Source organism: Ruegeria sp. CDSC085 (assembly GCF_059610465.1).
In genome coordinates, this window is the sequence record NZ_JBXWNR010000001.1 from 224,807 (window position 1) to 337,168 (window position 112,362).

Here is a 112,362-nt window from a genome sequence, read left to right on the forward strand (position 1 = left end):
CCGTCCGCCGTTCCGGGCCGCCGACCGAGCCAAAGCTTAGACTGGCGGGAAATCTCACCTCGTGGAAATTCATCAGCTGCTCCCTGATTTATCTATTGCGATTGCCACGCCCCAGCGCGCGGCTCATCTGGGCCGCTATCTGCCCCTGAGACCGGCGGAACCCTTGAACGTCCGGTGTTGAAATGTTCATCACCACATTCACAGCACGCCCAGCACCCTGCGTCCGCACGCCCAGCTTGCCATCGGCCCCACGCGCCAGCGGCATGATCGCCTCAGGCCCGGCTTCTCCCATCAGCCCGGTGCCGCCGCGCATGGGAAACGTTGTCGGGCCGCTGACCACACCACCATTGGCGAAGGGCATCACCCGGCCCTGGCTGAAGCTGCCGCCATCAGCAAAAGGCAGAATTCCCTTCACCAACCCGCCAACCGTGTTGGCTAGCATTCCGCCAAAGTGATCCGTCACCGGCTTGATCGCAGCCGCATAAGCCGTTTGGATCAAGGAGTTCTTCAGGACATCCAGCGCGCCGGAAAGACTCATCCCATCCAGAACGACACCATCGAAGGCCTTGCGCAATCCGCTGGACATGCCACGCTCCAGCGTGGCGACATCCTTGCCGGTCTCTTCAAATGCGGCACTGATGCGCTTCATCTGGCTGTCAAACGCCGCCGCCATAGTCGCAGCATCGCCGAGGGAATCGCCCAGCGCTTCTCCACGTTCTTGCAGGTCATCAAACCCGTCACGATCTGTCATCACGCTCTCCTTGTGTCTTGTCCGGATAAGCCGCCAGCAAAGCATCCAACCCCGCCCGGTTCATTGCGGACACGCCGGACCCCTGCCCCAGCATCAGCCGCAGCTCTGCCGGGGTCAGACGCCAGAATTGATCCGGCGTCAGTCGCAGCCCCAAAAATCCGGCCCCCATCAGGGCAGGCCAGTCGAACCCGCTCATGTGCCCTCCGGCACCATGAAGGCGCGCGCCAACAATTCGGCTCCAGTTCTGGCTGCAGCCATGGGACCGCCTTCGATCTCGGCATGCATCAGGTCGGCCCGGGCAACGTTCCAGCCACCGCCCCGCAGACCGGCAACGATGAGGGCCAAAACATCCGCACTGGAATACGCTCCGCCCTCAAACCGTTGCACCAGCTCAACCAGCGATCCTGCATTCAGCTCCTGCTCCAGCTCCGCCAAAGCACCAAGCGTCAGCTTGAGCACCCGCTGCTCGCCATCGATGGTCAGCGCCACCTCGCCTGTCCACGGATTGGCCATCGGATCAAAGCGCCGTAAAGGTCAGAGCACCGGCACTGGCCATGCTCATCTCATAGGTCGCCTCACCGTTGTGCGAACCTGCGTACTCAATGCTGGTGACCTGAAACCGACCTTCAACAACCCCAAAATCAGGGATGATGACCTGAAAGGCCGGAGTTTCACCATCGAAGAACAACTGCCGCGCACGCTCATCAGTGCCGGCATCCCTGAATACACCGGAACCGGAGATCGAAGCTGATTTGACCCCTGCCCCAGACAATAGCTCGCGCCATCCACCCTGACTTTCCAGGCTGGTGACATCCACACTTTCAGTATTGAAACTGATTCGCGTGGCCCGTAGCCCCGCGATCGTCTGGAACAGGCCGGTGCCGTTCATATCCACTTTGACCAAAAGGTCTTTTCCGTTCTGGGCAGCCATGTGCTCTCTCCGTTGATTGCTTAGTCATCTTCCACGCGAGCGCGGAATTTCAGGTCGATCTGGCGGATGGTGCCGCCGGTCCCGGTACGCCGGGCCGAAGCGCGCTCGAACCACAGTCCCACCAGCCGACCGCGATCCAGGTTAAGTGGCGCGTTTTCCAGCGCGTCACACACCGCGCCGGCCAGTGTCTTAGCAGCGCCAAATCCTGCCGACTCGGACACCACTGAAACGGTGAAACGGTGTATTGCGCCCGTGCCTGATCGGTCCGAGGCGTCTCGCACCTCTTCCGGGCCCAGCATCACATAGGTCTGCGGCACGGTTCCTGCGGGTACTGCATCATAGATCGCGCCACCCGATTAACTGCTGACTGCTGCGTCCGCTGAAAGCTGCTGATACACAGCCGCCTGTAAAGCGGCAGAAATGCCATAGCTCATGCCGCCACCTCTTCATCTGCGAAACAGGTCAGGTACTTGCCGCGGGCGTCAAGTTCGGCCACGGCCCGGATTACAAAACGCCGATTGCCCTCGCGAAACCGCTGATCAGGCGCGGGACGCATCGAAGACCCCATGCGCGCCCCACGCACCACGATGCGATACCCGACACGCGACACGGATATTCCAGCGATCTGCCGTTCTGCTCCACTGCGCGCCGTCACTTCGGCCCACAGTGTCCCCATCGCAGCCCATGTTTCGGTATAACCCCCCGACCCATCAGCACTTCGCATTGGCGCCTCCAGCACCAGTTTACGGTTCAGATGCGGCGTTTTCATTGCGAAATCCCCGCCCCGAAACGCACCATGCGATAGCGCTGGATCAGGCTGGTGACACCAAAGGGCATACAACCCGCGCCCAATGAGGTTTCATCTCGGTATTCATAGTAATGCGCCGCCAGCAGTAATACCGCCTGCCCCAGATCAGCAGGCAACCCGCCCCAATCCTGAGCCATCCCCGCGACAAAAGAAATCTTAGCAGAACCACCCGTTTTGATGGCAGGCAGGCTGGATCCCATAGGACGCACCCGAGGCCGTTGGCTATCATGCTCCAGCCGATAAGTTGCGGCGTCTGCAACCGTTTCAGCGCCGCTCTTGTCGGTCAGCGTCAAAGCCAGCACTGAAACCACCGGGGCCACGGGCAACACCTCTCCCGATGGGTCGCGCCACCTGTACAAACTCCACGAGAAGTCCCGCGCGATCAGAACCGCGCCGGTGCGTGCCTCGATCGCCGCAATGGCGGCTCGCAGGAACCCCTTCAACACTTCGTTCTGCACATCATCCTCGGCAAAACCCGTGCCCAATCTCAGATGCGCCTTGAACTGATCCACCGGCAGCGCCGCATCCGCGATGGCGGCCTCTTCGATCAACATCATCCACTCACTCCGCAATCTCGGACCCCTCCGAGGCCCCATCCTTGGAAAATGACGGGCACGCGCCGCCCCACGTTGCTCGGACGGAGGGGAGCAGCTAGACAACGCAGAGGATCTCACCCCGGCCCGCGCCCGCCGTCCGAGGGGCCAGCGCCCCCCGGATTCAGCCCGCGTTAGGCGGTGCCGAATTTCACCAGCTTGATCGCAGCGAAATCGCTGACATCGCCGCCGACGCGTTTGGTCGCATAGAACAGCACATGCGGCTTGGCGCTGAACGGATCGCGCAGCACGCGCAGATCAGGACGCTCGGCAATGGTGTAACCAGCCTGGAAGTCACCAAATGCAATTGAGAAACTGTCGGATGCCACATCCGGCATGTCCTCGGCGATCAGTACCGGATACCCCATCAGACGCGCCGGCTCACCTGCGGCCAGACCATCGGACCACAAGAAGCGGCCATCGCTGTCTTTCAACTTGCGGATCAGACCTGCGGTCTTCGAATTCATCACGAAGGTGCCATTGACCCGGTATTGCGCGCCCAGCGCATAAACCACATCGACAATCGCATCCGCGTCAATACCTGCATCAATACCAGTCGCAACATAGCCCAGGCTGCCCCAGGACCACGCATCATTCGGTACGGCTCGGTGGATCATCAACCCTTTGGGCTTGTCGACGCCATCGCCGTTGATGAAAGCCGCCGCCTCAGCGCGTGCAAATTTGCCGGCAATGCGCCCGGCCAGCCAACCTTCGACATCGAAGGCGCTGTCATCCAGCAGACGCTGCGACGCCTTGGGCAGAGCGCTCAGCTCGTGCAGCTGGATCGAGATACGATCGATCGACGGGGTTCCGGTTTCCGCCGTGGCCGAGTTTTCATCCGCCCAGCCCGCACCTACATCGGTGTGATCAATCAGCACGTCGAACGAATTTGCCTCGACATTCACAACCGATGCAATCGACCGGATAGATGCCGTCGAGTTCAAAACGGACTTGATCGTCTCGGCGGTCTGCGGATCAACCAGATAGCCACCATCGCTATTGACCGCTGAGGACAGCGATTTGGCTTCCATCTCGAGGCCGCGCAGCCCGTCATCTTCGCCGGACCGCACATAGGTATCAAATGCCTTCTGATGTGGGGCTCCGTCCTCGATCGAAGCCGCAAGATGCGGGCGTGCCGCGATAGTTGATTTACGATCCAGCATGGTCAGTCGCTCTTCAGTCTGTTGCAGTTTAGTTTTAACTTCGGCATTCAGGCCCTTGAATTCATTTACGAAGCCAGCCATCGCCTGCTTCACCTCCTGAACCAGGGGCGCACCCTCTCCGGTCAAGGCCGGGGTTTCGGTCTTGCTCATCAGCATGTCCTGTTCTGAGTGGTTTTGAGGCGCGCTAGTTCCGCGCCAGCTCCTGCCGGGCATCGTTGAATACGTCGGCAATACAGCGCAGGGCTTCCTCGGCGTCAGGGTTTCGCCCCTTCGCCGCCACCCGCGCACTGGGCAGCATCGGGAACGTCACCAAAGACACCTCCCACAGCTCCAGTTCGGTCAGGACCCGCTGGCCCTTGTCATTCTTCACCGCCCGCTTGGTGCGATAGCCAATCGACAGGCCATCCATCGCCCCCGCCCGGATCAACTCCGCCGCCTCACGACCCTTCTGCGTGCTCTCCAGCAAACGTCCCTTGACCCACAGGCCCTTGTCATCCTCACGCACTTCGTCCCACACGCCGATGGGCTGGGACGGATCGTGCTGCCACAGCATCTTGACCCGCTGACCCGCCTTGGCCAGCCCGTCAAGCGAGCCGCGATAGGCTCCACGCTGCACCACGTCACTGCCCTGATCGACCTGCCCAAACAGGCTTGCATAGCCCTCGATCACCGAGTCATCCGTGACCGACAAACCGTCGCCGAACCGTGCAAATTTATGCTCCAAATCCATGAACTTCTCCATGTAACCCATTGAACTTATGGCGCCACCACCAACAGAGACTGAAACGCCTGTGCCAGGATCACCGCCGCCACGCCATAGACCGTCAGCCACAACCGGCGTTCCAGCCGCTCCATCATCTCTTCGATCTGATCCAGACGACGACACAAATGTGCATGCTGGATCTCGGCCACCCGCTCATGCGCGGCCAGACGCAGGCCCGGCGCGCACTCGAACGAGGGATACCCCTCACCCATCACCACGCTCCGGCAGGCCCAGCAAGGCACGCTTCTCGGCATCCGTCAGGAAGTCGGCCCCATTGACCCGCGCCCATTGCGCATCGCGTTCGGCAGACAAGGCAGGCACCTGATCCAGGTCAGGCTTCAACACCAGTTCCTCACCGGTAAAGCCCGCCAGCCACTCCGACACCGCCGCCGCCACCCGCGTCACCAGAGGCAGCACGGTCAGGCGATAGAACGCCCGGTTGGCCTCCTGATAGTTCGAATAAGTCGCGTCGCCCTGGATCCCCAGCAGCATCGGCGGGACCCCAAAGGCCAGCGCGATCTCGCGGGCGGCGGCTTCCTTGGTCTTTTGAAACTCCATGTCCGAGGGCGAGAAACCCATCGGCTTCCAATCCAGCCCCCCTTCCAGAACCATCGGACGACCCGCATTGCGCGCCCCGCGATAGTTCTGTTCGATCTCGTCGCTTAGGCGCCGGAACTGATCCTCGGCCATCACCCCATGGCCATCGCCCTTCCACACCAACGCCCCCGAAGGCCGCGCAGCATTGTCGAGCAGCGATTTTGACCAGCGAGACGCGCTGTTGTGCACATCAATCGCCATCGCCGCAGCCTGCATCGGCGAGAACCCGTAATGATCATCCTGAGGGTGGAACGACTTGATATGGCAAATGTTTTCCGCTGAAAATCGGTGCTTCTTGCCGCCCACAGCGTAGTCATACGCCTTGGGCCACCCATCCGCCCCCGGCACCACGCTCATCCGGTCCGAGCGCAAAACGTGCAGCTCAACCGGCAGCCCCTCGTCAGCCTGCACCGCCTCGACATAGGCATTGCCCGACAGCAGCAACTGCCCGAACAGCGCCTCCATCAATTCCGCCCGCCCCTGCGCCGCATTTGGACGGCGCATCAGGGACAGGATCGGATGTACATCATAGCGCTGCGCCTGATCCTGCAGTACCAACGGCAGTGCCGCCGCCGCCTCGGCAATCAACTTGACCGAGCGAAACCCCACCGGGTTCCCCGAAAACCCCGCCCGCGTCAGCGACACCACATCCCGAGGGCTCCACGCCACGCGCCCGCCCGTCTGCCACGCCACCACAGGCCCCGCCGCGCTCGCCTTCGCCTCGGGCGCTGCCTCAGCCGATCCACGACGCAAGAAATCGAATACCATCTGTGCTCCTTTCTGCCGCCGCTCTGCCCGGCTTGTTGAAAGGAGTTATGACGGAAAGAAGTTTAAGCCTCGGGAATGGGGCGTACGGCGGCTGGGCAACGGGTCATTCACCTGGATCGTTTCGGTTTGCGAACCTATCCTCGATCACACTAAACATGAGAATGACGTATACCCAAGGCAATGCAAGAACGTAGTAAAGAACTGATCTTTGTCCAGAAATCGACGCAACCACCAAAATTGCGACAAAGACTAACCGGACAGGCAAACCTCGCTTCAGAACGGGGAGCTCATCTGCAGTCGGCGGTCTAAACACGTTTTGGAGGAAATTCATCAGATGCATCCTAAAGGCTAAAACCCCGAATTCATAATTGCTGCAAATATCCCAATCACAAGGACCCCCGACCGAAGATCAGTTCGTTAGACCAACTGTGGTGTTTGTGGTTATTTGGATTATTTTCATCGTAGTATACGGTTATTTCTTGCCCAACCTGATGCCAATTTGGATCCGATCCACTAATGCCGGAATACGAACGACCTGAGACAAAGAAATCGAACTCAATACGTTCCTTGTTGTAGTCTAGTTTCACCACTTTGCCCGTTGTCTTCGTCCAGTTGCGACGGGCTCTTACGTGCGTAGAAAGCACGCCAAGCCCAGCAGCGGCAAATATCAATCCTATGACAAGCTCCGGGTTTGGCTCAAAATACAAATGGGCGGCAACCGCCGCAGCAAGTGCAGCAGTTACCAGAAGATAGGGTGTCTTGAGCAATTATTTGGTCCCAACAGTCGAATGGTGTAGCGCTTGAACTCATATCTCCTATTTGAACTCAACCGGGCGTAGAGTTCAAGTTTGCTTGAGCCTCGCACTCATCACCGCAACCGCATTGTACTTTGCGAAACCCTATTTCACAAACTCCGCACCCTAGGCCGCCGATACGCCCCCGCAGGCCCCACCACCAACTCATGCAGCGCCCAGACCAGCGCGTCGACCCGGTCAGGCGAGCCCTGCCCCTCAAACCCACGCGCGGTCAGCTGGCACATCTGCTCCTCCAGCGCGCCCAGCCCCGCCACATGGGCTACTCGCCCCTGCTCGTATAACGCCGCCACAGGTTCCGCCCGCGCGACCTTGCCGCGCGACGCCCGTACCGCCCGATAAGGCACCAGAGGGTCCACCTGCCGCACGACCTCTTCCACCAGCTGCCCGCCCTGATTGACCTCGGCCACCAGCCGTTCGGCCCCGAACTCATCCATCGCGTCAATCGCCGCCTGCGCCCAGCCCGCCGGGCCAACGCCCTGCACCGTCCGGTCGGCCAGCACGAACGCCCGACACTCCTCGGGCGGCCCCTGCACCTGAGCGCCCACGACCACGATACCGCAAGCATCCGCATCTGAACCGGAGGTCACCGCCGGGTCCAGCGCCACGACGATGCGATCCAACGCGGGCACCTGTGCACAGCGCGCCGCCTCCAGCATCGACCCCGTCCACAGCGCCCCTTCGGCATCCGATAGCAGCACCCCGTCCAGCTCCTGACGCCCCAGCCGCGTGCCAGCGTACCGCGCGCGTACCTCCTCCAGAAATGAGCCCGCCAGATTGGCCCGGTTCGCCTCGGTCGGCGCATGGGTCTGCGCGGTCGACGGTGACGCCAGCAATTCCTTCAAAACCTTCACGTTGCGCGGTGTCGTGGTCACACAGACCCGAGGCCGTTCCCCCAAACGCAAAGCAAATTGCAACATGTCCCAGGTCTCGCCCGCCTTCTTCCACTTGGCCAGTTCATCCACCCAGGCCGCATCGAACTGCGGGCCGCGCAACCCTTCGGGGTCATGCGCCGAAAACGCCTGCGCCTCGGCCCCGTTGGGCCAGATCAGCTTGCGTTCGGATGCCTTCCACGCAGGCCGACGATCCGGCGGTGAGCATTGCAATATCCCGCTATCGCCAAAGATCATCACGTCGCGCACCTGATCAAAGGTCTCACCGACCAAGGCCACTCGACACGCCTCGCCGCGATCCAGCGGCAAAGCCCCCTCAACCACCTGTCGCACCCATTCGGACCCGGCCCGCGTCTTACCAGCACCGCGCCCCCCCATGATAACCCAGGACCGCCAGTCGCCTTCGGGCGGCAACTGATGCGGCAGTGCCCAGAACTCGAACAGGAAAGGGAGGGCGCACAGCCCCCCCTCCCCGATCTCACTTAGAAATCTGTTCTGCACCGCAACAGGCGCGGAGGCGAGCCAACCTGCACCCGACTTCAAACCGAGCTCGGTCAAGATCGAGCGCGTACCCTCCTTGGGCAATTCCGGCTTGTCTGTGATGTTGTTCGACAAAGCTTGTCTCCACTTTCTGACAACTTCGGATCAGCCCCTCTAACTGCCCGAGTTGCTTGGCTGAACCAGCAAGATCTGCATCCTCCCCGGCTCCGATCTGTTTGCGCAGTTCTTCCGCTGCTTGCCGCAGATCTCGAATGGACCTCTCAAGCGACTGCAACAAGTCAGCCGTCTGGGAAATCCGCTCTTCCGGGGTAATTAAAGTCATGTTTGCCTGTGACCTCATGCGTGAGTTTTCTCCGCACGAGAGAAGCGAAAAACGGCCACCGGGTCGCCCCGGGGCCGTCGCCCGCCTCTTCTAGCATGACATAACTAGTACGGAATTACGTACGTAATGTCAATAAGTTACGCAACACTAGCGCAACGCAGGGCGACCGCTGTGTTGAGTATTCCTTTACCAGATGCTCTCAGCCCTGGCCTGTCAAATCCTGCGCCAACATCAGCGCATTCCTGTCCGGATCATAGAACGTGGCCGTGCTGACCATCCCCTCAATCGTTTCCGTTTCACCGTCAAATTCCACTCCAGCCGCCTCCAACTTTCTGCGCGCATCCACGATATCCGCAACTTCGAAGACAGGCACGCAGTTCCCCGGAGAGGCTTCGGCCTGTTCGCCCAGCCCCAAAGTGACTCCGTCGACATTCGTCCGCATTTCGCTCCATCCCGCTTCATCAATGTGGTGGATAAGCTCAAACCCGAGATTGACGGCATACCAATCTGCGCTGGCATGTCGATCCTGCACGGACATCGCAAGTGTAATAGTGTTTTTCAATGAAACGAGAGGCATAAGGCTTCCTTTTTTTCAAAAATATAGCTACTATTATTTATGGACATCAATACACTTGTCAAGCTGACATCTCGGGCTTGGTCACTGAACATTCTTGCCCTGCTGCACGCCAAAGTTCCGGGCCGACAAGCCCCGCTTTTGGCCGCAACCAACGCAAGCCGAACGGCCTTTGCAACCAGCCTTGCTCATCTTATTGATCTAGGAATGATCGAAAGAAATCCCGGTCACGGGCATCCTCTACGTTCAGAATTTCGACTGACGCCAACCGGAATCAAAGCCGCGTCAGTCGCCAGCAAGATAATTATTACCGCCCGAACTGAGGATGAAACCAGACTTCTGCGAAAAACATGGACTGTGCCAGTTCTGGCGCTGGCAGGCACCCCTCATCGTTTCTCGGCAATCAAATCGGGCCTCACGATCATTACAGATCGGGCGCTGTCCTCATCCCTTCACCAGCTGGAAGAACGAAACTGGATCCGGCGCAACATTGAAACTGCCGAGAGGATGCCATTTCCAACCTATCAGGCCGTGAATGCTGGAAAAGAGATCAGCAGGGCTGTTGGCTTGCCACTGTGATCACCTACTGCCTAGTGCCTTTTTCAACCCGGAAGATCACCCGAATTTTTAACCGCGCTTGACATTCCACCACCGAACCCTCATGTGCCTACCATCACAGCGCTGTAGCGTGAGCCCGAGCGGACCTGGTCCGCCCCACAGCGCCAGTTTATCATTCCAGTTCCCCATCACGCAGGGTTCTTGACGCGACGGCCGGATGGCGCAGGATGCACCTGCTCGTTCCGAGGTCTCGCACAACCCCTGCCGGTCGCCCACGAGCGACCCTTCATGACCTGTCCGCGGGCCAACGCTCCGGGCTGTAAAGGATAGTTATTTGTTCGACTTTGATATGCTGGGCCTTGCCCCGGCACTGAACGAGGCACTTAAACGCGCCAATTTCACTCAACCCACACCGATCCAGAACCAGGCGATTCCGCTTGCTCTGAATGGTCACGACATTCTGGGACTGGCTCAAACCGGCACCGGCAAGACACTGGCTTTTGGCCTGCCTCTGATCGATCACCTTCTGGCCCAGTCTGGTAAGCCAGATCCGAAAACCTCCAAGGCGCTGATTCTGGCGCCCACCCGCGAACTCGTGAACCAGATCGCCGACAGCCTCCGTACCCTGACGAAGGGCACCAAGCTGCGCGTGGCCACCGTTGTAGGCGGCCAGTCGATCAATAAACAGATAATGTTTCTCTCTCGTGGCACTGATATTCTGGTCGCCACACCGGGTCGCCTGATAGACTTGATGGAACGTGGTGCAGTAAATCTCGGAGCGGTACGCCATCTGGTGCTGGACGAAGCTGACCAGATGCTCGACCTTGGCTTTATCCATGCACTGCGCAAAATCGCGCCGGCACTGGGCACTCCACGCCAAACCATGTTGTTTTCGGCCACCATGCCGAAGCAGATGGAAGAACTCAGCCGCGCCTACCTGACCAACCCGCAGCGGGTGCAGGTCTCGCCTCCGGGCAAAGCGGCGGACAAGATTACGCAGTCGTTGCACTTCGTTTCCAAACCCGGAAAACCAATCAAGCTGCGTGAAATCCTGTCGAAAGATGTGGATGCCCTGACACTGGTCTTTACCCGCACCAAACATGGTGCAGAACGGCTGATGAAGGGCCTTGTAGCTGACGGCTATAACGCCGCATCCATCCACGGCAACAAAAGCCAGGGTCAGCGCGATCGCGCGATCAAGGCGTTCCGCGCGGGTGAAATCAACATTCTGGTGGCCACCGACGTTGCGGCCCGAGGCATCGACATCCCGGGCGTCGCCTACGTGATCAACTTTGACCTGCCCGAGGTGCCTGACAACTACGTCCACCGTATCGGGCGCACCGCCCGAGCTGGGCGCGAGGGCGAAGCCATCGCCTTCTGCTCCCCGGAAGAAGTTGATCTGCTGCGTCAGATTCAAAAGCTGATGAAGATCGAGATCCCGGTTGCCAGTGGCTCGATGCCAGAAGCTGTGCAACCTGAAAAACCGGCGCGCCGCCCGAACAACCGCCGCCGGGGGTTCAAACCCAAACCCGCCAACGGGGAAGGAAAACCCGCAGCAAACAAACGGCGTCGCCCACGCGGCAAACGCCCTGCGGCGTAAGGTCGGCCTGCACAATAAAAGGCCAACGCCGGGTCACAAGCCGGCGTCGGCGTAACACTAAGAACGAAACCAGTTTCGTTCCGGTTAATTTCCCGAGTTCCGCTCTGCTTCAATCTCGCGCCATTTGGCGACATTGCGATTGTGTTCCTGCAAAGTCTCGGCAAACGCATGGCCGCCCGTACCATCGGCAACGAAGAACACGAAGTCCGTGTCATCCGGCGCAACAGCAGCTTCAAGGCTGGCCAAGCCCGGATTGGCAATCGGCGTCGGCGGCAAGCCGTCGATCTGGTAGGTGTTCCATGGCGTTGGCCTGTTCAGCTCGCTGCGACGCAGCCCGCGGCCCAACGTGCCTTGCCCTTTGGTAACGCCATAGATGACGGTCGGGTCCGTCTGCAGCCGCATCCCCTGTTTCAGCCGGTTCACAAAAACGCTGGCCACTTGCCCGCGCTCTTGCGGAACTCCGGTTTCCTTTTCGATGATCGACGCAAGGATCAGCATTTCTTCGGGGCTTGCCAGCGGCAACCCGTCCTGGCGGCTTTCCCAAACGGCGTTGATCCGCAATTGTTGCTTGTCCTGCATCGCCTGCAGAATGTCGTTACGGTCCTGACCAGCCACAACATCGTAACTGTCAGGCGCCAGCATACCCTCAGCAGGTATTTCGCTCACCTCACCTGTCAAAGCGTCAAATGCCTTCAACGCCTCGACCACCTGCCACGAGGTCACACCTTCGGCCAGTGATACGCGGTAACGCGTGTCCGCCTCATTGCGTTTCTCGGTATAGGCCTCAGGCACCTCTTCTCCCGACGGATCAAACGACGCGATTTCGACGAAATCCAAGGTCGCAGGGTTCAACTCGCGAACACGGGTCTGAGCGCGCGTCACACCGATACGATACTCAATCTCAGACCCACAGGTGCTGGCACCGCTGCTGGTGATCTCGTCGATGATCTGCTCCATCGACGCACCTTCCCGTACCAGAAAGCTACCGGCTTTCAACTGCTGCGCCCGATCCGTGTAGTCAGCGGCCATCCGAAAGATCGTGGCACTGCTGATGGCGCCCTGCTCTTCCAGCTGCTGACTGACACGCGTCATGTTCGATCCGCTTCTGACCTGAAGGCAGATTGCGGTTTCAAGCGGGCCCTCGGCCTTGTACTGGCTCTGCCCCCAAAGGATCAGCCCGCCCATCAGGAACAGGCCGACCACCAGAATGGTCAGCGCGTTCGAAGCAATGGCCCGCCACATTTAGCTGGCCTTTCCGAAGATCACGCTGGCATTGGTGCCGCCAAACCCGAACGAGTTCGACAGGGCCACATTGATCTCACGCTCACGTTTTGCGTTCGGAGCCAAATCGATCGGGGTCTCCACTGCTGGATTGTCCAGATTGATTGTCGGCGGGGCTACCTGATCACGGATCGCCAAAATCGAGAAGATCGCCTCGATCGCGCCCGCAGCACCCAGCAAGTGACCGGTTGCCGACTTGGTCGAGCTCATGGTCGCATTCCCGGCATGATCCCCCAGCAAACGCTCAACCGCGCCCAGCTCGATCGTATCTGCCATGGTCGAGGTGCCATGCGCGTTGATATAGTCCAGATCTTTTGGCTCCAGCCCCGCACTGCGCAGCGCCGCCCGCATCGAGCGTTCAGCCCCGTCGCCATCTTCTGAAGGCGCGGTGATGTGATAAGCGTCACCCGACATACCATAGCCCAGCACCTCAGCGTAAATCTTCGCACCGCGGGCCTTGGCGTGCTCATAGTCTTCCAGAATGACGATGCCTGCACCTTCGCCCATGACGAACCCGTCACGGTCCACGTCATAAGGGCGGCTGGCCGCCTTGGGGTTATCGGCATATTTGGTCGACAACGCCTTGCAAGCGTTGAACCCGGCGATGCCGATCTCGCAGATGCAGCCTTCGCCGCCACCTGCGACCATAACGTCTGCGTCACCTGCGCGGATGATACGGCTGGCGTCGCCGATAGCATGGGCACCGGTGGAACACGCCGTCACGACCGAATGGTTGGGTCCCTTGAAGCCATGACGGATCGACACCTGACCTGACGCCAGGTTGATCAGAGCACCTGGAATAAAGAACGGCGACACCCGGCGCGGGCCCTTGTCACGGATCAGATTGGCGGTGTTGGCGATCGAGCCCAAACCACCGATTCCTGAACCGATCAGAACACCTGTTCGCAGGCGGTCCTCTTCATCTTCGGGCAACCAGTTCGCATCCTTGCAGGCCATTTCTGCGGCCGCGATGGAATACAGGATGAAGTCTTCAATTTTGCGCTGCTCTTTCGGCGGCATCCAGTCATCGGGATTGAACGTTCCGTTGGTACCATCCCCGCGCGGCACCTCACAGGCGTAGGTCGTGGTGACGCCACTGCCTTCCGCATCAAAATGCGTGATAGGACCAGCGCCGGACTCTCCGTCCAACAGCCGCGACCAGGTTTCCTCGACCCCGCTGGCCAAAGGAGTGACCAATCCAAGACCGGTAACAACGACTCTGCGCATGAAGTGCCTCTTGCCTGCTTCCTGTTATGAGAACCGCTCTTACCCCGGCCCGGGGTGCGGGGGCAAGAGCAACGGCGACTTCAAGGAGGCTTCCCGCCGCCTATCACCCGAAACTATACTGTTTTCAACGATTGGAAGAGGTGCCCGCCCTTTCACGCGTCCTGCTGAAAGGGCGGAGCGGTTTATTGGAACTGTGCCACCGGCTCATGTGCCGATTTTGCCATTTCCAGAGCATCCGTCAGGTCAAGTGTCTTGTGAAACAGTGCACGCCCTACGATCGCACCCGAGATATTGGGAATATACGCCAACCGCGAGATATCGTCTGCAGTGCGCACAACCCCGCTTGCAATCACCGGAGTGCGCGAATGTCCGGCAAGCCCCGAGATCAAACCAAGCTGAGCCTCGACGTCATCCATGTCGCTGTCGATATCCGTCACCACGATGGCGGCAAACGGCGCATCTTCGAACGCGTCGATAAACGCTTCGGGCGTGAATGCGCTTTGGCTGCGCCAGCCATCCGTCATCACAAAACCTTGCCAGACATCAACCGACAGCACGATTTGATCCGGGTAAAGCTTGGCCAGTTCCTTGACCAGATTCGGCTCGCGCGCTGCCAGCGTGCCGATCACGACACGACCGACCCCTTTGTCGATCCAGCGTTCCACCTGTTCACGTGTCCGCATACCACCCGCCAACTGAACCGGAATTTCGGCCGCACGGATAATCTCTTCAATCAATTCGACGTTGGTATTTTTGCCCTCAATCGCGTCGAAATCGGTCAGGTGCATCCATTCGGCACCCGCCTCGGCCCAGCTTCGCGCTGTCTCAACCGGGTTTACATGCCAAATCATAGCGTTGTCCAAACGACCTTTGTCCAACGTGACACACCGGCCGTTCTGCAGTTCCATAGTGGGGTATATCCTCATGAGCTCGGTCCTCCGCTCAATCGCTCTGAAAATCCTCGGCAGCATACACCTGGAACGCCCTCCCAATATTACCGGGATCGGCACAGTTTGGCCATTTTGCGGCATACTGTTGAAGTGGCGGATTTACGCGAACGCAGGTGGGCCGTTGCGCCTTAACAAGTGCACCGGGGTTTCATTATACACCCCTTCACGCATCAATACATAGCCCAGCTTTTTGGCAAGCTTCTGCGACGAGGAATTCGACGCGTTCACCATCGCGACCAAAGGTCCGGGAATCACCCGGTCAAACCAGTCATGAGCAGCCTTCGCCGCCTCATATCCCAAGCCCTGCCCCTGTACCTCAGGGGCCAGAACCCAGCCTGCCTCGGGAAAGCCGTCGAAATCCTCTCCCATCCGACGGTTTCCGTAAAAGAAACCGGCCTGTCCAATCAGCTTTCGATTCGACTGCTGAAGCACACCCCATTGACCAAACCCGGCCATCTGCCAATGTCCGGCGTTGCGCAAAAATGAATCCCACGCCTCGCCACGTGAACGGGGTGAGCCGCCGATGTGCTGGACAACGCACGGGTCCCGCCAGATCTCGGCGAACCGGTCAAAGTCCTCCGGGCGCATGGCACACAGTGTCAAACGCGCGGTATTTATCATGGGAGTGGATCTTATCATGCCCTGTCCACTTTGAATTTTGCCTCAATGGAAACAGTGCGTATCCGAATATAAACGCGCAAGCATGAATTTTGAGCGGGCACAAAAAAACGGCGCCTCCGTTGCCCGGAAGCGCCGCTTTTAATCAGAAGGAAACGCTTAGGACGCTTCGCTGATGAACTTGACCGCGTCGCCGAAGGTCTGGATGGTTTCGGCTGCATCATCGGGGATTTCGATGCCGAACTCTTCTTCGAAGGCCATGACCAGTTCAACGGTGTCCAGGCTGTCTGCGCCCAGATCATCGATGAAGGACGCGTTTTCCGCGACTTTATCTTCTTCAACACCCAGGTGCTCAACAACGATCTTCTTAACGCGATCTGCGACGTCGCTCATGTCTATTCCTCATTCCTTTACAGGGCGGTCTGCCCGATTCTGCCCTTGCCCGCACGGGTTGGCTTTGATTTGCCCGTTTCGGGCGGTTTGGGTCCCGGCGAACCGGGAAGTCGAAGGCCGACCTGAACAACCGGCCCCGCATAGATGCGCCGCCTATAGCATAGTCGACGCTAGAGGCAAACGCTTTCGCGCCGCCCCTGTGGCGATCACAACATGGCCATACCGCCGTTCACATGCAAGGTGCTTCCAGTAACATAGCCGGCTTCTGGACTGGCAAGATACAGAACCGCCGCCGCAATTTCTTCGGGATCACCCATGCGACCCGCCGGAACCTTCAACAGCAGACCCTTTTTCTGTTCCTCGGTCAGCTTCTCGGTCATTGCCGTCGTGATAAAACCCGGCGCCACGGCGTTAACCGTAATTCCGCGGGTTGCAACTTCGTGCGCCAAGGCCTTGGAAAAACCAATCATTCCGGCTTTTGACGCCGCATAGTTCGCCTGACCCGGATTACCGATTACGGCCACCACGGACGAGACATTCACGATCCGACCCCAGCGTGACTTCATCATGCCCCGGATCACACCTTTGCACAGTTTCATCGTCGAGGTCATGTTCACGTCTATCACGCTCTGCCATTCCTCATCGGACATGCGCATGAACAGGTTATCCCGCGTGATACCGGCGTTGTTCACGAGGATGTCCACCGATCCCATTGCTTCGATCGCTTGCTTTGGCAACGCCTCAACGGCTTCCGGATCGCTCAGATTGCAAGGCAACACATGCGCGCGTTCGCCCAGTTCATCTGCCAGAGCCTGCAGAGGTTCGACCCGTGTACCGGACAATCCAACCGCTGCGCCAGCACCATGCAACGCGCGTGCAATATCGCCTCCGATGCCGCCCGAAGCACCAGTGATCAGCGCATTCTTACCTTTCAAATCAAACATTCGGTTTTCCTCTTGGTGCGCCGGCCACGACGCGTTTTGAGCTTACGATTCGGCCTGAATGGCCTTTTGAACATCTTCCGGGGTGCCGACAGCCTTGCCTGAAATGGCACGATCGATCTTGCGGATCATGCCGGACAGCGCTTTGCCAGCACCGATTTCCCATGTCTCAGTCACGCCTTGCGCCGCCATGAATTGCACGCTTTCACGCCAGCGAACCGAACCCGTCACCTGTTCAACCAACAACTGGCGGATCAGATCCGGATCACTGACTGCTTCGGCGCGTACATTGGCCACCAAAGGCACCGAGGGCACCTTTACTTCGACGGCAGCAAGCGCTTCCGCCATGACATCTGCCGCAGGCTGCATCAGCGCGCAGTGAAATGGGGCACTTACAGGCAACATAACGGCACGTTTTGCGCCTTTCTCTTTGGCAATCTCGGCGGCACGCTCGACAGCAGCCTTGGAACCGGACACAACGATCTGAGTTGGATCGTTGTCATTGGCAGCCTGACAGACCTCTCCCTGCGCGGCTTCTCCTGCAACGGCGCGTACCGCCTCCAGATCCAATCCAAGAATGGCCGCCATTGCACCCTCGCCTACGGGTACAGCACTTTGCATCGCCTGACCACGGGTGCGCAACAGGCGCGCGGTGTCCGCGATCGACAAAGCCCCTGCAGCTGCAAGAGCCGAGTATTCGCCCAAAGAATGGCCCGCCACAAAAGCCGCCTTATTGACCGAAACACCTTCGGTTTCCAGCGCTCGCATTGCCGCCATGGATGTTGCCATAAGAGCCGGCTGAGCATTCTGAGTCAGCGTCAAATCGGCGATGTCGCCTTCCCAGATTACGCTGCTCAGCTTTTCTCCCAGTGCCTCGTCCACTTCATCGAAGACGGCCTGTGCCGCCGGATAGGCATCGGCCAGTGCTTTGCCCATACCGATGGTCTGGGCGCCCTGCCCCGGAAAAACAAACGCGAGTGTCATTGCAACCTCATGGATAATGTCAGGTTGCGGCGGGGTGTAAACTGACTGATCGTCTGGCACAAGCACTGCCTGTGTTCTGCATTCTGGCACCTTGGCTGTGCACAAGCGCTTACTTGTGCCGACCTCCGATAACCTTAACTTGGGCGCAGCACAGAATCCCGGAGCGTTGCACCCATGGCCTCGACCAATTCCTTCTCAAGCTACGGAAGTGTCGCAAAGACGTTTCACTGGCTCACCGCGTTGCTGATCTTCACGGCCCTGCCGCTCGGCTGGATCGCGGACAACCTGGCCTACGCCGTATTGCATGCCCCCACAGCCGCAAGCGAGGCCGAAATCGCACGCGCGGCGCGCATATTCTCATTGCACAAAACCGTTGGCGTCACCGTGTTCTTCGTTGCTTTGGCTCGGATAGTATGGGCCTTCACGCAAACCAAGCCCGGCCTGTTGAATGCCGACAACAAGCCCGAGGCTTTCGCCGCCGAAACTGTCCACTGGCTTCTCTATGGGTCACTGGTGCTTGTGCCACTCACCGGTTGGGTGCACCACGCCGCAACCGAAGGGTTTGCTCCAATCCTCTGGCCCTTCGGCCAAAATCTGCCTTTTGTACCGAAATCAACCAGTGTGGCCGAGGTGACAGGCGTTCTGCATTGGCTGTTCATGTGGACGCTCGTCGGCGCGCTGGTCCTGCATGTTGCCGGAGCGTTGAAGCATCACGTCATAGACAAAGACAGCACGTTACGCAGGATGTTGCCGGGAGGGTCTGACGCACCGGAGCCTCCACGGCAGCACCATTCCCTTGTCCCCGCCGTCGCCGCGGTGGCCGTTTGGGCGCTTGCCCTCACCGGCGGCTGGGTCTCTGGCGAGTTTGCACATGAGGCCGACGATGATGGCGCCGATGTCCAACTGGCCGAGGTGCAATCAGACTGGCAGGTTCAGAACGGCACCCTGTCCATTACGATCTCGCAATTGGGCAGCCCTGTCACCGGCTCGTTCTCCGACTGGACGGCCGCAATTGCTTTTGACGAACCCACTGACCCCGGCCCGGCCGGGTCCGCCGAAGTCACGATTGCAATAGGATCTCTCAGCCTCGGAACCGTAACTGAACAGGCCATGGGGGCGGATTTCTTCGACAACGCCCAGTTTCCGACGGCCCAGTTCACAGCTGACCTTTTCAGAACCGAAAGCGGATACGAAGCACGCGGACCGCTGACAATCCGTGACAAGACGATCGATATCACACTCCCCTTTTCGCTGGACCTTCAGGACGGCACCGCGACCATGGCTGGCTCGGTTGACCTGAACCGGTTGGATTTTGACGTAGGCACATCACAGCCCACTGAAGACTCGCTCGGCTTCACCGTAACAGTGACCGTAGAACTCGCTGCGTCTCGCGGACAGTAATGCAAAAAAACCGCCGGTGATCCTATCACCGGCGGTTTTATTGTTCGTTGTCTTGCGATTATTCGGCTTTTTGCGCTTCGACCGAGATCTGCACCTGCACTTCGTCGCTGACAAACGGTGCGAACTGGCCCAAATCAAACTCACTACGGACCAGAGTTGTGGTGGCGCTAAAGCCGGCCCATGGCTTGTTTGCCATAGGGTGGGTATCAGCTTTGTTCAGTTTGGCGTCCAGAACAACGGATTTGGTCACACCATTCATGGTGAGGTCGCCAGTGATACTTGCAGTATTTTCACCAGTCACTTCGATACCAGTCGAGGTAAAGGTAATCAGATCGCCCTCGGTCGCACCAAAGAAATCTTCGGTCATGAAGTGATCTTCACGCGGTTTCCAGCCAGTGAACATTTCCAGTACCGGCATGGATACGCTTACGCTGGAGGCGGCGGGATCTTCCTGATCAAACATGATTTCGCCCTCAAAACCCGAGAACATGCCGGTTGTGGTTGAAAAGCCCAAGTGGTCATAGCTGAAGACAACCTGACTGTGGCTCGAGTCCAACACGTATTTCTCGGCGCTGGCGAATGCCGTGGTCGCCGACACGGCCAGTGCAGCAGCAAGAAGGGTGGATTTCATAACAATCTCCGCGTTTTTGTGAATGCAAACCGTCTGGGTTGCTTACAAACAAAATGTGCCGCCTATTGGCGGCACACAACCTTTTTCGAGTCACAGCATCTGTTCCTTTTTGAACAGAATAAAATTCAGCCGAAAATTGTTACGCTCTTGCTCAGCTGTCCCTTCAGCGCTCGGCTGACATCCGCCGATTCAAGGGGCAGCTTCATCAAAAGGCTTCCGTCCACATCAAACAGGTGAACTTCGTTTTCTTCAAAACGTGCGCCACCCAGCGACTCATAGCTGCGGCGCAACACCGTCTGCGGGCGCCCGTCCTCGTTCTTTTGCAGAACACGGACTTCACGACGTATCGGATCAAAATAGGCATCCGGGCGCTGATCAAGGACTTCAATCGTCAGCAAACTGACACCGACGATCAGAAACAGCATCGAGGCCACCATCTTGATCGGCCAGACATCTGCGCCAACGATCGAACCCGGCATAAGCCACATCGAAAACGCCGAAAAGATCAGGAACGCTCCTACCAACCGCGCCAGGATCAAACGGGCCTTCCAGTTTGGCGCAAAGGCGATCATTACCGGCACCGAATGCTCAAAGCGCGAGCTTGCCGCTTCTTCCCGGTATGTGTTTGTATTTGTCGCGGTCATAACACTTCACCCTTTATCAGGTTACTGTCGAATTTCAGTTTGGTCCGGGTAACGTCCGGTATGCAAAACAACTTTGAGCCGAAAAGCGTCAGCAATTGGGCGGCCCAAAGGAAAATGGGCGGCGTCTCAAAGGCACATGTGGCGGGGCTTGCTCCTGTAGTTCAAACGTGTATACGAGGCCATCCTTCGCAATCAAATGAATCGCGCAGCCTCTCGTGGCAGGGTCGCGAAGGACCGGATGGCCCCGCCTATGAAATGCGCCTTGATATAAACAGGAGTGCACATGCCACTGTATGAGCATGTAATGATCGCGCGTCAGGATCTGTCCAACGCGCAGGCGGAAAGCCTCGTCGAACATTTCGGCACCGTTCTGGCTGACAACGGCGGCAAGCTTGTCGACAGCGAGTATTGGGGCGTCAAGACGATGGCCTACAAGATCAACAAGAACCGCAAGGGCCACTATGCTTTTCTGAAAACCGATTCCCCCTCGGGTGCGGTTCAGGAAATGGAGCGCCTGATGCGTCTGCATGACGATGTCATGCGCGTTCTGACCATCAAGGTCGATGGCCACACCGATGGCCCGTCGGTTCAGATGCAGAAGCGTGACGAACGTGGCGACCGCCGCGAGCGTCGTTGATCAACGCCTGAGAAAAGGACACTAAACCATGGCCGCAAAACCATTTTTCCGCCGCCGCAAGGTCTGCCCGTTCTCGGGTGAGAACGCGCCGAAGATCGATTACAAAGACACCCGTCTGCTGCAGCGCTACATCTCTGAGCGTGGCAAGATCGTTCCATCCCGCATCACCGCCGTTTCGGCGAAAAAGCAGCGCGAGCTGGCCCGTGCTATCAAGCGCGCCCGCTTCCTCGCCCTGCTGCCCTACGCCGTGAAGTAAGGAGAGATTGACATGCAAGTTATCCTTCTCGAACGCGTTGCGAAACTGGGTCAGATGGGCGACGTCGTTGACGTAAAGTCCGGCTACGCCCGCAACTTCCTGCTGCCCCAGGGCAAAGCCCTGAGCGCATCGGACGCCAACATCGCGTCGTTCGAAGCCCAGAAAGCGCAGCTGGAAGCACGCAACCTGGAAACCAAGAAAGAAGCTGAAGCACTGGCTGAAAAGCTGGACGGACAGCAGTTCGTCGTGATTCGCTCTGCATCAGATGCAGGTGCTCTTTACGGCTCGGTCACCCCGCGTGACGCCGCAGACGCTGCAACCGAAGCCGGATTCACCGTCGACAAAAAGCAGGTTATCCTGATCAATCCGATCAAGGAGCTGGGCCTGCACTCTGTTGCAGTCAAGCTGCACCCCGAAGTCGAAGTTGAAATCAAAATGAACGTGGCGCGTTCGGAAGAAGAAGCCGAACTGCAAGCCTCGGGCAAATCGATCCAGGAACTGGCCGCAGAAGAAGAAGCAGCCGCTGAATTCGAGATCGCTGAACTGTTTGACGACATCGGCTCGGCCGCGTCCGAGGACGAAGAGCTGGCTTCGGAAGCAGCCCCTGCTGAGGAAGACGAAGCCAAAGCCTGATCCGGCGGCGTTTCGAATACTATTAAGGCCGTGCTTCAGCGCGGCCTTTTTTATGTTTCCGAGCCAAACCAGCAAATTTCAGCCCAACTCCATCCACAATCTTGCAGCAAAATACTCAGGCCATATCATTGCCACTCGAAGTCCGGAGAAATAAAATGCCCCCGTTCACCCGTCGCAATTTCTTGGCACTCTTATTGACAGCACCAATGGCTGCTTGCAGTGCAGGTGTAGTATCCAAGGCAGAAACACCGCTATTCAACCCTCCGCTTTATCCAAACGAAACGCCGGAACTTCGCGCGTCGATCAACAAATGGGCAGACCACTACCAGCTTCCGCGAGAGCTTGTTCACAAGCTGGCTATTCGCGAAAGCACACATCGCCCCTGGGCCGTCAACCGTCCCTATTACGGCCTGCTACAGATCCTTCCGGCTACCGCGCGCTCTATGGGATACACCGGAAACGCCAAAGGCCTGTTGGACGCGGACACCAACCTCGAGTTTGCCGGGAAATACCTTCGCGGCGCCTGGCTTCTGTCTGATGGCAATCAGGATCGGGCCATATTTCTCTATGCCAAAGGGTTTTACCCCGAGGCCAAAGCGCGCGGATTGTTGGTGGAAACTGGACTGAAATCCGCCAACTGACGGTGATTAGCGTCAGAAAGCCTCGTGATTTTAGCACTATTTACCGAATAGTGACAAAAATGTTCTATTGAATGTCTCAATATTTTGAAATGCGCAGACAATTAGTACCTCGCCTTGTCATGTTTAGGAAAGTGTGGTGTTCTGACTCGGTGAGGTAAACGGGTTCCACTCTGTGTTATATGCATGCTCGACGACACCATCGAGCTGTAAGATGGGCCGCAGCTAGTAGGCACCACATGGAAATTGTCGATCTGAGCACACTGCCGGATTCCGAGGTTCGTTACACCGAATTTCTAAGGCAAATCTGTGAGAAGCATGACATGGATCATGCCGCTTATGCCGGCATGAACCCTGCTGCTGGCACGGTGGCCGGCTTTGTGACGTATGACGATGCCTGGAATGAGCACTACACAAACCAGGGTCTGATCATGATCGACCCGACCATCCATATGGCCCGCCGCAGCATTGCGCCAGTGGATTGGAGCCGCTTGGAGCGCAGCCCTGACTTCCAACGTGTATTCCGGGATGCCCATGACTTTGGACTGCCCAACCAGGGCGTTACAATACCCGTGCGCGGCCCCTACGGGGATATCGGCCTGTTGAGCGCAACGCGCAACTGCAGCAAAGAGGAATGGCGCAAGCTATACACGCATGTCATCAGTGACTTGCAATCCATGGCGGTGCACATCCATGACAACGTGGTTTCGTCGGACGAATTGACCAGCGCACTGTATCATCCAACGCTCTCCAGACGTGAAACAGAGATTTTGCAGTGGGTCGCGGCAGGGAAATCGCAACAGGACATCGGCGATATTTTGTCTATTTCGCACCGAACCGTAGAAGTGCACTTGCGTTCCAGCCGAGAAAAGCTTAGTGCGCTGACCACCCCTCAGGCCGTTGGCCGGGCGATTGCAATTGGGCTTATTACCCCAAGTTAAACAAAAAAAACGCCAAATTTCGCCAAAATACGGGAAACCCCCAATAGAAAAACTCCCCGAGTCCGGTAACTTCAAGGTTACCGAACAACCACTCGAAGGGGGAAGAAATGATCATCGTGGTAGATGGCCTGAACAGACATTTGTTCAGCGAAGTTCTTGACGAAATGTTCGAGTTGAGAGCACGTGTTTTTGGGGAACGTCTAGGATGGGACGTTAACATTCAAGACGGAAAAGAAATCGACGAGTTCGATCACCTGGACCCGGCATATGTAATCGGACTAGACGACGAGGGGAATGTCGTCGCAGCCGTGCGTGCCCTCCAGACCACCGGACCTCACATGTTGTCGGATGTCTTTTCGTCGATTCTTTGTGGCGAAGCACCACTTCGCAGCGCAACCATGTGGGAATCGACCCGCTTCTGCGTAGACACGCAACGTCTCACTCGTGGCAAAGAAAAGAACTCGGTCTCATACGCAACTTGCGAGTTGATGATCGGATCTTTGGAATATGCAAAGAATGCAGGTATTCAGGACATCATCACCGTGATCGATCCGGTCATGGATCGGGTGCTGAAGCGTTCGAACTGCGCTCCATACGACTATGTCGGCAAAACAGTGCCAATGGGCAAAGTTCATGCCTTGGCCGCTCTGCTGGACTGCACGGAAGAACGCATCGCCGGCCTGCGTGAGTTTGCGGGCATTCACAACGATGTCTTTATGGACGAAGAAGAGGCGTTGGATCTGTTTGCCGCGAAGAAAGCCGCAGAACAAAACCCGGCGAACCAGGATCACAAACCACTTACCGACCTCGAGAAATACTTTGTGGAACAGATGAGCGCTGCAAAAACGGAAGCTGAACGGCAGGACGTCCTTAAGCTGATCGAAGCGCTCACGGATACTTTCACGCCAGAGCAAAGAACCGCTCTTTTAGAAACCCCCCGTGCTTTTGCTCATGAGGCCTGACCCCCTCACCTCATAGATACAAAAGCCACCCATGCGGAGCCGTCTGATTTCAGGCGGCTCCGTTTTTTTGTCCCTTCTGCTGATGAAGGGAAGGAAGAGGATTATTCCTCTTCCAGTGCCTCGACAGCTTTCTGCAGGTCGTCCTTGCTGACTTCCTTGTCAGTGACCTGAGCCAGTTCCAACACGTAATCGACAACCTTGTCTTCAAAGATCGGCGCTCGCAGTTGCTGTTGCATCTGCGCGTTCTGCTGCACGAACTCAAAGAACTGACGTTCCTGACCCGGGTACTGGCGCGCCTGGTTCATGATCGCCTGTGTCATCTCGGCGTCGGTAACTTCAACCTCGGCCTTCTGGCCCAGTTCAGCCAACAACAGGCCCAGACGCACGCGGCGCTCGGCCAGCTTGTTGTGCTCGTCCGTGGGCTCGATCGGATCGTGGTCGTGGCCTTCGACTTCAGGATTTTCTTCGTGCCACAGCTGATGCGCAATCTGCTTTGCTTCGGCTTCAACCAGCGACGGCGGCAGATCGAACGAGACTTTCTCATCCAATACGTCCAGCAGAGCACGCTTCATCACAGCGCGCGACGCGCCGGCATATTCGGCTTCCAGACGTTCTGCGATCTGGCCTTTCAGGGCTTCCAGGTCTTCGGCGCCAAATTTCTTAGCCAGTTCGTCGTTCACTTCCGCTGCAACCGGTTCTTTAACTTCCTTGATGGTGCAGGTGAAAACAGCGTCTTTGCCGGCCAGATGCTCGGCACCGTATTCCTCAGGGAACGTGACGTTGACGTCTTTTACTTCCTCGGCTTTCACGCCAACCAGCTGTTCTTCGAAGCCAGGGATGAAGCTGTTCGAGCCCAGAACCAACGGGTAATCTTCTGCCGAACCACCTTCGAATTCTTCGCCATCAACCTTACCGACGAAATCGAACACGATCTGGTCTCCGTCCTTGGCCTTCGACCCCTTGCGGCGCGCTTTGAAGTCCTGAGCGGTTTCGGCCAGGTTGTTCAGCGCTTCTTCGACGGCCGCATCATCAGCTTTGACGATCAGTTTTTCCAGCTTCACTGATTTAAGGTCGACTTCCGGGATCGCTGGCAGCGCCTCATAGGACATGGCGACTTCAACGTCATCGCCTTCTTTCCAGTCCTCATTGGTCATCTTGACCTCGGGCTGCAGCGCGGGGCGGTCACCGCTGTCTTCGAAATGCTTGTTCATGGCGCCATCGATGGTTTCCTGCATCGCCTCGCCCAAAAGGCGTTGGCCAAACTGCTTTTTCAGCAGCGCCATTGGCACTTTACCTTTGCGGAAACCTTTCATTTCGATTTCCGGCTGCGCTTCAGTCAGCTTTTCGTTGACCTTCTCGTCCAGCTCGGCTGCGGACACAACGATGTTGTAGCCACGTTTCAGACCTTCGTTCAGCGTCTCGGTAACCTGCATTATGGTAGTCCCCATAGGATTCGGGGCGCGCAAAAAGGGCGCGCCGGGCAAATTTGACGCCTTCTATTTGCCCAGCCGCCCACGCGCAAGGGGCAAAGGCTGAATCCAGTGGTATTTGATCACCAAAACCGCAAAAAAGAACGCCCCGGAAACCAGGGCGTTCGCGTTTGGATCAGTCAGACGATCAGAACTTCCAGCGTGCGCCCAGAACCCATGCTTCGTTGTTGTCAAAGGATGTGCCGTCATCGAAATCGTGGTTGCGGTATTTCAGGTAAACATCCGTATTGAACGCCTCGACCTTCTGCACGACCGCGATACCCCAGGCTTTGGTATCCGAGCCGTTGCTCTCGAAATCCGAGCCATCATAATAGTCGATGCCGACGCCGGTCTTGCCCCAAGACACCCAGTTGCCTTCGTACGAGATCTTACCATACCAATAGTTCGGATCCGTAGCACCGGCCTGGTCATCGTCGCGCGTACCGCCTGCAACCGTAAAGCCCAAACCGCTGGGCAGCAGAACAGACGCCGAACCAATGGTGTCTTTGCGGTCGCCCGAATTGTCATCGCGTTCGCGCACCGAATAGGCAACGGCTGCCGCGAATTCCACACCGCCAGCAAAGGTGTTTTCATAGAACAGGCCGACGTCGTAATAATCGTCATCATCGCTGCTGGACAAAATGTTCTGACCATAAGCAAAACCGGCCGAAAACCCGTTGATGGCTGGGGTATCATACCGCACCCGTCCACGGCGCGCGCCGTCAAAGTTGCTTGAGCTGTCGCCAACCGTAATACCGCTCAGAAAACCGGTCGTGTCGCGATAGAAGAACCCTGCATTTTCATCGTTGGTAAACGAATACAGCGCGGTTCCGACATATGACAGATCAACCTCTGCGGCTCCATCAGCGACCATGCTGCCCTGACCTGCCGAAAACTTGCCGTAGCCACCTTTCAGCGAAAAATCCACGTGGCGAATGTCTTCGCGATTCCAACCATCTGCGTTGGTTCCGAATTGATCGGCCGACGCCGAACCCGGCAGGCCAAGGCCTGTTTCAAACCAAAATTGGAACTCGTTACTTCCATATGGCTGTACAAGACGCAGGCCGACACGGCTGTTCGACAGATCGTTGTCGAGAACTCGGGTCTCGGTATCCTGTCCGTCATCCACCGAGATCAAGGCGGGGTGCAGCTGTCCATACAGCAGTACATATCCGCCGCTATTATTTTCGTACTTCATTTCCGCCGCAGCCGGGATGGCGGTCGTCGCAGTCAGAACAGCGGCTACTGATATCGGTTTAATGTTAAGGTTCATTTCACTCACCATGAAAGGTTCGGGGTTCAGGTACTGTCCAATTGTTTACTGACTGCGAGCGTTCCAGTGGTCCGCATTCACTCCCTCGCAAACATTGCAAATTCGCAACAGATCTCATCGAATGCGTGACCATTTAACATTATAAATCATACAGTTACGATTCTTTTCACAAGTTTACAGCAAATTGTGCAAGTGAATTGTGGCCTCCGGCTATGCGTCTGGCAAACATTCGGTCTGCATTGACGCGGACCTTGACGGCGGATTTCCGCCGACTCGCCGTGAATTGAGCCGTTCCACGCCCAACCCACTCAGATATTCAACTTTTTCAAAACGTCCGGCACCTGTTCCGGCAAATCTTCCGCGATCAAACCCGGCCCGAACTGGCGCGCGCATTCCACATGTAACCACGCCGCAGTTTCCGCCGCATGTATCGGCGAAAAACCTCGCGCCAGCAGACCTGCGATGAATCCTGCAAGCACATCGCCGGCCCCAGCGGTCGCCAGCCAGGGGGCCGCTCTTTCGTATACGGCCGCGTTGACCACGCATCGTCCGTCTGGCGCAGCGATCACCGTGTCCGGACCCTTGAACAGAACCACGCACCCAGCTCGTTTTGCAGCAGCACGCGTTGCGTCCACCTTGGAATACGCCGGTCCCTTGGTCGGGTGCGCGTTCATCTCCCCGGCAACATCCGGAAACAACCTGGCGAATTCCCCGCCATGCGGGGTGAGTACACATTTGCCGTGCAAATGCGCGAACAGGGTGTCGGGATCCTCGGCAAAGGCTGACAGAGCATCCGCGTCCAACACGGTTGCCCGCCGTGCGGCCAAGGCCATAGGCACAAGTGCCTGCGCCCTCGCCAATCCAAGCGCAGGCCCCAGGCAAAGCGCATTCAGGCGCGTATCCTCCAGTATTTCGGACAAATCATCGGTCCCGTCCACCCGCTGCAACATGAGGGCCGTGATCTGGCTGGCCGCTTCCGTCTGCGCTGACGGGGGCACGCCCAGCGTCACCAGACCCGCCCCAATCCGCAAAGCCCCCCGCGCCGCCAATCGCGCAGCACCTGTTTTGCCCGAGCCTCCGGACAGGATCAAAGCGTGGCCATGCGAATATTTGTGGTCGACCGAAGCTTTCAAAAGCTTCATCCTGTCGGGATGGGCCATGTGAACGATCTGACTGTCCTCCCATGTTTCGAGGCCAATCGACTTGGTTCGTACCGTTCCGCAGGTTACCGGACCATCACCCAGCACATGCCCCAGCTTTCTGCTATGAAACGTCACCGCCAAGTCTGCAACTATCGCATTGCCAAGAATGCGACCACTGTCGGCGCACAAGCCGCTTGGCGCGTCAATTGCGACGACCTTTACGCCTCGATCTCGCAGCAGGGTTCTAGCCGGTGCGTTGGCCAACATGGAAAACACACAGGCAAATGGTCGGGTGAGACCCGTGCCCAAAACCCCGTCGACTACCAGGTCAATTTCATTCGGAAACCGAAGAAAATCATCCTCTAACGGGGCGGGGTCGACGGCGAATACGCGAACTTCGTTCTTTATTTCCCATCTCTCATAATTCACTCGCGCATCCGGTGGCAGCTTTTCCGGGTTCCCGTAAAGAAACACCTCAACCTCCCACCCCAGCTCCTGCAAAAGCCGCGCCACAACAAACCCGTCACCTCCGTTGTTGCCTGGTCCGCACAGCACCACTGCGCGCAGCGAATCCTCTTCATCTGGCCCCAAATACCCCGGGGAGCGCGAGGGGCTGGCCCCTCGCCTGTCCAACACCGGCCATTCCTCGAAAATCGCGTCAACAACACCCTGTCCGGCCCGCTCCATCAGCTCCAGACCGGTCACCTCACCGGATGTGATGGCGGCTTGCTCGATGGTCCGCATCTGTGCCGCTGTCAGCAATTCCATCCTTTCACCCCTCGCTCGATTCCATTTTGATTACTTTTTGTGCATATCGCTCAAAAATTAGCGCCAAGCCGTTTTTCCAAGCGTTCCAACCCGCACGATATCGCAATCACATTGCCGCCCGATCTTAGACGTGATCACTGCCCCTGAGACAACCATTCAAGGTGAACCGGGATGAAAAAGATCGAAGCGATCATCAAGCCGTTCAAACTGGACGAAGTGAAAGAGGCATTGCAGGATGTGGGCGTCCAGGGCCTCAGCGTCATCGAGGTCAAGGGTTTCGGTCGCCAGAAAGGCCATACCGAGCTGTATCGCGGCGCCGAGTATGTCGTCGATTTTCTGCCCAAGGTTAAGGTCGAGGTCGTATTGGACGACGACCAGGTCGACGCCGCCGTCGAGGCCATCGTGTCGGCCGCCAAAACCGACAAGATCGGAGACGGCAAGATTTTCGTGTCCCCCGTCGACCAAGCCATTCGTATCCGGACCGGTGAAACCGGCTCGGACGCACTATAACCCACAAGATTACTGACACATCTATCAGAAGGACCAAGGGAATGAGCGTAGACGCAGTTCTCAATACAATCCGCGAAGAAGACGTCGCCTATGTCGACATCCGTTTCACTGACGTGCGCGGCAAGCTGCAGCACGTGACGGTGGACGTCGATCTGGTCGATGAAGACTTCCTGGAAGAAGGCTTCATGTTTGACGGCTCGTCCATTGCAGGCTGGAAGTCGATCGAAAACTCGGACATGAAACTGATCGCCGACACGACATCGGCTTATATCGACCCGTTCTATGCTGAAAAGACACTGTGTCTGCACTGCTCGATCGTTGAACCCGACACCGGTGAAGCCTATGGCCGCGACCCGCGCGGAACCGCGCAGAAAGCCGAAGCCTACCTGAAGTCCAGCGGTATCGGTGACGTTGCCTACATGGGCCCCGAAGCTGAATTCTTCCTGTTTGATGACGTTCGTTTTTCAAACAGCATCAACAAAGTATCCTTCGAAGTTGATGCAACAGATGCGTCGTGGAACACCGACACCGAATACGAGATGGGCAACATGGGCCACCGTCCGGGCGTCAAGGGCGGCTACTTCCCGGTCAACCCCATCGACGAAGCCCAGGACCTGCGTTCGGAAATGCTGTCGACCATGAAACGCCTGGGCATGAAGGTCGACAAGCACCACCACGAAGTGGCCTCGTGCCAGCACGAGCTAGGCCTGATCTTCGACAGCCTGACCAAGCAGGCCGACGAGTTGCAGAAGTACAAGTACGTCATCCACAACGTCGCGCACGCCTACGGCAAATCGGCCACGTTCATGCCGAAGCCGATCGCAGGTGACAACGGCACCGGCATGCATGTGAACATGTCGATCTGGAAAGATGGCAAGCCGCTGTTCGCTGGCGACAAATACGCCGACCTGTCGGACGAGGCGCTGTACTTCATCGGCGGCATCCTGAAACACGCCAAGACCCTGAACGCCTTCACCAACCCGTCGACCAACAGCTACAAGCGCTTGATCCCCGGGTTTGAAGCCCCTGTTCTGCGCGCCTATTCGGCACGCAACCGTTCAGGTTGTGTGCGTATTCCATGGACCGAAAGCCCCAAGGCCAAACGTGTCGAAGCGCGCTTCCCCGATCCGGCAGCCAACCCCTATCTGGCGTTTGCCGCCCTGCTTATGGCCGGCCTGGACGGCATCAAGAACAAGATCAATCCCGGCGAGGCGATGGACAAGAACCTGTACGACTTGCCCGCCGAGGAACTGGCTGACATCCCGACCGTCTGCGGCAGCTTGCGCGAGGCTCTGGAAGCTCTGGCATCCGATCACGACTTCCTGCTTCAGGGCGATGTGTTCACCAAAGACCAGATCGACGGCTACATCGCACTGAAGATGGAAGAGGTGGAAACCTACGAGCACACGCCGCACCCGGTGGAGTACGGTATGTACTACAGCTGCTAAGCTGAGTACTGGAACGAATTGTCAGGGCGCCCGTTTGGGCGCCCTTGTCATTTCCGCCCACAAGATTTGACGCACCGCCTTTGTTCCAACAGACTGGTGAGAAAACTCCCGATCGGAGACAACAGCATGCCTGGCAATACTTCACCTTTCTCGAAATTCTCAAACCTTGTGACATCCGAACAGGAACTGAGACGGATCTCTGGCCATCCGCTGCCACAGATCGTTGCCAAGGAGTTGTCCTCACTCGATCAGATGTGCCGCGATTTCATCGCGATCTCACCGTTTTGCCTGATCGCATCGGCCAACCCGGACGGGCACCTTGATGTTTCCCCCCGTGGCGACCCGCCCGGCTTTGTTCAGGTGCTGTCCGATACGCTGATCGCGATCCCCGATCGACCGGGCAACAAACGCGTGGATACGTTCCACAATGTTCTGAAGGACCCGCGCGTCAGTGTAATCTTCCTTGTTCCAGGCAAGATGGAGACGCTCCGCATTCGCGGCACAGCCCGCATCTGTACCGCCCCCCAGTTGCTGGATAGTATGGCCGTTGACGAACACCCACCCAAACTTGCCCTGCTCATTCATGTCGAGACTGCATTCGCACACTGTCCGAAATGTGTGATCCGCTCGCACCTGTGGCAGCCCGAAGACTGGCCGGACTCGACCAACCTGCCAAACATGAATGCAATGATGGTGAAACACGCCCACATCAAGGCCACCCCTGAGGAATGGTTCGAAACGTTAAGGAAAAAGGGCGAGTTGGACCTTTACTAACCGCTTTGCCCGAGACGCAGCCCACGCTAGGCTAACCGCAGATTTTAATTTCATCGGATTGCGCCCATGTTTCGCCTAGCCACCATTCTTGCCCTTTCCCTGACCTCTCCGGTTCTGGCCGCACCCTGCGGGAACACCAGCGCAGGGTTCGAGGCTTGGAAGGCAGATTTTGCCAAACAGGCACGCAAGGCGGGGGTAAAAAAGAAGGGGCTGCAAGCGCTGTCTCAGACACAGTATGCTTCGCGGACGATTGCTGCGGATCGCAATCAGAAGAGCTTTAAATACTCGCTGGACAAATTCATGCGAGTTCGGGGGGCCGATACAATTGTCGCACAGGGCCGCAAACGCAAAGCCGCCAATCCGAACTACTATGCAGCCTTTGAGCGGCAATACGGTGTACCTGCCGGCGTTCTGATCGCCATTCACGGCATGGAAACCGGCTTTGGCAATTTCATGGGCGACAGTCAGGTTGTTTCCGCAATCACAACACTGGCCTATGATTGTCGCCGATCCGAGTTCTTCATTCCCCACGCAATTGGGGCACTGAAACTGGTCGACATGGGCAGCATTACGATGGCGACAAAAGGGGCAAAACATGGCGAGCTGGGCCACACACAATTCCTGCCAGGCAACGCCCTGACCTATGGTGTCGATGCCACCGGGGACCGGCGCGTGGATTTCTACAACATGACGGATGCACTGGCCTCAACCGCTAATTTTCTTCGAAAGAAAGGGTGGAAGCCAGGGCGCGGCTATCAACCCGGAGAACCAAATTATCGCGTCTTGCAGCAGTGGAATGCAGCCTCTGTCTATCAGCAATCCATCGCAATCATGGGCGCCCGAATCGACAAATAGCCCCGCCGCACCGGCAACACGTGCTGCGCCCGATTTCGCCACATTTCCGCCACAGTGACAAACAAAAGCCTTGAGTTGCTTGGTTTCCAAAGCGTAACCAATCGCCGGGAAATTTCACTTTTTTGCATTTTTCGCCCAATTCTCTCCAAGAAGAGGTGCTAGCCTCTAGCTAACAGAACGTAATAAAGGACGGGGCAGTGGCTCGGAAGCACAGCTACCATGGCGGCCTGCAATTTGACGGCGACGCAACCGGCGCGATAGAGCGCTTTGGATCTATCGTTGCCACGACGCTGGAAGACTACGGTCATCTGGTCGAACGCAAGACCCTGCTCAGCGCAACCGAGGCCAGCATCGTCTCGAGCCAGTATCTTGTACGTATGACTCTGGATACCGGCGCCTCCGAACAGCAAGACCGTTACGAGCGCATGGATCGCGCCGCGGGGTTGAAAACCATGGCAAGGCCCCGCGTGTCGCATCCGCAAAACAGATTGGTACTAACGATCACGCCAGTCTCGCCACTTTTGGATGACGCCGAGATATCCGAACTGATGCTGGTGGTTACACTGTATCGTATGGTCGATATCTGTTCGACCCGGCGGGTCGAATGGTTATCACCGCACACGGTTCTTACCGTTGAGCATTTCATGAGCGCCTTTGACACGCTGACACCAAGCAGGGCAACGCGGGACCGCAAGCAAATCTTTCAGTCACTGACCGGACAGTTCGCCGGGGTGAAACAGACGGAACAGGATGACGCGATCAGCGCCCCTCTTGCTCCTGCCGCGCGTCCGATTCAACTGACGGATGAACAATTGCTCAGCATCGCTTTTCGAAGCGACGAAGCCGACCTGCCAGGCCAGAATGAACCCGGCGCTGCCATCACCGAGGAAGATGACAGGCCAAGCGACATCCTCCGTCTCAGCAGCTGGTGCATGACCGGAGTATTGGCCAGCGTTTCGGCACCGATTGCCGTATCGATGGCCGCAGTCAACCTGATCCGGGGCGAGGATTTCCGCCTCAACACACAGGTGCTTGTGTTCACTTTCGCCATTTTCGCGCTGAACGCTAGTAACGCGTTAGCAGATGTAGCTGGCGCCTTGGGCATGTAAAAGAATTACCGAAGACCCTCCTAGGAGGCCCCGCCATCAGGCGGGGTTTTCCGTTTCCGGGATCGCGTTTGCGGCCAGAACGTATGTGTGGATGGAAAACACGACCGCGTTGGTTTTCGGCAAACGCAATAACGTCTGCCGCTCGCTTCGCAGATAAGACGCCTGACGCCGGTCCCGTATTTCGCGCGGCTCACTGGCACTGCGAGGCTGGAAAAGCTCCGGGTCTTCGTACCACAGGGCATTGAAGCGCCAAAGCGGGCGGCCGGGTTGAATACCGTCAAATAGCCTCTGCACCCGCTTCGCGAGATTGGCATCATAGCTTTCCACGGGTACGTGGATATCAATCAGCGGTCGCATGAATTTCTCAGACAAACGCCAACTGGCGGGAAAACACAGTATGGCACCCGTTAGTACATGTTCATCTGCCCGTTTCTGCAGGATGCAAAAATCCTCCTGTACCAGCCTGCACAGCGTATCAAGCGAACGATCCCGGTCGATCGCGACTGATACACCGTCCGGTCGTACGACCTCTGCACCGGCCGTGGGATAGATCTGCATCAGCACCAGATCCAGTAATTCCACGGCAGCAGGCTTGGCCTGAGGATCGAGCGCGAGAACGTCGTCACGCCGCTCAGCCAACACTTCCTCGCGGCGCTGCATCTGGTCGGCAAAGGCCTCATCCTGATGCAGCCAGCTTTCCATGGTTGCAGGTTGAATACCCGGCAAAGCGCGTGGGTTGCCGACATCATATGGGATTTTGTTTTGTAGAATACGCTTCATACCAGTGGCTTAGCACGCGCAGCTTTTCTTGTCGGTCGAAAACGACAACCTCGCCGTCGCATTTTTCTCAGACGATTGTTTCCGGCAGATGAATTGTAGTTGGAACAAGCAACGAGGCCAGCCATGAACCAGCACTACCGAGACACGCGCAAGATTGACCCCAGCCAAGGCGCGACGTTGGGCGATGGTACGCCAAACGAAAATGACAGGATCGAGATTGGGCCGACGCAGCTTGCGTTTGACGAATGGGCTGCTGCGGGCCTGGAGCTTCCCAATCTGGCACGGATGCGGGAACACCGCTGGAAGCGGCTGACGCAGGCCATCGTGGACCGCGGCTTTGGTGGCTTGCTGATTTTTGACCCGCTGAATATACGCTATGCCACCGACAGCACGAACATGCAGCTGTGGAACACCCACAATCCGTTTCGGGCGGTCCTGCTGTGTGCGGATGGCTATATGGTGATCTGGGATTACAAGAACTCACCCTTCCTCAGCACCTTCAACCCACTTGTACGCGAGCAGCGCTCTGGCGCTGACCTGTTTTACTTTGACCGGGGCGACAAGGTTGACGTGGCCGCGGATGTATTCTCGAACGAGGTACGCATGCTGGTTGAAGAACACAGCGGCGGCAACAAGCGTCTGGCTGTCGACAAAATCATGCTGCACGGATTGCGCGCGCTTGAGGCGCAGGGGTTCGACATCATGGAAGGCGAAGAGCTGACCGAAAAGACCCGCGCCGTCAAAGGGCCCGACGAAATCCTCGCCATGCGCTGCGCCAGCCATGCCTGCGAAACTGCCGTTGCTGAAATGGAAAATTTTGCCCGTGCCAATGTTGGCGATGGCAAGACCTCAGAAGATGATATCTGGGCTGTTCTTCACGCCGAAAACATCAAGCGTGGTGGAGAGTGGATCGAAACCCGCCTGCTGGCTTCGGGTCAGCGGACCAACCCTTGGTTTCAGGAATGCGGCCCACGGATCACCCAGCAGAACGAGATCATCTCGTTCGACACCGACCTTATTGGATCTTACGGGATTTGCGTCGACATTTCCCGCAGTTGGTGGATTGGCGATCAGAATCCGCGCGAAGACATGATCTACGCCATGCAACACGCGCATGAGCACATCATGACCAATATGGAAATGCTCAAACCCGGCGTGATGATCCCTGAACTGACTGCAAATTCCCACAGGCTGGACGAAAAGTTTCAGGCGCAGAAATATGGCTGCCTGATGCACGGCGTCGGCCTTTGCGATGAATGGCCGCTGGTTGCTTATCCGGACAAGGCGGTTGAGGGGGCTTACGATTATCCGCTGGAACCTGGAATGGTCTTGTGTGTCGAGGCCTGCGTGGGCGAAGTCGGCGGCGATTTCAGTATCAAATTGGAGGACCAGGTTCTCATAACCGAAGACGGATATGAAAACCTGACGAAATACCCCTTCGATGCCCGATTGATGGGACTCGATTGAGGCCAAAGCCTCATTCTGACCAATGCGACCGGCGAACGTTGCCGTGCCAGTCTTCGACAGTTGGACTTACCTGATCCTGAGGCCCGCTGAAGACAACGGGCCGGGACTGCCCGACGGCGAAGCCCAAAAGGCCAGCCAGAACAATCGCCAGGACTGTACCTGGAAGTATCTTGGGAAGGTGTGCGGCGGCGTCTGCATGTGTCATCTGTGTCTCCTTTATCAATTGCTGTGGTCAGTAGATGGGCCTGGCAGTATCATAAGTGAAATGAATGTTTGTTGCAGAAAACATCACAATATTTGAAGTTCCTCCAACCTACCCCAGAGTTACGACCGCTTCTGCCACTCACCTCAGGCATCTGTCAGATCGCAAACCGCTCGCTTCGTTCTCACCTTCACGTGACGCGTTTGACATAAGGGTTGTGACCCGGCGGCCTTGAACACAGTATTGGGGATGTTTCCCGGAACCGCTCAAGGAGCCGACATGCCCACGGAACGCATCACTTTTGCCGGACATGACGGCAGCCAATTGGCCGCGCGGCTGGATTTGCCGGATGGTCCGGTCCTTGCGACGGCCCTGTTTGCCCATTGCTTCACCTGCTCCAAGGACATACCTGCGGCCCGGCGCATTTCGGCCCGTCTGGCGGCCATGGGAATTGCAGTGCTTCGGTTCGACTTTACCGGCCTGGGTCACTCCGAAGGAGAGTTCGCCAACACCACCTTCACTTCGAATGTCGAGGATCTGATCTCGGCCGCGCAATATCTGGCCGGACGAAACATGGCCCCTGCCCTGTTGATCGGTCACTCGCTTGGCGGCGCAGCGGTTTTGCGGGCGCGTGCCGGAATTCCGACGGTTAAGGCCATAGTCACCTTGGGCGCACCGGCCGATCCCTCTCATGTGTCCCATCATTTTGAGGATGCCCTGCCCCAGATCGAACAGGACGGCAGCGCCGAGGTTACCTTGGGCGGACGCCCGTTTCGAATTGGCAAAGCGTTTGTGGACGACATTGCGGGATCGGCCCTGTCTGCCTCGATCGCTGATCTCAAGGCCGCTCTGCTGATCCTGCACGCCCCACGGGACGAAACGGTCAGTATCGACAACGCAAGCACCATCTTTCTGGCGGCAAAGCACCCAAAAAGCTTCGTCACCCTCGACGATGCCGATCACCTGATCACGCGGGCCTCTGACGCTGAATATGCCGCGGATGTCATCTCGGCTTGGGTCTCGCGCTATCTGAAACTTTGCCCACCTGCGCCACCTCCTGGTGCACCGGAAGGTGTCGTTCGCGTGACAGAGGCGGATCTGAATGGCTTCATGCAGGATATTCAGGCAGGTCCGCACCATCATGCAGTTGCAGATGAACCGGTGTCTTATGGCGGCACGGATAAGGGCATGTCGCCCTATGGCTTTGTCTCATCCGGTCTCGGCGCCTGTACGTCCATGACGATAAGAATGTATGCGCGACGCAAACACTGGCCACTGACCAGTGTCAGCGTCGATGTTTGCCATGACAAAGTTCATGCTCAGGATGCCGGTTTGGCAAATGAGGGCAAAGTGGATCAGTTCCGCCGCAAGATCCGCCTGAGTGGCCCGCTTGATCAGGAACAAAAACAGCGCTTGTTAGAGATCGCAGACAAATGTCCGGTTCACCGGACACTCGAAGGCTCGGCACATATAACAACCGAACTTCTTCCTTGAATGGAAGGCCGCCAGACTGGCGGCCCTCATGCCATCAGCGGCGTGGCGATGGCCGATGTATCGGCGGGCGCGCGGCAGGTGGCCGTGCCGTTGGGGGCCTTGGCCGCGCAGGCGGTTTGGCAACCGGTGGTTTCGGACGATCCGGGCGCGTTGGTCGATCTGGACGATTTGGCCGGTCCGGTGGATTGATATCCACATTGATGTCACGGCGGTAGTAATCGTTCCACAGCATCGAGTCATAGAACGGGTCATACCCGTATCCGACGCCAACTGTTACACCGTCACAGGCCGACAGCGACAAAGTCGCAGCCCCCAGCCCCAATGCGAGGGAAATCCGTTTGATCAGTCTAAAGCTCATCTTACCGCCCCTCACTGAAGCGACTGGAACGACGCGAATACGGCATTCAGATCGTCTGCATAATCCGGGTTTGCCCCGTCTCGCAAAATAGCAACGGCTATGGCGACGCGGTTGCGCGGCAAGTCAATGATGGTGGCCGTAAAGCTCACTCCCTTGCCATCCCTGCGCCCGGTCCCGCGATAGACCCGGGAGGGCAACCCGCCGATGCGGGTGTCGCTGGTGCTGGTGATGGTCGGGTCTTTAACCAGAAACTTGTCGATATCTTGCAAGTACCGGACACCATCCTGGATGGTTGCAACTCCGGCAGGCGAAACAAAGCCCATCCAGACCATATCGTCCGTTACGGGACGCAGCCCCATAACCCGTGCCACCGCACGCGGATCATCCAACCCGGTGTCTTCGATCTCTCGCGGGCCGCCTGTGCGCAGCACCCAGAAATCGGGCACGTCGAACCGAAACAGCGCGCGACCATCATCGGTATATGTCACCGGAGTGTCGGCCAATGCTGATCCTGCCCCACCCAGCCAGACAGCGGCGCAAGCGGCAAGAATTGGAGATGATAAAAAACGCATATCTCAATAACCTGATAATTTCTTCGCCTTCAGCTTGACCCCTGAAAGAGCGACTTGTCCAGCACTGCGTTGCAAAGACCCAAGAAAACCACGTTCAGGTATTGCCGTTTCCCACACATGTTGTCTGACTTTTGCAAGCATCGCACCCCAACTTGCAGACAAACGCATGATATCTATTTCGCATAGACCCCGACGGTCTGGCCGCCCGCATCATCAACGAAACGGATCGCCTCCCCATTTCGCCAGACGTCGTAGCAAGCCCACAAATCGGCAGGTGGCCATATCGAGCAGTATTGATCCCCTCTCACCGCCCAGCGCCCGACACTGGGCCCGCCCGAGAAATACTGCGTGGTCATGCTGGCTTCAAAAACCTGCCAAACACCCGCGCCGTATTCCAGCTTCTTGCCCGCCAAGGTCGTCAGGATTTCCTCTCCGGACAGTTTCTGGAAGTCTCCGGCGACCAAAACACCCGGCCAAAGGGCGAAAAACAGGGCAAACCGTCTCATACCTGCTCTCACATCTTGTTCCCTTGCGCACAGGCGGCTAAACCCCGCGCCAACGCCTCATCCCAATCACAAAAAGGTGCTGCCGCCAATGATTCCCCGTTATTCCCGCCCTGACATGGTTGCCATCTGGTCGCCCGAAACCAAGTTTCGCATCTGGTTCGAAATCGAGGCCCACGCCTGCGATGCCATGGCCGATCTGGGCGTGATCCCGCGTGAGAATGCAGAAGCCGTTTGGAAGGCCAAGGATGTGGAATTCGACGTCGCCCGCATCGACGAGATCGAAGCCGTCACCAAACATGACGTCATCGCCTTCCTGACCCATCTCGCTGAACATGTTGGCAGTGAAGAGGCCCGGTTTGTGCACCAGGGCATGACCAGCTCGGACGTGCTGGACACGTGCTTCAACGTCCAGCTGACGCGCGCGGCCGACCTCCTGATCGCCGATCTTGAAGGGCTTCTGGCAGCGCTCAAGCGCCGCGCGATTGAACACAAGGACACGGTACGCATCGGTCGCAGCCACGGTATCCACGCAGAGCCCACGACAATGGGCCTGACCTTTGCCCGGTTCTATGCCGAGATGGACCGCAACCTGTCCCGCATGCGCGATGCCCGTTCGGAAATCGCAACTGGCGCGATCAGCGGCGCCGTCGGCACCTTCGCCAATATCGATCCCGCAGTCGAGGAACATGTCTGTGACAAACTGGGTCTTGTGCCCGAACCGATCAGCACCCAGGTGATTCCGCGCGACCGGCACGCGGCCTTCTTTGCGACGCTTGGCGTCATCGCCAGCAGTATCGAAAACATCGCTATCGAAATCCGCCACATGCAGCGGACCGAGGTATTGGAGGGCGCAGAATTCTTCTCGATGGGGCAAAAAGGCTCCTCGGCCATGCCGCACAAGAAAAACCCCGTGCTAACCGAGAATCTGACCGGGCTGGCGCGCATGGTGCGCGCAGCTGTGATCCCGGCAATGGAGAATGTGGCCCTCTGGCACGAACGCGATATCTCGCACTCGTCGGTCGAACGCATGATCGGGCCGGATGCCACGATCACTCTGGATTTTGCGCTGGCCCGCCTGACTGGCGTGATCGACAAGATGCTGATCTTCCCCGAAAACATGCTGGAAAACATGAACAAATTCCCCGGCCTTGTCATGAGCCAGCGGGTTCTGCTGGCCTTGACCCAAGCAGGGGTCAGCCGTGAGGATGCCTATGCCATGGTCCAGCGCAACGCGCTGAAGGTTTGGGAACACCGCACCGATTTCAAAGAGGAACTGCTGGCGGACGCCGATGTGACTGCCGCGCTCAGCCCCGAAGAAATCGAAGAGAAATTCGACCTCGGCTATCACACCAAGCACGTTGATACGATCTTCGCCCGGGTATTCGGCGAATAAGGTACGTGTCGACGCCCCGTTCGCACGACCCGGTCTGCAATGCGCAGGCCGGGCCTTGTTTTTGCCAGACCGCCCGAAATCGGCTATTCTGTGGACGATCTTTTGGGGAGAGGCACCATGATCCGTACCGTTCTTTGCTCACTTGCACTTATTTGCGTGGCATCTGCCGGCCTTGCATGCAGCGCGCATTCCAAACAGACGCAATCCTGCGCACCGGGCACAACCTGGGACACTGAAACGCAAGGCTGCACGAAATCGGTCAACAGCTGACGAATTTCTGTCCGACTTGTGAATAAATGCAACCGTTCAACTGTTAGCTTTTTTGTAGATCGCACTTTGATTTTGAGAGCAGCCCCGAGAACGGAGTAGGATTATGCGCCTTTTGTTAGCTTCAGCCCTTGCTTTGCAAGCCTTCGCCTTTGCCCCCGTGGTCCATGCCGCAGGCGGCGACAGCAGCAGCCCGCCGAAACCGACCAATACGACCAAGAAGTGTTTGTTCGGTCGGGTCTACGACGAATCCAGAGGTCGGTGCGTCAAACCCAACAAAACCAATCTATCGGATGATCAGCTATACGATGCCGTCCGCGAATTGGCCTATGACGGGCAGTATGGGCACGCTCAGGATATCCTGCGGATCATGGATCAGGACAATGACCGCGTGCTGACCTATTGGGGCTTTACCTACCGCAAGATGGGCGAGTTGGAGCTGGCGAACGCCTTTTATCAGAATGCCATCAATGCCAATCCCGACAATCTTCTGGCGCGCAGCTACATGGCGCAAGGCTTTGTAGCCGAAGGCAAAACCGATCTGGCAATCGAGCAATGGCGCGAGATCAAAGCCCGTGGCGGCGAAGGAACGTGGGCCGAGGCGTCCCTGCGCGACGCCATCCGGACAGGGTTGACCTACAACTACTGAGCTTCAGGGTTATTTAACCCGACTCTCTCTAATCTGCCCGTGGTTCGGAATTTTTGGCACTACGGGCAGATGCAGGACACAAACGCATTGATACAAATGGCAAATGGGGGGTCAGCCCCTCTTGCTGCGGGGGATGACGGCGCGCCGAAAATTGTTCCGGGAACACTGACCGGCCGGCAAAAAGCGGCCGTTGTCGTGCGCCTTCTGTTGAACGAAGGCGCCGATATTCCACTTGAGGAATTGCCCGACGACCTGCAAGAGACGTTGACCCATCAGCTTGGGCAAATGGGCCTAGTGGATCGCGCAACTCTGGGCGCAGTGGCCCAGGAATTCAGCGATGCTCTGGACAACATCGGGCTGGCATTTCCACATGGGCTTGCAGGTGCATTGGACGCGGTGAACGGAAAGATCGCACCATCGACTGCCGCGCGCCTGCGCAAGCTCGCCGGGGTGCGCCAGATCGGCGATCCATGGCAACGCTTGCGTGACGCACCCATTGAGGATCTGGCGGCCATGGCTCAGGCGGAAAGCACCGAAGTGGCGGCTGTCATGCTTTCAAAAATGGATACCGCACAGGCGGCACAGATGCTGGGCCGCATGCCGGGCCCGGTTGCGCGACGAATTACCTATGCCATCTCGAAAACATCAAATGTCACCCCCGAAGCGGTTGAGCGCATTGGCTGGTCGCTGGCCGCGCAACTGGATCAGCAGCCTGCTCAGGCTTTCGACAATGGTCCCGGCGCGAGGGTCGGCGCGATCCTGAATCAGTCGCCGGCCACTACACGAGACGACTTGTTGAACGCACTGGACGAGGACGACGCCGATTTTGCGGATTTGGTGCGCCAGTCGATCTTCACCTTTGCCCATATCTCAAGCCGCATTGCTGCCCGCGATGTTCCCGCCATCCTGCGCGAAGTGGAACAGACGGTTCTTGTCACGGCGCTGGCGGGCGCCGCCGCTGATGATGATGACAAGGCTTCTGTTGAATTCATTCTGTCAAACATTTCGTCCCGCATGGCCGACAATCTGCGCGAGGAAATGGCCGAACGTGGTCGTGTCAAGCAAACAGAGGCCGAAGACGCCATGACACAGGTCGTTGCCGCCATTCGCACTCTGGTCGACGCCGGTTCAATTACTCTGATCGAAAAAGATGATGAGGAAGATACGGCCTGATATGTGAAACCAGGAGTTTTGCGCTGTCCGATCACCTGATGCAGGTTCAGGCATTCTGCCCGCCTGGGCGCTTGAGCTTGCAGGCATCGGGCTGTATGTCTGTCTCAGCAATTCGCAACACGCGGTGAGACACCTCCATGCCCGTTGAAAAGTCGGAGCTCAGCCGGTTTGAGCTTGGGAAATACTATGTCGCCAATCTGTTTCTACAGGGGGTCATCGGCATTATGCGCATGATTCCCTACGAACGGCGTATTGCAACAATGGGCGCCATCGTGCGGTTTCTGGCACCTGTTGTCGGGTTTCGCAAACGTGTCCGTCGAAATCTGAAGCTGACGTGCCCAGACTTGCCTGAAGCCGAAGTCAGGCAGATTTGCCGCGATGTGCCGGACAATGCCGGTCGTGCGATCATGGAGCATTTTTCCCCGGAAGACTTTATCGAACGTCAGAGCAAGGCCAAGATTTCAGGACCAGGTATCGCAGCGTTTGACGCGGCTATTGCCGAGGGTCGTCCGGTCATGATGATTACGGCCCATTTCGGTCACTACCTTGCCGCGCGTGTCGCCCTGCAAACCTACAGCGGTCAGCCCATCGGCTGCCTGTATCGGAGGATGGCCAACCCGTATTTCAACGACGCTTATGTCGAAGCCTTCTACAAGACAGGCGCCCCGATGTTCGAACAGGGACGGCGCGGAATGGTCGAAATGGTGCGCTCGCTGAAAAAGGGCGGGATCATTGCCATCGTATCCGATCTTCACGCAATGGGCGGTGAAGAGCTGACGTTTTTTGGCAAACCCGCCGTGACATCCGTGCTGAACGCCGAATTGGCGATAAAATACAAAGCCGAGCTGATTCCGTGTTACGCGGTACGGCAGCCCAACGGCATCGATTTTGAGATCGTTCTGCATGAACCGGTGCCACATACGGACCCGAAAACGATGACCCAATTCACCAACGACGATCTGGAAAAGATGGTACGGCGGCATATGGGGCAATGGTTCTGGATTCACCGACGCTGGAAGCATTGGAATGGATTGGGAATCAAGCCTGAAGAGATGCCCTGATCATTTGACTCGGGTCGCGGCAACAATCGGCCCATGACCTGCCCTTTGCACCAGAATGACAGCCGGCAAATCTGAACCAAGCTGAACCGCGAATGTTTGCGGTGTAGTTCCATCCCATTGCCCTGCAATCTGCCAGGCCTCAACGACATTGGCATAGTCCAACTCGTGCCCGGCCAGTTCTCCACGACGGATCGATGCGTGCCGCATAGGTGAGTATTGAACGACATGCACGTCGTAGGTTTCTTCTTTCGGCAACTCAACTGGAGTGACATCCACTGTCACCACATCGGCTGAGCGAATGGCAGTCACCGACGCTTCGGGTGCTGCTTTCAGATGCGCTTCGATCAATTGATCAAGTTCCCGGGCTTGCGCCCCGACAATATCGTGCTGCCCGTTGATCACCATCTGCGGTGTGTAGATCATCGATCGCCCCCCCTCGCGGGCATAAGCCCGCTGCCGGAGCGTATGATCAGGGTCTGCATATTCGTCCTTCCAGCCAATATAGTCCCAGTAGTCGACATGCAAAGCCAGCCCTATGACGTCGTCCCGCTTGGCCAGATCATGCATGATCCGATCCGCCGGCGGGCAGGATGAACACCCCTGAGACGTGAACAGTTCGACCACCACCGGGTCTTCCTCGGCCGCGACCTGTGCCGCCACAAAACAGGAAAACACGGTGGTCAATGCAATGGATCTGAACATGAGAACTCTCGGGTTGAGCGGTTGGGTCTCAGGGATAGCTGCTTTGACGCTCAACGGCCAATCAAGGTTTCTTGAGACATTGACACACGCCCTCAAGGAAAAAAGTGTACAATAGTATACAAATTTACCTCTCAACGCCTGTTCGACCTTGAACACGGGGCCTTGGTGATGCAGATAACACTCAGCAAATCCTAAAATCCAAGTCATTTGAGAGGGAGGCCACAGATGCCCATCAAAGTCGGACAGGATACCGCCAATACGCACCGCAGTCTGAGCGTGAATGGTAAATCCATTTCCTATTATTCCATCCCCGCCGCGCAAGAGGCGGGCCTGGGCGATTTCTCCAAACTGCCTGCCGCACTCAAGGTAGTGCTGGAAAACATGTTGCGGTTCGAGGATGACGGGTTCTCGGTCTCGGTCGATGACATCAAAGCCTTTGCCGAATGGGGTGCCAAAGGCGGGAAGAACCCGCGCGAGATCGCCTATCGTCCGGCCCGTGTACTGATGCAGGATTTCACCGGCGTTCCGGCCGTTGTGGATCTGGCCGCGATGCGGGACGGCATCAAGGCGCTGGGCGGCGACGCGCAAAAGATCAACCCGCTGAACCCGGTCGATCTGGTCATCGACCACTCGGTCATGATCGACGAATTCGGCAACCCGCGTGCGTTCCAGATGAATGTGGACCGCGAATACGAACGCAACATGGAACGGTACCAGTTCCTGAAATGGGGTCAGGGCGCGTTCAACAACTTCCGTGTTGTTCCCCCCGGCACCGGTATCTGCCACCAGGTGAACCTTGAATATCTGGCACAGACCGTTTGGACCGATACTGACCAGAACGGCGACGAAGTCGCCTATCCTGACACTCTGGTTGGCACTGACAGCCATACCACCATGGTCAACGGCATGGCCGTTCTGGGCTGGGGTGTTGGCGGGATCGAGGCCGAGGCCGCAATGCTGGGTCAGCCAATCTCGATGCTGATCCCCGAAGTCGTGGGCTTTGAACTGACCGGCGATCTGGTCGAAGGCACCACCGGCACCGACCTGGTTCTGAAAGTCGTGGAAATGCTGCGCGAAAAAGGCGTTGTCGGCAAGTTTGTTGAATTCTTCGGCGAAGGTCTGGATCGTCTACCGCTGGCCGACCGCGCGACCATCGCCAATATGGCACCGGAATACGGTGCAACATGTGGCTTTTTCCCAATCGACGGCGAAACGCTGCGCTACATGCGCAACACAGGGCGCGACGAAGATCGTGTCGCTCTGGTTGAAGCCTACGCCAAGGAAAACGGTTTCTGGCGTGACGAGAACTACGCGCCGATCTACACCGACACCCTGTCCCTGGATATGGGCACTATTGTTCCGGCGATCTCGGGGCCCAAACGCCCGCAGGATTATGTCGCGCTGACCGACGCCAAAGCTGCTTTCACCAGGGAAATGACCGAGACCTTCAAGCGCCCGATGGGCAAACAGATTGAGGTCAAAGGCGAAAACTATGGCATGGAATCGGGTAAGGTCGTGATCGCCTCGATCACCTCCTGCACCAACACCTCGAACCCTTATGTGATGATCGGAGCGGGCCTTGTGGCGCGCAAGGCAGCCGCGCTGGGTCTGGATCGCAAACCCTGGGTCAAAACCTCGCTGGCACCAGGTTCGCAGGTTGTGTCCGCTTACCTGGAGGCCGCAGGCCTGCAGGAGGATCTGGACAAGATCGGCTTCAACCTCGTCGGATATGGCTGCACCACGTGTATCGGCAACTCGGGGCCAATCCAGAAAGAAATCTCGGAGGCAATTGCGGAGGGCGATCTTGTCGCCACCTCGGTCTTGTCGGGCAACCGCAACTTCGAAGGTCGGATCTCGCCCGATGTGCGGGCCAACTATCTGGCTTCGCCGCCTCTGGTCGTCGTGTACGCGCTGGCGGGCACCATGGATATTGACCTGACATCCGAGCCGATCGGACAGGACAAGGACGGCAATGACGTCTATATGAAAGACCTCTGGCCTACCCAACACGAGGTCGCGGAATTGGTCGAACGGACCGTCACACGCGAAGCGTTCCAGTCGAAATACGCCGACGTTTTCAAAGGGGACGAAAAATGGCAATCGGTTGAAACCACTGATGCAGAAACCTATGACTGGCCACCGACATCGACCTATATCCAGAACCCGCCTTACTTCCAGGATATGAGCCATGATCCGGGCACGATTTCCAACATCGAAGGCGCCAAGGTTCTGGCCATTCTGGGCGACATGGTCACGACCGACCACATCTCACCTGCTGGGTCATTCGCGACGACTTCGCCCGCAGGCCAGTACCTGATCGAACGTCAGGTTCAGCCGCGTGAATTCAATTCATATGGTTCACGCCGCGGCAACCACGAGGTGATGATGCGCGGCACATTCGCCAACATTCGCATCAAGAACGAGATGCTGGACGGCGTCGAAGGCGGTTACACCAAGGGTCCGGACGGCGAACAGACGTCAATCTACGACGCCTCGATGGCCTATCAGGCGAATGGCACCCCGCTGGTGGTATTCGGTGGCGAGCAATATGGGGCGGGCTCAAGCCGCGACTGGGCGGCCAAGGGCACGGCGCTGCTGGGCGTGAAGGCCGTAATCGCCGAGAGCTTTGAGCGCATCCACCGTTCGAACCTTGTTGGTATGGGTGTCATTCCGTTCGAGTTCACAGGAGGCGACAACCGCAAAACCCTTGGGCTGAAGGGGGATGAAATCGTTTCGATACACGGGCTGGATACAATCGAGCCACTTCAGGAAGTCCCCTGCACTATCGTTTATGGCGATGGAACCGAAAAGACCATCACCCTGAAATGCCGTATCGATACCGCGCCCGAGATTGAATACATCGAAAACGGTGGCGTATTGCATTACGTCCTGCGCAATCTTGCAAAGGCATCATAACCGATAGCAAAGCATGCAATTCAAACCCCCGGCCATCTGCCGGGGGTTTTTTGTATTCTGGTCATTTATTCGAAAACCTGAAACTGTTAGGCAAGGTCATCAACGGAAACCAATCGCCATGAAGAAACCCAACGCCCTGCTGGTGTGTTCGCTCAGCGTAATTGCAGTGATCGGGATATGGGGCGTCGTGGACATTCAAAGTCTGGTGACCTGGGCCAGTGGCATCGTCCAACAGACCTTCCACAGCCGCGGCTGGTTCGTGATGCTCGCCGCTTCGGGCATGTTGATCGGATGCCTGTTTCTGGCCTTTTCACCCTATGGCAATATTCGCCTTGGCCGGGATGACGAGGAACCAGAGTTTTCCACGGCTACATGGATTTCGATGTTGTTTTCTGCGGGCATGGGCGTCGGCCTGCTGTTTTGGGCTGTGGCGGAACCGTTGACCCATTTCAACTTTATCAACGGTATGGCACCGGATTTCATCGCGGCGCAACAAGCCATGCTGGCGACGAACTTTCACTGGGGCTTACACGCTTGGGCCATATACGGATCAACCGCGCTTTCCATCGCCTTTTTCAGTTTTCGGCGCGGCACCGAGATGATGGTCAGCGCGCCGATCAAAAGCCTGTTTCCCGGCGAACGCTGGGCTGAACGTGTCGGATGGCTTTCGGATTTCATGGCGATCATCGCCATTGCCATTGGTGTCGGCGGTTCCATGGCCATGGGCGTATTTCAGGTGGCAGACGGCATCGCCGTTCTGGGCGGTCGTGAAACCGTCGGCGCCCTTCTGATTGGCGCCGTGTTTCTGGCAATGGTCGCGGCCTATATCCCGGCACTCCTGATCGACCTGGGTCAAGGTATGGCGCGCTTGTCCAATGCCGCCATGCTGATCGCAATCGGCCTTGTTGCCTACACGGTGGTCCTTGGCCCCACTGAATACCTTCTGAATACCATCGTTCAGGGGTTCGGGGACTATGTCACCAACGTCATTCCCAGGGGCTTTCAGACTTTTACGTTCTTCGGCGATGACGTCACCAGATGGTTCAGTGATTGGACACTTACCTACATGGTCTGGTGGATCGCCTGGGGTCCGTTTGTGGGCGTCTTTGTCGCCCGCATCTCTCGCGGTCGCACGATACGGGAATTCGTGATCGGAGTGTTGTTCGCCCCCACCCTGTTTTCAATCCTCTGGTTCGGTGCATTTGGTGGCATTGGCCTGTTCGAGGCGCTCAATGGCGCTGGCGAACTCTTGTCCTATACGCAGACAAACATTGAACGTGTAACCTTCGTCCTGCTCGACCGGCTTCCACTGTCTGTGATTACGACGCTTGCAACGGTACTGGCCGCCTTTCTGTTCATTGTAACCAGCGTCGTAAGTGCGGCATTTGTTCTGGGCACCTTCTCGACGGGCGGGGACGAGAATCCCCCGCCGCGCGTCCGGCTGATCTGGGGGGGGTTGCTTGGGCTGCTGAGTGTCGCGATGATCCTTTCGGGATCAGTGGACTCGGTGAAAACCCTCATTTCGCTTGGCGCATTGCCCTTTGTCTTCATTTCAGTCCTGCTGATGGTTTGCTTGTTCCGTGGGCTCAGAGAGGAGGGGCAACGCAATGCTGATCGGTGATCTCACGGACACGCTGATGAATCTTGTAACCTTCGCGTTCATCGCGGCAATGCTCTGGATTTTGCTGCGCAAGTGACAGCATTCCGACAGCGCAAAAATCAACGTTGAATCTTGGGCGCTTTGCCGGTCATCTGAGTTCATGAAAAAAGTTGCACTGATAACCGGTGGCGCCCGTGGGATCGGGAGGGCAATAGTCGAAGACCTGAGCCGTGATCACCATGTTGCCTTCACCTGGTTGGCCAGCCAGCCCGTTTCTGAAATGCTGAAAGGCGGGGTTCTGGCAATTCAGTCGGACCTTACAAAAGACAATCAACCGGCCCAGATCATCGAAAAGGTCATCGATGACTTCGGGCGACTGGACGTGATTGTGAACAACGCGGGTCTTGTTCGTTCCACTCCGAAACAAGAGTTCAGGGTTGAAGACCATCACGCTATTCTTGACCTCAATCTGCTGGCCCCCGCCGCGTTGCTGGCTGCGGCATTGCCGCATTTGAACCGCGGCGCATCAATCGTCAGCATTTCGTCGATGAACGCGACACTGCCACCGCGCGACGCCGTGACCTATGGGGCAAGCAAGGCCGCTTTGAACCTCTGGACACGCGCAATGGCGAAAGAGCTTGGCCCGGAGGGCATCCGTGTCAACGCGGTTGCGCCGGGCGCCATCAACATCCCCGAAGCCCCCCGTCCAGACGATCTGACATCGCTTTTCGTCAAGGAAACGGCTCTGGGCCGGATCGGAAGACCCGAAGACATCGCCAGCGTCGTTCGGTTTCTGGCCTCGGACGCGGCGGGATTCGTAACCGGAGAGGTTCTGGGCGTGACCGGAGGGTATCGCCTGTAGACCCGCTTTCGCTTGGCTTTAGGATCTGCCTTAACCGCCCGCGGCTTTTTCCAACGCCGGTCGCAGAGTGTTTTCAATCACACGCTGCGTAATCGGGCCTGCAAAGCGCAAGATGATGGTGCCGTCACCATCGATTACATAGGTTTCGGGCACGCCATAGAGCCCCCAATCCAAGGCCATGCGGCCCTGCTCGTCACGGCCAATCGCGGCGTACGGGTCACCCAACTCGGTCAAAAACGCTTCGGCGTTGCCCAGCTGGTCTTTGTAGTTGATGCCATAGACCGGGATACCTTCGGCAGCCAGGGCTTCCAGATTGGGATGCTCGGCACGGCATGGCGCGCACCAGCTGGCCCAGTAGTTGACCAGTTTGACTTCTCCATCCCGCAGCGTGGCATCGTCGAACAGCTTCTTTTCCGGGAACTCGCTCAGAACCACAGGCGGAGCCGGTTGGCCTTCGCGGGCAGAGGGTAACGCGTTGGGGTCTTCACGGAACATACCGATCCCGGCCAACACGGCGAAAGCGCTAAAAATCAAAGGCGGCGCGATCATCAGGGGCGATATCTTAGCCATTGCGCGAAATCCTTTGTTCGATTTTTTCCATTTCAGTGCGCATCTTGCGCCCTCGCTTCACACTGAACACGATCAATGCCACAAGCAGCACGACGGACACGGCATAAGACGACAGTACGGCGTCAGCATATTTTCCAAGATCGGGGATCATCCGCCCACCCTTTCCCGCGCCAGCAACGCTTTGATACGACGCGCGCGGATTTCAGTCCCGGTGCGGTACAATACCAGCGCAATGAACAGCAGAACAAATCCGATGATGCACAACAACAACGGATAGAAGTAGATGTTACTCACCTTCTCTTCGGTATCGGCACCCGTCACGGCAGCCGCGCGCATGACCGAGGCGCCCTGATGCAGGCCCTGGTTCCAGAAGTTGACTGCATATCGGCTGAGCAGCGCAAACACGGATCCTACGAGACACAGAACCGAGGTCAGGTCGGCCGCAGTGTCCGGATCCTCGATGGCTTCCCACAAAGCGACATAGCCAAGATAGAACAGGAACAGGATCAGAAACGCGGTCAGGCGCGGATCCCAGGCCCACCAGGTGCCCCACATGGGCTGCCCCCAGATCGCCCCGGTCAATAACGCAATCAGGGTCATCACGATCCCGATCGGTGCAGCCGCCCGCGCCGCCAGCGCGCTGACATGGTGACGCCGCACCAGCCAGACCAGAGAAGTTGCCAGCATCATCAGCCAGCAATTGATCGCCATCAGCGCCGCCGGTACGTGCAGATAGATGATCTTGACCGTCGACCCTTGCTTGTAGTCGTCCGGCGTGAAGAAGAACCCCCAGACCAGCCCAACTACGATGCAGATGATCGAGACGATCCAGAAGAACGGCAGGACACGTTCACTGGTCGCAAGAAACTTGCGCGGGTTGGCGTATTCCCAGAGGGCGTTGGCTTTGGCTGCGATTGTCATGGGCCCTATCTAGTCCGAGTTGGAGGTTTTCTCAATTGACATCAGTCAAAGCTAGGACGGTTCACCGCAGATTGATACGTAACACAGCAGCGCTGGCAAACGGCAACAATGCGATCGTCGCAGCCGTGATCCCTGCCAACATCAACAACGGCGTCTGCACGTCCATCCCTGTAGCCCCACGCCGGGCGACCTCGGCCCCGAAAATCAGGGTGGGGACGTAAAGCGGCAAGACCAACAGTGACAACAGCAAACCGCCGCGCTTGAGGCCGACGGTCAGGGCTGCGCCGAATGTGCCGATCACGCTCATGGCCGGGGTTCCGATCAGCAGCGAGGTGACAAGCCAGAAGAAGCCCGGCACAGGCAGGTTCAGCAAGACCCCCAAAAAGGGCGCAGCCAGAACCAAAGGCAGGCCTGTGGTCAGCCAGTGGGCCAGCGCCTTGATGGTCACAACAGATTCCAGTGGCAGCGGTGCCGTGGCCAGCAGGTCCAGCGATCCGTCCTCCCAGTCCAGCGCCAGAAGACGGTCAAGAGACAACAGACACGCCAGCAACGCCCCCAGCCAGAGCACACCGGGCGAAATGGTGGACAGCAGCGAGGATTGTGGCCCCACTGCAAATGGCACCATTACGGTCACGATCAGGAAAAAGGCCAGACCCAACCCAAACCCGCCGCCCGCACGGAAGGCCAGTTTCAGGTCGCGCAGCAAAAGGGCGATCACAGGAAGCCTCCGTCGAAATCGTCAATGGGTTTGGGTTTGGCCTTGTTCGGGCCGACGTCCAGAACCTCGCCATCCAGACCAAGGTCGATATGGGTGGCTATCAATGCCGACCCGCTCTGCTCCAGATGTGCGCGGACCGCATCGGCGAACATTTGCACTGCGTTTTTGTCCAGCGATACGGTCGGCTCGTCCAGCATCCAGATCGGCCGCCCGGTGACCAGCATTCGTGCCAGTCCCAGCCGCCGTTTCTGACCTGCCGACAGGTTTCCTGCGTGACGGTCCGCCAACTCATTCAGCTGGAAAGCATCCAACGCGGTTTGAATACCGTTAGTGCCAAAGACAGCAGCCCAGAACGTCAGGTTTTCAGTCACTGTCAGCGTCGGTTTCAGCCCGTCTGAATGGGACGCATATGCGATCTGATCCTCTGCCCCCTGGATCTCACCTTCCAGCGGCGGTTGCAATCCGGCCAATGTGCGCAGAAGTGTGGTTTTACCGATCCCGTTCGGTCCGCGCAGAATCAGGGCTTTGCCCGGAGGCAGCTGAAAGCTGAGATGCTCCAGGACGGGAATGCCACCACGGGTGATCGACAGGTCAGTTACAATCAGACTCATGACACCCGCTTATCGGAATGTCATCAGAGGCAAAAGGTGGGATTTGCCGCAGTTCGGTTGTGAGAGCCCTGTTGAGAGAGGACCGAGTGAGGGGCCAGCCCCTCATACACCCCGGGATATTTTCAGCCCGATGAAGGATCCCGTCAGACCGGGATCAGAGCAAGCGCTATTCGGCGACCTTCAGAGAGCAAGACATTGTAGGTGCGGCACGCAGCCGGTGAATTCATGACTTCGACGCCGACTCCGACACTCTCCAGCCGGGTGCGCAAAGATTGGGGAATGTGGGCCATGTCTTTGCCTGTACCAATCAACAGGACGTCAATCTCGTCAGACAATTCCAGAAGTGGTTGCGCGTCTGCATACCCACCCCAGTTTGCAGGTCCTGCAGGGCCCGTCAGAACTGCGCCTTCAAACACATCACCGCCAATGCGGAAGAACCCCGGGCCGTAACCATCAACTGGTTTGGCATCTGTAAACGTAACCTGGTTCAGGCGCATTTCTTCCCTCCTTCAATCCAGGATCGGCAAACCGGACACCACTGCTATCAGAATGACCGAGTAAGCCGCCGCGCGATAGATCCGTTCGAGTTTCGGATCGAACAGAGCCTTGCCGATCAGTGTTGTGGTCAGATAGGGCAAGCCCAGCAGCAGGACAATCCACAGGATCGACAGATCCGCAGCACCTCCGATCAGGATACTGAAGACGATGGCCACATCCAGCAACGCCAGAAAAATGATGGTGTTGGCGCGGATCTTGCGTACATCCGAAGAACTCGCAAGGTAGAATACAATGACAACCGGTCCGGTCAGACCCGTCATGCCGCCGACCACGCCCGCGCTTCCGCCAATAGCCAGTCGTCCGCCCGCCCTCAGTTGCCCCTGCCAGCGCCAGCCGGTGACGATCGCCAACAGGGTCACACCAGTGATGCCGCAGGCGATCCAACGCAACACGACGGTATCGACCTGCGCCATGATCCATAGGCCCAGTGGTACGGTCACAGCCGCCGCAATGCCCATCGTGCTGATTTCGGTCTTGTCGCATTCGCGCCACGCCTGCGGCGCCAACGCAAAGGTCGATACGATCCCGGTCGCCGCCATCAGAAAGACGACATCAGCAATCGGCAGAAATTGAGTGGCCACCGGCACAAAGATCATCGCGGTGCCAAAACCAGTGAAGCCGCGGACAAGTCCCGCGGCTCCGATGGTAAGTACCAACCAACCCAGCCCCGGCAGGGACAGGGCCTGTTGCAACGCCTCAGGCATCGATATTTGCAAACTGGTTGCCCGCCGTGTTCGACGGCTTGGACCAGTCGCGCTTGACCCCCAGCCACAGCAGGATGGTCGAGGCCACGAAGACCGATGAATAGGTGCCCACTATCACGCCCCAGATCATCGCGAAAACGAAGCCGCGGATCACATCGCCGCCCAGAACATAAAGTGAGATCAACGCCAGCAACGTGGTGACCGAAGTCATGACGGTCCGGCTGAGGGTCTCGTTGATCGAAATGTTCAGAACCTCTTTGAGGTCTTTCTTTTTGTATTTCCGCAGGTTCTCACGCACCCGGTCGAAGACGACCACGGTATCGTTCAGCGAATAGCCGACGATGGTCAGAAGGGCCGCGATGATGGCCAGATCAAAGCGGATTTGCAATTCCGAGAAGATGCCGATGGTCAGGATCACATCGTGAACCAGTGCCGCCACAGCGCCCAGTGCGAACTGCCATTCGAACCGGAGCCAGATATAGACAAGCACCGCGCCGATCGCCAACGCCACCGCGATCACGGCAGTTTGGATCAGCTCACCGGAGACTTTGGGGCCGACGGATTCCACTGACACGAACTGAATGTCGGGAACAACCAACTGTAGCGCTTCTTCCACGGCGGTGATGGTCGCAGCTTCGACAGCCTCGGCATCTTCTTGCGCCTGAATGCGGATCATCGCAACGTTTTCGTCATCCGCAAAAGTCGGATCGAAAATCTCGGTAATGGTCACATCGCCCAGTTCCAGAGGAGCGATGGCGTCACGATAGGTGCCCACGTCGATCTCAACCGCGCTTTGCGTCCGGATTGTGGTGCCACCCCGGAAATCGATGCCGAAGTTCAGCCCCTGAAGCATGAAGGACGTGAACGCCACGATCATCATCAAGGCCGAGATGCCCAGCCAGACCTTCCAGCGGTTGAAGAAATCGAACGAGGTGTTCTGGGGTACGAGTTTCAGTCTCATGTCAAACCTCGATCATTTTCGGACGACGGCGTTCGAACCACATGACGACCATCAGGCGCGTCACGAAGATCGCGGTGAAGACCGAGGTCAGAATGCCAAGGCCCAGAGTAATTGCGAAGCCGCGCACAGGGCCACTGCCCATTGCAAACAGGATCACAGCAGTGATGAACGTCGTCACGTTCGCGTCCAGAATGGCCGACAACGCCTTTTCATAGCCTAGTTCAATGGCACGGGCCGGACCTTTGGCGGATTTCAGTTCCTCGCGAATACGTTCGAAGATCAGCACGTTGGCGTCCACCGCCATACCAACTGTCAACACGATCCCCGCGATACCCGGCAGGGTCAGGGTTGCTCCGATCATGGACAGCAGACCGAACAACAGGCCCACGTTGATTATCAGCGCGATGTTGGCGAAGATCCCGAACAGACCATAGCTGAGCGCCATGAATACCAGCACCGCGACAAAGGCCACGATGGTGGCGACTTTGCCCGCGTCGATACTGTCCTGCCCCAACTCGGGTCCGATGGTACGTTCTTCGAGGAATTCCAAACCTGCAGGCAGTGCGCCCGCTCGTAGCAGGACGGCCAGATTGGTGCTTTCCTCAACTGTAAAGTTGCCGGTGATGATGCCCGAACCGCCCGGAATATGGCTTTGGATCACGGGCGCCGATATCACCTCATCGTCCAGAACGATGGCAAAGGGGGCTCCGATATTGTCGCGGGTGTAATCCCCGAATTTGCGCGCACCAGACGTGTTGAACCGGAAGCTGACCGCAGGGCGACCGTTTTGGTCGAACGCAGGCTGCGCATCGACCAGTTCCTCGCCGGTAACAACCGGCGCGGACTCAATGGTGTAGTAAACGCCGCTTTCGTCAATCGACGGCACGATTTCCTCACCGATGCTTGCAACGGCATCCGGGTCGGTGCCGCGTCCGGCAACCGGGTTAAAGGTCAGTTGCGCCGTGGTGCCGATGATCTCTTTCAACTCGCCCGCGCTGCCGATGCCGGGCACCTGAATCAGGATACGATCAGCACCCTGACGCTGAATGGTGGGCTCTCGGGTGCCCACTTCGTCGATCCGGCGGCGGATGATTTCCAACGACTGACGCACTGTGCGATCGTCTGAGGCCAGCTTTTCTGCTTCGGACAATTTAACCACAAGGGTGTCACCATCGGCATGTGCTTCGATATCCGTGGCCCCGACGCCGGTCAGCGTCTGCACCTGACGGGCAAGACCGCGCACGACCTCCAATGCCCGCGACATGCCCTCGGGTTGGCTGATGCGCACGCGAATCTCATCGGGGGCCGAGTCCTGACGTCGGATTGTTCCAACGGTTGAACGCTCATCGCGCAAGGCGTCACGGATTTCCGGCCACATCGCCTCCATCCGGGTCTCGTAGACGTCCTGCACTTGAACTTCGGCCAACAGATGTGCACCGCCCCGCAGGTCGAGACCCAGATTGACCAGTGATGAGGGCAACCAGTTCGGCCATTGCCCGACTTCGGCCTGCATCTCAGGCGTATCCACGCCCAGTTCAATCTCGGCCTTGGCGTCGTTTGATTGTTCTACCCGCGAGTAAAACGCGTTTGGCAGGGCCATGAGCAGGCCAGTCACGCAGACCAGCCAGATCAGAACCCGCTTCCAGGTATCAATTTGCAGCATTACCCTGCCTTTTCAAGGAATTGTAAGTCGAGTTTACTTCGCGGGTTCGGTTTTGTTCAGAACCTGAGCAATGGTCGACTTGACCACACGCACCTTAACACCTTCGGCGATCTCGACTTCGATCTCGTTGTCACCTTCCTTGACCTTCGACACTTTGCCGATCAGCCCGCCCTGGGTGACAACTTGATCCCCGCGACGCACGGCGTCGACCATGGCCTGATGTTCTTTCATTTTCTTCTGCTGCGGACGGATCAGCAGGAAATACATGATCGCAAAGATCAGGATCAGCGGGAGAAACTGGGCGATTGCGCCACCTTCCATGGGATATTCCTTTGTTCAGATCTTGCGGCACCGTTCCGCAAATTTGGCCGGAACCTATGCTTTGAAATGCGTGTTTGCAAGCAAAGGTGGTCATGTGACCGGCCGCAACCTGACAAAGGTGCCTAAAGAACCGTTTGAACGTTGCAGATATGTCCTATGCAGATATCTCAGTTTTGCTATAGTCAGGCGTCAGGGGGGACAATGAAAACTCGTTACAAGCCGTTCCAATCGTTGACGCTTTTGCTTTCCCTGCTGACTTTTCTCTTGTGCCTGGCAGTGCCGCTAAAGGCCCAGGAAACACCTGCTGAAATCACCGAGCCCAATGCGGAAGAAACCGAAGGTTTCAAAGCACCCGTCATCGTCGACGGCGACATGTTGTTCTTCTTGCGCGGCTCCAGCGCCCTGCCCGCGCCGGAACGGGCCGAAAGCGTTCAGAACAAGATTGTTGAGGTGGCCGAAGCCTCGGAAAGCCCCACAGTCGACATCACCTTCGAAGAGACCGATCTGGGCATACGCATTCGCGCCGACGGTGAGATCGTATCCATCGTGACCGTTGCAGATGCCGAACTGGACCAGATGGAGCTGGACGTCCTCGGTTTTCTCCACGGTCAGGCCATCGAAGAGGCCATCCTTGCCTACCGTTCCAACCGTACAGAGCAGGCGCGGGTATCCGGTGCAATTGAAGCTGCGGGATGGACCATTGGCTTTGTCGTCTTCGTGCTTGTTATCCTATGGCTGCACCGTCGGATCAGGCGGCGCACTCTGAAGCTGGTAAAGCGTTATCTGCAGGATGTTGAAACAGCGACGGCCAAAAGCGTTCAGGCCGAAGCGATAGCCGCCCTGATCCGATACGGGCTTAACTTTGTCCTGTTGGTTATCTTCTTTCTTGGCTTCTACTACTACCTCTCCTTCGTACTTCTGGCCTTTGCTGAAACACGGTATTTCGCGCAACTGCTGCTGACATATCTGACAGAGCCCGTATTGCTGATATTCAAGGGTATACTCAGCTATATCCCGAACCTGATTATGCTGAGCCTGATCGCCTGGATCACGTTGTACATAATCAAGGGCATGCGCGTATTTTTCGACGCGGTCGAAGCCGGTTCGTTCGAAATGGACGATTTTGAAAAGCACTGGGTCAATCCGACGTTCAACATCGCGCGGGTTGTCGTCATTCTGATCGCGCTGGTCTTTGCCGTTCCCTACATCCCAGGCTCAGACTCAGCCGCCTTCCAGGGTCTGACAATTCTGGTCGGCGCCATGCTGTCGCTGGGTGCAAACTCGGTCGTATCCAACATGTTGGCGGGGCTGTTTGTGATCTATCGCCGCTCCACTTCAATAGGCGACCGCATTCAGATCGGTAAGCATATCGGCGACGTGGTTCAGATCAAACTCATGGAAACGCATCTGAAATCCATCAAGAACGAGCTGATTTCGATCCCGAACGCCCAATTGATGAATTCGGACGTCGTGAATTTCTCGAAGAAAACAGATGGCAGTGGTTTGCTGCTGCACACAACGGTTGGCATCGGATACGAGGAGCCGCCCGAAAAGGTCGAAGCAATGCTGATCGAGGCTGCCAACCGCACCAAGGGGATCAAGGCCAAGCCTGAACCTTTCGTGCTGTGGACAGCGCTGGCCGACTACGCCATCAACTATCAAATCAACGGCTATACCACCCGCGGCAGCAGCATTCCGAAAATTCGCTCGGACCTGCATCGAAACATTGTCGCCGTATTCAACGAGAACAAAGTGCAGATCATGACGCCGTCTTACATGGCAGATCCACCGGAACCAAAAATCCCGGCAGAAGAATGGGACGGACATCTGGCGCATGAAATCCACGAAGAGGCTGATAAGTCGTAACCGGTGCTACACCCCGCCCGACAGATGGTGCATAAGCGGTTTCAGTGATTCACGCATTCAAGGATCTGAGACATGCACGACATCCGCGCCATTCGCGAAAACCCTGCCGCTTTCGACGCCGCTTTAGCGCGCCGTGGGGACGCGCCGGTGTCGTCAGATTTGCTAAGGCTGGACGAAAGTCGCCGCGCCAAGATTCTGGCCGCCGAAACGGCGCAAGCCGAACAGAACAAAGCGTCCAAGGAAGTCGGCGCTGCCAAAGGTCGCGGAGACGAGGCCGAGTTCCAGCGTCTGCGCGCGCTTGTCGCCGAGAAAAAAGCCGAGATCGCACGTATGCAGACCGAAGCCAAGGATCTGGACGCCCTGCTGACAGATCAGTTGATCCGAATTGCAAACCTGCCCGCCAAAGACGTGCCGGATGGCACGGATGAAAACGACAATGTCGAGGTCAGCAGCTGGGGTACGCCGCGCGAACTGGATTTCGCACCCAAAGAACACTTCGAAATCGAAGCCGTTCAAAAAGGCATGGATTTCGAAACCGCAGCCAAACTATCCGGCTCGCGATTTGTGCTGCTGTCCGGTGGCGTCGCCCGGATTCATCGCGCTTTGGCGCAGTTCATGCTGGATACCCATATCACCGAAAACGGGCTGACCGAAGTGAACGGCCCGGTTCTGGTTCTGTCCGAGATGATGCAGGGCACCGGCCAATTGCCGAAATTTGGCGAAGACAGCTATCAGACCCGCGAAGGCTGGTGGCTGATCCCGACCTCCGAAGTGTCGCTGACCAATATCGTCAACGACACTTTGATCGAGGAAAGCTATCTGCCCCGCCGATACACCGCGCATTCCCTATGCTTCCGGTCCGAAGCCGGATCCGCGGGCAAAGACACCCGCGGGATGCTGCGGCAGCACCAGTTCGAAAAGGTCGAGATGGTTTCGATCACGCATCCGGATAAATCGGACGAAGAACAAAAGCGCATGCTGCGCTGCGCCGAGGGCATTCTGGAAAAGCTGGGCATCCCTTACCGCACCGTCATCTTGTGTACCGGTGACATGGGCTTTGGCGCGCGCCGTACCTTTGATATCGAGGCATGGCTGCCCGGCCAGGACACCTATCGCGAGATCAGCTCGGTCTCGACCTGTGGTGACTTCCAGGCCCGCCGCATGAACGCAAGGTTCCGTCCCGAAGGTGGCGGCAAGCCGGAATACGTCCATACGCTGAACGGTTCGGGTTTGGCCGTTGGGCGTTGCCTGATCGCTGTGCTGGAAAACGGCCAGAACGCGGACGGTACCGTGACCCTGCCCGAAGTCCTAAGCCCCTATCTGGGCGGCAAACTGACCCTGCAACTGGACGGCACACTGGCCTGAAAAACGCAACCGGCACCACCAGGCGCCGGTTCACTATGCAAGAGGGGGCGAAGGAATTTATTTCTTCGCCTTTTTCTTTCCCTTCTTGCGATTTTTCTTCTTGTCACTTTTTTTCTCGCCCTTCTTGGCGTCTTTTTTCTTGCCGTCCTTCTTCGTTTTTTTGTCCTTCTTGGACTTTGCCTTCACCTTATCCTTGGCCTTGGAAAACACTGCTTCCATTTCTTTGCGTTTCTTTGAGGCTTTTTCAGCTTTCGCCTTGGCCTTGGCCTTTTTCTTGGCTGCGGCTGCGGCTTTTTCAGCCGCCGCTTTTTCTTCTGCCGCCTTGCGTGCAGCTTCTTCAGCCCGTTTTTCGGCCGCTACAGCAGCCACTGTCTTGCGCGGGGCGGCTTTTCGTGTCGCCGGCTTCCGGGCGGCTGGTTTTGCAGCTGTTGCCTTCTGGGCCGCCGGCTTTCGTGCCGGTGCCTTGCGCGCCCCAGTCTTCCCCGCAGGGGGCGTTGCGGCTATTGCCGCTTTTGCGGCTTCGATCAATACGGCGGCTCGGCTCTCACCGACCCGAGGAACCTTGACCAGATCTGCGGGTGACGCCTTCGCTATCGCTTCTGCGGTCTTAAAGCCATTGGCAGCAAGGGCTTTTTTCAGCGCCTCTCCCACACCTTTAACGTCGGTCACTACAGTCATCCAAGGGTCCTTTCTCCATCGCCCTGCCTCATCGCATATACACTGGATATGCATATCCGCAAGTTCAGCGCTTGCCTTCTCACATCCGATGGCTCAGCTATGCGCCAGCCCAGCGGTTTGGTCATTTTTCGGGAATGGCACGAGGCGTTTCCCATCCTCATCCCAAAGCTTGAGGTTCAAAGCCGCTACTGCCTCGGGAAATTTGATCCGACGAGGGGTGAATTCAGGCGGCAGGTTATAGTGGCAGGCCCGCAACCGATACGAGGGGATACGTGCATTGAAGTGGTGGATGTCATGTAGCGTGATGCAGGCTACGGCGGTATCGAACCACCATCCGAAATCCAGCGCGGAAGACCCATGTAGCGCCGCAGTCTGCGGGTTCAGGTCAGGACGGCGATCCCAATAGGTGTCTTCAAAGTTGTGTTGCAGATACACAAGGAACACACCCAGCATTCCGCCCAGAAACGAAAACACCAACCAGACCCAAATACCGGTCATGCCCGCGATCAGATATAACAGGCCCAAAAACACAATGATCGAAGCATTGTGCAGCAAAACACCTTTGACACCGAAGCGCACAGTATTCTTGGGCCAGCGGTAGCGAATGAAGTATGTGAACAAGGCACCGACCGGAACCAGAATGAAAGGGTTGCGATACAGCCTGTAAAACAAACGTGTTTTCCAGTCCGCGTTATTCCATTCTCGCAACGTCATGGTGTGAATTTCGCCGGTCTCGCGATGCTCAAGGTTGCCGATGCCCGCATGGTGCAGATTGTGGTTCTGCTTCATCACCTCGAACGGCGCAAAGGTGAAGGGGGACAGACCATGCCCCGCCCATTCGTTTTGCATTCGCGTTTCAAACAGGGAGTGGTGCCCGCAATCATGTTGCAGCACATAAAGGCGTACTGCCGAAAAAGCGAAGACAACCCCGGCCGGGATCATGATGTACCAGCGATCCACGAATACGATCGCCAAAGCCAGCGATGCGAAATACGCCGCAAACGTGCCAAAATAGCTCAGTGCAGCCAATCTGTTGTCCTGAACTGCATAGTGTCTTGTGTATTCTCTCAGATCCATCCAGTCCGCTCCCCACGATGGCCCTGTTATAATCCGTTCAAAATCCAGGCGCGGCTTGACCGCGCGCAAACAATGCATGTGCTGACAGATGCACACACATGAATGCTAGCGCGCAGAACAGGGGCTGTCACGCCCTCAGAGCGAAAACGCTGAAAATTGGCGCAGTTACGCGCTTGCGTGATGATCACCGGCACCGAAAAACACGCCCCTGACAAAAGGGACGAGCCCGAAAAACAAAGCCCCACAATGTCTCGGAACGCTTCAACAGTATTCGCATGCCCACGAGTTGACGTAGGGAAACTTCCGATCAGAATAAGAAGCAGTGTTTTAAGGTTCATTGATTGACGTTTTCGAGAAATATATTGCCAGTTGCGCCATTGATCTGCGCCTCGCTTGCGGGGTGCTCGTATAGCGGTTTCGGCACTTCATCCTAAGCCGCCATCGTGAGTGGCAATGCAGTTGTGCACGAGTTACGCGGCCGCGGACTACATGTCGCCACAGTGCAAGGCACCGCAATCTTCAGTTTCGGCATCTATCACGAGATTCTGGTGTTTGCCGGAAACTGCGAAGATGAACCGACAAAGCTGACAGGCCGTCAGGCGCTGATCAACAACCAAACTCTTGCGGCATCGGTGACAGACACGACAGGGCTGGAGATTGCCTTTGGCCGAAGATGGAGCGGTCTGACCCTCGGTCGCCATCAGGCCGCTGTTTTGGCGGATATCCCGAAAGACGCCGAGATCGCACGCAGTCTGTATCTGGATCTCGATGACCTGTCCTCGACCAGAGTTGACCAGCTTGATGAAACCTCATGTGAGAAGGAGACGCGAACGTGAAAGGACTATTACCAATATTAGGAGTATGCGGCCTGTGCGCCTGCGGCGACCAGCTCTATGTCGCACATGATACCGTCGTCGGCGTCAATGCCGCAGTCAGCGCCAATCGGCAGCAAGGCCAGGTTGTAATCGGCTTCGACCGCGATTTCGCCGCGCTTGTTCCGGTGATCGAACCCGGCGGGACCGACGCCGACGGCGACCCGCGAACCAAACGCTAAGCCATGGCGGTCTTCGGCTGCACGCGAATGGAAACCAAAAGTATTTTCTTGACCCGTTATTCGGATGTGATCTCTACCGGCGAAGCCGCTAACAAGCTTGCCGCAAAACTCGGAAGTGGAAAAAAAAACAAGTGGTGCCGCCAGACTCGCGACCTGCGGTGAAGACGAAAACGGGAACGGAAACGGAAATCAGTCTGCAGGAGAAAATGACAATGGGTAAAATATGCAAATCCAAAATCGCTTTTCTCATTCTGTCGCTATGCAGCTTTTGCCTCTCAAACTGCACCGAAGTTCAGGACCGTGCCTTGGTCTATGGCGAACGCAGCGGCGTGAATATCGCCCTGCGCTCAGACCCGGCCAAAGCTCTTCCAGTAGAAGTGAACGCGGGTGTACAGCGGCGTGTCACAACACTTGTCCCGCCTAAATCTCGTAATAACAACAGACGGCCCACCGACGAAGCGGTCAGTTTAGTCTCAACATTTGATCTGACCTACAATAATGCCGATGCACAAAAAGGCCTTTTCGGCGGCACCACACGCATCGCTTCAATCTTTACGACTGGCACGGCAGCGACGGCGCTGGCTACAGCGATTGAAGCTGATAGCAGTAATGCGGAAGGCTTCACGGAAGCAGCAGAAGCCAACCGGCTGTTCGTCAACAAGGGCTTAGACAACTGACCCGGACGTTAGGACAGGCGGTTAGACTGATCTGCTCGCACCGAAATGCGCTTACCCGCGCCCCTTCAGATGCTTGGCCAGTGCGCCTGCGTTTTTCTTGCGCCGACCCTTATAGGGGTTCTTGTCCCCCTGCCCGCGCAATGTCAGGCGGATTGGCGTGCCCGGCATGTCGAAATCCTGCCGCAGACCGTTGACCAAATAGCGGGTATAGCTTTCAGGCATCTTGTCGGGATGCGAACACATCACCACAAACCCCGGCGGTCGGGTCTTGACCTGAGTCATATAGCGCAGTTTGATCCGTCGGCCCTGTGGGGCTGGCGGCGGATGTTGCTCCAGCATGGCCGTCAGCCAGCGGTTCAGTGCGGCGGTCGGGACCCGACGGTTCCAGACGTCATGGGCGCGCAGGATCGCGGCGCGCAAGCGCTCCAACCCCCGACCCGTCTTGGCAGATACAGTAATCAACGGCGCGCCGCGAAGCTGTGGCAGCAGACGGTCAAACGACTCTTTTAACTCGCGCAGCTTTTCCTGTTTGTTGTCTTCGATATCCCACTTGTTTACGGCGACGACAACGGCCCGGCCTTCGCGCTCGGCCAGATCAGCAATACGCAGGTCTTGCTGTTCAAATGGGATCGCGGCATCCAGCAACACAACAACGACCTCGGCAAATTTTACCGCGCGCAGACCGTCTGACACTGAAAGCTTTTCAAGCTTTTCCTGTATTTTTGCTTTCTTGCGCATCCCTGCGGTGTCAAAGATCCGCATCGGAGTGCTTTCGCCGTCCGGGTCGGCCCAGTCGATTCGCAAACTGATTGCGTCTCGCGTGATCCCAGCCTCTGGTCCCGTCAACAGACGGTCTTCGCCAATGATCTTGTTGATCAAGGTGGATTTGCCCGCGTTCGGACGCCCCACCACCGCAACCTGCAAGGGCTTGGCAGAGGTGATCAGCGGCGTATCGCCCGCACCGTCTTCGTCCAGCTCAATGTCCGTTTGCGGGGCTTCCTCGACCTCTTTTTCTTCTGCCGCATCAGCCAGAGGCATCAGCTGTGCATACAGGTCTGTCATCCCCTCACCGTGTTCGCCTGACAAGCGGACAGGTTCACCCAGACCCAGATTGTAAGCTTCCAGAACACCCGCATCCGCGGCATTGCCTTCGGCCTTGTTGGCCGCAAGGATCACGTGCTTGGACCGTTTGCGCAGGATCTCCGCGAACATCTCATCCGTAGGTGTCACACCCACGCGCGCGTCGATCATGAACAGGCAGACGTCAGCCATGTCCACAGCACGTTCCGTCAAGCGGCGCATCCGACCCTGAAGACTGTCATCAGTCGCATCCTCGAGACCCGCCGTATCAATCACGGTAAAGCGCAGATCACCCAGACGCCCTTCGCCTTCGCGCAGATCACGCGTCACGCCGGGCTGGTCGTCGACCAGGGCCAGACGTTTGCCCACAAGGCGGTTGAACAGGGTGGATTTGCCCACATTCGGGCGCCCCACGATGGCGAGGGTCAGCGACATGATACTCAACTTTCAAGACTCAAGATGCGCCCTTTAGCGCATCTTACCGTCAACGGAAAGCGTGTAGATCACCCTTGGAGGAAACGACATACAGCGTTTGCCCGGCGACAACCGGCGCCGTTGTTGCGCCTCCGGGGACTTCGACCTGGTGAACCAGTGCTCCGTTAACCGGATTGAAGAAGCGCAGATACCCGTCATTGGACGCAATCACAATACGGCCTCCGGCCAGGATCGGACCGTAATGTGCAAAGATCGGTCCGCGTCGGCCTCGCTTGTCCTTGACAAAACTTGGCAGATCCTGCGCCCACACGACCGAGCCATCCGCCGCGTTCAAGCGCACCAGCTGACTGCGATCACTGATCAGGAAAATGCTGTTGCCTGCGGGCCAGACAGTGTCAACCGCGCCCTCATCAGCGGTCCAGCGGCGTTCACCCGTGGCAGCGTCAAAGGCTACGGTCCGGCCAGAATGGTTGCCGATAAAAATTGTGTCTCCGACAACCATCGGACTGCCGGTCACGTCGACGATTTGCGCGGCTGCCCGTCCCCGCCGTCCTCCTGCGACCGAAGCATTCCAGCGACGGATTCCGCCACGGCGGAAGGTGGCCGCGACATCACCGGACCCAAATGCAAACACTGCCAGGTCCGAAGCGATCACCGGTGCCGGTGCGCCCAGAACGTTACCGACGCTGGGCGTGCCTTCGATTTGCCAGGCAATTTTGCCATCCTTGGCATTGATGGTCCAACCGGTTTCGTCACCCGCTACCAGGTACAAAAGCCCGTTATTGACCATCGGAGCGCCGCTCCCGGTTGCATCCAGTCGCTTCTGCCAGCGCACTGCCCCCGTTTTTGCGTCCAGTGCGGTCAGTCGCCCAAACCCGGACGATACATAGAGAACACCGTCCGAATAGGCCATGCCCCCCCCTGTGGCGTCTGCATCGCCGTCGCTTGGCGGAATCAGGTCGGTATCCCAGGCCAACTGGCCCTGCGGTGTAACCGCTGACACGGTCGCCCCCGCATCCAGCGTATAGATCAACCCTCCCGCAACCACTGGTTCGGCGGTGATCCGTTGCTTGCGCGAGTCGCCCTGCCCGATGGAAGCGGACCAGATCCGCTGCGGCGTGGCACGCAGGGCCGCATTCGTGGTTCGGTAAGCAGCCGTCCCCGGGCTTTGCGGCCAGCTGGCGTTCGCCTTTTGAGACGGCAGGTTAATGGGCTGAGAGCCGCTCTTTTCCACCGTTTCCAGATCAGATGCCGGACGGATGTCTTCACGTTCTCCGGGCAAAATCGCTTCGGGAGGTTCACAGGCGGTCAATGCGGTCAAAGCCAGTGCCGCAACCGGCAATCCCGCGCGGAAAAAATGTCTTGTTACCATGGTGTTCCGAACTCGCCTGTCATTAAGTCTTTTTTGTCCCGCCTGGTCAGCCCCGTTGCGCCACAAGTGGCTCGGGTTCGCCGCCCAAAGCGACTATCAGCTGGGCCGCACGCTGTTGCAGATCGATACCAACCTCGGCGTCCTGACGCAGCGCTTGCAAGCGGTCCAGTGCTGCATCGACATTGCCCTCGGACACGTCAATCAGGGCCAGTTGCTCTTCGGCCAGCAGACGCAAGGGCGCACCGGGCGCAGCCAGCGCCTCAAACTGTTGCCGACGGTCGGCAGCAGGCAGGGTGTCGCTTTGCAATAACAGCGCCTTGAAGCTTGCGATCGCACGATAAATCTCGGGCAGGTCCCCCTGCATGGCAACCGCGTTCAGGCTGTTGACCGCCTCGTCGCGCGATCCGGCCTCTACCTGCGACGCAGACAGCAGCATCTTCAATACTGCATCCCCGCCCGGCGACTTTGCCTCGATATCCCGCAACCCGGCCGCCCGAGCATCTGAATCGTTTTCCGACAATGCCGCCAGAATCGAGTCACCCAGATCCTGCGCCTGCGCCATGTCGCGGGACTTTCGGTACTCGTTGAACGCCGCTCCGCCAACAATCAGCACGACGGCCGCCACACCAACCCAGCCCCAGCGGCGCAGCAGCAGATACATCCGGTCGCGGCGCACCTCTTCCGTGACCTCATCAATGAAACTGTCGGTGTCGCTCATTCCTGCCCCCTGGGCTGTGTGTCTTGCATAAGTGCGCCATGTCATACCCCGGCACCAACGCCAAGCCAAGGGTCCGATTTTGCACATTTTCACGGCTTGGCTTCGCTCTTGCGAAAAAAACTAAACCGAACTATTCAGTTTAGTGTAGAAATTACACGGCCGACGCCCCATTTCATAGCGAGACAGGCCCGCTATTGTTGGCACCGAATTCTAGGAGAAATACTGTATGCGTTTGATTTCTTTCATCAACGCCCTTCTGGTTATTGTTGCGCTATATTATCTTGTTTTTGAGCGTGACTCTTTGTTCGCCTTCGCCGGACGAGGAGACACAGAAGAAGCGGCGCAGACAGAAGCCGTTGAAACCGACGATACCGATTTTATTGCCGTTGGCGTAGTCGCCCTGCGTTCGCAGGCGCGCGAAATTGACAGCGCGGTCCTGCTGCGTGGACAAACCAAGGCGAACCGGCAGGTAGAAGTTCTGTCTGAAACCACGTCCACGGTCATCTCGGAGCCCAAGCGCAAAGGCACGTTTGTAGAGGCAGGGGATGTCCTATGTGAACTCGACCCCGGCACGCGCCCGGCACAACTGGCCGAAGCCCTGGCTGGCAAACTGGAAGCTGAAAGCCGCATCCCCGAGGCTGAAGCCCGTTTGCTAGAGGCGCACGCCCTTGTGGCCGAGGCCGAAATCAACCTGACCGCTTCGCGCAAGCTGGCGGAAACCGGGTTTGCTTCGGAAACCCGCCGGATTTCCAGCGAAGCTGCGATGAGCACGGCCAAGGCAGGTGTTAAATCGGCAGAAGCCGGACTGGAGGCCACACGGGCCGGAATCGAAGCCGCCGCAGCGGCTGTCGAAGCCGCGCAGCGAGAGGTTGGCCGCCTGACCATCAAAGCCCCATTCAAGGGTCTGCTGGAAAGCGACACCGCCGAATTGGGCAGCCTGATGCAGCCCGGGTCCCTGTGCGCGACTGTTATTCAGCTCGATCCGATCAAACTGGTCGGGTATGTTCCGGAAACCGAGGTCAACCGTGTTCAGGTGGGGTCCGAGGCGTCGGCAACACTGGTCACCGGTCGGCAGCTTGGCGGCCGCGTCACCTTTCTTAGCCGCTCGGCGGATGAGACAACACGCACCTTCGAAGTTGAAATCACGGTTCCGAACCCGGATCTGACCATTCGCGACGGTCAGACCGCGACCATTCGCATCGCGGCAGAGGGCACCAAGGCACACCTGCTGCCTCAATCCGCACTGACCCTGAGCAACGAAGGTCAATTGGGCGTCCGTACGGTCGGTGCCGGCAATGTCGTCGATTTCATGCCCGTGCGCATTCTGCGTGACACGGCAGAGGGCGTGTGGATCGACGGCCTTCCCGAAACGACGGATATTATTGTTGTCGGTCAGGAATTCGTGACACGCGGTGTAACCGTTGCGCCGACCTATCGGGAAGCATCCCAATGACCGGCGTTGTCGCATGGGCTGCTGATCGGGCCCGAATGGTATTGGCATTTATCGCCATCTCGCTCGTTATAGGCGGATTTGCCTATGTCTCGCTTCCAAAAGAAGGCGAGCCGGATATCGAAATCCCCGCCCTGTTTGTATCAGTGCAGTTTCCCGGAATTTCCGCGGAGGATTCTGAAAACCTGCTGATCAAGCCGATGGAGACCGAACTGGCGGATCTCGACGGGCTCAAGGAAATGACCTCGACTGCTGCCGAAAACTATGCAGGGGTCGCGCTGGAATTTGACTTCGGTTGGGATAAAACCGCGATCATGGCGGACGTGCGTGACGCGATGAACACAGCTCAGGCGGACTTCCCCGAAGGCGCAGAACAATATTCCCTGACCGAGATCAACTTTTCCGAATTCCCGATCGTCATCGTGAACCTGACCGGTTCCGTTCCCGAACGCACGATGGCCCGTGTCGCCAAGGATCTGCAGGACGATCTTGAGGCTCTGGATTCCGTTCTCGAAGCCGGCATCGCGGGCAATCGCGACGAGATGCTCGAGGTTGTGATCGACCCGCTGCGGCTTGAGGCGTACAACGTGACAGCGGACGAACTGATCAACGTGGTGCGGAACAACAACCAGTTGATCGCGGCCGGTGAGGTTGAAACCGCACAGGGTACATTCTCGGTCAAGATTCCGTCGTCTTTCAAAACCGCACAGGATGTTTATGGCCTGCCGATCAAGGTCAATGGTGACCGGGTCGTTACATTGGGTGAGTTGGCGCAGATCAATTACACCTTTGAAGACCGTGAAGGCACGGCCCGTTTCAACGGTGAATCGACCAATGCGCTGCAGGTGGTCAAACGCAAGGGATATAACCTGATCGACACCGTCGCGCAGGTGAAAGAGACTATAGCTAACGCAAAGACCAAATGGCCGCCCGAGCTTCAGGCGGCGGTTGACCTGGGTACATCGAACGACCAGAGCCGCATCGTCGGCTCGATGGTCAGCCAGCTTGAAGGCTCGGTTCTGACTGCAATCGCGCTGGTGATGATCGTGGTTCTTGCCTCGCTGGGCACGCGGGCCGCCCTGCTGGTCGGATTTGCGATCCCGACGTCGTTCCTGCTGTGTTTTGCGTTTCTCGCCGTCATGGGCGTCAGCATTTCCAATATCGTGATGTTTGGCCTCATCCTTGCTGTGGGGATGCTGGTGGATGGCGCCATCGTGGTTGTGGAATACGCCGACAAACGCATCAAGGAAGGCGTCGGCCCGATGCATGCCTATGTCGAGGCCGCCCAGCGCATGTTCTGGCCCATCGTGTCCTCGACCGCGACGACGCTGTGTGCGTTCCTGCCCATGTTGTTTTGGCCCGGTATTCCTGGCGAGTTCATGGGAATGCTGCCGGTCACGCTGATCTTCGTTCTGTCGGCTTCACTGATTGTGGCGCTGATCTATCTGCCTGTCATGGGCGGTGTTTCCGGTCGGCTAAGCCGCATCTTCGACCGGTCCTCGGTATGGTTGCGGGTCCGCACGCCATGGTGGGTACGGGTGTTGATGGTGCCGCCGTCGCTGTACATGATCTTTCTGGGCGCGATGCAGGTCCTTAACCCAAACTACCTGCTGCCCGGTGGCTCGATCGCCGGCGCACTGTTGTTCCTGTTCGGGGCATTTGCCGGGTCCGTAACCCTGAGCGCGGCGAAAATTGAACGCGCCGAAGAGGACCATGTTCACACTGCGGACGAACACACTGCGTTTGGCCATGTGATCCGGTTCCTGGTCGGCAACCCGATCATGCCTATCGTCTCTCTGTTGGTTGTTTTCTCTGCGGTGTATTTCGTGACATTCGTCTGGTTCCCCCAGGAATCCCGAGGTGTTGAATTCTTCGTGGAAAGCGAACCTGAACAGGCCACCGCATATGTTCGTGCTCGCGGGAACCTGTCCTTGGCGGAAAAAGACGCGATGGTTTTTCAGGCCGAAGAGATCATCGGATCTCATCCTGCGGTCATAAATGTCTTTGCCTTTGCGGGCGAAGGCGGCCTGAACCAGAATAACGGTGGCGCTCAGGCTCCGGCCGACACAGTGGGCCGGGTTCAGTTCGAAATCATCCCGTGGGAGGATCGACCCAACATCTCGGAATCCGCCCTATGGGGCTTGTTCGAGCGGCACTTCGTTGCCCCCGAATATGATGGCGATTTCGTAATTGATGAGCTGAATGCCCAACTTGCGACGATACCCGGCATCATCGTTGAGATTTTGCCCTTGGAGCAAGGCCCTGCTTCGGCCAAGCCTGTGCATCTGCGCATCAAGGGTGACGGATGGGAAGACCTGACCGCGGCAGCGATCACCGCCCGCGAGGTCTTCGACACCACGCCGGGCCTGATCAAGACCGAAGACACCCTGCCCCTGCCCGGTATCGACTGGCAGATCGACGTGGACGTCGCCAAGGCCGGTCGGTTCGGTGCTGATGTGGCTACTGTTGGCGCCATGGTTCAGTTGGTCACGCGCGGCATCCTTCTGGGCGAAATGCGCCCGGACAGCAATGATGAAGAAATCGAAATTCGCGTTCGTTTGCCGGAAGAAGACCGCGTTCTGTCGACGCTGGATGCACTCAAGGTCCGCACGCCGGACGGTTTGGTGCCTTTGTCCAGCTTCGTGACACGTAAGCCCGTGGCCAAACTGGCCGAGATCAACCGCGTCGACCAGCAGCGATACTATGACGTCAAAGCGGATGTCGAACCGGGTCTGAGCAAGGTCGTGATCGAAGGCCCCGATGGGCACCCCGTAAGGCTGGCCGTCATGCGTGAAGTGGCGGAAGGCTACACACCTACTGGCACTGTGTTGAACGCTGCGGGCGGAAAGCCGTACGAACTGGTACAACTGACCGGCGCAGAAAGCGTCGATCAGCTGCACAGCGCAATTGAAGACGGTGACGCTCAGTTCTCGCTGATAAACCCGAACGAACGTATTGCGGTTCTTACGGAATGGCTGGACACCGGCCCGTTCGCCAGCGCGATCAGCTGGGAATGGACCGGTGATCAGGAAGAGCAGGAAGAATCCGGTGCTTTCCTTGTGAACGCGTTCATGGGTGCCCTGGGGCTGATGTTCGTGATCCTGCTGGCGCAGTTCAACTCGTTCTACAACTCGGTTCTGGTTCTGCTGGCGGTCATTCTGTCGACCACCGGGGTTTTGATCGGCATGATCGTGATGGAACAGCCCTTCTCGATCATCATGACCGGAACCGGCATCGTGGCGTTGGCTGGTATCGTGGTGAACAACAATATCGTTCTGATCGATACTTATCAGGAATACAGCAGCTATATGCCCCGGATCGAGGCGATCATCCGCACCGCGGAATCGCGTATCCGTCCGGTTTTGCTGACCACATTGACAACGATGGCCGGTCTGACGCCGATGATGTTCGGCTTATCGCTGGACTTCATCAATGGCGGCTATTCGATCGACAGCCCCACCGCCCTGTGGTGGAAACAGCTGGCAACGGCAGTGGTCTTTGGTCTGGGTATTGCGACTGTTCTGACCCTGATTGTGACCCCGTCGCTTCTGGCTTTGCGGGTCTGGGTGACAACCTACGCTATCTGGCTCAGCCGTGTTCTAGCCCGCGTGACTGCAGGTCGATCCAGCCAGATCGCGCAGGACATGGCGATCGGACGCTCTGCCCGTCAGATGCAGGCCACTGAGATTGTCTGGGAGGATGAAACGCATTCAGGAAGGCCTGAGCAGGACAGCCGATCAAAACAATCTGATCATCCTTCTGGGTCGCCACTGAAAGCCGCCGAATAAACCAAAGGGCCGGAGTTTCCGGCCCTTTTCCATTGGTTACTTTTGCGGCCGAGACCATGTCTGATGCGCGCAAATCGCATGTTCGCAGCCTTTGACCAACAGCGTATCCCCCTGCAACGTCATCTGCGGCACGGCATCTACGTTGATCAGCGGAACCCAGAACTCGCCCCCGCCGTATTTTCCACCGCCTTCACCGGCCACGTCCCAGAATAGCTTTTTACCGATATTCGGCGTTTGAACTTCCTTGCCTGACGCATCATAGGCCGAAAGAATCTGACCACAAAACTTGTCTCCGCACGCCGCGATTTTAATGTGCGAGATCAGGTTCTTGCGGTCAGGTTCAGTTTTCCAGACACCGACAATAGGGTCCGCCGCCACAGCGACCGGAAGAAGAGCCGCGCACATAATCGCCAGCAGTCGTTTTTTCATCCTGTTAGTCATGATAGCTACCTTCCTTTTCGTCGCACCCCGCCACGATCCGAACGTGTCAGGTGCCTCAGGCTGCTTCCCCGTCCGATTGCTGACGGTTCCACAGTTGAGCATACCGTCCGGACCGTATCAGCAATTCGTCATGTGTGCCCTGTTCGATGATCTCACCGGCTTCCAGAACCACGATCCGATCAGCCTCGGCAATGGTGCTGAGGCGATGGGCGATGGTGATAACCGTACGCCCCTCTCCTGCGCGCGCCAGTGCATCCTTGATGTCCTGCTCGGTATCGGTGTCCAGGGCCGAGGTCGCCTCGTCCAGCAACAGGATCGGCGGGTTCTTGAGCAAGGTCCGCGCGATGCCCACACGTTGTTTTTCACCGCCGGAGAGTTTGAGCCCCCGCTCACCCACCATAGTGTCATAGCCGTCGGGCAGCGAGGTGATGAAGTCGTGGATCTGTGCGGCTCGGGCTGCGTCCTCGACCTCTTCCGGGGTGGCTCCATCGCGGCCATAGGCAATGTTGTACCGGATGCTGTCGTTGAACAATACCGTGTCCTGCGGCACGACTCCGATGGCCGCGTGCAAGCTGGTCTGTGTCACATCCCGCACATCCTGCCCGTCGATCTTCAACGCCCCTTTGGTCACATCGTAGAACCGAAACAACAGTCGCCCGATGGTGGACTTGCCCGACCCCGTTGCCCCCACGATGGCTACGGTCTGCCCCGCCGGTACGGTCAATGAAACACCCTTGAGGATCTCCCTCTCCGGATCGTAGCCGAAATGCACATCGTCCAGCGTGACTTCACCGCCATTTACCTTCAGATTGGGCGCACAGGGCTTGTCGGTAACTTCGGCAGGCTGTTCGAGCAGATCAAACATCTGCCCCATATCGACCAACGATTGCCGGATTTCCCGATAGACCGTCCCCAGAAAATTCAGGGGTACGGTGATCTGGATCATGTAGGCGTTGACCATGACAAAATCGCCTACGGTCAGGTTTCCGCTCTGAACACCGACGGCAGCCAGAACCATCACTCCGATCAGACCACAGGTGATCAGGAAAGACTGGCCAAAGTTCAGAAACGCCAGTGAGTAAGCCGTTTTCAATGCCGCCTCGGCATAGGCTTTCATTGACACATCATACCGTTTAGCTTCGCGGGCTTCGGCGTTGAAATACTTGACGGTTTCGAAATTCAGCAAGCTGTCGATGGCACGCTGATTGGCTTCGGTGTCCTGATCGTTCATCTCGCGCCGAAGCTTCACCCGCCATTCGGTCACGGCAAAGGTGAACCAGATATACAGACCAATGGTGACGGCGACGACCACCAGATACCAGACATCGAACAGCCACATCAGGATGATCGCAACCAGCAGCAGCTCCAGGATCAGTGGCCCGATCGAGAACAGCAGAAAGCGCAACAGGAACTCGACCCCCTTGACGCCCCTTTCGATGATGCGGCTCAGACCTCCGGTACGGCGGGACACGTGGTAACGCATCGAGAGGTTGTGAATATGCTGAAAGGTCTCGAGCGCCAGCGCCCGCAAGGCCCTTTGCCCCACAGGGGCAAAGGCTGCGTCTCGCAGCTGTTGGAATCCCACAGTCAACATCCGGGCCACGCCGTAAGCGACCGTCAGTCCGACTGCGCCCAGCGCCACCGGTGGCACACCCTCACCTGCCAGCGCATCAACCGCACCCTTGTAGAGGATCGGCGTGTAGACCGCGATCAGCTTGGCCAGCACCAGCATGACCATGGCAATCACCACGCGGCGCTTTACCCATGGCTCATCCTGCGGCCAAAGATAGGGGGTCACTTTGCGGATCGTGCGCCAGCCCGAGCTTCGCTCGTCACTCCGCACCAAATCGTCCGAGGTCATAGCAGGTGTTCGTCTCATCACGTACCTTATCTGCGGTCAGAGATTTGCCCCCGGCCCTTTTGGGCCAGAGGCGATTATTGTTCAGGTATAGTGAAGATCTGCCCCGGATAAATCAGATCCGGATCACGGATCAGATCGCGATTGGCCTCGAACAGCCGCACATACAGGACGCCGTCGCCAAACCGGTTGCGCGAGATGGCCCACAGCGTGTCACCCTGTTGAACCGTGACGGAACGGATTACCGGTGCCCCCCCCTGCGCATTGGTCTGGTTGGCTGCTATTGCGGCATCCAGCACCTCGGCCGGTTCCCGTTTGAACGGAGTTTCAACCCGGCTGAGCACCGTCCCTTCCGTATTCACCGCATCCACGCGCAGGGTGTAGACACCCGGATCAATTCCCTCCAGATCGCTGCGCCAGGATCCATCCTCTTGCGGGTCGAGATCGGCGATCAGACGATTGTTCAGATAAAGTCGAACGGCTGCGCCGTCCTGCACACGTCCAGTCAACTGGACATTTCCGGTATCAGAATACCCGATTGTATCCAGTGCGATCTGATCGGGGGGCGTATCCCGCACCACAGGAGGCTGTACCAGTTCAACACCTTCTTCGCCCGACCGCAGCACCGCAATCTGCTGATCCGGTTCGGGTGCCTCTGCCGGCAAGTCGGCGGTTTGCGTTTCTTCGACTTCAGGCACCGTGGTTTCGGGATCAGCCGGTTCAGGTTCTGCCGTTTGAACCTTGGCGTCAGACTCAGTCTCAGCTTCAACATCGACAACCGCGGTACTGGTTTCCGCGGCATCTGCGGGCGCGCCCTGATCCGATGCCGAAGCTTCTTCAGTAACGGGTGCCTCTTCGACCGGTTGCGGCAAGGCCGCAATCAGGTAGTCGTCGGATTGCGTCGTCCGCGACCCATCCGGGCTTTGCAGGACAAGCCCCTGAGCCGCGTCGCTGAAAGGGATCGAAACGAATTCGGCAAACTGACCGCTGCTGTCTACGGTAAATGTGTGCAGGGGTTCTCCGTTCAGCAGCACCTCGATCCGGCTTCCGGGCTCTGCATCGCCGGACAACAGCGCCGTGCCATCCGCTTCAACAAATATCTGATCCAGCACCGGAGGGGCCGCTGGCTCGGGCGCGGTATCTTCCGACGTTGCAGCGGCAGTATCCGCGTCAGAGACGGCTTCGGCAGCTTCACTTGTGTCCTCGGCAGGCTCGGTCGTGGGCTCTTTGTCAGCGGGAGCCGCCTGTTCAGCCGCTTCCGGTTCCGAAACCTGCGCCTCCTGCTCTTCAGGTTCCGGGGCTACGGCGGATGCGGTTTCCTGCGGGGCGCTCGGCTCGAGCGCTTTGGTGAAGACGCCGGACAGATACAATCCACCCGCGCCCAATATCGCAACAAGACCCGCAATCACCCCCCAGATGAAATTGCCCGAGCTTCCGTTTCCCGATTTGGCGTCCATTATTTTCCTTTCACTCCGCCTGGCAAAAGCTTTGCGTTGAAAAGCTTTCCGGCGGACAGTTGAGCCAATCTATCAATCCCGCTATCACGGGTCAAAACCCCTGACACAACCCCGGAGCCCCCCTTAATGTCTCAGAAATCAATCTGTGTGTATTGCGGGTCACGCAATGGAGCCGAGAAGGCTTATTCTGAAACTGCCCGACAGTTTGGCAGCCTACTGGCGCAGGAAGGCTGGCGGCTGGTCTACGGAGCCGGAGATGTCGGTTTGATGGGTGAAGTGGCCCGTGCCGCACAGTATGCCGGAGGTGAAACCTTCGGCGTCATTCCGGTGCACCTGGCCAAACGTGAGGTCGGAAAAACGGATCTGACCCATTTCGTGATCACCGAGACAATGCACGAGCGCAAGAAGGTCATGATCATGAACGCTGATGCCGTCGTTGTTCTGCCCGGCGGTCCGGGGTCGCTGGACGAGCTGTTCGAGGCGCTGACCTGGCGCCAGCTTGGACTGCATGACAAACCCATCGTCGTGGTCAATGTGAATGGGTATTGGGATGCGTTGCACACATTGTTGGACCAGGTGATCGGGCAAGGCTTTGCCGACGCGTCTCTGGCGAATTTCATCACCTGGGTTGAAGACGCCGATACAGCCATGGTCGCCTTGCGGGACAAACTGACCTGACGATGGGAAACCGTGCGGGCGGTTGAACCGCCCGCCGTATTGATCAGGCCAGTCTGGCCTTGGGTTGCAGACTGTGGCGCACCACTTGCTCGACTTTGTGCAAAGGATGATTGGTCAGGGTCTTGTTGACCTCTGCCACGACCTTTCCAAGCACTTCGCTGTGCAACCGACGCCGCAACAGACCCAGAACCTGAGGGCTGGCCACCAGAACCAGCCGGTCATAGGCCCCTTTCAGCCCCTTGCGATTCAACAGATTCGCCAGATCCTGCACAAACAGAGATTTTGCGTGTGCCTTCCACGTGGGTTCTTCAACTGCCGATTTCTGATTTGGTCCGCCGTCGTTGCGACGACCTGCGCGGTCTATCGGTTTCCCGGTCGGACCGTCTTGTTCTTCGACAGCAACGACGACAAGGTTGGGATCGTCGGCATCGGTGATATTCTCCATCACCAGCGCTTTCTCTCCATCTGCAACAATAACCCAAGTTCCCTGTGTAAGTGCGACCATTGCGATCTCCTGATTAGGTTGTGTTCTGGGTATCCCTCGACCTGCCGGACATGCGGGTTCGTTGGCGCACGCACAGTGCGCAGCCCGATCATTGATTGAAGTGATATGCGGTTCTCTCCCTCCACCTTACAAAGATGTGCTTTGGAGAGCAGCAAACAAGATACCGTCATGCAAAAAGGGCGCGTATCGGCGGGTTTTCACCGTCCGGTCATCAACCCTTTAGGCGGACATCTCGACAACGGTGATTTCGGGCGTCACGCCCAGACGAACCGGCAGGATTGAACATCCGATACCGCCCGACACGACCAGATCACGCCCATCTTCGCGTACATGGCCATAGGCATACCGGTTGCCGAATTTCGACGGCACAACGGGCGACCAGCCGAACAGGCGCACCTGGCCACCATGTGTGTGCCCCGAAAGGGTCAAGGCCACCCGCTCGGGCACAGTGGGGAAAACATCGGGCTCATGCGCCATCATCACAACCGGAGCGTCATCGGTGATCTGCCCCAAAGTACCTGCCAGATCGTCCAATCCCTGTGGTTTGCCTTTGCGCCAGATCGCAAGCTGATCCTCAAGCCCGGCCAGCCAGATGCCCGGAGTTTCGAGCTTGATGGCAGTATTGGACAACACCGAAATGCCATTCTGTTCCAGGATTTCGGCATAGCGATTGGGCCCGGATCCGCGCCGCTGTGCCGTCCTGTCATCCCACCAGTCGTGATTGCCCAGCACGGCAAAGACACCATTCTTCGCCTCAAGCCCGGCAAGCACGGGTGCTAGGTCCTGCATCTTCACCGCGTCCGAGACAGCTTTGTGGCTTGCAAAGAAATCACCCAGCAGAAGGATCACGTCCGGAGCCAGCGCATTGGTTCGGCGGACCACCTGCTTTACGCGGTTCAGGCCGACATAGGGTTCGCCGACATGCAAATCGGACAGTACGGCGATTCTGAGCGGCGGCGCCGTCCAGTCGTCCCGCTGAATGCGCCATTTGCGCACGCGCAACCGCACTGCGGGTTCAATGACGAACCCGTAGGCGGCCGTAACAAGGCCTGCCAGCGTCACCGCCAGCAGGCCCTTCATGAACCGGCGTCGGTTCAATTCATTACATCCGTGATGCGACGTTTTCCCAGTTCACCAGATTGTCGAGGAAGTTCGACAGGTAAGCCGGGCGCTTGTTGCGGAAATCGATGTAATAGCTGTGCTCCCAAACATCGCAACCCAACAGCGCGGTCTGACCAAAACAAAGCGGGTTAACACCGTTCTCGGTTTTGGTTACGGCCAGCGAGCCATCTGCATTCTTGACCAGCCACGCCCATCCCGAACCGAACTGACCAGCACCAGCGGCGCTGAACTGCGATTTGAATTCGTCAACCGAACCAAAGCTTTCTGTCAGAGCTTTTTCCAGCTCACCGGGCATTGCGTTGCCGCCGGGCCCCATCATTTCCCAGAACTGGTTGTGGTTCCACAGCTGGCTGATGTTGTTGAAGATGCCGTTCTGTGCAACAGCGTTCGCGTCGTAGGTGCCAACGATGATCTCTTCCAACGACTTGCCGTCCCATTCGGTGCCGGCGATCAGCTTGTTGCCGTTGTCGACATAGGCCTTGTGGTGCAGGTCGTGGTGATATTCCAACGTTTCCGCGGACATACCCTTGGCTGCCAGCGCGTCATGTGCATAAGGAAGATCAGGAAGTTCAAAAGCCATGTCGGCCCCCTGTTTAAATGTAAGTTGCGGTTCCCAAGGTTAAATGCTTTGGCTGCCGCCGCAGGTCAAGGGGCGAGACAAGAAAACCCGGAGGCAGGCGATGCTGACACAGGTGCGCAAGATGTTCTATCGCGCCCGCGGATATTATGCGGGCAATCTGAACGGCGAGCCCTTTCGTCTGGACCCGTATCATTCGAAATTCTGGCGCAAAGCCACTGCGAGCGCTTGGGAACCTGAAACATTTGCAGTGCTTGACCGGTTCCTGTCCCCGCAAAGCGACTATCTGGATATCGGAGCGTGGATTGGCCCGACGGTGTTGTACGGTGCACGCAGGGCACGGCATGTCTGGTGTTTTGAGCCTGACCCGACCGCGTTCCGGCACCTGGCATGGAACCTTGATCTGAATGACGTTCAGAACGTCTCGGCATTCGGAGTCGCCCTGTCAGATCGGTTTGGTGTGGCACGCATGGCCTCTGTGCGTGGTGAGCCCGGAGATTCCACCAGCTCACTTCTGCACGACGGCGCACATGGATCGGATGCGCTGACGATCGCCTGGGATCAATTCGAAAAGACAAACGACCTGTCACGGGTTTCGCTGGTCAAAATGGACATCGAAGGGGCGGAGTTTATAGTTGCACCCACTCTGTCCGCGTGGCTGAGGGAACGGCGGCCTGCCCTGCTTCTATCGCTTCACGCACCATTGCTGCCGGAAAACGAGAGGCACGAACGTGTCAGCGCTTTGATGGATGAACTGGGGTTTTACTCGGGGCTGTCGGACGACAAAGCGCACCCTCTCAAGGTTTCGGACTTGCTGACCAAAGACGGCCTGAACCGTTTTCACACCATTCTCATGCATGGGTAGAACGTTAGGCGACTTTTTCTTCGCTTACGCGAAGTCCTGCTTGCATTTCTGAGATGTGTCACTTTGAGTGTGTACATCAAAAATCACAGCCAACCGGATAAAATGAAAAGACTTTTCCTGATTGTCACCGCCGCAGTGCTTGCACAAACCGCTACGGCAGAAACAGTTACCTATCATTGCAAGATGACCAAGCAAGACGCCCATGGCTGGATTGCGCCAGAGTATGCTTTCCGGATTGACCCCGCCACAGCTTCGGCGATGGCCGCAACGTCGTACCAAGATTGAGCCAAAGCAAAATTCAAAGACCGCGGTGCCAAGGGGTATCGTGTTATCTGGAACCTCGATCAAAAAATGGCCGCCGGTGGCAATGCCCGTGTTCGATATCAAGCGAACCTGAAACCATCCGACAACACAGTCGCCGTTCGCATGGCATTTGTTCAGGGAAATTATGCGAACAAGCCCTTTGGGGTCGGGACCTGCTCCACGGTAAAATGAGAAAATGCCCCGGTAGAACCGGGGCATTCTTCTTTTCTTTCAGTAGATCCCGACCTCACTGCCAGGTTGCGCCGCAACCTTGAGCAGTTTGAAGACGTAATCCGCAGCCGAGCGGAAGCAGACCACCCGGAAGGTCTGTTCATCGTCCATCCAGAAAGCACCTGCCACTTGCGCCAGACGTGAGCGGCGGATTTGGCCAGGCTGGAAAGCATCCGCCGACAGATCGACAGGTGCAACCTTACCCAGAACTTCGCGGGCACTGGCACCAGAGATACAGAAGACGGCGCGAGCATCCGAGACGTTGACCGCCAAAGCGTGGGTGCCACTCAGGGCACCGACCATGTCGGCCAGTTTGGCGTCGACCTCTGCGTATGGCACCAGCACCAGCAACTCGTCCGTCGACATCCAAGCCACGCCGGTATCGCCCTTGACCAGCGCCTCGCGCTGACCGGGCACTTTCTGGCCGGTCGCATCCTTGACGGCCTTGGCCAGCACCTTGTCGGACAAGTCGCCGCGCAGCGTGATCATACCCTGAAGACCGCATTCCTCGATCTTGGCGATGCCGGAATAGCTTGCGTGGTTCAATGCGCTGATGGGTTCAGACATTCTGCTTCTCCCCGTCCTTGTCATAGAAGATCGGGTCCACGATCTTGGCTTTGTATGATTTGCCGTCGGTGCCCGGGAACTCGACGATCTCGCCCATGCGGTCGAGACCGTGTTTGATCAGCCCCATGGCGATACCCTTGTCGAGGTTGGCCGAGTAATATGTCGACGTCACGCGGCCGATCATATTGCGCTGACCGTTGGCATTGACGCCCTCGCCCACCGCGTAAGCACCATCCGGCAGAACCGATCCATCCACAGTCTCGAGACCGACCAGTTTCCAACGCTCGGGATCCGCCATGTGGCTGCGGGAATGGGCGCGTTTGCCCAGATAGTCCTCTTTCTTTTTCGAAAGCGCCCAGTGCAGCCCCAGATCCTGCGGGATCACGGTGCCGTCGGTCTCGTCGCCGATCATGATAAAGCCCTTCTCGGCCCGCAGGATGTGCAGGCATTCGGTTCCGTACGGCATGACGCCGAATTCTTTACCTGCCTCCATCAGGGCATCCCAGAACGCCTGACCATGACTTGCGGGCACGGCGATTTCGTACGACAACTCGCCCGAGAACGAAATGCGGTAGGCCCGGCAAACGACGTCTCCGATCTTGCCATCGCGCCATTCCATGAAGGGCAGCGCCTCTTTGCTGACATCCATGCCGCCCAGCTTCTCCAGCACCTTGCGGGCGTTGGGGCCAACCACGGCGACCTGCGCGTATTGCTCGGTCACGTTGGCGACATAGACTTTCCAGTCCCACCATTCCGTCTGAAGCCATTCTTCCATATGACCATGGATGCGCTCGGCTCCGCCGGTAGTCGTGTGGCACAGCCATGTGTCCTCGTCGATTCGGGCGACAACACCGTCGTCGATCAGAAAGCCGTTTTCCGAACACATCAGACCATAGCGACACTTGCCGACCTTCAGCGTGGACATCATGTTGGTGTACATCATGTCGAGGAACTTGCCGGCATCCGGGCCTTTGACGATCAGTTTGCCCAACGTCGAGGCATCCAGCAGGCCGAGGTTTTCGCGGGTGTTCTTGACCTCGCGATTGACCGCGTCGTGCACAGACTCACCGGGGCGGACATAGGCATAGGCACGGCGCCAATGGCCAACCGGCTCCCAGTCGGCGCCGTTCCTGTCGTGCCAGTTGTGCATCGGTGTCTGACGGATTGGCTGAAAGACCTCACCCCGTGCCTCACCGCCGATCGCACCCATCGAGATAGGCGTATAGGGCGGGCGGAAGGTCGTTGTGCCAACCTTGGGGATTTCGGATTCCAGCGCATCAGCAAGGATTGCCAATCCGTTGATGTTGCTCAATTTACCCTGATCAGTTGCCATACCCAGCGTAGTGTAGCGCTTGGTGTGTTCGACGCTTTCATACCCTTCGCGCGCAGCCAGTTGGACGTCTGAAACTTTGACGTCGTTCTGGAAGTCCAGCCAGGACTTCATGCGCAATTGAACTTCTGCATTTGCCGGCATGAGCCAAACCGCTTCCATCGGCGCTTCGACGGTTGTCTCACCTGCGGGCGCCTTGGTGTTCTTGGGTTTGAAGCCAGCCGCCTTGGCAGCGGCCTTACCGGCGACATGGGCGTCTGTCAGTACATCTTGCAACGCCAGAGGACCGTTGGACGCGCCAGCAGCAACAACGAACCCCTTGCCGTCGGCCCCCAGCGGTGGACGCTCAGGATCTGGCCGGAAATGCGCGTTCGCGTCGTCCCAGATCAGCTTGCCTCCGCAATGGGACCACATGTGCACGACCGGAGACCAGCCACCAGACATGGCGACCGCATCCGCCTCAACCTCTTCACGCGCGCCGCCGACACCTTCCTGATTGCAGATGGCAACCTTTTTGACGCGCTTGCCGCCTTTGACTTTGGCAATGGCTTTGCCCGGATCGACGCGGATACCCAACTGGCGGGCTTCTTCCGCCAAAGGTCCAGCCGTTGCCCGTGCGTCAACAATACGCAAAACATCCACACCTGCCTGTTTCAGGATAATCGCGGTGCGGTAAGCGTCATCATTGTTGGTGGCGACGATGACACGATCCCCCGGAGTCACCCCCCAGTTCACGACATAATCGCGCATGGCCGAAGCCAGCATCACACCCGGAACATCGTTGCCAGCAAAGGACAATGGTCTTTCAATTGCACCTGTTGCCGTCACAATTTGCTTGGCACGAATACGCCACAAGCGGTGGCGCGGGCCCTGCACGCCCGGCGTGTGGTCCGTCAGACGTTCGTATCCCAACACATAACCATGATCGTAAACACCCGCTCCCATGCAGCGTGTGCGCATAATAACGCTGTCCATTGTTTCGAGTTCGGAAACCAATTGTTCCACGAACTTATCCACAGGCTCACCATTGACGGTGCCTCCGTCAACCGGAGCGCGACCGCCCCAATGCGCGGTCTGCTCGATCAGCAGAACCTTCGCACCGGATTGTGCCGCCGCCTTGGCCGCCTGCAAACCAGCCACACCACCACCAATCACCAAAACATCTGTAAAGGCGTAGAAGTGCTCATAGGTGTCGGCATCCCGGTTGTCCTTGTCGGGCGCCTTGCCCAATCCCGCCGACTGCCGGATGAAAGGTTCGTAGACGTGTTTCCAGAAGGGCTTGGGGTGGATGAAGGTCTTGTAGTAGAATCCGGCCGGCAGGAACCTGGCAAACGCCGTGTTAACCGCGCCGATATCATGTTCAAGGCTTGGCCAATGGTTCTGTGAAATTGCGGTCAAGCCGTTGAACAACTCGGTCGTCGTGGCGCGCTGGTTCGGCTCGAACCGGTTGCCCTGTCCCAGACCGACAAGGGCGTTCGGCTCTTCCGCGCCGCTGGCGACAACTCCGCGGGGGCGGTGGTACTTGAACGACCGGCCCATCATCATCTGATCGTTGGCCAGCAGCGCTGAGGCGAGCGTATCGCCTTCGTAGCCCTGCATAGAAGTGCCGTTAAAGGTAAATGTAACTTTCTTCGACCGGTCAATCAGCCGGCCTTGTTTTGCGAGACGGGTGCTCATGTCGCTGACCTTTCGCATGTGGAGGCGTCAAAGCCTCCGGCGGGAGTATTTTTGAAAAGATGAAGCATCAGGAGAACTCTCTCCACGTCCAGCCGGGCCGTTTAGCGGTGATGGCATCCTTGATGTCTTGCGGCGGCTCGGTGACCTGCGCGGAATAGGTGCCGAACACTTCGAGTGTCTGCGAGCAGCGAGCGGCGTGGAACCACTTGCCGCAGCCATTGGCGTGCCGCCAGCGTTCAAAGTGAACACCCTTCGGGTTTTCACGCATGAACAGGTAGTCGTGGAACTCGTCTTCGGACGAGCCCGGGCCGAAACGCTTCAGATGCGCCTCACCACCAGCGGCCAGTTCGGTTTCTTCGGCGTCTACGCCGCAATAGGGGCAATTCAGGATTAGCATGTTGTCATCCTTTTGGCGGTCGGTCGGCGCGGGGGCCGACCTGAATTCTGTTTTCTGGCACCTTGGGGACCCCCCTTAGTGTGCCACCCCGGCGGCGACGCTTTCGTCAATGAAGCGGCCCTCTTTGAAGCGGTCCAGCGAGAAGGCTTCGGTCAGCGGTGAATGTCCCGTGGCCATCAACTGCGCCATCCCCCAGCCCGATCCCGGAATTGCCTTGAAGCCACCGGTGCCCCAGCCGCCATTGATAAAGCAGCCCTGCAAAGACGTTTTCGACAGGATGGGCGAGCGGTCACCGGTCATGTCCACGATCCCGCCCCACTGACGCAGCATCTTCAGGCGCGAAATCATTGGGAAGGTTTCGACAAGCGCCCGCACCGTTTCCTCAATATGATGGAAAGACCCGCGCTGCGTGAAGTTGTTGAACCCGTCGGTTCCCCCGCCGATCACCATCTCGCCCTTGTCGGACTGAGACATGTAGCCGTGCACGGTGTTGGCCATCACAACCACATCCATGCAGGGTTTGATGGGCTCCGATACCAGCGCCTGCAACGCAACGGCTTCCAGCGGCAGACGGAAGCCCGCCATCTCGGCCAACTGACCCGAATGGCCCGCGACGACGATGCCCAGCTTGTCACAATCGATGGCACCCTTGGTGGTGTCGACCCCGACGACGCGACCTTTATCCGAGCGTATACCGGTGACTTCGCATTGCTGGATGATATCCATACCCATCGCCGAACAGGCACGCGCATAGCCCCACGCCACCGCATCATGGCGCGCAGTGCCTCCGCGTTCCTGCCAAAGGCCGCCCAGAACAGGATACCGGGGGCCGTCCAGGTTGATGATAGGCACCAGTTGCTTGACGCGTTCGGGACCGATCCATTCAGTCTTTACGCCTTGCAGGGCGTTGGCATGGGCCGTTCGCTGATAGCCGCGGATCTCGTGCTGGGTCTGCGCCAACATGATGACACCGCGCGGGCTGAACATGATGTTGTAGTTCAGCTCCTGGCTCAGGTCCTCGTAGAGGCTGCGCGCTTTCTCGTAGATTGCGGCAGACGGGTCCTGCAGGTAGTTCGAGCGGATGATCGTCGTGTTGCGGCCGGTGTTGCCACCGCCCAGCCAGCCTTTTTCGATAACCGCGACATTCTGAATACCGTAGTTCTTACCAAGGTAATACGCGGTCGCCAGACCATGACCGCCAGCACCAACGATGATGACGTCATAACGCTTCTTGGGTTCGGGTGAGCGCCAGGCGCGCTCCCATCCGGTGTGATAGCGCAGAGCTTCCCGCGCCACAGCAAAGGCTGAATAGTGTTTCATGTGCGAATCCATCCGGTTCGGTGATTGGGCGCAGATATGCCGTGTGAGTGCATTTTAGCCCTGCCGTGCAACGCCGCAATATAGCACTATTGCGACATGTCGCTCATTCGCGGCCATTTGTCCCTTTTGTCGGACGCCTCACAGGTCTAAGTCAGGGCAGCATCCTCGGAGGGACCATGACGTTCTGGGTTCTGATTTTTCTTGTCGCGCTGCTGATCGCAGCTTTTCTCTGCTTTACTCTGCTGCGCAAACGCCGTGGGGATGAACCCGCTGCGGCTTACGATCTGCGGGTTTATCGCGAACAGTTGGCCGGTGTGGACCGGGATCTGGCGCGCGGGGTCATTGGCGAGGCCGACGCTGAACGGGTCCGCACGGAAATTTCCCGCCGTATTCTGGCCGCAGACGACCAGATGAAAAAAGAGGGCGCCGGTGCCGGGCCTTCTCGTACCGTTTCAGCGTTGTCGATCTTGGCAATCTCGCTGCTTCTGATCGGTGGCGCATTGGCGATGTATCATCGCACCGGGGCCGTCGGATTACCCGATATGCCTCTGACCGCACGGCTTGAATTGGCCAAAGAAGTGCGCGCCAACCGGCCATCCCAAAGCGCCGCGGAAGAGCTGGCGACCCCGCCCCAACCTGCGCAGCTGGACGAAAGCTATGCGAACCTGCTGAAGCAGTTGCGTGAAACGGTTGCGAACCGGCCAGACGATTTGCAGGGTCAGATGCTGCTGGCGCAGCACGAGACGAATGCAGGCAACTTCAAGGATGGGTACACCGCGCAGCAAAGAGTGATCGAACTGTCCGGCGACACTGCCACGGCCGACACTTACGCGGATTTGGCTGAAATGATGATTCTGGCGGCGGGTGGTTACGTCTCACCCGAAGCGGAACAGGCCCTGATCGAAGCGCTGAACCGTGACCCTCGTCACGGCCCGGCACGCTATTATTGGGGGCAGATGCTGGCCCAGATCGGGCGGCCGGACCTCGCCTATCGTATGTGGGTTGAAACGTTGCAGGATGCCCCGGCAGGTGCACCATGGGCCGGAGCGATACGGGCTCAGATCGACGAACTGGCATTTCGGGCCGGTGTATTCAATGCGCCGGATCTGAGCACGGCACCCGGCCCCAGTCAGGAAGACATGGCCGCCGCCGCAGAGCTGAGCCCCGAAGAACGGCAGCAGATGATTCAGGGTATGGTGGACCAGTTGTCTGATCGTCTGGCGACAGAAGGCGGGTCCCCCGAGGAATGGGCCCGTCTGATCGCCGCCTTGGGCGTTCTAGGCCAGGGCCAGCGTGCCATCGATATACGGGATGAGGCCATGGAAGTGTTTGCCGGCAACTCAGAGGCGTTGCAGATCATCGATGCGGCGGCCCTTCAAGCCGGGATCGCTCAATGATCCATGACGCTATCGAAGAATTTGCAGCAGCGCTGCAACCTATGAGTGCCCTGATTGGGCTGGACCTTGGGGAAAAGACAATCGGCGTCGCGGTGTCCGACCGGATGCGCGGCGTCGCCAGCCCGCTGGAAACGGTACGGCGCAAGAAATTCACGCTCGATTCCGCCCGCCTGATCGAAATTGTGACCGATCGCGAGATCGGGGGCATCTTGCTGGGGTTGCCTAAGAACATGGATGGCAGCGAAGGGCCAAGATGCCAGTCAACGCGGGCATTTGCGCGCAATTTGTCCCGCCTGACCGATTTGCCCATCGGATTTTGGGACGAACGGCTCAGCACAGTTGCGGCAGAAAAAGCACTGCTTGAGGCGGATACGACACGAAAACGTCGCGGACAGGTTATTGATCACGTTGCAGCCGGCTATATCTTGCAAGGGGCGCTGGACAGACTGCGCTTTTTGTAACGGGTCGGAGACCAGTGATGACGAATATGGTTTGGAAAAGGAATGAGGTCGAAAGCCCTTGTGTCCAGATCTGTGTCGTTCATCCCACGGAACGTATCTGTACCGGCTGTTATCGCACGATTGATGAAATCACCCGCTGGTCCAAGATGGACAGCAGCGAACGCGCCGAAATCATGGAAAACCTGCCAACCAGAAAGCCGCGCCTCAGCAAACGCCGTGGCGGGCGTGCAGCGCGCATAAACGGCTCCTGAAGTCAGCCAGTCTGCTTTGGGGACGTATCCCTGTGGTCATTGGATTTGTCGTGGGCCGGCCTGTTCGTGTCTTGCCCGCGCAGCTCTTTCTCGAACAGAGCTACAATTTCGGATCTACTCGTTTTTGCAGTCTCGGATTCTTCTCGTGCACGTTGGACATGTTTCTTGCAGGTCTTGACCACCTCGAATGAAGGCGTCTTTCGTGCAGTAAATCTTTCCATCAACAACTTAAATGTCATCGCAAACTTCCCGCTTCCAATAACTGTGCCGCCGCGGGCCGAGGTCGAGCTCCAAGAGGGGCCAGCTCATGAACGCATCTGTTCAACGTGAGTGGAGGCCCGCAGCGACACGGCGTAGGTAAGGGCACTTCCGGTCAATATTAGGGGGAAAACACACGGTTTTTGGTCTGGTTTGACGTTAACGTCAGATATTCCACGAAAAAACCCACCAGTTCCCTTACGTCACAACTTTTGTCCGGAACGGTGTCAAGACCTGTGGAAAGCGTGGAACGGCGGAAAAAGCCAATCAGATTTGGTCTCCTCGCGCTCAACGGCGCTTTGCCCTGACCTGCGGACACAACACAGGGGCCGCCTGCTGGCAGTTGAATCAGTCAAAACACGTGAGGGTATAGCGAAGTTCCTTATCCGGCGGCCAGCCAGGTTTTGGCATTTTCGATATCCTCGGACGGAAAGAACTGAGTCCGTGTGCCCAACACATGACTGGCTACGCGTTGCGCCATGTGCTGCCAGCTTTTGTCCCCAACGATGGCTGCGCGGTCCAGTTGCCCGATATGTCGGCTGGCCAGACGAAAATGCGCTGCAAGAGCCGACAACCCCTGCCAGCCATCAAATTCCCTTAGGTCAATCAACAAGCGAAACCCGGATCGATCATGCAACAAAGCGTCCAGGTCGCGCTCTGCCTGCTTGTATTCCTCCGGGTCCAGCTTTCCCAAAAGGCTGATCTGAACACATGGGCCCTCAAGATCGGTCACGTGAATGGATCCCAGCGACTCGCGCATCCAGCGGCGCGCGGCCTCAAGCTCGGCCAATTCGAATACCTGAACGGGACACGGCAGGATCGGGGCCGCCAGTCGGATGCTGGTTTGCACCCAGCCCTGATCGGCAACAACCGCGATCCGGTCGAAGCCCCGCCAGTGACTGAGCCCCAGCTTGGTGTCAGACCATGCCGCACCCAAATCATACCCCTTGAACTCCGGCTGCACGATGGCCAAAAGCCGAACCGAGTCGTGTTCGGTTAGCGCTGCTTCGATCGCAGGAACCAAGACATCCGCGTAGTCGGCGCTGGTGACTTGCCCCGACAACTCGACTTCTATCAAAGCACCATCAGAATTCGTATGGACCGTAATCATCGGTCAAAACCTCCAAAGCCAAACAATGACAGGAGGTTAAGGGGATTCGATCCATTCGGCTACACCCCCGGCACATTCCGGGCGGAAATAGGCGATCATCCGTCCATCCGGCCCTGCGTTTGCCGTGTCTGCCCAAGAGGCAACCCCGTGCAGACAGTGGCGGTGCAGCACGTAAGCCTCGCCCGGTTTGGCTGGCAATTCGATTCGCGGACAGGTTTCGAACACCTCGCGACGGGCGGATTGGTAGATATCCGTAATATCGACTTCATGCAGGCGCTCTTGTGGCTTCCCTGCAAGAGCGCGCCTGAACGCCGCACCCAGGATATGATGGCTGCCTTCCCACAACACCATGGGCGACGCATTCCGGCTGGCCTTGGTCAGCGGTATACCCAAAATCCAGGCATGCGGCTCATCCACGCGGCGGCGACGATCCGGCCCCATCGGGCGCAGGCCGTCCACATGGGCCGCGTCCCGGTTTTTGCGATACCGCGCGGCGGCCTCGTTTTCTCCCCGACGCGGACGTGGATATCCCGGATACATGACCGAGACTTGCCCCTTGTGAAGCCGCAATTCCCCAAAACGCTCTGCAATGAATGACATGGCGGCTCCGGCCAGAGGCCCCGATCGGCCAACCCTGCCCTGCGCGTCATTGGGCAACGCGTCGACACCAATGAACCACGTCCCTTCGCAGTCAAGCCAGTCAGCATGGGACGGATCCGTTATCGAGGCCCGTGCGGCGGGCAGCGCATGACCCACCCAAGCTGCAAGCACCCGATCATATGGGAATTTCACCCAGCCCTTGACGCGGAAGTCGGTCACAAACCTATTGCCTTGCGAAGCATATTGAGCGCCACCAGTGTAAGGAACACAGCGAATACGCGCTTCAAAGGTTTCGGGTCCATCGCATGGGCCAGCTTCACCCCCCAAGGCGCGGTGATCATCGTCATTGCCACGACAATACCGAAAGCCACAAGATTGACCGCCCCAATGGTCAGCGGTGGACGATGTTCCGGTGCAATATCCAGGAACAAAAACCCGATGACCGAGGGCACGGCAATGATCACACCAAATCCGGCCGCGGTTGCCACGGCACGGTGGATCGGCGTGTTGTAAAGACTCATCAGCGGCACACCAAAACTACCACCGCCTATCCCCATCAGAACGGATAGAAACCCGACCGCGGGAGACAGGATGGCCCGCGTTATTCCGCCGGGCATGACATCCCCCAGCCGCCAGTCCGAACGTCCCAGCCCAAGGTAAGCTCCGATCACCATTCCCAATATGCCGAACAGCGCCTGCAAGGCCTCGGTGCGCAGAGCCGAAGCAACCAGAACCCCGATGATCGCCCCGACGACGATACCCGGCCCCCAACCGCGCAGGATATCCCAATCCACCGCACCCTTCTTATTGTGCGCAAGAACGGATCGGACCGATGTCACGATTATCGTTGCCAGCGACGTGGCCAGACACAGTTGCATCAACTGCGGACCGCCATATCCCAGAGTTTGAAACGCATAGAAAAAGGCGGGCACCAAAACAATTCCACCGCCAACCCCCAGCAATCCGGCAAGTACGCCGGCCAGCGCTCCGATCACAAGCAAAAGGCCCAGCATCTGGGCCAGCAACATCGTCTCGGGCATCGTTCCCCCTGCCGTTTAAACTTCTGCCATGGGCGCCACATGATCCAGCGCCCGCAGCATCACCTCGGGTCCGGCCCCATCCTGCACAGCCCCTTCCGACAAGGCACGCCGCCATGCGCGGGCTCCGGGACGACCTGCGAAAAGGCCCAACATATGACGCGTGATCTGGTGCAAACGCCCGCCGCCCGCAAGATGCCGTTCCACATAAGGCACCATGTGTTGAACGATCGCGAACGGATCACGCGTTGTTCCGGTACCAAAGATGCGTAGGTCAGCATCCGACAGGACATCGCCCGGCTGATGGTACGCGGCTCGGCCGATCATCACCCCATCCAGACCGGCTTCCAGATGTGCGGCTGCCTCGTCCAGCGTGTTGATGCCGCCATTGATCGATATGTGAAGATCCGAAAACTCATCCTTCATCCGATGCACAAGGTCATAGTCCAAGGGCGGGATATCCCGGTTTTCCTTGGGGCTCAGCCCCTGCAACCACGCCTTGCGGGCATGGATCGTTACCCTTTGGCAACCTGCCGCACGAATTTGTTCAAGAAACGCAGGCAATACCTCTTCCGGCTCCTGGTCATCCACGCCGATGCGGCATTTAACTGTGACATCCACGTTCACCGCTTCGCGCATGGCAGCCACACAGTCGGCAACGCGGCCTGGGTTTTTCATCAAGACAGCGCCGAAAGTGCCGGATTGCACCCGATCCGACGGACAGCCGCAGTTCAGATTGATCTCATCATACCCGGCCTCAGCCCCCAAACGCGTGGCCTGCGCCAATTCTTCCGGGTCAGAGCCGCCGAGTTGCAAAGCAACCGGGTGTTCCTCGGGAGAGTAGTCCAACAGATGCAACGCCCCGCCCCGCACGAGCGCCGGAGCCGTCACCATCTCGGTATACAGCAACGTTTCCGCGCTGAGCAGCCGATGAAAATAGCGACAGTGGCGGTCTGTCCAATCCATCATGGGTGCCACGCTTAGGCGCGCAGCCTGTGTTGCCTTGCCTGCCACAGCAACGCCTCCGTCCTGCTATGCTTCGAAATCCGATGGACTGTCAGTGGCCTTGCCCACCCGAATCAAGTCAAAAAGCCCTAACACATTCCTCTGGCGGCGTCCCGACGGCGACCCTGAGGATTCAGCTGTTTCCGATCAGACACCATATCGGCTCATCACCATCTGGACACTGCTTTCGATCGTTTCCGTCATCTCGGGTTCGCTGAGCGCCCCGCCCGTGAACAGCAGCGGCCAGAAGGCGCGTGCCTTGATCAGGCCAATGAATTCGCGCCCGGCCCGTTCCGGGTCATCGATCCGAAGCTGCCCATCCTCTGCCGCATCCTTGAGCATGGCAATGAACGTCGCCGTCTTGTCCAGCTTGCCCTGAGCTTCCGCCGCAAGCGTCGGGTTGCGCAAGGTTTCGCTGATCACCATCCGGGCCATCGCGATAACATCGGGCCGCATCAGAATACGTCCCTCGGCCCAGGCCAGTTCGGTCAGTTGCGTACGAATGTCACGACCTTTTTCATACCGGATTTCCAGCACTTCAGCAAAGCGACAGGACAATTCGACCACGATGGAGCGGAACAGGTTCTCTTTACTTTCAAAGTACTTGTACAACGTACGCTTGGACACTTCGGCTCTTGCTGAAATGCGGTCCATACTGGCCGCGGCAAATCCCTTTTCCTGGAACTCGGCCACGGCAGCTTCGATGATCTGTGCGCGCTTGGACGCATTCTGTGCGCTGCATTCGTTCATGTCAGAGCTATAGACCTGTTGACGCGCCTTGGTCAAACACTAGGTAAACGCAGGAGTTTACAGAGGCAAAACAATATGCCATGAGTAAACCCGCGAGTTTACTAAGTGCGGAAACCAGCACCAACAGGAGACCCCCTCATCATGGCTCTTACATTGAACCTGAACGGCAAAACCCACGAGGTTGATGCCGAACCCGGAACGCCTCTTCTCTGGGTGATCCGAGACGAACTGAAACTGACCGGCACAAAATTCGGCTGCGGCGTTGCGTCCTGCGGGGCCTGCACGGTGCATCTGAACGGTGAACCCGTCCGTTCGTGCCAGACTTTCATTGAAGACGTCGAAGGTGCCGAAGTCACGACCATCGAAGCTGTCGGTGACGACAAGATCGGTGCTGCCATACAACAGGCCTGGGTCGAGCTGGATGTCGTCCAGTGCGGCTACTGCCAGTCGGGTCAGGTGATGTCGGCTGTCGGGCTGTTGTCCGAGAACCCGAAACCGTCGGCTCAGGAGATTGACGAGTACATGTCCGGCAATGCCTGCCGCTGCGCCACCTATCAACGCATCCGCGCCGGTATCCAGCGCGCGTCTGAAATTCTGGAGGCCTGATCCATGACCATCAACACATCTCGCCGTGAGTTTCTGAAAAGTGCCGCCGCTGCCGGTGCCATCCTGCTGGTCGGCACCCGTCCAGACGGAGCACTGGCCGCGGCCTCGTCCGAGACCGCCCAGCTCAACCCGTTCGTAAAAATCGATGCGGATGGCACCGTGACCGCCATCGTCAAGCACTTTGAAAAAGGTCAGGGCCCAGCGACCGGCCTGCCGACGCTGATTGCCGAAGAAATCGGCCTGACCATGGACCAGATCGAATACGAGTTCGCCCCCTCGGATCCGAACGTCTACAACAACCTGCTGTTTGGTCCATTCCAGGGCACCGGCGGTTCGACCGCGATGGCGAATTCGTGGCTGCAATATCGTCAGGCCGGTGCTGCTGCGCGCGAAATGCTGATCAACGCCGCTGCGCAGAGCTGGGGCGTGGATGCATCCGCCATCACCATCGAAGACGGCATCGTCAAGGCGGGCGACAAGTCGGCTCCGATCGCTGAGTTCGTGTCTGCTGCGTCGCAACTGGACGCTCCGGCAGAGCCGCGCCTGAAAGACCCGTCCGAGTTCCGCCTGATCGGAAATGAAACGGTGCGCCGCAAGGATTCGGCAATCAAGGGCAACGGGCAGGCGATGTACGCGATGGACGTTCACCTGCCCAACCAGATGGTCGCCATGATCAAACGCCCGGAAGCGAAGGGCGGCATCGCCCTGGGTTTTGATGACAGCGCATCGAAAGAGGTCAAAGGGTATATCAATGCAGCCGTCCTGCCCAATCAGGCCGGTGTCGCGGTTTATGCCGAGAACACCTGGGCTGCGATCCAAGCACGCGATGCGCTTGAGGTCGAGTGGGACATGTCCGGCGCAGAAACCCGTGACTCGGACCAGATCAAGGCCGAGATCATGGCCGCGCTGGAGGCTGAGCCCACGTATAACGTGAACAAGGCAGATTTTGAAGCTGTGGCAGCCGCCATCGACGGTGCGGACAAGGTCGTTGAAAAAACGTTCTACTTCCCACTGCTGGCCCATGCTCCAATGGAGCCACTGAACTGCACGATCGAGCAAACAGCCGATGGTGACATCGTTCTGCATGACGGGGCGCAAATGCCGACAGGGCCACATATGGCCTACCAGCAGATCTTTGGCCTGCCCGCTGAGAAGATCCACATCAAGACCATGCTGGCGGGTGGCTCCTTTGGTCGCCGCGCAACTCCGGATGCGGATTATCAGGTCGAGGCAGCTCTGGCTTTTGTCGTCACTGACCGCTCGCGCCCGGTGAAACTGGTCTGGACGCGCGAAGACGATATCCGCAGCGGGTATTACCGCCCCGCCTTTGGCCACAAGGTCCGGGTTGGCCTGGATGCCGATGGCAAAATCGTCGGATGGCAGCATCAGGTAGCTGGCCAATCAATCATGAAAGGCACGGCCTTCGAGGCCTTCGCGGTGCATGACGGGGTCGACCACAGCTCTATCGAAGGTATCGCAGACAGCCCCTACCAGATTCCGGGAATGGCGCTGGGTTTAACAGATACGCCCAAGGCAACCTCGGTACTATGGTGGCGCTCTGTCGGACACACTCACACGGCCTATACGATGGAAACCATGATGGATCTCGTGGCCCAAGCGGCAAGGCGCGATCCGGTCGAGTTCCGCCTGGCCCATCTGTCCGGCGACGACAACCCGGACCAGCAGCGAAAGGCATCTGTTTTAAAACTGGCGGCCGAAAAGGCAAACTGGGGCAATGCGCCAGAAGGTCGGTCGCAGGGGATCGCTGTTCACAAGTCCTTTGGGTCTTACGCGGCTGAAGTGGTCGAAGTCTCGGGCGATCCAGAAAGTGGCATCAAGATTGAAAAGGTCACCTGTGCCGTGGATTGCGGCATTGCCGTGAACCCGGATGTTGTGCGCGCCCAGATGGAAGGCGGCATCGGCTATGGCATTGGCCACGTGATGCGTGACCAGATCACTCTAACCAGCGGTGCTGTGGATCAATACAACTTCCCGGATTACGAACCGCTGCGTATTGGGGATATTGCCGCAATTGACGTACATATCGTGCCATCAGCCGAAGCGCCAACCGGCGTAGGAGAACCCGGCACGCCACCGTCAGCGCCTGCATTGGCCAATGCGATCAATGCGCTGTCAGGTGTGCATGTGGCGCAATTGCCCATGGAAGCGCATGGCGTAAGCTTCGCCTAAAAGCACCTCCCCGCGCCGGTCAAAACCGGCGCGGGGAGTTCCATGAACACCAAAGCCAAAATTTGATCAAATTTGATGACAAAGCAGATCCATTGAAGTAAATCACTGGGGAGTTTCACCGACGGAGCCCCCAATGGACCTGAGCGCCCTGCACAATTTCCGCGTTGCCGCATGTGATCTGAACGGTCAGATGCGCGGCAAACGCGTGCCCCCCGTCTATGCGGACAAACTGGAAAAGGGGGCTGTACGAATGCCATTCTCGGCACTGAACGTTGATCTGTGGGGCGCAGACATCGACGGTAGCCCGCTGGTCTTTGAAACCGGCGACGCAGATGGAGTGCTGCGCCCGACCGAACGCGGCCCGGTCCCCGTGCCCTGGCTGGATACGGAAACGGCGCTGGTGCCAATGAGCCTGTATGATGATGACGGCGTACCGTTCCCGGGCGACCCGCGGCATGCTCTGTCCGCCATACTCGACCGCTATGCACAACGCGGCTGGTCCGTTGTTGCTGCGACGGAGTTGGAGTTCACACTGGTTGATGCGTCTGGCGCGCAACCGCAACCGCCAGTGAATCCGATCACCGGGCGGCGCCTTACCGATGAGGCAGTTCTGTCGGTTGCTGAAATGGACGCGTTCGAAGCGTTCTTCACCGAACTGTACGACGGCTGCGCCGAAATGGGCATCCCCGCGCAGACGGCCATCTCGGAAAGCGGCATCGGCCAGTTCGAGATCAACCTGAACCATCAGGACGCCATGCGCTGTGCCGATGATACGTGGCTTTTCAAGGCATTGACGCGTGGATTGGCGCGCAAGCACGGATTTGCGGCAACCTTCATGTCCAAGCCTTATACTGATGACGCCGGCAACGGAATGCATGTGCATTTCTCGGTAGTGGACCAGAACGGGCACAATGTGTTCGACAACAACGGGCCGGAAGGCACTGAGATTTTACTGTCTGCCGTCGCTGGCTGTGTCGCGGCCATGCCGGGCAGTACGCTGATATTTGCGCCCCACGGGAATTCCTACACACGGCTCATACCAGGGGCACATGCGCCCACGGGGGCCTGCTGGGCCTATGAAAATCGAACCGCAGCTATTCGCATCCCGGGCGGCCCTCCGGCTGCACGGCGCATCGAACACCGCGTCGCCGGCGGGGACATAAACCCGTATCTGATGCTAACCGCGGTTCTGGGCGCGGCACTTGTTGGCATCGAAGACGGTTTGACCCCACCCGCCCCGATCACGGGGAACGCCTATGACATTGCAGACCTGCCTCAGCTGATGCCGGATTGGTCGAGTGCGATTGACAGGTTCGCCTCTGATCCATTGGTGCCGCGTCTGTTTCCCGCAGACCTGATCCGCTATCTGACCATGACCAAGCGGCAAGAGATCACCCGATTTGCGAGCATCCCACCCGAGGATCACTGGCTGAGCTATCTCGAGGCGGTTTGACCCCCTTGCCGCTTAACTCAGTCTCGGTTAGGATTAATTTGATCAAATTTGGTGACACATGAAAATCGGTATTTTACAAACCGGCCACACCCCCGAAGTGCTGCAGGATGAATTCGGGGATTATGACGAGCTTTTCCCCACGCTGTTGGATGGCAATGGGTTCGAGTTCGTGACCTTTGCCGTCGTGGACGGCACCTTCCCCGATAGTGCAGATGATGCGGATGGATGGGTCATTACCGGGTCTCGTCACGGGGTTTACGAAGCCCTGCCCTGGATTGCGCCGCTGGAAGCGTTGGTGCGCGAGATCCAACAAAGCGGAAAACCGCTGATTGGCGTTTGCTTTGGCCATCAAATCATTGCTCAGGCACTGGGTGGCAAGGTCGAGAAGTTCGCTGGAGGTTGGGCTGTAGGTCGTACTGAATACGAGTATGATGGCAACAAATTATGGCTGAATGCCTGGCATCAGGATCAGGTTGTTGAATTGCCAAAAGAGGCGCGGGTTCTGGGCCGGAATGCCTTCTGCGAAAACGCGATGCTGGCTTATGGGGACACAATCTGGACGGTTCAGGCCCACCCGGAATTCACCAACGGTTTCGTGGCAGGCCTGATGCGGACACGGGGCAAGGGCGTCGTCCCGGAGGATCTGATGCGCGAAGCCGCAAATCGCGAAACCGCTCCGGACGACAACGCCAAAATCGCGCGCCACATGGCCGATTTTCTAAAGAAAGAGAGAGCCTGATGGCTGATTGGACTGATAAACTGCCGGAAGCCGCCAAGGCGTATTTCCATGGACAGAGACTGGACGAAGTTGAATGCATCATTTCAGACCTGCCGGGTATTGCGCGCGGCAAGGCGGTGCCTGCATCAAAATTCGCAAAGCAATCCTATTTCCACCTGCCCGACAGCATCTTCTACCAGACCATCACAGGGGGCTGGGGCGAAGCTGCCGGTGATGACGGGTTCATCGAAAAGGACATGATCCTGAAACCCGATTTCTCGACAACCACCGCCGCACCCTGGACCGGCGACTGGACGCTGCAGGTGATCCACGACGCCTACAACCGGGATGGTGAACCGATCCCATACAGCCCGCGCAACGTGCTGAAACGTGTTGTTCAGCTTTACCACGACAAAGGCTGGAAACCGGTTGTAGCACCCGAGATGGAATTCTTTCTTGTTGCTCCTAATGTCGATCCGGCACAAGGGATCAAGCCAATGATTGGGCGCTCAGGTCGCCCCGCCGCCGCACGGCAGGCCTATTCCATGACGGCGGTGGACGAGTTCGGCCCGGTGATCGACGACATCTATGATTTCGCCGAACATCAGGGGTTCGAGATCGACGGCATCACGCAAGAAGGCGGTGCCGGGCAGTTGGAAATCAATCTGCGCCATGGCAACCCGGTAAAACTCGCTGACGAAGTCTTTTATTTCAAACGTCTGATCCGTGAGGCCGCGCTGCGGCACAATTGTTTCGCCACTTTCATGGCGAAACCGATCGAGGAAGAACCGGGTTCGGCCATGCACATCCATCACTCGATCATCGACATGGAAACCGGGCAGAACATCTTTTCCGGACCACAGGGTGGCGAGACCGACGCCTTTTATCACTTTATCGCCGGGTTGCAGAACCATCTGCCCGCCGGTCTGGCGGTGATGGCACCTTACGTTAACTCCTACCGGCGCTATGTGAAAGATCACGCGGCACCGATAAATCTGGAATGGGCACGGGACAACCGTACCACCGGCATCCGTGTGCCCCTGTCGGGTCCGGAAGCGCGCCGTGTTGAGAACCGCATCGCCGGGATGGACTGCAACCCGTATCTGGGCATCGCGCTGTCGCTGGCCTGCGGTTATCTGGGATTGGTTCAGCAAGAGCGCCCGCGTCGTCAGTTCTATGGCGACGCTTATGAAGGCGAAGGAGATATCCCACAGGTCATGGGAGAAGCGCTGGATCTGTTTGACGAGGCCACTGCCCTGCACGAGGTTCTGGGCCCCGAATTCGCCCGCGTTTACGGCATCGTCAAACGGGCCGAGTACGAAGAGTTCCTGCAGGTCATCTCTCCTTGGGAACGTGAACACCTGCTGATCAACGTCTGAGACCTTCCGTGAACCTGCTCTATTCCAATGACTGCAAGGGTGAGTACCCGGACAGCTGGTATGCTGCGACGGCAAATCCGATGGATCGCTTTCCTGAGTTGCCAGAAGACACCAAAGCGGATGTGTGTGTAGTCGGTGGCGGTTATACAGGGCTGTCCGCGGCTCTCCATCTGGCCGAAGCCGGGTTCGACGTCGTGCTGCTTGAAGCCCACCGTGTCGGCTTTGGCGCGTCAGGCCGAAACGGCGGCCAATTGGGCAGCGCGCAGCGGATGGATCAGGAAGACCTCGAACGTCTTGTTGGCGATGCTGACGCCGCCAAGCTGTGGGATTTGGCCGAAGACGCCAAGGATCTGGTCAAATCCCTGATCGCCAGACACCAGATCGCGTGTGACCTGAAACCCGGGGTCGCCGTCCTGGGCCTGAGCAGATCTGAGCAGAAAGAACTGCATGACCACGCTGGCCATCTTTCTGAGCGGTACGGATATGACCAGATCGAATTGTTGGACGAAAACGCAGGTCACGCGCTTTGCCCATCACCCGCTTACAAGGGCGGGTATCTGGACATGGGTGCGGCACATCTGCACCCTTTGAACTTTGCGTTGGGATTGGCGCAAGCCGCGGCCAAAGCGGGTGTTCGTATCTTTGAAAGCACCGAGGTTATGGGGATTGACGAAACCCAGCCTGCGGTGATCCGAACTGCACACGGCAATGTTCGGGCCGAGCACGTCATTCTGGCCTGCAACGGGTACCTGGGCAATCTTAATCGTTCCGTCGCCGCCAGGGTCATGCCCATCAATAATTTCATCGCGGCCACCGAACCCCTTGGAAAGGACGCCGCGAGGGTTTTGACCCGGGATGTGGCAGTCGCAGATACAAAATTCGTAGTGAACTACTTTCGCCTCAGTGCTGATGGTCGCCTCTTGTTCGGAGGCGGTGAAAGCTATGGCTACCGCTTTCCATCGGATGTCGCCGCCAAGGTCCGCAAACCCATGACCGAGATTTTCCCGCATCTGCAGGACGCGAAAATCGACTATGCGTGGGGTGGAACGCTGGCCATCACCATGCGGCGGATGCCGTATTTGGCCCGTGTCGCACCCAATATCCTTTCAGCTTCGGGATATTCCGGTCACGGTGTCGGCACTGCGACCCATGCCGGGCAACTCATGGCGATGGCCATTCAGGGTCAGGCCGAAGGGTTTGACACGATGGCACGGGTGCCCGCGCTGTCTTTCCCCGGCGGCCCTGCCCTGCGCAATCCGCTGCTTGTGCTGGCCATGACGTGGTTCGCGCTGCGCGACCGGCTTGGGATCTGATCCACCTAAATTGCGACAGATTGGTGAATTTTCGCCAACCGGCGATTGAGGGCTTGGATTGCCCCATGAATAGCTTTACCTTTCCCAAAGACAATATTCGGGAAATCCAAATATGATGCTTCCACCAAACGTTCATGCCGCCGAACCCATCCCCACAGCCGCAAAAGATGCCATTGACGACCTGATGCAGTCGGGCGATCTGTTCCGCTATACCGCACCGCAGGATGCCCCGGTGGCCTTGCTTGAGGCAGAGTTTGCGGAATTGTTGGGCACGAAATACGCCCTTGCGGTGTCGTCCTGCTCGGCCGCGCTGTTTCTGTCGCTCAAGGCGCTTGATCTGCCCCGCGATGCGCGTGTTCTGACCCCGGGCTTCACCTTCGCAGCCGTGCCGTCGTCAATTGTCCACGCCGATTGCATTCCCGTTCTGTGCGAAGTGGGCGAAAACTACCGCATCGACATTGCCGATTTCGAAGCCAAACTGGACAACGTTCAGGCGGTCATCATCAGCCACATGCGTGGGCATACATCCGACATGGATGCGATCATGGCGTTGTGCGACGCTCGCAACATTCCTGTGATTGAGGATGCCGCGCATTCGCTGGGCACCACTTGGCACGGCCGCAATATCGGAACGATCGGAAAGGTCGGGTGTTTCTCGTTCCAATCCTACAAGATGATCAATGCCGGCGAAGGTGGCATCCTGATCACGAATGATGCAGATCTTGTCGCGCGGGCCGTCATCATGTCGGGAGCCTATGAACACAATTGGAAGAAACACAAAGGCCCGCAGGGCGACAACTCACCCGAACTGGAAGAGGCCTTTGCCCGCTGGCAGAACAAGCTGCCGCTGTACAACCTTCGCCTGAGCAACCTCAGCGCCGCCGTGATCCGTCCACAAATTCCGGAACTGGCGCGCCGCGTCCGCGATGGCCTGGCGAACCACGATTATGTGGCCGGTCGCCTGAACACCTCTCCCCATATCGAGGTTCCTGCCCCGCTGCCCCCCGAGCAGCGTGCGCCGGATTCGATCCAATTCAATCTGGTCGGGATGCAGGAACATGAGATCCGCGCCTTTGCCGAAGCATCCGAGGCGCGCGGCGTCAAAGTTCAGGTGTTCGGCCTGAGCGAGGACAATGCCCGCGCCTTCTGGAACTGGCAGTTCCTTCCGGAAACTTTCGATCTGCCCAGGACACGCGAAATGCTGATGAAGGCGTGCGATGTTCGTCTGCCCGTGCGCCTGACGCGCGATGAGCTGGACGTGATTGCAGACATCCTGCTGGCATCGGTTGGCGAAGTGACCGGCCCGATGCCGGTTTATGGAACGTAAAACGACAGCACTTCAAACAAGAAAGGCCCGCATAGCGCGGGCCTTTTTCTTTGTTCGGAACAAATCAGTTCAGCTTGGACAGTTTTTGCTGCAATTCCGCCAGCTGCTTCTTGATGTCCTCCAGATCCTCTTTCGGTTCAGACTTTCCCTCGTCCTTGTCCGGACCGGACCATCCGCCTGACAGCCCACCGGTCATCGCCTTCAGGAAAGCCTGCTGCTGCGCCTGCAATGCATCAAAACCCGGCATCTGAGACATCGGGTTCATGGCACTCATGTTTTCCACCATCTTGCTCTGACTTTCCCGCAGCATCTCGAACGAGCTTTGCAGGAACTGAGGCATCATGCCCCCACCCGGAAGCATATAACTACGGACCAGATCGTTCAGTACATTCACCGGCAGCACATTCTCACCGCGGCTTTCATGTTCGGCAATGATTTGCAGAAGATACTGGCGCGTCAGGTCATCGCCGGTTTTCAGATCAATGATCTGTACTTCGCGCCCGTCACGGATGAAACCCGCGATATCTTCGAGCGTCACGTAATCGCTGGTCTCGGTGTTATACAGCCGACGGCTGGCATAGCGCTTGATCAGCAGCGGTTTTTCTTGGTCCGACACCGGATTCCCTCCCCAAGGATGATGCGTTGCAGCACAGGTTATGCGAGTGCAGCACAAAAAGAAAGGGCAGGTCAATGGACCTGCCCAACGCGATTGCACCTAATGGGAGGGTTGGGTGCGTTTCGCGGACGTTTCTTACTTTGCAGTTGCAGCTTTTTTGGCTGCAGTGGTGACCTCGTTGGTCGCTTTTTTGACGGCGGCGGTTGTTTCTTCCGCAACGTCTTTGCCAGCAGCCATCAGCAGTTCAACCGTTTCGGTCTGAACTTTTTTCGCGATCTCAGCAAAAGCGGCCATGTTTTCAGCAGCAACTTCAGCCGACGCGCTTGCGAAGTCGGTTGCGGCTTTTGCATAATCAGCAGGCTCTGCCTTGGCTTTAGACATCTCGCTCAGCTTGGCCAGGGTGTCCTTGGTCCATTTGTTCGAGATCTCGGCCGATTTCTCAGCAGCTTCCAGAGCAACGCCCGACAGCTTCTCGTTCAGCGAAGCGGTCGATTTGAATGCGCCTTCCATTGCGGTGGTGTCCACCGGGAATGCACCCATCATGTCTTTCATGATCGCGGTAAAGTCTTGGGTCTTTGCCATTGTCCTAATCCTTTTAGCCGGTCCGGGCCCACCCCGGCTTTCATCAGCTTGAGGACAATATGATTGCTGCATCGCAGCATTGCAAGTTTTTTCTTGCTGCAATGCAGAATTTTTTAAGTTTCAAAATGAAATCAGCCGTTTGGCTTAGCAACAACATAGGTTCCAGGTGCGGGGGTAAGGCTGGGGTGCTTCGAATCGCCCGGTTCGCGTGCCGGAACCTGCTTTCCGGACCGCTTCTTCAACCAAGCGTTCCACATGGGCCACCAGGACCCCTCGTGAAAATCAGCTTCTTTCAGCCAGGTGCTAGCGTCCGGCTTCATATCCGGGTTGGTATAGTGGCCATACTTTTTCTTGCTGGGCGGGTTCACGATGCCCGCAATATGACCCGATTCTGAAACCACGAAGGTCTTGGACCGCGAGCCAATTTTCTGCACGCCGCGGTAACAGTCTTTCCATGCCGCGATGTGGTCGGTTTCGCAGGTGATGGCCATCAGAGGCACATCCACGTTTTCGAGTTTCAGCTTGTGCCCCATCAACTCAAAACCGTCGGTGGCGAATTCGTTGCGCTGGCAGAGACCTCGCAGATATTCCACGGCCATTTTTGCCGGCAGGTTAGCACCATCGCCGTTCCAGTAGAGCAAATCAAATGCCGGAGGCACCTCTCCCATCATGTAGCTGCGAATGGCTGGACCATAAACTAGGTCGCGTGATCGCAGGAACGACATGGTGCGCGCCATGATCCACGACCGCAGAACGCCTTCCTTGTTCACTTCTTCTTCGATTCCGTCGATGAAGTCGTTTTGCAGGAATGGCGTGAACTCACCCTGATCGGAAAAATCCGTCAGTGCCGTAAACAGAGTTGCCGACTTGACGGACTTGTCTCCGCGCTGCTTCAGCAAAGACAAAGTCAGGCTCAACGTTGTGCCTGCGATGCAATAGCCCACAGCGTTGACCTGTTTGACCTTGCAGATCTTCTTCACCGTCTCGATTGCCGTCAGGAAACCGTCTTGGACATAATCCTCCATGCCGGTTTCGGCATAGCTTTCATCCGGGTTAACCCAGCTCACGACAAACAGGGTATAGCCCTGCTCGGTGATCCATTTGATCATGCTGTTCTGGGCTTTCAGATCCAGAATATAGAACTTGTTGATCCAGGGCGGGAAAAGAACGATGGGTGTTTCGTAAACCGTTTCGGTCACCGGCTTGTATTGAATCAGTTCCATCATCCGGTTGCGATACACGACCTCACCCGGCGTTGTCGCCAGGTTTCCACCAACCTTGAACGCGCTTTCATCTGCCAGTTTCACGACCAACTCGCCGTCATTGGCCTCAAGGTCTGAAACCAGATTCTCCAACCCCTTAACCAGCGATTGACCTTCGGTCTCGACTGCTTTTTGCAGGGCATCCGGATTGGTCGCCAGAAAATTCGTCGGCGCCATCATGTCAATAATCTGTTGCGAGAAATATTGCAGGCGTCGTTTGTCTTTGGCATCCAGATCATCTACCGACGAAACTGCCTGAGCAATAGCTTCTGCATTTGTCTGATATTGCTGGCGGATCAGGCGGAAATACGGGTTTTTTTCCCAAAGGGGATTGGAAAACCGCTTGTCACCCGATTTGGCCAGCTCGTTTTCGTCTTCTGCTGAGGTTAGCGTTTTCTGCGCTTCGGCAAAGTTCAAAACCGACTTTCCCCAGAATTCTATTTGCTGCTCCAATAACTTGGCGGGGTTTTGCCATGCCTCGGCCCAATACGCCGTTGCTGCTCGTGCAAAAAGCTCTTGATTCGGGCCGTCCAGCGCAGGGGTGTGCGGCTTTTTTGACGCCATAATCTCGATCAGGCGCTTCGAGAGCTGCTCGACCTTTTCCATATTTTCTTTAATTCGTTCAATATGTTCTTCGGACACGTCTGGCATTTGGCCTTCGCTAGTTGTCATTTTAACAATTCCACCCTAACCTCGCTGCTATGCAGAATAACGTCGTGGGTGCTGGGGGGCAAAGCGACGAATGGTCCGAACTCTCAGGCTGACACTCAGGAGGCCCCATTTATGCGCTATATGATGACCTACGACCTCATGGAGTCCATGCGTAACACCAACCAGTGGCTTGGTGCAACCGCAAGCGCGATGGCGTCCTACCCGCTGTTTTCCATGACACCCAACCCGGCGTTCAGCTGGATGGCCGCATGGGGCGAAGTGACTGAACGGACCTTCCAGCGAATGGTTGTCAAACCTGACTGGGGCATTCGAACCTTCACCTGCGAAGACGGCAAGGATCATCTGGTCGAGATCACGACTGTTCTGGAACGCCCCTTTGGCGATCTGGTTCATTTCCGTGTCAACGGCCGGGAAGAACAACCGCGCAAGGTCCTGCTGGTTGCGCCCATGTCCGGCCACTATTCCACGCTGCTGCGCTCGACCGTCAAAAGCCTGCTGGTCAATTGTGAGGTTTACATCACCGATTGGCATAACGCGCGCGATATTCCTGTGTCTGCAGGCAAGTTCGATGTCGAGGATTACACTCTCTACCTTGTGGATTTCATGAAGGAACTCGGGCCGGACACGCATGTCGTGGCGGTGTGTCAGCCCGCCCCGCTGACATTGGCGGCCACTGCCTATCTGGCCGAGGTGGAACCCAAGGCTCAACCCAGTACTCTGACACTGATTGGCGGGCCGGTGGACCCGGACGCAACTCCGACTGACGTTACCGACTTTGGACGACGTGTCACGATGGGTCAGCTGGAAGAGACCATGATTCAACGGGTCGGCTTCAAGTACAAAGGTGTCGGGCGTATGGTCTATCCCGGCCTGCTGCAACTGGCCTCGTTCATGTCGATGAACGCCGATCGCCACTCCAAGGCGTTTTCCGATCAGATTCAACGCGTTACCCGCAACGAAGCCTCGGATCTGGATGCGCATAACCGTTTCTATGATGAATACCTTGCGGTCATGGACATGACGGCCGAATTTTACCTGTCGACGGTCGAACGCGTCTTCAAGAACCGCGAGATTGCGCGCAACGAATTTGTTGTCGCTGGCCACAAGGTTGATATCGGCAAGATTACCGACGTTGCGGTGAAATCGGTCGAAGGTGCGAATGACGATATCTCGGCCCCCGGTCAATGCATTGCTGCACTGGACCTGTGCACCGGCTTGCCAGACAGCAAAAAAGCCAGCCACGTAGAGCCGGGCGCGGGCCATTATGGCATCTTCGCAGGCCGCAGCTGGCGCGACAACATCCGCCCGCTTGTGATTGATTTCATGAACGAAAACAGCCGCAAGAAACGCCGCCGCGCAGCGAATAGCAACAAGGTCGCCTGAAGAACATGGGCGGGCCGACACATGTTGGTCTCGCCTTTTCCTGCATTTGCGGCCAGTTGAAGGGTCAAATCTCGGACCGAGGTGTTCGGCTTGGAACCCATGTCGAGTGTTTTTGTCATGACTGCCGCGCGGCGCAGCTGTTTTTCCGGCAGCCCGACCCGGCCCCCGGCCCGGTTGACATTTTCCAGATGGCACCGGATGAAATCGATTTTACCGCTGGCGGTCAATTCCTTTCGGCCATGAAACTAAGCCCAAATGGTATGCTGAGATGGTACGCCAGCTGCTGCAACGCCCCGTTGGCGACGACGCCACAGACTGCACGTTTACCTTTTGCAGGATTAATTGTCGGCAGGATTACCGGTGATGTTTCCGCATTGGGGCCGGTCACGACCCGCGGGTTTGTCCCTCGACCCAATGGAAAACAAAAACACGAAAAGGTCAGGTTTGCGGCGTTTGGCCTTTTGCACCGCGCCTTGCGATCACGCCTGTCAGGACAGTGGAAGAATACGCCGTTTTTTAACCACGAGACCGGCGAACCTTCAGTGACACCGAATGTGATTTCGAAAGACGAACGCGCAGCGCTTTACCCTTAGTCAAACCGTTGCGGGATATTCAGCCAGGTTTCCAAGGCGTTATTCACGGCATCAGGTGCTTCAAGCGTTAGAAGATGCCCCGCATTTTCGACAACCTTCAACTCTGCCTCCGGTATCAGGTCAGACATGAACGAGTGGCGTTTGACAGGGGTAAGCGTGTCATGCACGCCGCACATGATCAAAGTGGGGGCTTTGATGCGGCGCAACGTTCCCTGTTGGTCGGGCCGGCGCTGCAAGGCACGCATTTGACGAACGAATGTCTCGGCGCCCAGATCATTCGCCATTGTCAAAAGATCATTCAGAATTGGGATTCGCTTTGGCCCCGGCGCCAATGTATCGGTGCCGACCAGTTGGCGCATGATTTCTTCCAGCCGCCCACCCTGAGCGCCAATAATCAGGTCCTCACGACTGGCTGCGATATGAGGTGTATCCGCCTGAGCGTCTGTCGACATCAGACACAGGCGCGACACCCGTTCCGGTGCCCGCCGGATCAACTCCAACGCCACAACACCGCCCATGCTCTGCCCGACCAGGGCAAACCGATGGGGAAGCTGATCCAACATCCCCGAGGCGATTTCTTCGATACGCTCACCTCCGGATATCGGCGCAACGGTGACAGGCCGTGCCCGTGACAGTACCTCGATTTGAGGCCGAAACAGGCGGGCATCACACATCAATCCAGGCAACAACACCAGCGGCTCGATCACGCGGGGGTCTCCATCTGCTCGGTTTTCCGAGTCCTTCCAGTTGTTCTCAGGATGAAAGTTTTGCCGCAGCCGGGCAAGGAAAACTTCATGGGTAGGCGATTGCTCGAAATGCCGGAAAATCGGCGTAACGGGCTTGTCGGGCAGAAAGGTCTTCACCCGGCTCAGTGCCGGGCCTCAACAGACATCCACGCGGAGCAATGTAGCTGTCGATCCGACGATGCGGCCTGGGCCGCCACACAAGGTTGAACGCGCTTAACTTGGGGAAGAACCAGATTTCGGAATACTCCAGATGATCGTGCATCCACCACGCCAGATCCCGCCAATCCCTGCCTTGCGCATATTGATCCGCGAACCACGGGATGACGATGGATGCCCCGGCGATCCGCGCATCCCCTTCCCCGTGATCCCAGATATGGCATTCCAACGGATTATCGTTTCGGGCGCAGTTCAGTTTGTTTTCATTGCCAAACCGGTTCAAGGACGGTGAGCGGTAGCCCGACCTGACGGCGACCCGGCCAAATGTTTCTTCCAAGGGGTCAAGAAGGGTTTCGCAAAACGCGCGACCTGTTTCGATAGCCAGATCCGGGTTGTCCGGAATATTCTGCTTTTGGTGGAAGTTGCCGATTTCCGAATACAGAAAATCACGCATGAAGAAGTGCCGGGACAAGCGGACGCGGCCCAGGGTCTCAAGGCTCCACATGCTGCCCGGCTTACGCATCTTGCATCCTTTTTTCCGATCAGGATTTAATCCACCCCCAAGCCCTTGAGCCACTCCAGTATACCAGCAACGGCCGCGTCGGTTTGACCCGGCGACATCAACCGCCCCGCGATAACGTGTGAAGACGGATCGTCATCCGGCCCCATCGTAACCAGCTTGACCGTTGCCGGAGCGCCCCAGGCCTGAGCCACTTTGTGCGTCCGGTCCGGCCGCACAACCTGATCATCATCCGAAAACCAGAACAAAGCGGGTATCAGGGCCTCAGAGAAATCCAGCGCATAGACCGTATCCACCAGCACGGACATCGGCACGACGGCTTCCCATGGGTAGACCGACGTCCAGTACTTGTTCTTCTCGGGGTCCGGCCCTGACACATCGCGTTCTGGCCCCATGAGAACGGGCAACCAGATCCTTGCCCAAGGTAAGGAAGGCACCCACGCCGCGACGGTATTCACACCAAAGTTCGGCGAGACAAAGACCATGCCAACCACGTCCCGGCTGAGGTCAACATCCAACGCAGCGGCCGCCGCCAGTGTTCCTCCGGTCGAGGTGGAAAGGACGATCACCTTCTCTCCGACCGCACGCGCCGCTGCCAGCCCTTCGGCCATGTCCTGCATCCAGCCCGAGGCAGTACCCTCGGCCATCGCCGGCCCATCCCGACCGTGACCTTGCAACCGCGTGAAAACCAGATTGGCCCCCAAAGCGTCAGCCACCAGATCAGGCACGGGGCGGATTTCCTCAGAACTTGCTGAAAAACCGTGGATGTACAGAACAGAATACGGCGTGCGCTGTTCCTTGAACCCGTCCTGCCAGACCACGCGCTTTTCGACACCTGGAACGATATCATCATAGGCGGACTCGGTGCTTTCAAAATAAACCTGAACACCTTCTCCAAATTTCCGGGAATCAAAAGTCGGGTGCAGGTTCACTTCCTCGCGCGGGCCGAACCAGTAAACCAGGCCGCCGAGAACAACCAGCGCCAGAAGAGCGCGCCCCAGAATCCAACCAAAGCGCCGCATCAGGCTTCTCCCAACACGTCAAGAACCGCGGTCTCGATCAGGCCCAGGCACTTCTCGTCCGAGAAGCGATGATCAGCCCCCTTGACCAACAACAGCCGCATGTCGGGACCCGCAGCATGTTCCAGCAACCGCACGGCTGTTTCGGTCGAAACCGCCGTGTCTGCGGTGCCTTGCAGGAAACGAACCGGGAACGGCAGATCCAGAGCGCCCCGCAGAACCAAATTCTGACGTCCGTCTTCGATCATGCGCTTGGTGATGATATAGGGTTCCATATAGTCGGACGGCAACTCGACATGGCCGACAGTGTTCAACGCGGCTTTTTGTTCGTCGCTGAAAGACGCCCAGTAACCGTCTTCCGTGAAATCCGGCGCGGCGGCGATCGTTACCATGCCTGCAATTCGCTCGGGCATGACCTTGGCCAGCAGCAATGCCTGCCATCCCCCCATCGACGAGCCAACCACAATCAATGGTCCGTCCGTCAATGCAATTACTGCGGCCAATGTGTCCTGATGCCAGTCACCGATACAACCTTCGGTGAACGCGCCCGAGCTTTCGCCGTGGCCGGAATAATCGAACCGCAAGAACGATTGCCCCCGCGCCTGCGCCCAAACTTCCAGATGCACGGCCTTGGTGCCTTCCATGTCCGATTTGAGCCCACCCAGAAAAACGATGGTCGGCCCTGACCCTTCGCTTTTGTGATAAGCCAGTCGCCGCCCCTGAGCCGTTTCCAGAAATTCCGTCGCTGCCATGAAATCCTCTTTCTCTTTGGGGAACATCATGCACGGCAGCTCGATGGTCGCAATTCCTGAATTCGATGTCTCGTTGCGTCAGCCAAAGCACCCTGCAGCACTTGACAGAAATTGCTGCACCTGCCACATCAGCCGAACACACATAACCCGCAACCGGGCGTTCAGTGGGCGCCAAACCGACGAGGAGAGCCGATATGGCCCTGGATTCTCAATCCGTCTCTCTCACCTTTCCCGATGGCAATGCACGTTCCTTCGACGCAGGCGTCACGCCCGCGCAGGTGGCTGCCGATATCTCAACCTCGCTGGCCAAAAAGGCCATCTCGGCCACCGTGGATGGCAAGCACTGGGACCTGCAATGGCCTATCGAATCCGACGCGCAGATCGCCATCCACACCATGAAGGATGAAGTTCAGGCCAATGAACTGATCCGCCACGATCTGGCCCATATCATGGCCCGCGCAGTTCAGGAAATCTGGCCCGCGACCAAGGTCACTATCGGTCCCGTTATCGAAAACGGCTGGTATTATGACTTCGACCGTGAAGAGCCGTTCACGCCGGAAGATCTGGGCCTCATCGAGAAAAAGATGAAAGAGATCATCAACAAGCGTGATCCCGTCACCACCGAGGTCTGGGACCGCGAGCGCGCGATCGAGTTCTACAAAGCCAATAACGAGCCCTACAAGGTCGAACTAATCGAAGCCATTCCCGGCGACGAACCGCTGCGCATGTACTGGCACGGCCACTGGCAGGATCTATGCCGTGGTCCGCACCTGCAACACACCGGCCAGGTTCCGGGGGATGCCTTCAAGCTGATGTCCATCGCCGGCGCATATTGGCGTGGCGACAGCGACCGCGCGATGTTGCAGCGTATCTATGGCGTGGCCTTCACCGGTAAGGAAAAGCTGAAAGCGCACCTGCATATGCTGGAAGAGGCCGCCAAGCGCGACCATCGCAAGCTGGGCCGCGAAATGGACCTGTTCCACATGCAGGAAGAGGCGCCCGGTCAGATTTTCTGGCACCCCAACGGCTGGACGATCTACACTCAGTTGCAGGACTACATGCGCCGCCAGCAGCGCAACGGCGGCTATGTCGAAGTCAACACGCCACAGGTTGTGGACCGCAAACTGTGGGAAGCATCGGGCCATTGGGACAAGTATCAGGAGAACATGTTCATCGTCGAAGTGGACGAGGAGCACGCGCGCGAAAAGGCGATCAACGCGCTCAAGCCGATGAACTGCCCCTGCCATGTGCAGATCTTCAATCAGGGCCTGAAATCCTATCGCGACCTGCCGCTGCGTATGGCTGAGTTTGGCTCGTGCAACCGCTATGAGCCGTCAGGTGCGCTGCACGGTATCATGCGTGTGCGCGGCTTCACCCAGGACGATGGGCACATCTTCTGCACCGAAGACCAGATCGAGTCAGAAACCGCAGAATTCATCCGGTTCCTGTCCCGGATCTACAAGGATTTGGGGTTCGAAAACTTCTCGGTCAAATTCTCGGATCGCCCTGAGAAACGATCGGGGTCGGATGAAGTCTGGGACAAGGCCGAAGCCGCGTTGCTCAGCGCGACACGTGCTGCCGGGATCGAGCCGGAGCTCAACCCCGGCGAAGGCGCCTTTTACGGCCCCAAGCTGGAGTTTGTTCTGACCGACGCGATCGGTCGCGATTGGCAATGCGGTACGCACCAGGTTGACTTCGTGCTGCCCGAGCGTCTGGACGCCACCTATATCGGCGCTGACGGCGGTAAACACCGTCCCGTTATGCTGCATCGCGCAACCTTGGGTTCGTTCGAACGTTTCATCGGTATCCTGATCGAAGAACACGCAGGCAAGCTGCCGTTTTGGCTTGCCCCGCGTCAGGTCGTGGTCGCGTCTATTACCTCTGAGGCGGATGACTATGTCGCCGAAGTGGTCGAAACCCTGCGCGCAGCTGGTGTTCGGGCCGAAGCCGACATTCGCAACGAAAAGATCAACTACAAGGTTCGTGAACATTCGGTCGGCAAGGTTCCGGTCATTCTGGCCGTCGGCCATCGCGAAGTCGACGACCGCACTGTCAGTGTCCGGCGTCTGGGTGAAAAACAGACGCAGGTACAACCGCTTGACGTTGTAACAAACGAGCTGTCGCAGGCAGCCACCCCACCAGATCTGCTGTAACAATCGGCAGGAAATC

115 protein-coding genes and 1 pseudogene (1 of these 116 running past the window's edge) are annotated in these 112,362 nt (G+C 57.7%); 47 read left to right on the forward strand and 69 right to left on the reverse strand.

The window, feature by feature from the left end; all coding sequences use genetic code 11:
* The 15 genes and pseudogenes from AC2FJB_RS01125 to AC2FJB_RS01195 form a co-directional block, all read right to left on the reverse strand.
* Positions 1-73, reverse strand: partial view of a phage distal tail protein, Rcc01695 family gene (locus AC2FJB_RS01125; RefSeq protein WP_496671330.1) — the start only. It extends 560 nt beyond the left edge of the window; only the first 73 of its 633 coding nucleotides appear in the window; it begins with the start codon at positions 71-73; its stop codon lies beyond the left edge, outside the window.
* A gap of 15 nt (positions 74-88) precedes the next feature.
* Positions 89-751 carry an RcGTA-type gene transfer agent tail tape measure protein gene (locus tag AC2FJB_RS01130; RefSeq protein WP_171204954.1) on the reverse strand — a complete coding sequence of 221 codons (663 nt, stop codon included), beginning with the start codon at positions 749-751 and terminating at the stop codon, positions 89-91.
* Positions 738-947, reverse strand: coding sequence for a rcc01693 family protein (locus AC2FJB_RS01135; RefSeq protein WP_496718555.1), 210 nt, complete (start codon positions 945-947; stop codon positions 738-740). Before AC2FJB_RS01135 ends, AC2FJB_RS01130 begins: the two co-directional genes overlap by 14 nt.
* The gene (locus AC2FJB_RS01140; RefSeq protein ID WP_117868627.1) at positions 944-1,264 is read right to left on the reverse strand and encodes a gene transfer agent family protein; all 321 of its coding nucleotides are present in this window, start codon (positions 1,262-1,264) and stop codon (positions 944-946) included. The genes AC2FJB_RS01135 and AC2FJB_RS01140 overlap by 4 nt, the downstream gene beginning before the upstream one ends.
* A 4-nt stretch (positions 1,265-1,268) precedes the next feature.
* Complete coding sequence (locus AC2FJB_RS01145) at positions 1,269-1,682, reverse strand: phage major tail protein, TP901-1 family (protein ID WP_496718556.1); 414 nt, start codon at positions 1,680-1,682, stop codon at positions 1,269-1,271.
* Between the two features lie 20 nt (positions 1,683-1,702).
* Positions 1,703-2,116 (reverse strand): annotated as a pseudogene (locus AC2FJB_RS01150) (DUF3168 domain-containing protein).
* Positions 2,113-2,451 carry a phage head closure protein gene (locus AC2FJB_RS01155; RefSeq protein WP_299894024.1) on the reverse strand — a complete coding sequence of 113 codons (339 nt, stop codon included), beginning with the start codon at positions 2,449-2,451 and terminating at the stop codon, positions 2,113-2,115. The pseudogene AC2FJB_RS01150 and the gene AC2FJB_RS01155 overlap by 4 nt, the downstream one beginning before the upstream one ends.
* On the reverse strand, positions 2,448-3,047 hold the full coding sequence (locus tag AC2FJB_RS01160) for a head-tail connector protein (RefSeq protein WP_496718557.1): 600 nt from the start codon (positions 3,045-3,047) through the stop codon (positions 2,448-2,450). Before AC2FJB_RS01160 ends, AC2FJB_RS01155 begins: the two co-directional genes overlap by 4 nt.
* A 170-nt stretch (positions 3,048-3,217) precedes the next feature.
* Positions 3,218-4,396 (reverse strand): phage major capsid protein, encoded by a 1,179-nt coding sequence (locus AC2FJB_RS01165; protein ID WP_496718558.1) that lies wholly within the window; start codon positions 4,394-4,396, stop codon positions 3,218-3,220.
* Between the two features lie 34 nt (positions 4,397-4,430).
* Entirely contained in the window at positions 4,431-4,988 is a 558-nt protein-coding gene (locus tag AC2FJB_RS01170) for an HK97 family phage prohead protease (RefSeq protein ID WP_496718673.1), read from the reverse strand.
* Positions 4,989-5,002: 14 nt separating this feature from the next.
* Complete coding sequence (locus tag AC2FJB_RS01175; protein ID WP_152458319.1) at positions 5,003-5,221, reverse strand: GTA head formation protein, RCAP_rcc01685 family; 219 nt, start codon at positions 5,219-5,221, stop codon at positions 5,003-5,005.
* Positions 5,214-6,374 carry a phage portal protein gene (locus AC2FJB_RS01180; RefSeq protein ID WP_496718559.1) on the reverse strand — a complete coding sequence of 387 codons (1,161 nt, stop codon included), beginning with the start codon at positions 6,372-6,374 and terminating at the stop codon, positions 5,214-5,216. Before AC2FJB_RS01180 ends, AC2FJB_RS01175 begins: the two co-directional genes overlap by 8 nt.
* Before the next feature lie 386 nt (positions 6,375-6,760).
* The gene (locus AC2FJB_RS01185; RefSeq protein WP_496718560.1) at positions 6,761-7,141 is read right to left on the reverse strand and encodes a DUF3592 domain-containing protein; all 381 of its coding nucleotides are present in this window, start codon (positions 7,139-7,141) and stop codon (positions 6,761-6,763) included.
* Between the two features lie 137 nt (positions 7,142-7,278).
* Positions 7,279-8,580 (reverse strand): DNA-packaging protein, encoded by a 1,302-nt coding sequence (locus AC2FJB_RS01190; protein WP_496718674.1) that lies wholly within the window; start codon positions 8,578-8,580, stop codon positions 7,279-7,281.
* Between the two features lie 521 nt (positions 8,581-9,101).
* A complete protein-coding gene (locus tag AC2FJB_RS01195; RefSeq protein WP_117868619.1) occupies positions 9,102-9,479 on the reverse strand; it encodes a VOC family protein in 378 nt (125 codons plus the stop codon).
* A gap of 39 nt (positions 9,480-9,518) precedes the next feature.
* Here AC2FJB_RS01195 and AC2FJB_RS01200 point away from each other — a divergent pair, with 39 nt between their 5' ends.
* Together AC2FJB_RS01200 and AC2FJB_RS01205 are read left to right on the forward strand one after the other, a co-directional pair.
* Positions 9,519-10,055, forward strand: a complete 537-nt coding sequence (locus tag AC2FJB_RS01200; protein ID WP_496718561.1) for a winged helix-turn-helix transcriptional regulator — start codon at positions 9,519-9,521, stop codon at positions 10,053-10,055.
* Positions 10,056-10,368: 313 nt separating this feature from the next.
* Positions 10,369-11,634 (forward strand): DEAD/DEAH box helicase, encoded by a 1,266-nt coding sequence (locus AC2FJB_RS01205; RefSeq protein WP_299894046.1) that lies wholly within the window; start codon positions 10,369-10,371, stop codon positions 11,632-11,634.
* A gap of 84 nt (positions 11,635-11,718) precedes the next feature.
* Here the strand turns inward: AC2FJB_RS01205 and mltG are convergent, their stop codons facing one another.
* The 7 genes from mltG to fabD form a co-directional block, all read right to left on the reverse strand.
* Positions 11,719-12,876 (reverse strand): endolytic transglycosylase MltG, encoded by a 1,158-nt coding sequence (mltG, locus tag AC2FJB_RS01210; RefSeq protein WP_496718563.1) that lies wholly within the window; start codon positions 12,874-12,876, stop codon positions 11,719-11,721.
* The gene (gene fabF / locus AC2FJB_RS01215; RefSeq protein WP_117868615.1) at positions 12,877-14,142 is read right to left on the reverse strand and encodes a beta-ketoacyl-ACP synthase II; all 1,266 of its coding nucleotides are present in this window, start codon (positions 14,140-14,142) and stop codon (positions 12,877-12,879) included.
* Positions 14,143-14,324: 182 nt separating this feature from the next.
* Positions 14,325-15,068, reverse strand: coding sequence for a 1-(5-phosphoribosyl)-5-[(5-phosphoribosylamino)methylideneamino]imidazole-4-carboxamide isomerase (locus AC2FJB_RS01220; protein ID WP_496718564.1), 744 nt, complete (start codon positions 15,066-15,068; stop codon positions 14,325-14,327).
* A gap of 123 nt (positions 15,069-15,191) precedes the next feature.
* Entirely contained in the window at positions 15,192-15,731 is a 540-nt protein-coding gene (locus AC2FJB_RS01225) for a GNAT family N-acetyltransferase (protein ID WP_117868613.1), read from the reverse strand.
* Positions 15,732-15,869: 138 nt separating this feature from the next.
* Positions 15,870-16,103 (reverse strand): acyl carrier protein, encoded by a 234-nt coding sequence (locus AC2FJB_RS01230; RefSeq protein ID WP_008756330.1) that lies wholly within the window; start codon positions 16,101-16,103, stop codon positions 15,870-15,872.
* 206 nt (positions 16,104-16,309) lie between these two features.
* Positions 16,310-17,047, reverse strand: coding sequence for a 3-oxoacyl-[acyl-carrier-protein] reductase (gene fabG / locus AC2FJB_RS01235; protein WP_117868612.1), 738 nt, complete (start codon positions 17,045-17,047; stop codon positions 16,310-16,312).
* 42 nt (positions 17,048-17,089) lie between these two features.
* Entirely contained in the window at positions 17,090-18,028 is a 939-nt protein-coding gene (gene fabD, locus AC2FJB_RS01240; RefSeq protein ID WP_496718565.1) for an ACP S-malonyltransferase, read from the reverse strand.
* A gap of 174 nt (positions 18,029-18,202) precedes the next feature.
* Here fabD and AC2FJB_RS01245 point away from each other — a divergent pair, with 174 nt between their 5' ends.
* A complete protein-coding gene (locus AC2FJB_RS01245) occupies positions 18,203-19,429 on the forward strand; it encodes a cytochrome b/b6 domain-containing protein (protein ID WP_496718566.1) in 1,227 nt (408 codons plus the stop codon).
* A 58-nt stretch (positions 19,430-19,487) separates the two neighbouring features.
* On the opposite strand, the gene AC2FJB_RS01250 is transcribed toward AC2FJB_RS01245, so the two are convergent.
* Both AC2FJB_RS01250 and AC2FJB_RS01255 read right to left on the reverse strand, forming a co-directional pair.
* A complete protein-coding gene (locus tag AC2FJB_RS01250; protein WP_496718568.1) occupies positions 19,488-20,060 on the reverse strand; it encodes a YceI family protein in 573 nt (190 codons plus the stop codon).
* Between the two features lie 125 nt (positions 20,061-20,185).
* A complete protein-coding gene (locus AC2FJB_RS01255; RefSeq protein ID WP_117868609.1) occupies positions 20,186-20,704 on the reverse strand; it encodes a hypothetical protein in 519 nt (172 codons plus the stop codon).
* 283 nt (positions 20,705-20,987) lie between these two features.
* Between AC2FJB_RS01255 and rpsF the strand changes: the two genes are divergently transcribed.
* The 6 genes from rpsF to AC2FJB_RS01285 all read left to right on the forward strand — a co-directional run bounded on the left by rpsF (position 20,988) and on the right by AC2FJB_RS01285 (position 24,771).
* On the forward strand, positions 20,988-21,341 hold the full coding sequence (rpsF, locus tag AC2FJB_RS01260; protein WP_117868608.1) for a 30S ribosomal protein S6: 354 nt from the start codon (positions 20,988-20,990) through the stop codon (positions 21,339-21,341).
* A gap of 28 nt (positions 21,342-21,369) precedes the next feature.
* Positions 21,370-21,597, forward strand: coding sequence for a 30S ribosomal protein S18 (rpsR, locus tag AC2FJB_RS01265; RefSeq protein ID WP_005608650.1), 228 nt, complete (start codon positions 21,370-21,372; stop codon positions 21,595-21,597).
* Between the two features lie 12 nt (positions 21,598-21,609).
* Positions 21,610-22,230 carry a 50S ribosomal protein L9 gene (gene rplI / locus AC2FJB_RS01270; RefSeq protein WP_117868607.1) on the forward strand — a complete coding sequence of 207 codons (621 nt, stop codon included), beginning with the start codon at positions 21,610-21,612 and terminating at the stop codon, positions 22,228-22,230.
* Between the two features lie 206 nt (positions 22,231-22,436).
* The gene (locus AC2FJB_RS01275; protein ID WP_254683785.1) at positions 22,437-22,871 is read left to right on the forward strand and encodes a lytic transglycosylase domain-containing protein; all 435 of its coding nucleotides are present in this window, start codon (positions 22,437-22,439) and stop codon (positions 22,869-22,871) included.
* Positions 22,872-23,107: 236 nt separating this feature from the next.
* A complete protein-coding gene (locus AC2FJB_RS01280) occupies positions 23,108-23,809 on the forward strand; it encodes an autoinducer binding domain-containing protein (RefSeq protein WP_117868605.1) in 702 nt (233 codons plus the stop codon).
* 107 nt (positions 23,810-23,916) lie between these two features.
* Positions 23,917-24,771 carry an acyl-homoserine-lactone synthase gene (locus AC2FJB_RS01285; RefSeq protein WP_496718569.1) on the forward strand — a complete coding sequence of 285 codons (855 nt, stop codon included), beginning with the start codon at positions 23,917-23,919 and terminating at the stop codon, positions 24,769-24,771.
* Between the two features lie 101 nt (positions 24,772-24,872).
* Here the strand turns inward: AC2FJB_RS01285 and tig are convergent, their stop codons facing one another.
* The 3 genes from tig to AC2FJB_RS01300 all read right to left on the reverse strand — a co-directional run bounded on the left by tig (position 24,873) and on the right by AC2FJB_RS01300 (position 29,423).
* Positions 24,873-26,204, reverse strand: coding sequence for a trigger factor (gene tig, locus AC2FJB_RS01290; protein ID WP_496718675.1), 1,332 nt, complete (start codon positions 26,202-26,204; stop codon positions 24,873-24,875).
* Between the two features lie 184 nt (positions 26,205-26,388).
* A complete protein-coding gene (locus AC2FJB_RS01295; RefSeq protein ID WP_299894080.1) occupies positions 26,389-27,513 on the reverse strand; it encodes a porin in 1,125 nt (374 codons plus the stop codon).
* A gap of 308 nt (positions 27,514-27,821) precedes the next feature.
* Entirely contained in the window at positions 27,822-29,423 is a 1,602-nt protein-coding gene (locus AC2FJB_RS01300) for an NAD(P)H-hydrate dehydratase (RefSeq protein WP_496718570.1), read from the reverse strand.
* 171 nt (positions 29,424-29,594) lie between these two features.
* Between AC2FJB_RS01300 and AC2FJB_RS01305 the strand changes: the two genes are divergently transcribed.
* From AC2FJB_RS01305 to AC2FJB_RS01325, 5 genes are all read left to right on the forward strand, one after another.
* Positions 29,595-29,933, forward strand: a complete 339-nt coding sequence (locus AC2FJB_RS01305) for a P-II family nitrogen regulator (protein WP_117868601.1) — start codon at positions 29,595-29,597, stop codon at positions 29,931-29,933.
* Positions 29,934-29,974: 41 nt separating this feature from the next.
* Positions 29,975-31,381, forward strand: coding sequence for a type I glutamate--ammonia ligase (glnA, locus tag AC2FJB_RS01310; protein ID WP_117868600.1), 1,407 nt, complete (start codon positions 29,975-29,977; stop codon positions 31,379-31,381).
* 126 nt (positions 31,382-31,507) lie between these two features.
* Positions 31,508-32,155: an MSMEG_1061 family FMN-dependent PPOX-type flavoprotein gene (locus tag AC2FJB_RS01315; protein ID WP_299894086.1), complete on the forward strand. Its 648-nt coding sequence runs from the start codon at positions 31,508-31,510 to the stop codon at positions 32,153-32,155.
* 66 nt (positions 32,156-32,221) lie between these two features.
* Positions 32,222-33,010: a lytic murein transglycosylase gene (locus AC2FJB_RS01320; protein WP_117868598.1), complete on the forward strand. Its 789-nt coding sequence runs from the start codon at positions 32,222-32,224 to the stop codon at positions 33,008-33,010.
* A gap of 197 nt (positions 33,011-33,207) precedes the next feature.
* Positions 33,208-34,119 carry a hypothetical protein gene (locus AC2FJB_RS01325; protein ID WP_254683784.1) on the forward strand — a complete coding sequence of 304 codons (912 nt, stop codon included), beginning with the start codon at positions 33,208-33,210 and terminating at the stop codon, positions 34,117-34,119.
* A 36-nt stretch (positions 34,120-34,155) separates the two neighbouring features.
* Here the strand turns inward: AC2FJB_RS01325 and AC2FJB_RS01330 are convergent, their stop codons facing one another.
* A complete protein-coding gene (locus AC2FJB_RS01330; protein WP_496718571.1) occupies positions 34,156-34,899 on the reverse strand; it encodes a heme-dependent oxidative N-demethylase family protein in 744 nt (247 codons plus the stop codon).
* A 123-nt stretch (positions 34,900-35,022) separates the two neighbouring features.
* Between AC2FJB_RS01330 and dddP the strand changes: the two genes are divergently transcribed.
* Complete coding sequence (gene dddP / locus AC2FJB_RS01335; RefSeq protein ID WP_496718572.1) at positions 35,023-36,366, forward strand: dimethylsulfonioproprionate lyase DddP; 1,344 nt, start codon at positions 35,023-35,025, stop codon at positions 36,364-36,366.
* Positions 36,367-36,376: 10 nt separating this feature from the next.
* Here dddP and AC2FJB_RS01340 read toward each other — a convergent pair whose 3' ends face one another.
* Entirely contained in the window at positions 36,377-36,571 is a 195-nt protein-coding gene (locus AC2FJB_RS01340) for a hypothetical protein (RefSeq protein ID WP_117868594.1), read from the reverse strand.
* A 276-nt stretch (positions 36,572-36,847) separates the two neighbouring features.
* Between AC2FJB_RS01340 and AC2FJB_RS01345 the strand changes: the two genes are divergently transcribed.
* Positions 36,848-38,062 (forward strand): bifunctional alpha/beta hydrolase/OsmC family protein, encoded by a 1,215-nt coding sequence (locus AC2FJB_RS01345; RefSeq protein ID WP_496718573.1) that lies wholly within the window; start codon positions 36,848-36,850, stop codon positions 38,060-38,062.
* Positions 38,063-38,251 (forward strand): hypothetical protein, encoded by a 189-nt coding sequence (locus tag AC2FJB_RS01350; RefSeq protein ID WP_496718574.1) that lies wholly within the window; start codon positions 38,063-38,065, stop codon positions 38,249-38,251.
* A 180-nt stretch (positions 38,252-38,431) separates the two neighbouring features.
* Here the strand turns inward: AC2FJB_RS01350 and AC2FJB_RS01355 are convergent, their stop codons facing one another.
* The gene (locus tag AC2FJB_RS01355; RefSeq protein WP_496718575.1) at positions 38,432-38,992 is read right to left on the reverse strand and encodes a hypothetical protein; all 561 of its coding nucleotides are present in this window, start codon (positions 38,990-38,992) and stop codon (positions 38,432-38,434) included.
* Between the two features lie 173 nt (positions 38,993-39,165).
* Positions 39,166-39,498, reverse strand: coding sequence for a hypothetical protein (locus AC2FJB_RS01360; RefSeq protein ID WP_496718577.1), 333 nt, complete (start codon positions 39,496-39,498; stop codon positions 39,166-39,168).
* Between the two features lie 88 nt (positions 39,499-39,586).
* Between AC2FJB_RS01360 and purB the strand changes: the two genes are divergently transcribed.
* From purB to AC2FJB_RS01380, 4 genes are all read left to right on the forward strand, one after another.
* Positions 39,587-40,891: an adenylosuccinate lyase gene (purB, locus tag AC2FJB_RS01365; protein ID WP_496671415.1), complete on the forward strand. Its 1,305-nt coding sequence runs from the start codon at positions 39,587-39,589 to the stop codon at positions 40,889-40,891.
* 373 nt (positions 40,892-41,264) lie between these two features.
* Complete coding sequence (locus AC2FJB_RS01370; RefSeq protein WP_496718578.1) at positions 41,265-41,807, forward strand: tetratricopeptide repeat protein; 543 nt, start codon at positions 41,265-41,267, stop codon at positions 41,805-41,807.
* 69 nt (positions 41,808-41,876) lie between these two features.
* Positions 41,877-42,980 (forward strand): flagellar motor switch protein FliG, encoded by a 1,104-nt coding sequence (locus AC2FJB_RS01375; RefSeq protein ID WP_496718579.1) that lies wholly within the window; start codon positions 41,877-41,879, stop codon positions 42,978-42,980.
* Positions 42,981-43,117: 137 nt separating this feature from the next.
* On the forward strand, positions 43,118-44,041 hold the full coding sequence (locus AC2FJB_RS01380; protein ID WP_496718580.1) for a lysophospholipid acyltransferase family protein: 924 nt from the start codon (positions 43,118-43,120) through the stop codon (positions 44,039-44,041).
* Here AC2FJB_RS01380 and AC2FJB_RS01385 read toward each other — a convergent pair whose 3' ends face one another.
* Entirely contained in the window at positions 44,042-44,743 is a 702-nt protein-coding gene (locus AC2FJB_RS01385) for a DUF1223 domain-containing protein (RefSeq protein ID WP_496718581.1), read from the reverse strand.
* Between the two features lie 225 nt (positions 44,744-44,968).
* Between AC2FJB_RS01385 and acnA the strand changes: the two genes are divergently transcribed.
* From acnA to AC2FJB_RS01400, 3 genes are all read left to right on the forward strand, one after another.
* On the forward strand, positions 44,969-47,659 hold the full coding sequence (gene acnA, locus AC2FJB_RS01390) for an aconitate hydratase AcnA (protein ID WP_496718582.1): 2,691 nt from the start codon (positions 44,969-44,971) through the stop codon (positions 47,657-47,659).
* Between the two features lie 118 nt (positions 47,660-47,777).
* Positions 47,778-49,280: a BCCT family transporter gene (locus AC2FJB_RS01395; RefSeq protein ID WP_496671430.1), complete on the forward strand. Its 1,503-nt coding sequence runs from the start codon at positions 47,778-47,780 to the stop codon at positions 49,278-49,280.
* Between the two features lie 139 nt (positions 49,281-49,419).
* Positions 49,420-50,121: an SDR family NAD(P)-dependent oxidoreductase gene (locus tag AC2FJB_RS01400; protein WP_496718583.1), complete on the forward strand. Its 702-nt coding sequence runs from the start codon at positions 49,420-49,422 to the stop codon at positions 50,119-50,121.
* A 30-nt stretch (positions 50,122-50,151) separates the two neighbouring features.
* Here AC2FJB_RS01400 and AC2FJB_RS01405 read toward each other — a convergent pair whose 3' ends face one another.
* The 10 genes from AC2FJB_RS01405 to yajC form a co-directional block, all read right to left on the reverse strand.
* On the reverse strand, positions 50,152-50,691 hold the full coding sequence (locus tag AC2FJB_RS01405) for a DsbE family thiol:disulfide interchange protein (RefSeq protein ID WP_496718585.1): 540 nt from the start codon (positions 50,689-50,691) through the stop codon (positions 50,152-50,154).
* Positions 50,684-50,842: a heme exporter protein CcmD gene (gene ccmD, locus AC2FJB_RS01410; RefSeq protein ID WP_205511904.1), complete on the reverse strand. Its 159-nt coding sequence runs from the start codon at positions 50,840-50,842 to the stop codon at positions 50,684-50,686. Before ccmD ends, AC2FJB_RS01405 begins: the two co-directional genes overlap by 8 nt.
* Entirely contained in the window at positions 50,839-51,612 is a 774-nt protein-coding gene (locus AC2FJB_RS01415) for a heme ABC transporter permease (protein ID WP_117868581.1), read from the reverse strand. The genes ccmD and AC2FJB_RS01415 overlap by 4 nt, the downstream gene beginning before the upstream one ends.
* A 61-nt stretch (positions 51,613-51,673) precedes the next feature.
* Entirely contained in the window at positions 51,674-52,330 is a 657-nt protein-coding gene (gene ccmB / locus AC2FJB_RS01420; protein WP_117868580.1) for a heme exporter protein CcmB, read from the reverse strand.
* Entirely contained in the window at positions 52,327-52,941 is a 615-nt protein-coding gene (gene ccmA / locus AC2FJB_RS01425; RefSeq protein WP_496718586.1) for a heme ABC exporter ATP-binding protein CcmA, read from the reverse strand. Before ccmA ends, ccmB begins: the two co-directional genes overlap by 4 nt.
* Before the next feature lie 143 nt (positions 52,942-53,084).
* Entirely contained in the window at positions 53,085-53,438 is a 354-nt protein-coding gene (locus AC2FJB_RS01430; protein WP_496718588.1) for an Mth938-like domain-containing protein, read from the reverse strand.
* 12 nt (positions 53,439-53,450) lie between these two features.
* Positions 53,451-54,203 carry a sulfite exporter TauE/SafE family protein gene (locus tag AC2FJB_RS01435; protein ID WP_299894140.1) on the reverse strand — a complete coding sequence of 251 codons (753 nt, stop codon included), beginning with the start codon at positions 54,201-54,203 and terminating at the stop codon, positions 53,451-53,453.
* Positions 54,196-55,164, reverse strand: coding sequence for a protein translocase subunit SecF (gene secF / locus AC2FJB_RS01440; protein ID WP_496718590.1), 969 nt, complete (start codon positions 55,162-55,164; stop codon positions 54,196-54,198). The genes AC2FJB_RS01435 and secF overlap by 8 nt, the downstream gene beginning before the upstream one ends.
* Before the next feature lies 1 nt (position 55,165).
* Positions 55,166-56,827: a protein translocase subunit SecD gene (gene secD, locus AC2FJB_RS01445; RefSeq protein ID WP_496718592.1), complete on the reverse strand. Its 1,662-nt coding sequence runs from the start codon at positions 56,825-56,827 to the stop codon at positions 55,166-55,168.
* A gap of 33 nt (positions 56,828-56,860) precedes the next feature.
* Entirely contained in the window at positions 56,861-57,148 is a 288-nt protein-coding gene (gene yajC / locus AC2FJB_RS01450; RefSeq protein WP_117868574.1) for a preprotein translocase subunit YajC, read from the reverse strand.
* A 201-nt stretch (positions 57,149-57,349) separates the two neighbouring features.
* Between yajC and AC2FJB_RS01455 the strand changes: the two genes are divergently transcribed.
* The gene (locus AC2FJB_RS01455; RefSeq protein ID WP_117868572.1) at positions 57,350-59,014 is read left to right on the forward strand and encodes a mechanosensitive ion channel family protein; all 1,665 of its coding nucleotides are present in this window, start codon (positions 57,350-57,352) and stop codon (positions 59,012-59,014) included.
* A gap of 72 nt (positions 59,015-59,086) precedes the next feature.
* A complete protein-coding gene (gene serS / locus AC2FJB_RS01460) occupies positions 59,087-60,379 on the forward strand; it encodes a serine--tRNA ligase (RefSeq protein WP_496718595.1) in 1,293 nt (430 codons plus the stop codon).
* A gap of 57 nt (positions 60,380-60,436) precedes the next feature.
* On the opposite strand, the gene AC2FJB_RS01465 is transcribed toward serS, so the two are convergent.
* Entirely contained in the window at positions 60,437-61,057 is a 621-nt protein-coding gene (locus AC2FJB_RS01465; protein WP_496718597.1) for a helix-hairpin-helix domain-containing protein, read from the reverse strand.
* 93 nt (positions 61,058-61,150) lie between these two features.
* Positions 61,151-62,134: a fatty acid desaturase gene (locus AC2FJB_RS01470; protein ID WP_117872665.1), complete on the reverse strand. Its 984-nt coding sequence runs from the start codon at positions 62,132-62,134 to the stop codon at positions 61,151-61,153.
* Between the two features lie 443 nt (positions 62,135-62,577).
* On the opposite strand from AC2FJB_RS01470, the gene AC2FJB_RS01475 reads away from it, so the two are divergent.
* The 3 genes from AC2FJB_RS01475 to AC2FJB_RS01485 all read left to right on the forward strand — a co-directional run bounded on the left by AC2FJB_RS01475 (position 62,578) and on the right by AC2FJB_RS01485 (position 63,865).
* The gene (locus tag AC2FJB_RS01475) at positions 62,578-62,970 is read left to right on the forward strand and encodes a hypothetical protein (RefSeq protein WP_496718600.1); all 393 of its coding nucleotides are present in this window, start codon (positions 62,578-62,580) and stop codon (positions 62,968-62,970) included.
* Complete coding sequence (locus AC2FJB_RS01480) at positions 62,967-63,188, forward strand: hypothetical protein (protein ID WP_496718602.1); 222 nt, start codon at positions 62,967-62,969, stop codon at positions 63,186-63,188. Before AC2FJB_RS01475 ends, AC2FJB_RS01480 begins: the two co-directional genes overlap by 4 nt.
* Before the next feature lie 212 nt (positions 63,189-63,400).
* Positions 63,401-63,865, forward strand: a complete 465-nt coding sequence (locus AC2FJB_RS01485; protein ID WP_299894163.1) for a hypothetical protein — start codon at positions 63,401-63,403, stop codon at positions 63,863-63,865.
* 51 nt (positions 63,866-63,916) lie between these two features.
* On the opposite strand, the gene der is transcribed toward AC2FJB_RS01485, so the two are convergent.
* From der to AC2FJB_RS01500, 3 genes are read right to left on the reverse strand one after another with little or no spacing between them, the layout of a single operon-like run.
* A complete protein-coding gene (gene der / locus AC2FJB_RS01490; protein WP_496718606.1) occupies positions 63,917-65,380 on the reverse strand; it encodes a ribosome biogenesis GTPase Der in 1,464 nt (487 codons plus the stop codon).
* A 49-nt stretch (positions 65,381-65,429) separates the two neighbouring features.
* Complete coding sequence (locus AC2FJB_RS01495; protein ID WP_117868566.1) at positions 65,430-66,752, reverse strand: PQQ-like beta-propeller repeat protein; 1,323 nt, start codon at positions 66,750-66,752, stop codon at positions 65,430-65,432.
* A 46-nt stretch (positions 66,753-66,798) separates the two neighbouring features.
* Positions 66,799-67,470 carry a hypothetical protein gene (locus AC2FJB_RS01500; RefSeq protein ID WP_299894231.1) on the reverse strand — a complete coding sequence of 224 codons (672 nt, stop codon included), beginning with the start codon at positions 67,468-67,470 and terminating at the stop codon, positions 66,799-66,801.
* Between the two features lie 226 nt (positions 67,471-67,696).
* Here AC2FJB_RS01500 and AC2FJB_RS01505 point away from each other — a divergent pair, with 226 nt between their 5' ends.
* Both AC2FJB_RS01505 and AC2FJB_RS01510 read left to right on the forward strand, forming a co-directional pair.
* Positions 67,697-68,923 (forward strand): efflux RND transporter periplasmic adaptor subunit, encoded by a 1,227-nt coding sequence (locus AC2FJB_RS01505; RefSeq protein ID WP_496718608.1) that lies wholly within the window; start codon positions 67,697-67,699, stop codon positions 68,921-68,923.
* On the forward strand, positions 68,920-72,708 hold the full coding sequence (locus tag AC2FJB_RS01510) for an efflux RND transporter permease subunit (protein ID WP_496718610.1): 3,789 nt from the start codon (positions 68,920-68,922) through the stop codon (positions 72,706-72,708). Before AC2FJB_RS01505 ends, AC2FJB_RS01510 begins: the two co-directional genes overlap by 4 nt.
* A gap of 36 nt (positions 72,709-72,744) precedes the next feature.
* Here the strand turns inward: AC2FJB_RS01510 and AC2FJB_RS01515 are convergent, their stop codons facing one another.
* The 3 genes from AC2FJB_RS01515 to AC2FJB_RS01525 form a co-directional block, all read right to left on the reverse strand.
* The gene (locus AC2FJB_RS01515) at positions 72,745-73,137 is read right to left on the reverse strand and encodes a DUF2147 domain-containing protein (RefSeq protein WP_496718612.1); all 393 of its coding nucleotides are present in this window, start codon (positions 73,135-73,137) and stop codon (positions 72,745-72,747) included.
* 67 nt (positions 73,138-73,204) lie between these two features.
* The gene (locus tag AC2FJB_RS01520) at positions 73,205-75,010 is read right to left on the reverse strand and encodes an ABCB family ABC transporter ATP-binding protein/permease (RefSeq protein ID WP_496718676.1); all 1,806 of its coding nucleotides are present in this window, start codon (positions 75,008-75,010) and stop codon (positions 73,205-73,207) included.
* Positions 75,011-75,084: 74 nt separating this feature from the next.
* The gene (locus tag AC2FJB_RS01525) at positions 75,085-76,464 is read right to left on the reverse strand and encodes a LysM peptidoglycan-binding domain-containing protein (protein WP_496718614.1); all 1,380 of its coding nucleotides are present in this window, start codon (positions 76,462-76,464) and stop codon (positions 75,085-75,087) included.
* 126 nt (positions 76,465-76,590) lie between these two features.
* Between AC2FJB_RS01525 and AC2FJB_RS01530 the strand changes: the two genes are divergently transcribed.
* Positions 76,591-77,142, forward strand: a complete 552-nt coding sequence (locus tag AC2FJB_RS01530; protein WP_496718616.1) for an LOG family protein — start codon at positions 76,591-76,593, stop codon at positions 77,140-77,142.
* 43 nt (positions 77,143-77,185) lie between these two features.
* Here the strand turns inward: AC2FJB_RS01530 and AC2FJB_RS01535 are convergent, their stop codons facing one another.
* The 3 genes from AC2FJB_RS01535 to AC2FJB_RS01545 all read right to left on the reverse strand — a co-directional run bounded on the left by AC2FJB_RS01535 (position 77,186) and on the right by AC2FJB_RS01545 (position 79,349).
* Positions 77,186-77,647, reverse strand: a complete 462-nt coding sequence (locus AC2FJB_RS01535) for a host attachment family protein (protein ID WP_117868558.1) — start codon at positions 77,645-77,647, stop codon at positions 77,186-77,188.
* A gap of 219 nt (positions 77,648-77,866) precedes the next feature.
* The gene (locus AC2FJB_RS01540; protein ID WP_496718618.1) at positions 77,867-78,745 is read right to left on the reverse strand and encodes a metallophosphoesterase; all 879 of its coding nucleotides are present in this window, start codon (positions 78,743-78,745) and stop codon (positions 77,867-77,869) included.
* A gap of 4 nt (positions 78,746-78,749) precedes the next feature.
* Positions 78,750-79,349, reverse strand: coding sequence for a superoxide dismutase (locus tag AC2FJB_RS01545; protein WP_113789565.1), 600 nt, complete (start codon positions 79,347-79,349; stop codon positions 78,750-78,752).
* Between the two features lie 100 nt (positions 79,350-79,449).
* Between AC2FJB_RS01545 and AC2FJB_RS01550 the strand changes: the two genes are divergently transcribed.
* Entirely contained in the window at positions 79,450-80,211 is a 762-nt protein-coding gene (locus tag AC2FJB_RS01550; RefSeq protein WP_496718620.1) for an FkbM family methyltransferase, read from the forward strand.
* Between the two features lie 63 nt (positions 80,212-80,274).
* Complete coding sequence (locus AC2FJB_RS01555) at positions 80,275-80,496, forward strand: hypothetical protein (RefSeq protein ID WP_496817675.1); 222 nt, start codon at positions 80,275-80,277, stop codon at positions 80,494-80,496.
* 249 nt (positions 80,497-80,745) lie between these two features.
* Here AC2FJB_RS01555 and AC2FJB_RS01560 read toward each other — a convergent pair whose 3' ends face one another.
* From AC2FJB_RS01560 to AC2FJB_RS01575, 4 genes are all read right to left on the reverse strand, one after another.
* On the reverse strand, positions 80,746-81,312 hold the full coding sequence (locus AC2FJB_RS01560; protein WP_117868553.1) for a sarcosine oxidase subunit gamma: 567 nt from the start codon (positions 81,310-81,312) through the stop codon (positions 80,746-80,748).
* Positions 81,305-84,319: a sarcosine oxidase subunit alpha family protein gene (locus AC2FJB_RS01565; RefSeq protein WP_496718624.1), complete on the reverse strand. Its 3,015-nt coding sequence runs from the start codon at positions 84,317-84,319 to the stop codon at positions 81,305-81,307. The genes AC2FJB_RS01560 and AC2FJB_RS01565 overlap by 8 nt, the downstream gene beginning before the upstream one ends.
* Positions 84,320-84,386: 67 nt before the next feature.
* On the reverse strand, positions 84,387-84,716 hold the full coding sequence (locus AC2FJB_RS01570) for a sarcosine oxidase subunit delta (RefSeq protein WP_496718626.1): 330 nt from the start codon (positions 84,714-84,716) through the stop codon (positions 84,387-84,389).
* Between the two features lie 75 nt (positions 84,717-84,791).
* The gene (locus AC2FJB_RS01575) at positions 84,792-86,036 is read right to left on the reverse strand and encodes a sarcosine oxidase subunit beta family protein (protein ID WP_117872663.1); all 1,245 of its coding nucleotides are present in this window, start codon (positions 86,034-86,036) and stop codon (positions 84,792-84,794) included.
* Positions 86,037-86,212: 176 nt separating this feature from the next.
* On the opposite strand from AC2FJB_RS01575, the gene ccmI reads away from it, so the two are divergent.
* Genes ccmI through AC2FJB_RS01590 form a run of 3 tightly spaced genes read left to right on the forward strand, consistent with a single transcriptional unit; the run spans position 86,213 to position 88,145 of the window.
* Entirely contained in the window at positions 86,213-87,433 is a 1,221-nt protein-coding gene (gene ccmI, locus AC2FJB_RS01580) for a c-type cytochrome biogenesis protein CcmI (protein WP_496718627.1), read from the forward strand.
* Positions 87,430-87,894 carry a Holliday junction resolvase RuvX gene (gene ruvX, locus AC2FJB_RS01585; RefSeq protein ID WP_496718629.1) on the forward strand — a complete coding sequence of 155 codons (465 nt, stop codon included), beginning with the start codon at positions 87,430-87,432 and terminating at the stop codon, positions 87,892-87,894. The genes ccmI and ruvX overlap by 4 nt, the downstream gene beginning before the upstream one ends.
* A 17-nt stretch (positions 87,895-87,911) precedes the next feature.
* A complete protein-coding gene (locus AC2FJB_RS01590; protein ID WP_117868549.1) occupies positions 87,912-88,145 on the forward strand; it encodes a DUF1289 domain-containing protein in 234 nt (77 codons plus the stop codon).
* A 640-nt stretch (positions 88,146-88,785) separates the two neighbouring features.
* On the opposite strand, the gene AC2FJB_RS01595 is transcribed toward AC2FJB_RS01590, so the two are convergent.
* The 5 genes from AC2FJB_RS01595 to AC2FJB_RS01615 form a co-directional block, all read right to left on the reverse strand.
* A complete protein-coding gene (locus tag AC2FJB_RS01595; RefSeq protein ID WP_299894297.1) occupies positions 88,786-89,514 on the reverse strand; it encodes a SpoIIAA family protein in 729 nt (242 codons plus the stop codon).
* A gap of 36 nt (positions 89,515-89,550) precedes the next feature.
* Complete coding sequence (locus AC2FJB_RS01600) at positions 89,551-90,333, reverse strand: hypothetical protein (protein ID WP_496718631.1); 783 nt, start codon at positions 90,331-90,333, stop codon at positions 89,551-89,553.
* Positions 90,330-91,154 (reverse strand): sulfite exporter TauE/SafE family protein, encoded by an 825-nt coding sequence (locus tag AC2FJB_RS01605; protein ID WP_299894303.1) that lies wholly within the window; start codon positions 91,152-91,154, stop codon positions 90,330-90,332. Before AC2FJB_RS01605 ends, AC2FJB_RS01600 begins: the two co-directional genes overlap by 4 nt.
* Positions 91,155-91,169: 15 nt before the next feature.
* Positions 91,170-92,165 carry a tRNA dihydrouridine(20/20a) synthase DusA gene (gene dusA, locus AC2FJB_RS01610; protein WP_496718632.1) on the reverse strand — a complete coding sequence of 332 codons (996 nt, stop codon included), beginning with the start codon at positions 92,163-92,165 and terminating at the stop codon, positions 91,170-91,172.
* A 138-nt stretch (positions 92,166-92,303) separates the two neighbouring features.
* On the reverse strand, positions 92,304-92,906 hold the full coding sequence (locus AC2FJB_RS01615; RefSeq protein ID WP_496718633.1) for a TetR/AcrR family transcriptional regulator: 603 nt from the start codon (positions 92,904-92,906) through the stop codon (positions 92,304-92,306).
* 141 nt (positions 92,907-93,047) lie between these two features.
* On the opposite strand from AC2FJB_RS01615, the gene AC2FJB_RS01620 reads away from it, so the two are divergent.
* From AC2FJB_RS01620 to AC2FJB_RS01650, 7 genes are all read left to right on the forward strand, one after another.
* Positions 93,048-93,512, forward strand: a complete 465-nt coding sequence (locus AC2FJB_RS01620; RefSeq protein ID WP_117868543.1) for a (2Fe-2S)-binding protein — start codon at positions 93,048-93,050, stop codon at positions 93,510-93,512.
* Between the two features lie 3 nt (positions 93,513-93,515).
* Positions 93,516-95,702, forward strand: a complete 2,187-nt coding sequence (locus AC2FJB_RS01625; RefSeq protein WP_496718634.1) for a xanthine dehydrogenase family protein molybdopterin-binding subunit — start codon at positions 93,516-93,518, stop codon at positions 95,700-95,702.
* A 133-nt stretch (positions 95,703-95,835) separates the two neighbouring features.
* Positions 95,836-97,155 carry a glutamine synthetase family protein gene (locus AC2FJB_RS01630; protein ID WP_496718635.1) on the forward strand — a complete coding sequence of 440 codons (1,320 nt, stop codon included), beginning with the start codon at positions 95,836-95,838 and terminating at the stop codon, positions 97,153-97,155.
* 58 nt (positions 97,156-97,213) lie between these two features.
* Complete coding sequence (locus tag AC2FJB_RS01635) at positions 97,214-97,894, forward strand: type 1 glutamine amidotransferase (RefSeq protein ID WP_496718637.1); 681 nt, start codon at positions 97,214-97,216, stop codon at positions 97,892-97,894.
* Positions 97,894-99,252: a glutamine synthetase family protein gene (locus tag AC2FJB_RS01640; RefSeq protein ID WP_117868539.1), complete on the forward strand. Its 1,359-nt coding sequence runs from the start codon at positions 97,894-97,896 to the stop codon at positions 99,250-99,252. The genes AC2FJB_RS01635 and AC2FJB_RS01640 overlap by 1 nt, the downstream gene beginning before the upstream one ends.
* A gap of 8 nt (positions 99,253-99,260) precedes the next feature.
* Complete coding sequence (locus AC2FJB_RS01645) at positions 99,261-100,565, forward strand: NAD(P)/FAD-dependent oxidoreductase (RefSeq protein ID WP_496718638.1); 1,305 nt, start codon at positions 99,261-99,263, stop codon at positions 100,563-100,565.
* Positions 100,566-100,677: 112 nt separating this feature from the next.
* Positions 100,678-101,892 carry a DegT/DnrJ/EryC1/StrS family aminotransferase gene (locus tag AC2FJB_RS01650; RefSeq protein WP_496718640.1) on the forward strand — a complete coding sequence of 405 codons (1,215 nt, stop codon included), beginning with the start codon at positions 100,678-100,680 and terminating at the stop codon, positions 101,890-101,892.
* Positions 101,893-101,956: 64 nt separating this feature from the next.
* Here AC2FJB_RS01650 and phaR read toward each other — a convergent pair whose 3' ends face one another.
* The 3 genes from phaR to AC2FJB_RS01665 all read right to left on the reverse strand — a co-directional run bounded on the left by phaR (position 101,957) and on the right by AC2FJB_RS01665 (position 105,024).
* Positions 101,957-102,508: a polyhydroxyalkanoate synthesis repressor PhaR gene (phaR, locus tag AC2FJB_RS01655; RefSeq protein WP_117868533.1), complete on the reverse strand. Its 552-nt coding sequence runs from the start codon at positions 102,506-102,508 to the stop codon at positions 101,957-101,959.
* Between the two features lie 135 nt (positions 102,509-102,643).
* A complete protein-coding gene (locus AC2FJB_RS01660) occupies positions 102,644-103,090 on the reverse strand; it encodes a phasin family protein (RefSeq protein WP_117868532.1) in 447 nt (148 codons plus the stop codon).
* A gap of 131 nt (positions 103,091-103,221) precedes the next feature.
* A complete protein-coding gene (locus AC2FJB_RS01665) occupies positions 103,222-105,024 on the reverse strand; it encodes a PHA/PHB synthase family protein (RefSeq protein WP_299894367.1) in 1,803 nt (600 codons plus the stop codon).
* Positions 105,025-105,135: 111 nt separating this feature from the next.
* Between AC2FJB_RS01665 and phaZ the strand changes: the two genes are divergently transcribed.
* Both phaZ and AC2FJB_RS01675 read left to right on the forward strand, forming a co-directional pair.
* Positions 105,136-106,407, forward strand: coding sequence for a polyhydroxyalkanoate depolymerase (gene phaZ, locus AC2FJB_RS01670; protein WP_299636873.1), 1,272 nt, complete (start codon positions 105,136-105,138; stop codon positions 106,405-106,407).
* 5 nt (positions 106,408-106,412) lie between these two features.
* Positions 106,413-107,000 (forward strand): DUF6151 family protein, encoded by a 588-nt coding sequence (locus tag AC2FJB_RS01675; RefSeq protein WP_496718643.1) that lies wholly within the window; start codon positions 106,413-106,415, stop codon positions 106,998-107,000.
* On the opposite strand, the gene AC2FJB_RS01680 is transcribed toward AC2FJB_RS01675, so the two are convergent.
* From AC2FJB_RS01680 to AC2FJB_RS01695, 4 genes are all read right to left on the reverse strand, one after another.
* On the reverse strand, positions 106,997-107,707 hold the full coding sequence (locus tag AC2FJB_RS01680) for an alpha/beta fold hydrolase (protein WP_117872661.1): 711 nt from the start codon (positions 107,705-107,707) through the stop codon (positions 106,997-106,999). The genes AC2FJB_RS01675 and AC2FJB_RS01680 overlap by 4 nt on opposite strands.
* Before the next feature lie 85 nt (positions 107,708-107,792).
* Positions 107,793-108,407: a hypothetical protein gene (locus AC2FJB_RS01685; RefSeq protein WP_496718677.1), complete on the reverse strand. Its 615-nt coding sequence runs from the start codon at positions 108,405-108,407 to the stop codon at positions 107,793-107,795.
* 44 nt (positions 108,408-108,451) lie between these two features.
* The gene (locus AC2FJB_RS01690; RefSeq protein ID WP_496718644.1) at positions 108,452-109,444 is read right to left on the reverse strand and encodes an alpha/beta hydrolase; all 993 of its coding nucleotides are present in this window, start codon (positions 109,442-109,444) and stop codon (positions 108,452-108,454) included.
* Positions 109,444-110,193: an alpha/beta fold hydrolase gene (locus tag AC2FJB_RS01695; protein WP_496718678.1), complete on the reverse strand. Its 750-nt coding sequence runs from the start codon at positions 110,191-110,193 to the stop codon at positions 109,444-109,446. The genes AC2FJB_RS01690 and AC2FJB_RS01695 overlap by 1 nt, the downstream gene beginning before the upstream one ends.
* A gap of 194 nt (positions 110,194-110,387) precedes the next feature.
* Here AC2FJB_RS01695 and thrS point away from each other — a divergent pair, with 194 nt between their 5' ends.
* Positions 110,388-112,346, forward strand: a complete 1,959-nt coding sequence (gene thrS / locus AC2FJB_RS01700; RefSeq protein ID WP_496718645.1) for a threonine--tRNA ligase — start codon at positions 110,388-110,390, stop codon at positions 112,344-112,346.
* The last annotated feature ends 16 nt before the right edge of the window (positions 112,347-112,362 follow it).

Bases quoted from the DNA above. Each gene is read 5' to 3' on its own strand.
- AC2FJB_RS01695 (WP_496718678.1), bottom strand. From the start codon at position 110,193: ATGGCAGCGACGGAATTTCTGGAAACGGCTCAGGGGCGGCGACTGGCT.
- AC2FJB_RS01465 (WP_496718597.1), bottom strand. From the start codon at position 61,057: ATGACTGTAGTGACCGACGTTAAAGGTGTGGGAGAGGCGCTGAAAAAA.
- AC2FJB_RS01640 (WP_117868539.1), top strand. From the start codon at position 97,894: ATGGCTGATTGGACTGATAAACTGCCGGAAGCCGCCAAGGCGTATTTC.
- AC2FJB_RS01675 (WP_496718643.1), top strand. From the start codon at position 106,413: ATGGGCGGGCCGACACATGTTGGTCTCGCCTTTTCCTGCATTTGCGGC.
- AC2FJB_RS01300 (WP_496718570.1), bottom strand. From the start codon at position 29,423: ATGGAATTGCTGACAGCGGCACAGATGCGGACCATCGAGCAAGCCGCC.
- AC2FJB_RS01430 (WP_496718588.1), bottom strand. From the start codon at position 53,438: ATGCGCCTGAACCAGGTTACGTTTACAGATGCCAAACCAGTTGATGGT.
- ccmA (WP_496718586.1), bottom strand. From the start codon at position 52,941: ATGAGTCTGATTGTAACTGACCTGTCGATCACCCGTGGTGGCATTCCC.
- tig (WP_496718675.1), bottom strand. From the start codon at position 26,204: ATGCAGGTTACCGAGACGCTGAACGAAGGTCTGAAACGTGGCTACAAC.
- AC2FJB_RS01525 (WP_496718614.1), bottom strand. From the start codon at position 76,464: ATGGACGCCAAATCGGGAAACGGAAGCTCGGGCAATTTCATCTGGGGG.
- AC2FJB_RS01565 (WP_496718624.1), bottom strand. From the start codon at position 84,319: ATGAGCACCCGTCTCGCAAAACAAGGCCGGCTGATTGACCGGTCGAAG.
- glnA (WP_117868600.1), top strand. From the start codon at position 29,975: ATGAGCGTAGACGCAGTTCTCAATACAATCCGCGAAGAAGACGTCGCC.
- AC2FJB_RS01140 (WP_117868627.1), bottom strand. From the start codon at position 1,264: ATGGCCAATCCGTGGACAGGCGAGGTGGCGCTGACCATCGATGGCGAG.
- AC2FJB_RS01530 (WP_496718616.1), top strand. From the start codon at position 76,591: ATGTCTCAGAAATCAATCTGTGTGTATTGCGGGTCACGCAATGGAGCC.
- AC2FJB_RS01510 (WP_496718610.1), top strand. From the start codon at position 68,920: ATGACCGGCGTTGTCGCATGGGCTGCTGATCGGGCCCGAATGGTATTG.
- AC2FJB_RS01165 (WP_496718558.1), bottom strand. From the start codon at position 4,396: ATGAGCAAGACCGAAACCCCGGCCTTGACCGGAGAGGGTGCGCCCCTG.
- AC2FJB_RS01245 (WP_496718566.1), top strand. From the start codon at position 18,203: ATGGCCTCGACCAATTCCTTCTCAAGCTACGGAAGTGTCGCAAAGACG.
- AC2FJB_RS01690 (WP_496718644.1), bottom strand. From the start codon at position 109,444: ATGCGGCGCTTTGGTTGGATTCTGGGGCGCGCTCTTCTGGCGCTGGTT.
- serS (WP_496718595.1), top strand. From the start codon at position 59,087: ATGCACGACATCCGCGCCATTCGCGAAAACCCTGCCGCTTTCGACGCC.
- ccmI (WP_496718627.1), top strand. From the start codon at position 86,213: ATGACGTTCTGGGTTCTGATTTTTCTTGTCGCGCTGCTGATCGCAGCT.
- AC2FJB_RS01595 (WP_299894297.1), bottom strand. From the start codon at position 89,514: ATGATTACGGTCCATACGAATTCTGATGGTGCTTTGATAGAAGTCGAG.
- AC2FJB_RS01635 (WP_496718637.1), top strand. From the start codon at position 97,214: ATGAAAATCGGTATTTTACAAACCGGCCACACCCCCGAAGTGCTGCAG.
- AC2FJB_RS01200 (WP_496718561.1), top strand. From the start codon at position 9,519: ATGGACATCAATACACTTGTCAAGCTGACATCTCGGGCTTGGTCACTG.
- AC2FJB_RS01405 (WP_496718585.1), bottom strand. From the start codon at position 50,691: ATGGCTAAGATATCGCCCCTGATGATCGCGCCGCCTTTGATTTTTAGC.
- AC2FJB_RS01500 (WP_299894231.1), bottom strand. From the start codon at position 67,470: ATGAGCGACACCGACAGTTTCATTGATGAGGTCACGGAAGAGGTGCGC.
- AC2FJB_RS01305 (WP_117868601.1), top strand. From the start codon at position 29,595: ATGAAAAAGATCGAAGCGATCATCAAGCCGTTCAAACTGGACGAAGTG.
- AC2FJB_RS01485 (WP_299894163.1), top strand. From the start codon at position 63,401: ATGGGTAAAATATGCAAATCCAAAATCGCTTTTCTCATTCTGTCGCTA.
- AC2FJB_RS01320 (WP_117868598.1), top strand. From the start codon at position 32,222: ATGTTTCGCCTAGCCACCATTCTTGCCCTTTCCCTGACCTCTCCGGTT.
- AC2FJB_RS01275 (WP_254683785.1), top strand. From the start codon at position 22,437: ATGGCTGCTTGCAGTGCAGGTGTAGTATCCAAGGCAGAAACACCGCTA.
- AC2FJB_RS01400 (WP_496718583.1), top strand. From the start codon at position 49,420: ATGAAAAAAGTTGCACTGATAACCGGTGGCGCCCGTGGGATCGGGAGG.
- AC2FJB_RS01285 (WP_496718569.1), top strand. From the start codon at position 23,917: ATGATCATCGTGGTAGATGGCCTGAACAGACATTTGTTCAGCGAAGTT.
- rplI (WP_117868607.1), top strand. From the start codon at position 21,610: ATGCAAGTTATCCTTCTCGAACGCGTTGCGAAACTGGGTCAGATGGGC.
- AC2FJB_RS01220 (WP_496718564.1), bottom strand. From the start codon at position 15,068: ATGAGGATATACCCCACTATGGAACTGCAGAACGGCCGGTGTGTCACG.
- AC2FJB_RS01415 (WP_117868581.1), bottom strand. From the start codon at position 51,612: ATGACAATCGCAGCCAAAGCCAACGCCCTCTGGGAATACGCCAACCCG.
- AC2FJB_RS01230 (WP_008756330.1), bottom strand. From the start codon at position 16,103: ATGAGCGACGTCGCAGATCGCGTTAAGAAGATCGTTGTTGAGCACCTG.
- ruvX (WP_496718629.1), top strand. From the start codon at position 87,430: ATGATCCATGACGCTATCGAAGAATTTGCAGCAGCGCTGCAACCTATG.
- AC2FJB_RS01180 (WP_496718559.1), bottom strand. From the start codon at position 6,374: ATGGTATTCGATTTCTTGCGTCGTGGATCGGCTGAGGCAGCGCCCGAG.
- AC2FJB_RS01650 (WP_496718640.1), top strand. From the start codon at position 100,678: ATGATGCTTCCACCAAACGTTCATGCCGCCGAACCCATCCCCACAGCC.
- AC2FJB_RS01315 (WP_299894086.1), top strand. From the start codon at position 31,508: ATGCCTGGCAATACTTCACCTTTCTCGAAATTCTCAAACCTTGTGACA.
- AC2FJB_RS01155 (WP_299894024.1), bottom strand. From the start codon at position 2,451: ATGAAAACGCCGCATCTGAACCGTAAACTGGTGCTGGAGGCGCCAATG.
- AC2FJB_RS01330 (WP_496718571.1), bottom strand. From the start codon at position 34,899: ATGAAGCGTATTCTACAAAACAAAATCCCATATGATGTCGGCAACCCA.
- AC2FJB_RS01380 (WP_496718580.1), top strand. From the start codon at position 43,118: ATGCCCGTTGAAAAGTCGGAGCTCAGCCGGTTTGAGCTTGGGAAATAC.
- thrS (WP_496718645.1), top strand. From the start codon at position 110,388: ATGGCCCTGGATTCTCAATCCGTCTCTCTCACCTTTCCCGATGGCAAT.
- acnA (WP_496718582.1), top strand. From the start codon at position 44,969: ATGCCCATCAAAGTCGGACAGGATACCGCCAATACGCACCGCAGTCTG.
- secD (WP_496718592.1), bottom strand. From the start codon at position 56,827: ATGCTGCAAATTGATACCTGGAAGCGGGTTCTGATCTGGCTGGTCTGC.
- AC2FJB_RS01345 (WP_496718573.1), top strand. From the start codon at position 36,848: ATGCCCACGGAACGCATCACTTTTGCCGGACATGACGGCAGCCAATTG.
- AC2FJB_RS01130 (WP_171204954.1), bottom strand. From the start codon at position 751: ATGACAGATCGTGACGGGTTTGATGACCTGCAAGAACGTGGAGAAGCG.
- AC2FJB_RS01175 (WP_152458319.1), bottom strand. From the start codon at position 5,221: ATGGGTGAGGGGTATCCCTCGTTCGAGTGCGCGCCGGGCCTGCGTCTG.
- AC2FJB_RS01550 (WP_496718620.1), top strand. From the start codon at position 79,450: ATGCTGACACAGGTGCGCAAGATGTTCTATCGCGCCCGCGGATATTAT.
- AC2FJB_RS01665 (WP_299894367.1), bottom strand. From the start codon at position 105,024: ATGACAACTAGCGAAGGCCAAATGCCAGACGTGTCCGAAGAACATATT.
- AC2FJB_RS01250 (WP_496718568.1), bottom strand. From the start codon at position 20,060: ATGAAATCCACCCTTCTTGCTGCTGCACTGGCCGTGTCGGCGACCACG.
- secF (WP_496718590.1), bottom strand. From the start codon at position 55,164: ATGAGACTGAAACTCGTACCCCAGAACACCTCGTTCGATTTCTTCAAC.
- AC2FJB_RS01570 (WP_496718626.1), bottom strand. From the start codon at position 84,716: ATGCTAATCCTGAATTGCCCCTATTGCGGCGTAGACGCCGAAGAAACC.
- AC2FJB_RS01135 (WP_496718555.1), bottom strand. From the start codon at position 947: ATGAGCGGGTTCGACTGGCCTGCCCTGATGGGGGCCGGATTTTTGGGG.
- AC2FJB_RS01360 (WP_496718577.1), bottom strand. From the start codon at position 39,498: ATGAGACGGTTTGCCCTGTTTTTCGCCCTTTGGCCGGGTGTTTTGGTC.
- AC2FJB_RS01625 (WP_496718634.1), top strand. From the start codon at position 93,516: ATGACCATCAACACATCTCGCCGTGAGTTTCTGAAAAGTGCCGCCGCT.
- AC2FJB_RS01280 (WP_117868605.1), top strand. From the start codon at position 23,108: ATGGAAATTGTCGATCTGAGCACACTGCCGGATTCCGAGGTTCGTTAC.
- rpsF (WP_117868608.1), top strand. From the start codon at position 20,988: ATGCCACTGTATGAGCATGTAATGATCGCGCGTCAGGATCTGTCCAAC.
- yajC (WP_117868574.1), bottom strand. From the start codon at position 57,148: ATGGAAGGTGGCGCAATCGCCCAGTTTCTCCCGCTGATCCTGATCTTT.
- AC2FJB_RS01160 (WP_496718557.1), bottom strand. From the start codon at position 3,047: ATGATGTTGATCGAAGAGGCCGCCATCGCGGATGCGGCGCTGCCGGTG.
- AC2FJB_RS01355 (WP_496718575.1), bottom strand. From the start codon at position 38,992: ATGCGTTTTTTATCATCTCCAATTCTTGCCGCTTGCGCCGCTGTCTGG.
- AC2FJB_RS01620 (WP_117868543.1), top strand. From the start codon at position 93,048: ATGGCTCTTACATTGAACCTGAACGGCAAAACCCACGAGGTTGATGCC.
- AC2FJB_RS01225 (WP_117868613.1), bottom strand. From the start codon at position 15,731: ATGATAAGATCCACTCCCATGATAAATACCGCGCGTTTGACACTGTGT.
- mltG (WP_496718563.1), bottom strand. From the start codon at position 12,876: ATGTGGCGGGCCATTGCTTCGAACGCGCTGACCATTCTGGTGGTCGGC.
- AC2FJB_RS01470 (WP_117872665.1), bottom strand. From the start codon at position 62,134: ATGGATCTGAGAGAATACACAAGACACTATGCAGTTCAGGACAACAGA.
- AC2FJB_RS01340 (WP_117868594.1), bottom strand. From the start codon at position 36,571: ATGACACATGCAGACGCCGCCGCACACCTTCCCAAGATACTTCCAGGT.
- AC2FJB_RS01590 (WP_117868549.1), top strand. From the start codon at position 87,912: ATGACGAATATGGTTTGGAAAAGGAATGAGGTCGAAAGCCCTTGTGTC.
- AC2FJB_RS01170 (WP_496718673.1), bottom strand. From the start codon at position 4,988: ATGGAGAAGTTCATGGATTTGGAGCATAAATTTGCACGGTTCGGCGAC.
- fabG (WP_117868612.1), bottom strand. From the start codon at position 17,047: ATGTTTGATTTGAAAGGTAAGAATGCGCTGATCACTGGTGCTTCGGGC.
- fabF (WP_117868615.1), bottom strand. From the start codon at position 14,142: ATGCGCAGAGTCGTTGTTACCGGTCTTGGATTGGTCACTCCTTTGGCC.
- rpsR (WP_005608650.1), top strand. From the start codon at position 21,370: ATGGCCGCAAAACCATTTTTCCGCCGCCGCAAGGTCTGCCCGTTCTCG.
- der (WP_496718606.1), bottom strand. From the start codon at position 65,380: ATGTCGCTGACCCTCGCCATCGTGGGGCGCCCGAATGTGGGCAAATCC.
- AC2FJB_RS01385 (WP_496718581.1), bottom strand. From the start codon at position 44,743: ATGTTCAGATCCATTGCATTGACCACCGTGTTTTCCTGTTTTGTGGCG.
- AC2FJB_RS01495 (WP_117868566.1), bottom strand. From the start codon at position 66,752: ATGGTAACAAGACATTTTTTCCGCGCGGGATTGCCGGTTGCGGCACTG.
- AC2FJB_RS01685 (WP_496718677.1), bottom strand. From the start codon at position 108,407: ATGTGGAGCCTTGAGACCCTGGGCCGCGTCCGCTTGTCCCGGCACTTC.
- AC2FJB_RS01350 (WP_496718574.1), top strand. From the start codon at position 38,063: ATGGAAGGCCGCCAGACTGGCGGCCCTCATGCCATCAGCGGCGTGGCG.
- dddP (WP_496718572.1), top strand. From the start codon at position 35,023: ATGAACCAGCACTACCGAGACACGCGCAAGATTGACCCCAGCCAAGGC.
- AC2FJB_RS01395 (WP_496671430.1), top strand. From the start codon at position 47,778: ATGAAGAAACCCAACGCCCTGCTGGTGTGTTCGCTCAGCGTAATTGCA.
- AC2FJB_RS01145 (WP_496718556.1), bottom strand. From the start codon at position 1,682: ATGGCTGCCCAGAACGGAAAAGACCTTTTGGTCAAAGTGGATATGAAC.
- purB (WP_496671415.1), top strand. From the start codon at position 39,587: ATGATTCCCCGTTATTCCCGCCCTGACATGGTTGCCATCTGGTCGCCC.
- AC2FJB_RS01545 (WP_113789565.1), bottom strand. From the start codon at position 79,349: ATGGCTTTTGAACTTCCTGATCTTCCTTATGCACATGACGCGCTGGCA.
- AC2FJB_RS01605 (WP_299894303.1), bottom strand. From the start codon at position 91,154: ATGCCCGAGACGATGTTGCTGGCCCAGATGCTGGGCCTTTTGCTTGTG.
- fabD (WP_496718565.1), bottom strand. From the start codon at position 18,028: ATGACACTCGCGTTTGTTTTTCCGGGGCAGGGCGCCCAGACCATCGGT.
- AC2FJB_RS01505 (WP_496718608.1), top strand. From the start codon at position 67,697: ATGCGTTTGATTTCTTTCATCAACGCCCTTCTGGTTATTGTTGCGCTA.
- AC2FJB_RS01295 (WP_299894080.1), bottom strand. From the start codon at position 27,513: ATGAACCTTAACATTAAACCGATATCAGTAGCCGCTGTTCTGACTGCG.
- AC2FJB_RS01560 (WP_117868553.1), bottom strand. From the start codon at position 81,312: ATGTCTGAACCCATCAGCGCATTGAACCACGCAAGCTATTCCGGCATC.
- AC2FJB_RS01435 (WP_299894140.1), bottom strand. From the start codon at position 54,203: ATGCCTGAGGCGTTGCAACAGGCCCTGTCCCTGCCGGGGCTGGGTTGG.
- AC2FJB_RS01535 (WP_117868558.1), bottom strand. From the start codon at position 77,647: ATGGTCGCACTTACACAGGGAACTTGGGTTATTGTTGCAGATGGAGAG.
- AC2FJB_RS01370 (WP_496718578.1), top strand. From the start codon at position 41,265: ATGCGCCTTTTGTTAGCTTCAGCCCTTGCTTTGCAAGCCTTCGCCTTT.
- AC2FJB_RS01575 (WP_117872663.1), bottom strand. From the start codon at position 86,036: ATGAAACACTATTCAGCCTTTGCTGTGGCGCGGGAAGCTCTGCGCTAT.
- AC2FJB_RS01520 (WP_496718676.1), bottom strand. From the start codon at position 75,010: ATGACCTCGGACGATTTGGTGCGGAGTGACGAGCGAAGCTCGGGCTGG.
- AC2FJB_RS01615 (WP_496718633.1), bottom strand. From the start codon at position 92,906: ATGAACGAATGCAGCGCACAGAATGCGTCCAAGCGCGCACAGATCATC.
- AC2FJB_RS01630 (WP_496718635.1), top strand. From the start codon at position 95,836: ATGGACCTGAGCGCCCTGCACAATTTCCGCGTTGCCGCATGTGATCTG.
- ccmD (WP_205511904.1), bottom strand. From the start codon at position 50,842: ATGATCCCCGATCTTGGAAAATATGCTGACGCCGTACTGTCGTCTTAT.
- AC2FJB_RS01515 (WP_496718612.1), bottom strand. From the start codon at position 73,137: ATGAAAAAACGACTGCTGGCGATTATGTGCGCGGCTCTTCTTCCGGTC.
- AC2FJB_RS01195 (WP_117868619.1), bottom strand. From the start codon at position 9,479: ATGCCTCTCGTTTCATTGAAAAACACTATTACACTTGCGATGTCCGTG.
- AC2FJB_RS01455 (WP_117868572.1), top strand. From the start codon at position 57,350: ATGAAAACTCGTTACAAGCCGTTCCAATCGTTGACGCTTTTGCTTTCC.
- AC2FJB_RS01660 (WP_117868532.1), bottom strand. From the start codon at position 103,090: ATGGCAAAGACCCAAGACTTTACCGCGATCATGAAAGACATGATGGGT.
- AC2FJB_RS01255 (WP_117868609.1), bottom strand. From the start codon at position 20,704: ATGACCGCGACAAATACAAACACATACCGGGAAGAAGCGGCAAGCTCG.
- AC2FJB_RS01375 (WP_496718579.1), top strand. From the start codon at position 41,877: ATGCAGGACACAAACGCATTGATACAAATGGCAAATGGGGGGTCAGCC.
- phaZ (WP_299636873.1), top strand. From the start codon at position 105,136: ATGCGCTATATGATGACCTACGACCTCATGGAGTCCATGCGTAACACC.